This window comes from Comamonas guangdongensis (assembly GCF_041079535.1).
Lineage (GTDB): Bacteria > Pseudomonadota > Gammaproteobacteria > Burkholderiales > Burkholderiaceae_C > Comamonas > Comamonas guangdongensis.
Map to the genome: position 1 here is coordinate 1 of NZ_JBFYGN010000002.1, position 110105 is coordinate 110105.

Below are 110105 nucleotides of genomic sequence, written 5' to 3' on the forward strand. Positions count from 1 at the left end.
GGCATCACCCCCAAACAGCGGCTGGCCATGGCTGCATAGCTCTACTTCTCGGGGCTATGGATTCTGGGGGGATTACCGCAGGAGCTGATACCCATGCCGCCTCGCACGATGCGCGTCTCATGCTGCGCATTCGAGTTCTGCAGGGTTTGTGCCGCTAAGGGGCGTCAGGTGGTTTTTGGAGGGCTACCAAGTCGCAGACCCGGTGTTGAGCAAGTCAATTTGCTCATGCGTTCGCAACAATGTTTGTCGCGCATACCCAGCTAGATCTCAATCACTTTGGGCTGTTGCAGCCTCGGGCCAGATGTCGGCAACTGCCCACTGCGTGTACCGGCAACATTGAGCATCTGTACCAAATGCTCGATATCAGTGCGCCGACAGCTTCGATCAAGGAATGATCGTCCTTGGTTGCCGAAGCTGCTCCCTGTCAGGCTCCTTTTGAGCCATAAGCCGTCACCGAGCTCTATCTGGCCAATGACTGCAGAGGTCAATACCAGAACGGACTAACCGTAGTGGCGATCATTTAGGGAGGCAACACCTTCCACTGTATGAGGCTTGCTGCAATAGCGCACCGCTGATATGTCGTGTATGACAATCGAGTCCCGCATCAGCGACAGCGCCGAATGCACCTCACGTTGCCCATGCCACGATGTGTCCCGGCTGATGAAATGTATGGAAGGACGGAACCAGCGGCCCGGACCTTCCTCTTCGTATTCCCACAGAGAGATCTCAGCAGTGTTGTCGTCTCCATCAGAGCTGCTCACATCACAAGCTTTGCGGAACAAGACGACGTTGTCGCCAGCCGGTGGCTCATCTGGTATGCGGCTTTGGGCGGATGGATAGATGATGCCGTCTATATTCAACGTAGCATGGGCAGCCAGATAGTCCGCAACTGCCTGTGTGACAAGGTAGTCCCGATCCTGTTGTTCGGGGACCACTGGCGCTGATAAGCGGTCACCCAAAGTCCTTAAGAAATCGCGCCGCTGCGCAGCCAAGAGGGTATCTGGATCAAACAAACTGGCATCTTGGCGCAGCTCGACGGTAGCCAGTCGCCGAAGATCTAATAGGCGCAGCGGCCGAATCACCTCAAACGCCGCCAATGCGATCCGGCTACCCACGGGCGGTCGCACCTCGGCAATACATATTTCAGGGTGGGTGGCGCCGTAGAACGCTGGTTGGCCCTGCCCGTTCATTCGTCCAGCAGCTCCGAGACCTACCGCCGGCGAGCCTAGAAAACGCTCTGGCCAACGTAGCGCGGAAAGCAGCGCGCCCTCGTTTTGGAACACTCTGCCCCGGTAGAGCGTCTTCAACGAGGTGCCGGGACCAGCTTCAAGGACAACCGAACGCCCCTCCTTGTCTCGGTCATTGGTGATCTCCCCAAAGATCATGTCGAGCAACGCCAGCGCCTTGGGATTGAAGTAGCGCACCTCACTGCGCAGGCTCTCTTCCATCTCTCGCCAAGAGTAACCGAGTGGCTCGGCCATCGATTGCTTGAGGACAAACCAAGGATCGTCATCGCCATAGCGAGACTGTCCTGAACCCTCGTCGTACCAAAGATTGCTCAGATGTTCCACTACAACATTGACTGCACCCTGCGGTATGCCGGTCAGCTCCGAAATCGTTGTCTGCAAGTCATTTCCAGCCGGAGTCCGCCTGAAATGAATCACCGCCACCGTGTTGCTGGATTCCTCGAAAAACGTATCGATCACTTTTTCGCATAGCTGAGCTACCACCAAAAGGTCTGCTGCCGGTGCATCGACATCGCAGTACTCGCAAGAATTATCAGACGTTGCAGCGTCTTGCACCAAACACCGCAGGTGTGGCTCCCCAACACAATCAGCACATATATAGCTCATACGGCCCCCCCAAAACAGTTCGCCAAGATCATCATTTGATAGAACTATGACATGCCTTGGCGACATACCGTGGTCGCTACATAGACGACATACCGAACTGTAATTTGAGCAGCCGCCTCGGGTCGCTTGCTGCCCTTCAAGAAGGCTAAAAGACGACCCTGAACGAAAATTCACTTGCTCCAGCGAAGCTCGCCGTCCAGCTTCGTATCTGCAATCTTCCAGCCGTCCTGTGTACGTACCTAGCTGTCTCTGAAATGCATGGACCTCCACGACTGACTTGCATCAGCTTGGCTCCTTCTGCGCGGTTTTCGGAAAATACAAAACTGAGTGAGAAAAATTTCGGAAAGTACAACACTCAATGAGAAGCGAGTACAAAACTCGCCTCTTCACCGTGCGGTAAGTCATTGATTGCTTGTGGCCTGGAGTACAACGCTCAGTGAGAATCGACAGCTTTGTGCCCGCAGTATTTGGCAACATTGCGCATCCCGGGCCGAACCGCCCCCGAGGCAGCCGCTGCTGTCGGTTGTTGCCCAAGCGGGTGAAGAATGTAAGGAATTGCCTGCAGACACCGGGGAAGCGTTGCGCCGCCCCGTGTCTGCGATTGCCTTCTCGGATGGCGAGCAGGCTTTCGGCCCTCAGGCCACCATCCGGAGTAGCCGCGACACATCCTCCGCTGGCCGGAATTTGTCGTTGTCGGCCCAGGCCACGAATGCGTCCGGGCGCACCAGAATCAGGTCGGATCCATAGCGCGTGAATTCTTGGGTTCTTGCCGTCTCGACAAGTTTCAGAGGGAGTCTCATGGATTGAGCGGCCCGCCGGAACAACTCAATCGTGTGCGCCGGGACGTCGGCCGCCAGCAGCGTATAGCCCGCGCCAAAGTGCTCGAACACATTGCTGCCGTCGCTGAGCGTGGCCGGAGCCAGATGGTGGCCGGCGCGTGCGGTGAACACATGCGAGCCTTTGGCGCTGCATTGGCTGTCAGCCGCGGGCCCGGCCACTATGGGCGAACCCGCATAGTTGGGCTCGAAGGCATGAACCTCGCCGACCGCGCCGGCGGCCCGCTGGTTCCAGGCGGCCTCAAAGGCGGCCGGGTCTTCTTCGGGGTCGAAGCTGTCCAGGAAGCGGTGATCGGTGTCTATGGATTTCGCAATGAAGTCGTCAATGGTCGAGCGGAACACGGGGCGGCGCTCCAGGTCATAGGAGTCCAGCAGTGTTTCGCTGCCCCAGCCTTCAAGCACGGCTGCGAGCTTCCAGCCCAGGTTGCGCGCGTCTTCCAGGCCCGAGTTCACGCCATAGCCGCCATAGGGGGGATGGCTGTGCGCCGCATCTCCGGTTACAAAGACCCGGCCCGCGCGATAGCTGTCGGCAAGCATGAAGCGCAGGTCCCAGAAGCCTATGTGTTCGAACTCGACGTCGAAAGCTGCGCCGACGGCGTCTTCCAGATAGGCCTTGAAATCGAAGTTGTCGGCCGTGGTTCCGGGCGGGACCGGCGCGTGGAAGAACCAGGTATTGCCGAGGTCGACGCGGCCGAAGAATTTCCAGTAGCCCTTGAGTTCTGGCTGGAGCACGTTGTAGTAGGACTTGCCGGGAAAGCGCTCCAACAGCCTGTGCAGCTCCTGCGAGCGGAATACCAGCAGCACCATGAGTCGGTCGTGATCCGTCCTGGTCTGGGTGATGCCGGCTTGCTGTCTGACGCTGGAGCGTGCGCCATCGCAGCCGACGACGTAGGAGGCGCGCAGCGTTTTGTGGCCGCTGCCGTTCTTTTCGGTGATCGTGACGCAGACGCCGTCGTCCTGCTGCACCAGCGTGTCGAAGCTCCAGCCATACAGGGTCTGGATGGAGGGCAGCTCTGCGGCGCGGGCTCGCAGCACGGCTTCGGTGGCGTACTGAGGCAGGCGTTCGTTGGCGGTGAAGTAATAGGGCTTGACCAGATCGCGCTGGAGCCAGTCGTAGGAATAGGGGCCCAGCAAGCGGTTGTAGGCGGTCAGGCCACCAATCCCGTACTCGGGCGGAATGGTGCGCGCGGCGCGCAGTTGCGGTTCTGCGCCCCAGGCATGGAAGTGCTCCATGGTGCGCTGCGTGAGGTTCTGCCCCTTGGGGATCGGCTGCGGCGTGGCATAGCGTTCGACCACGATGCAGCGAATGCCTCGCTGCCCCAATTCGATCGCCAGGCCCATGCCCACGGGGCCTCCGCCCACGATGATCACGTCTGCGTCTCGGCTTGGTTCTTGTGCTGGATTGACTTGCATGCTTACTCGGTTTGCGGGTTTTGGGGCGGCTTATTCGGCACTGATGCCCTGGGATTTGATGAGGCTGCCCCAGCGCTTGGCATCCGAGCCGATCAGGGCCTGGAAGGCCTGGGGTGTGCTGTATTGCGGCGTCATGCCCTGCGACTCGAAGGCCTTGGCCACATCGGGCTGGGCGAGCATGGTTTTCAGGGCGTCGTTGATGCTGCGCACGAACTCCGGCGGCAGTCCCTTGGGGCCCAGCAGGCCGTACCACATGTCCACATTCATGTCGCCCAGGTTCAGTGTCTTGAGCGGCGGGACGGCGGGCAGCAGAGGGGAGGGGGAGTCCGAGCTGATGGCGATGGCGCGCAGTTTTCCGGCCTTGATGTGCTGCAGCGCGACGTGAATGGGCAGGAACATCAGGTCTATCTGTCCGCCCAGCAGGTCGGTCAGGGCCGGAGCCGTGCCCCGATAGCTGACATGCGTGAGCGACATCCGGGTTTTGCTCTTGAGCAGTTCCATCGCCAGGTGGTGCGGCGTACCTGCGCCGGGAGAGCCGTAGTTCAGCACGCCGGGATTCTTCTGGGCGTAGTCGATGAGCTCCCTGAGGTCCGTAATCCTGGATTGCGCGCCGGTAACCAGCACCAGCTGGCCCACGCTGGTCTGGCTGATGGCGGGGAGATCGCGGACCGGGCTATAGCCCATCTTCGGGTACAGCTCGGTGTTCATCACCAGGGTGTTGACGGTGACCAGCAAGGTGCTGCCATCGGGGGCGGAGCGCACGACTTCCAGCGTGCCGATGTTGCCCGAGGCACCGGGCTTGTTGTCCACGATGAACGGCCGCTGAAAGCGCTCGGCGAGCTTGGGGGCCAGGACGCGGGCTATCAGATCGATCCCGGTGCCGGGCGTGAACGGCACGACAAGGCGCACCGGAGCTTGCGGGTTGGCCAGAGCGGGCAGGCCGAAGCTGCTGGCGCTGGCGGCCAGGGTGAGCAGGGCCCGGCGGCGATTGATGGACAGCACTGCTGCGGACGTTTTAGCCATGGTGTCTTCTTGTTTTCTGTGCTGCAATTGCAACGCGTCCATTGATTTGAATCAAACGGGAATTTTTGGTGAATTCATCAGTAAAGCTGATTAATGTCGGCAGTCGCCAACTGCAGGCCTTCCTGGAGATATGCAAGTGCGGCAGTTTTGCCGCCGCGGCCGAGAGGGTCCATCTCTCGCCTTCGGGGGTCAGCATGCTGGTCAAGGAGCTGGAGCGCCAGCTCGGGGTCAGGCTGTTCGAGCGCACCACGCGTGCGGTGGCGCTGACCGAGGCCGGCCGGGTGCTGCAGCCTCATGCGGAAAAAGTGGTGGCAGAGCTGCGCCAGCTCGGCCTGGCTTTGCAGGGAAGCTCTGCGGCGGTCCGCTCCACCTTGACGATTGCCGCCACGCCCGTCATCGCGACCTGCCTGCTGCCCAAGGTGGTGGCGGAGTTTGCCCGGCAGCATCCCGATGTGCGCATCCAGGTCATGGATGGAAGCCTGGATACCGTGCGCCAGGCGGTACTCGATGGTCAAGCCAATATGGGAATCGCATTCTTTGTGAAGCCGGCTGCAGGCGTGCTCAGAGAGCCGGTATGCAGATTCAGGCTGATGAGCATAGGCCCGGGGGAGAAGCGGCGCGACCAGAGGGTTCTGAGCCGCTCGTGGAAATCCCTCGATGGTCTGCCCATGATCGCCCTGCCGATCCAGAACCCGATTCAGGCCTTGATCGATGCGCACCTGCCCAATGCCAGGGCCAGCCAGGAGGAGCGTGCCGAAATGAACTTTCTGGGCACCATGATCGCCATGGTGAAGGCCGGGCTAGGCAATGCCGTCGTGCCGTCCTTCATGATGGAGGAGTGCCGGCAGCATGGATTGAGCATTGCGCTGCTGACGGATCCGCCGGTGCATCTGAACATGTATGTCGCATTGCGAAGAGGCACGGACCGCCAGACGGCCGAGACTCAGTTCATTGCGGCGCTCAAGGCCCATATCGGTTCTTCGGATGGCCTGGACTGAGGCGTACTGGCGGTTTTCCCCGTCCTGCTGCCACATTGACTAGCAAGAACCGGGTCAGGAAATTTTTTGGAAAGCACAAATTCCTCGTCCTGGGCCGGCTGCACTCAGGCCATGCCCTTATATTCGGCTTGATTGCTGACTGTTGAACGACTGGCCTATGTCTTTGCCTCATGCTTTGCTGACCGCGCTGCTGGAGCGTCCATGCTCGGGGTCCGAGCTGGCCAAGCGCTTTGACCGTTCCATAGGGCATTTCTGGCATGCCACCCACCAGCAGATCTACCGGGAACTGGCGCGGCTGGAGGAGGCGCACTGGATCGAGGCCCTGCCCGGGGAAGAGGCGGCCAGGGGGCGCAAGCGCACCTACTGCGTATTGCCGGCCGGCCGCCAGGAGCTCAAGCGCTGGGTGGCGCAGGAGAGCGATCCGCAGTGGCTGCGCGACGAGCTGATGGTGCGCCTGCGTGCCGAAGCCATCGTCGGCCCCACGGAACTCAGGCGCGATATCGAGCGCCGGCTGCGGCTGCATGCACAGAAGCTGGCCCATTACCAGGAGCTGGAGCGGCGCGACTTTCCGGGGCCGGACCGGGATCGCGCCACGGCGCTGCAGCATTTTGTGCTGTCCGCAGGCATACGCCATGAGTCCTACTGGATGGAAGTCCTGCAGCAGGCGCTGGAGCTGCTGGCGGAACCCGCCGGCGCGTCGGCGGAGGCGGGGCTCAGGGCTTGAGCTTGTAGGCGGGCAGTCTGTCCGCCAGGCGGGCGCCCATTTCCGCCCCCAGGGCCTGCAGGCCGCTCAAGGGGCGCACCATGACCTCGAATTCCGTGATCAGCCCCTGGGCATCGAAGCGGATCAGGTCTATGCCCTTGAGATTCTTGTCCCCCACGCGCGCGCTGAACTCCAGCACCAGGTTCAGGCCGTCATCGCTTGCCAGCTGGCGGTGATAGGCAAAGTCTTCGAAGACCTGGATGACGGTGCCTAGCGCCAGGATCAGCGCCGGAGCCGGCGCATAGGGCGAGTTGGCCATGGGCGAGCGGAACACGGCGTCGGGGTGGACGATGGTGTGCAGCCGGCTCAGGTCCCGCTGGGCCACCATCTGGTGCCAGAGCTGCAACGAGCGAGCCACGGCAGGGACCAGGTTGGAGGGCATGTCGCTCATCGGTGTCTCCTGTTTGAGAAAGTTTCAGAGAGCGGCGGCCAGCGTTGTGCCTTGCAGGATCGCGCGCTTGGCGTCCAGCTCGGCCGCCACATCGGCGCCGCCTATCAGGTGCACGCTGCAGCCGGCGGCCAGCAGCGCGTCGTAGAGGTCGCGCCGGGGCTCCTGGCCCGCGCAGATCACGACCTGGTCCACGGGCAGCAGCTGCTGCTTGCCGTCGATGGTGATGTGCAGGCCCTGGTCGTCGATGCGTTCATAGGATACGCCCGAGCTCATGGCCACGCCGCGGGCCTTGAGCGAGCCGCGATGTATCCAGCCCGTGGTCTTGCCCAGCTGATCGCCGATCTTGCTGGTTTTGCGCTGCAGCAGATGCACGCGGCGCGCCGGCGCTTCTACATGTGCGGGGGCCAGGCCGCCGGCCCGGCTGTAGCAGGTATCCACGCCCCATTCCGCAAAGAACTTGGCCGGGGCCAGAGCCGGGCTTTCGCCCTCGTGGGTGAGGAACTCGCCCACATCGAAGCCTATGCCGCCCGCACCGATGATGGCCACATTGCGGCCCACGGGTTTGTCATCGCGCAGCACATCCAGGTAGCTCAGCACCTTGGGGTGGTGTAGGCCCTCGATCTCGGGCTGGCGCGGGCGTATGCCGGTGGCCAGCACGATCTCGTCAAAGCCTGCGTCCACCAGTTGCCGGGCCTCGACCGGCGCGCCCAGCCGCTGCTCCACGCCGTGCAGTTCCAGCTGGCGCCGGTAGTAGCGCAGCATTTCGTGGAACTCTTCCTTGCCCGGCACTTTCTTGGCGATATTGAGCTGGCCGCCGATCTCGTCGGCCGCATCGAACTGCACCACCTCATGCCCGCGCTGGGCGGCGGTGATCGCACAGCTCAGCCCTGCGGGACCGGCTCCCACCACACCCAGGCGCTTGCGCCGCTGCGCGGGACGGATGGGCAGCTCGGTCTCATGGCAGGCGCGGGGATTGACCAGGCAACTGGTGACCTTGCCCGCAAAAGTGTGGTCCAGACAGGCCTGGTTGCAGCCTATGCAGGTATTGATCTCGTCGGTGCGGCCCTGGCGCGCCTTCTGGACGAAACCGGCATCGGCCAGCAGCGGCCGGGCCATGGACACCATGTCGCAAAAGCCGTCGGCCAGCAGCTGCTCGGCCACTTCTGGGGTGTTGATGCGGTTGGAGGTGATCAGCGGAATGCGCACCTGGCCCATCAGCTGCCTGGTCACCCAGGCATAGGCCGCGCGCGGCACCTTGGTGGCAATCGTGGGGATGCGCGCCTCATGCCAGCCTATGCCGGTGTTCAGAATCGTGGCGCCCGCGGATTCGATGTCCTGCGCGAGCTCGATGACCTCGGCCAGGGTGGAGCCGCCTTCGACCAGGTCCAGCATGGACAGGCGGTAGATGATGATGAAGTCGGGACCCACGCGCTCGCGCACGCGGCGCACGATTTCGACGGGAAAGCGCTTGCGGTTTGCATAGCTGCCGCCCCAGATATCGTCGCGATGATTGGTGCGCGCGGCAATGAATTCGTTGATCAGATAGCCTTCCGAGCCCATGATCTCCACGCCGTCATAGCCGGCGAACCGGGCCAGGGCCGCGCAGTGCACAAAGTCCCCGATCGTCTGCTCCACCTCCTCGGGCGTGAGCGCATGCGGGCGAAAGGCGTTGATCGGCGCCTGCAGCGCGCTGGGCGCCACCAGTTGGGGGTGAAAGGCATAACGGCCAAAGTGCAGTATCTGCATGGCGATCTTGCCGCCTTCGGCGTGCACGGCCCGGGTGATGGCGCGGTGCTGCTCGGCCTCTTTCTCGCTGGCCAGCATGGCGCCGCCCGGCATGGGGCGGCCGACCTTGTTGGGAGCGATGCCGCCGGTCACTATCAGGCCGACCTCGCCGCGCGCGCGCTCGGCATAAAAAGCGGCCATGCGTTCGAAGCCGTTGGGGACCTCTTCCAGTCCCACATGCATGGAGCCCATGAGCACGCGGTTGCGCAAGGTGGTAAAGCCAAGATCCAGGGGGGCGTTCAGATGCGGGTAGTGGGTCATGGGATGGGATTAATGCAACTGGTTGCATGAATCTATCCGCTACCTATTTGAAATGCAACTGGTTGCATAAAATCCATGGTCACCTTGCAGACAGGCCGGCCTGCTCAAGCGCCCGAGGGCATTGCCGATAGGGCAGACCGCCCTAGGTCGCAAGCCGCATGGCCATCAGCCCAGCAATGCGGCCCTGATGGTCTTGAGGCCGTCGGCGTTGTCCCAGACCCCTTCTTCAAGGGCGTCATGGATGGACTTGTCCAGGGAGGCGCTGAGCCGCTCGCGGATCGGGGCCGAATCGGGGCTGGCATCGAGCACGATGCGCAGCGCGGCGGCGAGTGCGCTGATCTGCGCGGTGAGGTTGATGACGGCGGTGTTGCCGGAGCTCATGGCGATTCCTTGGTTGTGAGTAAGGGGTGCAAGTTTGCTCCGGGTTGATACTGATGTTGATGTATCAACAATAAGCAAAGATGCGCTGACTCGATATCGGGTGGATCACAGCGGACAGGGGTCCCAGGGATTTGCCCAGCCACACCATGAACCGGACTTCGCCGCCATCCCATTCCGCCGCCCAGCAGGAGGTCTGCAGCCAGACCCTGCCGCTGAACGAATTTCTGACCTTCAAGATCGTGGCGCTGGCCAATGCGCTGCAGACCCAGGTAACGCGGCATTACATCGCGCCCGTCACGCCCGTGGGCCTCACGGAATGGCGGCTCATGGGTCTGCTGCACCAGCATGGCGAAACTCATGCGGGAGCGCTGGCGCGCATCAGCCTGATGGACAAGGCGCAGATCAGCCGCAGCCTGCAGCCGCTGATAGACCGCCAATGGGTGCTGCGCCGTGTGGATCCGCAGCATGGCCGCCGCCATCTGCTGAGCCTGAGCGAGCAGGGCCTGGCCAACTTCAACCAGGTGCTGGAGCAGGCCAGACCGTTCCAGGCGGCGCTGCTCAATGCGCTGAGCGCCGAGGAGCGCGCGGCGCTGGACCAGATCATGGGCAAGCTGGTGCGGGCGGCCGCCGTGATCGATGCCGAAGCGACGCGGCGGCGCGGCCCGGACTCCGCGGCGGTACCGGCCGAGTAGTCAGGAAATCGATGCGCGACAGGCGCCTGACGCTCTTGTTTTAATAGAAATGATGGAGACCTCATATGCACCCCGATGAACTGGCCGCGCGCCGCGAACTGGCAGCCTGCTACCGCATCTTCGACATGCTGGGCTGGGACGAGCTGATCTACAACCACATCACCGTGCGCCTGCCCGACAGCGTGAGCGGCGGCGAAAAGCAGTTCCTCATCAACCCTTTCGGCCTGCACTACAGCGAGGTCACGGCCAGCAATCTGGTGCGTATCAATGTGCGCGGTGAGGTGGTCGGGCATTCGGCCCATCCCGTGAATCCGGCGGGCTTTGTGGTGCATGCGGCCATCCACGACGGGCTGGAGGGCGCGCATTGCGTGATGCACACCCACACCACGGCGGGCATGGGCGTGGCCTGTCTTGAAAGCGGGCTCAGCCAAAGCAATTTCTATAGCGCGCAGCTGCATGGCATGGTGGCCTATCACGACTTCGAGGGCATCACCATCCATGCCGATGAGGGCCCGCGCCTGCTGCAAAGCATGGGCCGCTGCCAGGCGGTGATTCTGCGCAACCATGGCCTGCTGAGCTGGGGCCGCAGCCTGCCCCAGGCCCTGGCCGTGCTGTGGGCGCTGCAGCGTGCCTGCGAGGTCCAGCTGGCCACGCTCTCCATGGGTGCGCCGCGCCCGATCAACGAGGCCACGGCCGCGCGCTGCAATGCCGATTCGCTGACCTTCAACGACGACCATGGCGGCCCGCGCGATGTGTTCGAGCATCTGGTGCGGCGCGTGAACCGCATCGACAGCAGCTATCTGGATCTGTGAACAGGATATGGTGATGACGCTGAAAAAAGCATGTATTTATGGCGCCGGCGCGATAGGCGGCTGGCTGGGCGTGGCACTGGCCAAAGCCGGTTGCGAACTCAGCGCCGTGGCGCGCGGCCAGACCCTGGCGGCCCTGCGGCAGGACGGCCTGAGGCTGGCCCATGGCGAGAGCTGCGAAACCGTGGCCGTACGGGCCGAACAGGACCCGGCCGCCCTGGGCGTGCAGGATCTGGTGGTGATTGCCGTCAAGGCGCCGGCCATGCTCGAGGTGGCCAAAAGCCTGGCCCCGCTGATAGGCCCGCAGACCCTGGTGCTCACGGCCATGAACGGCGTGCCCTGGTGGTTTCTGGCCGGCGGCGTGGACCCCGGCCTGCGCGGCCTGCAGCTCCAGAGCGTGGATCCGCAGGGCGAGATTGCGCGCGCCATACCCCTGGCCCAGGTCATGGGCTCCGTGGTGCATGCGAGCTGCTCGCTGGACGGCCCGGGCCTGGTGCGCCGCCACTTCGGCAACAGCATCATCCTGGGCGAGCCCACGGCCCTGCCCGGCGATGCCGCGACGCCGCGCCTGCTGGCGCTGGCCGAGCTGCTGCGTGCGGGGGGACTGGAGGCCAAGGTCTCGGACAATATCCAGCGCGATGCCTGGTACAAGCTCTGGGGCAATATGACCATGAATCCCGTGAGTGCCATCACGGGCGCGACCACGGACCGGATTCTGGGCGACGAGCTGGTGCGCGACTTCATCACCGCCGTGATGCTCGAAGCCAAGGAGATAGGCGCGCGCATAGGCCTGCCGATTGCCGATACGCCCCAGGACCGGCATCAGGTCACGCTCAAGCTCGGCGGCTTCAAAACCTCCATGCTGCAGGATGTGGAGGCCGGCAAGCCGGTGGAGCTGGACGCGCTGGTCGGCGCCGTGCGCGAGATGGGCGCCATGTGCGGCATCGCCACGCCGTTCACCAATGCGCTGCTGGGCTTGACGCGTCTGCGCGCCCAGCAACTGGGCCTCTATCCAGGCTGAAGTCCCGGGTGAAAAGCCTACCCCCGCACGGGTGTAAACGGCAGCAGCGTCCGCGCGGCCCTGGCCTAGACTTGCCGCCATGACCTCCAAAGAACCATCCCCGCAGGCCAATGGCCATTGGGCCACGCTGTGCGTGGTGACGACTACCGTGGCCCATGCCGCAGAGGCGGAAGACCTGGCGCGCGCCCTGGTCACCGCCCAGGTGGCGGCCTGTGTGCAGACGGAACGCATCACCTCCTACTACGAATGGGACGGCGTGCTGCAGGCCACTCCCGAATGGCGGCTGGTCTGCAAGACCCTGCCCGATGTGCTGCCGCGCCTGACCCAGCTGCTGCGCGAGCAGCACAGCTACGAGGTGCCGCAGATCAGCGTGAGCACCGAGCGCTGCCTGGCCGACTATGCGCAGTGGCTCAAGAAGCAGGTCCATGCCTGAATAAAAAAGGAGCGCCTTGCGCGCTCCTTGTTTGCTGTCTGGACTGTTTTGTAGCTGATCTTCTTGTGCAGAAAGCGCTGCCAGCTATCAAAACAATGAAGATCAGGACAGCAGGGCCTGGGCAAATTCCCTGGCGCTGAAGGTTTCGAGGTCCTCGATCTTCTCGCCCACGCCGATGAAATACACGGGGATGGGGCGCTCCTGGGCGATGGCCGCCAGCACGCCGCCCTTGGCCGTGCCGTCGAGCTTGGTCACGATCAGGCCGGTGAGCTGCAGCGCGTCGTCGAAGGCGCGCACCTGGGCCAGGGCGTTCTGGCCGGTATTGCCGTCTATGACCAGCAGCACCTCGTGCGGCGCCGATCCCTCGGCCTTGGCCACCACGCGCTTGATCTTCTTGAGCTCCTCCATCAGATGCAGCTGCGTGGGCAGGCGGCCTGCGGTGTCGACCAGCACCACGTCCTTCTTGCGGGCCTTGCCGGCCGAGACCGCATCGAAGCTCACGGCGGCCGGGTCGCCGCCTTCCTGGCTGATGATCTCCACGGTGTTGCGGTTGGCCCAGACGCCCAGCTGCTCGCGCGCGGCGGCGCGGAAGGTGTCGGCCGCGGCCAGCAGCACGGTCTGGCCCTCGTCGGCCAGATGCTTGGTGAGCTTGCCAATCGACGTGGTCTTGCCCGCGCCGTTGACGCCGGCCACCATGATGACGGTGGGAACATGCTCGCCTATGGTCAGCGGCTTTTCCAGCGGCAGCAGCAGATCGGCCAGCGCATCGGCCAGCAAGGCCTTGACGGCGGCGGGCTCGGTGGTCTTGGTCTCCTTGACGCGGCGCTTCAAGTCGTTGAGCAGATGCTGGGTGGCCTTGACGCCGGTGTCGGCCATCAGCAGCGCGTCCTCCAGCTCTTCATACAGCGCATCGTTGATCTGCGTGCCCGTGAAGACGGTGGCGATGCTGGAGCCGGTCTTGCGCAGGCCGGCCTTGAGCCTCTCCATCCAGCTCTGGCGAGCGTTTTCGGTCTCCGGCTTTGCGGTAGGCTCGGGGGCTGCTACAAAATTCTGAGTGACCGACGAAGTCGCTGGCTCGGGCTTGGCATCTTTGGCCCCAAAAGGCTTGCGCCACCACGATGTGCCGGCGGCGGCCGCTGGCGTATCCTGTGGGCCTGGTCCGGCTGGAGTCGCAGGTACGGGCGCCTGAGCGGCCTCGGCAGCTGGCGCGGTCTCTGCCGCATTGGGCAGATCGGGCTTTTTCTTGAAAAAACTGAACATTGGCGGGTTTTTAGAATCGCATCATTCTATGAAACATGTACGCGCACTCCCTGTACTGGGCTTAATGGCCTGTTTGAGCGCTGGGGCAGCCTTGGCTGCGCCGGGCGCATCGTCTAAACCTGTGCCCGCCGTAGCGGCAGAGGCGGCCGTGCAGCAGTTCACGCTGAAGAACGGCATGCAGCTGATTGTGCAGCCGGACCGGCGCGCGCCCACGGCGGTGCACATGGTCTGGGTGCGCGTGGGCGGCATGGACGAGCTCAGCGGCACCTCGGGCGTGGCCCATGCGCTGGAGCACATGATGTTCAAGGGCAGCAAGAGCGTGAAGCCCGGCGACTTCTCGCGCCGCGTGGCGGCCCTGGGCGGCCAGGAGAACGCCTTCACCTGGCGCGACTACACCGGCTTTTACCAGCAGATTCCGTCCAGCCGCCTGGAGGACGTGATGAAGCTCGAGTCCGACCGCTTTGCCAACAACCAGTGGCCCGATTCCGAGTTCAAGAAAGAGATCGAGGTGATCAAGGAGGAGCGCCGCATGCGTACCGAAGATCAGCCGCGCGCCGTGCTCATGGAGCAGCTGATGGCGGCAACTTTCATGGCCTCTCCGTATCAGCGCCCCGTGGTGGGCTGGATGAACGATCTGGACGCCATGACCCCCGACGACGTGCGTGACTTCCATCGGCGCTGGTATGTGCCCGCCAATGCCGCCGTGGTGGTGGTCGGCGATGTGAACCCGGCTCAGGTGCGCGCCTGGGCCGAGAAGTATTACGGCAGCATTCCCGCGCGCGCCGTGCCGCTGCGCAAGCCGCAGATCGAGCCGCAACAGACGGGCGTGCGCCGCATCGAGGTCAAGCGCCCCGCCGAGCAGGCCTTCGTGGCCATGGCCTACCGCGTGCCCACGCTCAACCATGTGGAAAAGCTGCAGCCCGACGACAAGGACGCGCTGGCGCTGCTGGTGCTGTCGGCCGTGCTCGACGGCTATGACGGAGCGCGCCTGGAGCGCGCCCTGGTGCAGGGCGAAGGCCAGGCCGGCGGCCGCGTGGCGGACAGCGCAGGCAGCTCGGCCAACATCATGGGGCGCGGCCCCAGCCTGTTCATGCTGACCGGCGTGCCCGCCAAGGGCAGAACCGCCGCCGAGGTGGAGGCCGCGCTGCGCGCCCAGGTGCAGAAGATTGCCGAGGAGGGCGTGCAGACCGAGGAGCTGGAGCGCGTCAAGACCCAGTGGATGGCCTCCAATGTCTATGAGCGCGACTCGGTCATGGGCCAGGCCCAGAATCTGGGCAATTACTGGATTCAGGACATGCCGCTGGATGCAGAGGACAAGCTGCTGGCCGAACTCAAGAAGATCAACTCGGACGACGTCAAGGCCGTGGCGGCCAAGTATTTCGGCGACGACCAGCTCACCGTGGGCACGCTGGTGCCCCAGCCTCTGCCGGCAGGCAGCAAGGCCCAGCGTCCCATGTCGGGCAAGGCGGACATGAGCGGCTCGATGCATTGATCTGGATGAAAGCCCCCTGAGGCGCTTTGCGCCTTCCCCCTCTCTCGCTGCGCGGGAGGGGACGACAGCCTCGCTGCGGGAGCGGCGCGGCCGGCATAGGCCCTTGCTTGCCGTCCCTGGTTTCGGGTGCGCCGGTGTGGGTGCAGCGTCGTGGAAAACAGAGGTTGAAACATATGAAGACTACGAAAAAAATAGCTGCTGGCGCTTTGCTGGTCAGCGCTGGAATGGGTTTCTTGACTCAATCCGCCTGGGCCTTGCTGCCCATTGAACACTGGACCCAGCCCAGCGGCGCCCAGGTCTGGCTGGTGCAAAGCCCCGGCATTCCCATGGTGGACGTGCAGCTGGACTTCGATGCCGGCAGCCGCCGTGATCCCGAGAGCCAGGCGGGTCTGGCCGCGGCCGTGGCCATGATGTCTGCCAAGGGCGTCAAGGCCGCGGGCGATGCTCCGGCACTGGACGAAAACGGCCTGGGCCAGGCCTGGGCCGATCTGGGCGCGAGCTTCGGCGCCAGTGCCGGCCGCGACAGCTTCAGCTACGGCCTGCGCTCGCTGACCCAGCCCGAGCTGCTGCAAAAAGCCGTGGCCCTGGCCGCGCGCCAGGTGGCGGCGCCCAGCTGGCCGGACGCCGTGTGGCAGCGCGACCGCGAACGCTGGGCGGCCTCCATCAAGGAGGCCGACACCCGCCCCGGCACCGTGGCCTCCAAGGCCTTCCGCAAGGACGTGTTCGGCGATGTGCCCTATGGCTATCAGACCACGGGCGAGAGCCTGGCCAGGATCGATATCTCGGCCATGCAGGATTTCCACCGCAAGCTGATCGCGGCCTGCCGCGCCAAGATCAGCGTGGTGGGGGCGGTGAGCCGCCAGCAGGCCGACACCCTGGTCAAACAGCTGCTGGGGCCGCTGCAGGCGGCCAATGGCAATGACTGCGCGCCGCTGCCCGAGGTCGCCAAGGTGCGGGATCTGAGCGCGCCCAAGACCGAGAACATCCCGTTCGAGTCGGCCCAGGCCCAGGTGCTGATAGGCCAGCCCGGCATTGCGCGCAACAGCCCGGACTTTCTGGCCGTGATGGTGGGCAACCATATCCTGGGCGGCGGGGGCTTCAGCTCGCGCCTGATGGAGGAGGTGCGTGAAAAGCGCGGCCTGACCTATGGCGTGTCCAGCGATTTCTCGCCGGGGCTGGACCGCGGCGCGTTCGTGATCGGCCTGCAGACCCGCCCCGACCAGGCCGCAGAGGCGCTCAAGGTCTCGCAGGAGGTGCTGCGCAAATTCATAGCCGAAGGCCCGACCGACAAGGAGCTCAAGGCCGCCAAGGACAATCTCATAGGCGGCTTTGCGCTGCGCATAGACAGCAACCGCAAGCTGCTGGGCAATGTGGCCAATATCGCCTGGAACGGTCTGCCGCTCGACTATCTGGAACACTGGACCGAGCGCGTGCAGGCGCTGAGCACCAAGGACGTGAAGGCGGCCATGCAGCGCATGGTTCAGCCCGAGCGCATGGTGACCGTGACCCTGGGAGCCAAGCCATGAGCCGCAGCGCCATCAAGCTCCACACTCCCGCGGGCCGCAAGGCGCTGGACAAGATGATCCACGAGGCCGAGCGCAAGGCGCAGGAGCAGGCGGCGGCCAAGCCCGCGCGCCCCGGCGCCAAGGCCGCGCCCGCGGCCACAGCCAAGCCTGCGGCCATGGGGGCCGGCGAGATCCGCATCATCGGCGGCCAGTGGCGCCGCACGCGCCTGGCCGTGGCGCAAAAGCCCGGCCTGCGCCCCACGCCCGACCGGGTGCGCGAGACCCTGTTCAACTGGCTGGGCCAGGACCTGAGCAACTGGAAATGCGTGGATGCCTTCTCGGGCACGGGCGCGCTGGGTTTCGAAGCGGCTTCGCGCGGCGCGGCCAGCGTGATCATGAACGAGCAGGACGCCGAGCTGGTGCAGCAGCTGCGCCGCTTGCAGCAGCGCCTGGATGCCAAGGCGGTCAAGGTGGTGCGCGGCGACGCGCTGAGCTGCCTGAAGACTGCCTCCGGCCAGGATCTGGTCTTTCTGGACCCCCCGTTTGCGCAGGCCGAGCTGTTCGAGCCCGCCATCCAGGCCGCAGTGGCGGCCTTGAACGAGGGCGGTTTCATCTATCTGGAAGCGCCCGAGGCCTGGACCGAGGAGCGTCTGCTGGAGCTGGGGCTGGAGCTGCACCGCTATCTCAAGGCCGGAGCCGTGCACGCCCATCTGCTGCGAAAGCAGTGATGCTATCGATATGAGAGCTGATGGCGCTGATTCATAAGCGCCATCGGCTCTTTTTCATGTGCAAGCGGGTGTTCTGGCGCCTGAATGCATAATGACTCTTCGCTGCAGCGCAGCCGACCATAAAGACTCGCAGGAGAGAGATAAGCATGAGCCAGAGCGTGATTGCCGTATATCCCGGAACCTTTGATCCCATCACCCTGGGTCATGAAGATGTGGTGCGCCGGGCCTCGCAATTATTCGGCAAGGTCATCGTGGCGGTGGCGGCCGGCCACCACAAGAAAACCCTGTTCACGCTGGACGAGCGCATCGCCATGGTGCGCGAGGCCTGCGCCCGCTACCCGCAGGTGCAGGTGGAGAGCTTCGACGGTCTGCTGCGCGACTTTGTGGTCTCGCGCGGCGCCAAGGCCATGGTGCGCGGCCTGCGCGCCGTGACCGACTTCGACTACGAGTTCCAGCTGGCGGGCATGAACCGCACGCTGATGCCCGAGGTGGAGACCGTGTTCCTGACGCCCAGTGACCGCTACCAGTTCATCAGCTCCACTTTTGTGCGCGAGATCGCCTCGCTCAACGGCGAGGTGGACAAATTCGTCTCGGCGGGAGTGCATGCGCGGTTGATGGCCAAGGTCGGCCGCACGGTCTGAGGTTCAGCCGCTCGCCCGCTGCTGACGGCGGGCGTTCACCACCTCGTGCACAAAGCGCAGCTTGTTCCAGGCCATGGCGGAGATGGTGAACGGATAGGCATCCCCATGCCCCAGGCTGCGGTTGAGGCTGTTGTGCAGCAGGGTCAGCGGCACCCACTGGGCCTGCATGACGGAAAAGTCCGCTGCCGGGGATCCGAAGGGGTCGCGTATCAGCTGCTGGCCGTGGCCGGGGATATCGGGCACCGTGATGCAGGTCGCATAGCTGGCCGCCGTCTCCAGCAGGTCCACCATGTGCAGATAGTGGGCCCAGGTTTCGGCCCAGTCTTCCCAGGGATGGGCCATGGCATAGGCGCTGATGAAGCCCTCGCGCCAGCCGGTGTCCAGCGTATCCCGGTCGTAATGGCGCTGCAGTGCCTGGCCGTAGTCCTGGCCTTCGTAGCCGAACAATGCTCGGAACGGCTCCAGCCAGGCGCTGTTGGCAATCAGCTGATCCCAGTAGAAATGGCCGGACTCATGGCGCAGATGGCCTATCAGCGTGCGGTAGGGCTCGTGCAGGGCCTGGCGCCGCCTGGCGCGCTCGTCGTCGTCGGCCTCCACCACGTTCAGCGTGATCATGCCGCTGGCATGGCCGGTCATCACCGGCGCCGCGCCGGGAATGTCGGCCAGCAGGGCAAAACGGGGCTCGGCGGCCCCATGGCCAAGCGGGTCCAGCAGGCCCAGCCTGGCCAGTGTGTAGTAGAGCCTGCGCTTGGCCACTTCGATCTTGGCCCAGCGCAGCTCGTTGGCAGGGTTGCTGGCATCGGGCAGCCATTCGGTCTGGCGGCAGGAAACGCAGAGCGGATCGGGGTCGTCGGCCGCGACGGCAAAGTTGCACAGGCTGATGTCATGGCGGTGGGCGCAGGCGCGGTAGCGCAGGGCCCCGGCAGAGGCAGTACCGGAAGCCAGGACACCGACGCGCAGCTGATCGGCAAGAAAAGCCTGGGGGGCGCCGCAGTGCACGCATTGCAGGCTTTCGAAATAGATCAGATGACCACAGGCTTCGCAGTTGAAAACTTGCATGGAGTAACTGTAGCGCCGCAGCAGTGCTGGGACATAGGCAAAACAAAGCCAGCTTGAAAGCTGGCTTCGAGGAAAGGCCGCCGGTGAGCGGCTCAGGGGCGGACCACGATGCTGTTGCGCACCTCGCGCACATTCCGGGTGGTGCGCGCGATCTCGGCGGCACGGGCTTTTTCAGCCTCGGACTTGGCAAAGCCGGAGAGCTGGACGGTTCCGTTCAAGGTCTCAACGCTGATGGCCGTGGCCGAGACATTCTTGTCTTCGGCCATTCTGGCCTTGACGGTTGCGGTAATGCCCGCGTCATCCACATAGGAGCCAACGGTCTGCTGCTCGCGGGCCACGGAGCAGGCCGTGGTGCCCAGAACGGCAGTGGCGGCAAGTGCGGCAAAAGCGATGGCGCGAATTATGGATTGCATGGTGTTTCCTTCTGCCTGTGGCATGGGCTATAGGGCTGGCAAGCGCCAAAGCAGGCAGTCCTGCTGGCGGTGCTTATTTCCTGCGCGAGCGTCCCAGGAAGAAGGCAGTGGCAATCGCCGCGCCCGTGGCGGCAGCGATCAGCATGGAGCGGCCGGGCTGCTCGGACACATAGCGTGTGGTTGCATCGGCCGTGGACTGGAACTGGCGGCGCGCGCGGTGGGAGCTGTCGGCCCAGAAATTGATGCTGCGCTCGGCCAGGTCCTGGGCGCGGTTGGCCAGGTTGTCGATGAGCACGCTGTCCGCCTCGTCGTCGGCGGAGCGCAGGTGGCGGCCGGTCTCGTCGATGGCTTCGGAGGCGGTACGGCGCGTGCGGCGGTAGGTCGGCTCGACCGTTTCCTCGGCACCGGCCGTGGCTTCCTTGAAGGATTCGGCAGCGGAATGCTTGGCCGACTGGACCGCGCTGGCGGTGGCGTCCTTGGCCTGCTCGGCCATATCGCGTGCGGCGTCTTCCGCTACTGCCTGGGTATCTTTGTCGTGTTGATTCATTGTTTTGAACTCCCTGAAAACACGCTGCCGCTTGAGGTGACAGCCGTGGTTGGTGGCACAACTTCTGCAAGAGAACTCTGAGGGCCTGATGATGGCGAATCCGCTGTGTTTGCGCAATGCGCGCGAGCGCGACTCAAGGTTACCGAGTGTGGCGCTCCATGGCCCTGCAGGGTTTCCCGGCCTGGTTCATGAAAGCGCTCGGGCGGCAAGGCAGGCTCCTTGTCAGGAGGCCACGGCGGCCAGCGGAATGATGGCGGAGATGGTCGTGCCCTTGCCGGGCTGCGAGGCCACCGTCAGGCGTCCACCCGCGGCTTCCACTCGGTGCTTCATGCCGGCCAGGCCGTGCGAGTTGGGGCGCATGCCGGCCATCTCGAAGCCCTGGCCGTCATCCTGAATCTGCACCGCCACATAGGTGGGGTAGTTGTGAACGGCTACCATCACATGGTTGGCCTTGGCGTACTTGCCGATATTGGTCAGCGATTCCTGCACCACGCGGTAGACGGTGAGCTGTGTGGATTCGGGCAGGTCAACCTGCTCCAGACTGGACTCCACATCGATGCCGCTGTGCTCGCCGAATTCGCGGGTGAGGATTTCCAGCGCCGTGGTCAGGCCCAGATTGGACAGCGAGGAGGGGCGCAGATTCTCGACGATGCGGCGCTTGAGGGCGATGCCGCTGTTGAGCGTTTCCACCAAGTGGTTGATGCGCTCGTTGATCCCCGGGGCGCTGGTGTCGACCTTGGACTTGAGGCGGGCCACATCCAGCTTGGCCGCTGTGAGCAACGAGCCCAGCTCGTCGTGCAGCTCGCGCGCCAGATAGCCGCGCTCGTCCTCGCGCACCTGCTGCAGGTGGGTGGCCAGTTCCGCGAGCGTGGCCGTACGCTCGCGCACCACCTCCTCGAGGCGATTGCGCTCTTCGCGCTGGATTTCATGTTCACGCAGATGGGATTGCTGCAGCGCATAGGCCTGACGCAGATACATGAAAAAGCCCAGAATGCCCATGGCCGTCACGGTGGCAATGCCTATGCGCGACAGGCTCAGCGTCTGTTCTATATCCGCCAGATTGGCCTTGGCCTGCTGATCGGTGCTCTCCAGCAAGGCCTTGCCATAGCCGCGAATGGCATCCATGTTTTCCATGCCCACATCGGTGAACATGACAAAGCGCCAGGCATCGTTGTTGCCTTGGCGATACAGCTTCAGGCTCAGCTCCATCTCGCTGAGCTTGCGGTCCACCTGCCGCGCCAGCGGGGTGAAGGTGGCCAGATCTATGGGGTCCAGCATGAAGATACGGCGCAACTCGTCCATGGTGCCGTTGATGGCCAGCAGCGCGGTGTTATAGGGCTCCAGATAACGGTCTTCGCCCGTGAGCAGATAGCCGCGCAGGCCGGTTTCCGCATCCAGAATCTGCTGCAGCAGCTGGTCGATCTTGGAGCGGGTGTTCTGCGTTTTGGTAAGCGTATCCAGCGCGTTCAGAGAGCGCGTATATCCACCTTCATTAATGCCTATCATCAAGACAGCCGCAACGATCGCGATTGTCAGGCTGACCGCAATTTTGCGGATATGGGTCCAGTGCATCGACATTCCCTCACCTACAAAACAATTACCTGATATTCTGCATAACCGTAGAGCCAGATGATCAACATCATAGTGTGGGTCATGAATGGTGATCGCTCGGGAGACAGAGCAGCTTCATGAAAAGAGGTATGCATGATAAAAGTAGGCATTGTGGATGACCACGCAATCGTGCGTTCTGGCTTGCGCCAGTTTCTTTCCGAACACGTGGACTTGCGCGTGGTCGGTGAAGCCGCCAATGGCAGAGAGGCCATCGATCTGGTCCGTGAACAGGAGATCGATGTTCTGCTGATGGATCTCTCCATGCCGGGGCAAAGCGGCATCGATGCGCTGGCCATGTTGCGGGCCAAAGCTCCCGATATGGGCATCCTGATCCTCAGCGGCTATCCCGAGGAGCACTACGCCATCAATCTGATTCGCCAGGGTGCCAGCGGATATCTGAACAAGGAATGCGACCCTCAGGACATTGCCGAGGCCATACGCACGGTGGCTCTGGGGCGCCGTTATCTGACCCCTGCCGTGGCGGACCTGCTGGCCCAGCAGCTCAACCGCAAGGACGATGTGCCCGCGCACGAGCAATTGTCCGAACGCGAGTTCCAGGTGTTTCTCAAGCTCGCGCGTGGCGAGACCGCGGGAGATATCGCCAAGTCCCTGTCCTTGAGCGTCAAAACCGTGAGTACTTACCGCACCCGGCTCATGGAGAAAATGGGGCTGTCTTCCAATAGCGATCTGACCTATTACGCTTTGAAAAATAGATTGATCGACTAATAAGAAAGGCTTGGATTTCCAAGCCTTTCTTCATTCCCTTCCGGGCTATACCTTGCTGGTATTGAGGTCGATGCAGAAATCCACTAAAGCATCGATTTCATTGGATTTGTCAAAAACTGCGTCTGCCTGCAATTGCAGGCAGCGTTGACGCACATCGACCGAGGAGTAGTTGCTCAGAACCAGCAGTTTCTGCTGGGCCGAGCGCCGCTGAAGCGCGGACACCACGCCGAGGCCATTGCCCTGGCGCAGAAACAGATCCACCACGACCAGGTCCCAGGCATCCATGTTCTGCGTCAGCCATTGCTTTGCCTCGGCCTCGGTTTCCGCCATGCCGACCGCTTCGACGTCGGCCAACTCGGCCAGGGTCGCGATCAGATTCTCCCGGATGGTCGGGTTGTCTTCAACAAAGTAGGTGCGAAGTTTCACGGTGGTTCCAGCGGATGCGGTCAAAAGCCTTTGTGCCAACGTTGTCGCATGAATGTGTCAGTTTGACACATATGTAAACAAGACAGCATGCCGCTGTTCTGCTTTGGATTGCTACTTTATGTAAGCAGTCTGTCGGTTATGGCAGACTGGACAGTCGGAATTTCGGGCTGTGTGCATGGTACTCCACTCCATGCAGCGGGCGTCCAGCATGTGAAGTCGTCCGACAGAAGATTGGCCGAATCCGACAATCAATTTCAGCGCTTCGGCGGCTTGCTGCGTGCCTATCAGGCCGACCAGCGGCGCGAAGACCCCCATGGTGGAGCACTGGACCTCTTCAAACTCGGCCTCCGGCGGGAAAATGCAGGCGTAGCAGGGGCTGTCGGGGAGGCGCGGATCGATGACCATGAGCTGGCCGTCCAGGCGTATGGCCGCACCTTCGATCAGCGCCACGCCGTGGCGCACGCAGGCCGCATTGATGCGCTGCCGGGTCTGATAGTTGTCGGTGCAGTCCAGAACCACGCTGGCCTGGGGCACGAGCCGGTCCAGCAGCTCGACGCTGGCGCGCTCCTGAAGGCAGTGGATCTGCACCCCGGGATTGATGGCATGCACGGCCTCCCGTATGGATTCGACCTTGGGCGCGCCGACACGGGCCGTGGTGTGGGCAATCTGGCGTTGCAGATTGGTCAGGTCCACGGTGTCGTCGTCCACCAGCGTCATGCGGCCTATGCCGGCCGATCCCAGATACAGCGCGGCGGGCGAGCCCAGGCCGCCGGCTCCGATGATGAGCACATGGGCGGCCAGAATGCGTTCCTGGCCTTCGATGCCAATCTCGTCGAGCATGATATGGCGCGAGTAGCGCAGCAGTTGATCGTCGTTCATCTGTAGGGATCCATCACTCCAAGAAAAAAGCCGGGCATGCCCGGCTGATTTGGATGCGGGGCGCCAGGCCCCGAGCTTACTTGCTGCGTTTCTCGGACTCGTTCTTTGCGGGTGATTTCTTGTCGCCGCTCTTTTTGTCGGCAGCCGTGTCATCACCAGGCTTTTCCTCGGCCTTGCGCTCGGTCAGGGTCTTGCTGACCTTGACGGGCTGACCCTTGAGCTGGTTCAGGGCCTGCTGCAGCTGGAAGTCCTTGTCCGAGCCGAACTCGGGCAGGCGGCGTTCCGAGGCCGGCTTCTTGGCCTCTTCCTCAAGGCGCTTGCGTGCTTCTTCGCGGGCTTTTTCCAGGCCCTCGTTCTTGACCTCCGTGCCCTGGCCGCTGGACAGGTGCTTTTCCAGATCGGCCTCGCGCATGCCAAGCGCCGCATACAGGTCGCCATCGGCGGTCTCGTCCACCATCACGTTGGGCACGATGCCCTTGGCCTGGATGGATTTGCCGCTAGGAGTGTAGTAGCGCGCGGTGGTCAGCTTGAGGGCGGTGTCCGGTCCCAGGGGGCGCACGGTCTGCACCGAGCCCTTGCCGAAGGACTGGCTGCCCATGACGGTGGCGCGCTTGTGATCCTGCAGTGCGCCGGCCACGATCTCGCTGGCCGAAGCCGAACCTTCGTTGACCAGAACCACCAGCGGCAGCTTCTTCAGAGCCGCGGGCAGGCGTTGCAGCGGGTCGCCAAAGCCGCGCTGGGCATAGAACTCCGGCGATGCCTTGTACGTGGCCTTGCTTTCGGCCAACTGGCCGTTGGTGGAAACCACGGTGACATCGGGCGGCAGGAAGGCTGCAGAGATGGCCACGGCCGCATCCAGCAGGCCGCCTGGGTCGTTGCGCAGATCCAGCACCATGCCCTTGAGGTTGGGGTCCTGCTTGTAGATCTCCTCGACCTTGCGCACAAAGTCGTCCACCGTGCGCTCCTGGAACTGGCTCAGGCGGATCCAGGCATAGCCGGGCTCGATCAGCTTGCCCTTGACGGACTGGGTCTTGATCTCTTCGCGGACGATGGTGACGGGGAAGCTGCGGCTCTCGTCCTTGCGCAGAATGTTCAGGCGCACCTTGGTGTTGGGTTCGCCGCGCATGCGCTTGACCGCGTCATTGAGCGTCAGGCCCTTGACGGCGGTGTCGTCGATCTTGGTGATCAGGTCGCCGGTCTTGAGGCCGGCGCGGAAGGCGGGCGAGCCCTCGATCGGGGAGACGACCTTGATCAGCCCGTCTTCCATGGTGATCTCGATGCCCACGCCGACGAACTTGCCCGTGGTGCCTTCCTTGAACTCCTTGTAGCTCTTCTTGTCGAAGTACTGGGAGTGCGGGTCTAGGCTGGAAACCATGCCGGAAATGGCGTCGGTGATCAGCTTCTTGTCGCTGACCTGCTCCACGTAATCGGTCTTGATCAGACCGAAAACGGCCGACAGTTGCTGGATTTCCTCAAGTGGCAGAGGCGTCATGCCTCCACGAGCCAGAGTCTGCAGGGATACGGTGGTCAACGCGCCCGCGACCACGCCCACAGAGATCCAGCCTGCAATTTTGATTTTTTGACCCATAGCACCCCTTAAACCTTTTGGAATATACACCTTGGACGGCGCAAGGCCTATGAGGTTCCATAGGCCCCGTGCCGTGTTTACCCAGGCTCGGGAAGCCTGGGCGGTGACCAGGGATTCAGGCCTTGCCCTGGGAGGCCACGGCCGCTGCCGCCTTGGCCGCCGCTTCCGCGTCGCCCAGATAGTAGTGGCGGATGGGCTTGAGATCGGCATCCAGCTCATAGACCAGGGGAATGCCGTTGGGAATGTTCACGCCCACGATTGCATCGTCGGCGATATTGTCCAGATACTTGATCAGCGCGCGGATGGAGTTGCCGTGGGCCGCAACCACCACGCGCTTGCCGGCCTTGATGGCCGGCGCCATGGACTCGGTCCAGAAAGGCACGACGCGTGCCACGGTGTCCTGGAGGCACTCGGTCAGCGGGATCTGTTCGGGCTGCAGCTTGGCGTAGCGCACATCGCCGCGCTCGCTGCGCGGGTCGTCGGCTTCCAGTGCGGGAGGCGGCACGTCGTAGCTGCGGCGCCAGACCAGCACCTGCGCGTCCCCATACTGCTTGGCCATGTCGGCCTTGTTCAGGCCCTGCAGGCCGCCATAGTGGCGCTCGTTGAGGCGCCAGCTGTGCACCACGGGCAGCCAGGTGCGGTCCATTTCGTCCAGCACATGCCACAGCGTACGGGTGGCGCGCTTGAGCACGCTGGTGTAGGCCACGTCGAAGTCATAGCCCTCGGCCTTGAGCAACTGGCCGGCCTGCTTGGCCTGGTTGACGCCGGTAGCGGTCAGATCCACATCGGTCCAGCCGGTAAAGCGGTTTTCAAGGTTCCAGGTGGATTCACCGTGGCGGATCAGAACGAGCTTGTACATGGATTCTCTCAAGGTGGCGAAGCAGTGATGACTTAAAGTCAAAGCTGATTATTTTAAAGGTTGGAGCTTGACCGGACAGCAGGTGCGGAAAGCCGGCCCGCAAAAAAGCGCGGCGGCCTTGGCGTCGGGTCCATTCCCTCTGGTTCCGGCGGCTTGGCGCAAGCCTCGGGACGGATTCCGCGGGGCGCATAGACCGTGGCCGGCTCCGTGTTCGGGCCTGCCTCTAAAATCCTCAGGTTTGCCATCCCAAGGAATGACGTGAAATTCATCATCGATAACTGGTATTTGATCCTGATTGCCGTGGCTTCGGGCGTGATGCTGCTGCTGCCCGCGCTGCGTGGAGCCACCGGCGGTTCGCTGTCGGCGGCCGCTGCCGTGCATCTGATCAACCGCGAAAAAGCCGTGGTGCTGGATGTGTGCGAGCCCGAAGAGTTCGCCGCCGCTCACGTCAACGGTGCCCGGAATGTGCCGCTGAGCCAGCTGGAAGAAAAGCTGCCCACCACCGTCAAGAACAAGCAGCTGCCCGTGGTGCTGGTCTGCGCCTCGGGCGCGCGTGCCGCACGTGCAGAGGCGGTGGCCAAGAAGCTGGGCTACGAAAAAGCCCAGGCCCTGGCCGGCGGCATGAAGGCCTGGCGCGAGGCCGGCCTGCCGATTGAAAAAGCCTGAAGCGGCCCTAACTCTGCATTTTGAAGGCGTGGCAAGTTGGCTGCGCCGCAATAGATATTAGGAAGTTGTCCCCATGCAAGCCGTGAAGATGTACACCACCGCCGTCTGCCCCTATTGCATTCGTGCCAAGCAGATTCTCAAGTCCAAGGGCGTGGAGCAGATCGAGGAAGTGCGCATCGACGCCGACCCTGCCGCGCGCGACCACATGATGCAGATCACCGGCCGCCGCACCGTGCCGCAGATTTTCGTCGGTGAGACCCATGTCGGCGGCTGCGACGATCTGATGGCGCTGGACGCCAAGGGCGGTCTGGTGCCGCTGCTGCAAAGCTGAGCGCCGGGCGCGGATTTCTGCCGCGTGCCGGCGGCTGCGCTGGACCCTGCGGCAGTCACTGCATAATGCAAAGCGCTATTTCATGGAAATGCCTGCTGTGAGGATAGCTTTGTGCTGTCTCTCGCCGCAGGCATTTGCATGTTCCTCATAAGATTTTTTCTGAAAGACCAAGCTCATCATGGCCGAACAAGACAACAGCCCCGTGTTCCAGATCCAGCGCGTGTATCTGAAGGACCTGTCCCTGGAGCAGCCCAACTCTCCCGCCATCCTGCTGGAGCAGGAGCAGCCCAGCGTGGACATCCAGCTGGGCGTGGAAGCCACCCCCGTGGCCGAAGGCGTGTATGAAGTGGCCGTGACCGCCACCGTGCAGACCAAGATCCAGGACAAGACCGTGTTCCTGGTCGAAGCCAAGCAGGCCGGCATCTTCGAAATCCGCAACGTGCCCGAAGACCAGATGGGCGGCGTGATCGGCATCGCCTGCCCCCAGATCATCTACCCCTATCTGCGCGGCAACGTGGCCGACGTGGTGACCCGCGCCGGCTTCCCGCCCGTGCACCTGGCCGAAATCAACTTCCAGGCCATGTACGAGCAGCAGCAGGCCGCGGCCGCCCAGGCCGAAGGCCAGCTGACCCAGTAAGCTCCGACCAGGGGCCGATTGCCGCGCTGTGCAAAAATCGGCGCGGCGGCGTAAAAAGAGGCCCTGGAGGCCTCTTTTGCTTGTGAGGTCTGCGCAAACTGCTATCAAAATTCGCTTATGAAAATTCTCGTCATCGGCGCTGGCGCCTGGGGTACGGCCATGGCCATCAGCGCGGCCAGGCATCCGGACAAGCGTTCGGTCGCGCTCTGGGCGCGTGACCCGGCGCAGGCGCAGCTCATGCAGGCCGAGCGCGCCAATAGCCGCTACCTCCCGGGCATCGCCTTTCCCGAGGCCTTGAGCGTGGTGAGCGGCGAAGTGATGGAGCAGGTCGCGGATGCCGACCTCATCGTGCTGGGCACGCCCATGGCGGCTCTGCGCCAGTGGCTGGCCCGGCTCAAGGACTGCAGCGTGCCCGTGGCCTGGCTGTGCAAGGGTTTCGAGGCCGTGCCTGCGGGCGCTGCGGCCGGAACATTCGGCCTGATGGCGCACGAGGTCTGCCAGCAGGTTGCGCCCCAGCTCCAAAGCGGCGTGCTCAGCGGCCCCAGCTTTGCCGCCGAGGTCGCGCGCCAGCAGCCCACGGCTCTGGTGGCGGCCAGCGCGCATGAGGGCGTGAGCGAGCTGTTGGTGAGCGCCTTCCATGGCGGGACCATGCGCGTCTATGCCAACGACGACATCGTGGGCGTGGAAGTGGGCGGCGCCGTGAAGAACGTGCTGGCCATTGCCACGGGTCTTTGCGACGGACTGCAGCTGGGGTTGAATGCGCGCGCGGCGCTGGTGACCCGCGGTCTGGCCGAGATGACGCGCCTGGGTGTGGCGCTCGGTGCGCGCGTCGAGACCTTCATGGGCCTGTCCGGCCTCGGCGACCTGGTGCTGACCGCGACCGGCGATCTCTCGCGCAACCGCAAGGTGGGCCTGCTGCTGGCCGAAGGCAAGACACTGGGGCAGGCCATAACCTCGCTGGGCCATGTGGCCGAGGGCGTTTACAGCGCCCGCACCGTTCTGGCCCGCGCACGCCAGATGGGTGTGGAAATGCCGATCACGGAAACCGTGGTGGACCTGCTCGATGGCCGCATCACGGCAGCCCAAGCCGTGGAGCACCTGATGGGGCGCGACCCGAAGCGCGAGAGCTGACCGCCGAAACCGGCGCGAACCAGCCGGAAACGGCCAGCAAGGGTCGTCATCCCCCTTTGAAGGGCAAGCCGCGGAGCGGCTCAGGGGGTTAACGAAGTTCCCGCATGCTCAGCCAGGCGCTGGCTGCACCGCAGATGGCGATGACGGCCATGCCTGTCACGGCCCATTGATCGGGAATGTGGCCGTAGACCAGCCAGCCCGCCAGCAGGGCGCAGGGAATCTGGCTGTACAGAAACGGCGTGATGGTCGCGGGTTCGGCTTTTTCATAGGCCTTGAGCAGCATCAGATGTCCGACCGCGCTGCCCACGCCCATGGCGATGCCGGCCAGCCACAGCGCCGCGGTGTCCGGCAGCTGCCAGGCCCAGGGCAGGGCGGCACAGGTCAGCGCCAGCGCCAACAGGCTGGTGTAGATCTGCGTGGTCAGAGGCCGTTCCTTGCCGGCCATGCGGCTGCTCAGGACCTGGTAGGCCGTGTTGACGGCCAGCTGCAGTGCGGGCCAGAGCAGGGCCCAGCCTTCGACATTGGCACCGGGTCGGATGATGACCAGCGTGCCCGCAAAGCCCAGCGCCACCAGCACCCAGCGCAGCGGACTGACGCGCTGGCGCAGCCACAGCGCGGCCACCAGCGTGAGCGCCAGCGGTGTGAGGGCCACTACGGCAGTGAATTCCGCCAGCGGCAGATAGCGCAGGCTCAGCATGGCCAGCGCATTGCTCAGACAGAACAGCACGGCGCGCAGGCACTGGAAGCCGGGGCGCTGCGTACGAAAGATATCCAATCCATGGCGGGCCACGCCAAAGCCCACGGTCAGAGCCGACTGCAACACATAGCGCAGCCATAGCGCCATCAGCAGCGGCAGCAGCGCACCCGCGTATTTGGAGCCGGTATCGAGTATCGAGAAGCAGGCGCAGGCCAGTACCGTGAAACCAATGCCCGTCAGCGTGTGGCGATGGGCCGAGGAGGCGGAGTGCAGTGGCATGAAGTGGATTTACTGGGCACTGCGCGGTACTTGAGAGAAAGCGGGTTTCAGATGATTTCGGCCTGAAACCCTTGATGGGCAAGCGCTGGCAGCTATTGAATCAGTTGGCAATGGTGCTGCGTGTCGCCTGTATCATATGAAACCGGCGCGCTCCAAACAAGAGCAGCAAGCAAGGGCCGCCCCGCAGCGATGGCTGCGTCCCCCTCCCTCAGCGCGCAGCGCGTAGAGAGAGGGGGAAGGCGCGCCGCGCCTCAGGGGGAGCTTTAGTTACAAGCCCATTTCCAGTGCCAGCAGTTCGTCCACGGTCTGGCGGCGGCGGATCAGCTGGGCCTTGCCGCTGTCCACCAGCACCTCTGCCGCCAGAGGTCGCGTGTTGTAGTTGCTGGACATGGAGCTGCCATAGGCACCGGTGTCGTGGATCACCAGCAGGTCGCCCACGTTGGCGCCGGCCAGGGCACGCGGCAGCACCACGCCGCCGTCACCCTGGGTGAACACGTCGCCCGATTCGCACAGCGGTCCGGCGACCACGCTGTCCTGCGTGGGCAGCTGCAGGCCGTCGCGGCGCAGCACTTCCATGCCGTGGTAGCTGCCGTACATGCTGGGGCGCATCAGCTCGTTGAAGCCGGTGTCCACCAGCACGAAGTGGTTGCTGCCCGCATTCTTGGTGGCGCGCACCGTGCCCAGCAGCACGCCGGACTCGGCAACCAGGAAGCGGCCGGGCTCGAGTTCCAGACCCAGCTTGTGGCCCACGATGCTTTCAGCCTGCTGGCGTGCCGCATGCCACAGGCCGTGGTAGTGGGTCGTGTCTATGGTGGCGTCGCCATCACGATAGGGAATCGACAGGCCGCCGCCGGCCGAGATCGCGTGCAGATCGTGGCCGGCGGCATGGGTGCGCTCCACCAGCTTGACCATGGCGCCGCAGACTTCCTGCAGGTGGCCGTAGTCCACGCCCGAGCCGATATGCATGTGAAGGCCGGCCAGCACCAAGCCGCCGGCCTTGATGGCTGTCAGCGCTGCTTCCAGCTCGCTGTGCCAGATGCCATGCTTGCTGTGCTCGCCGCCGGTGTTGGTCTTGTTGCTGTGGCCATGGCCGAAGCCGGGGTTGATGCGCAGCCACACATGGTGTCCCTTGGACACGGCAGCCAGCTGGTGCAGCATATCGATGGAGCCGGCATTCACCGGCACCTGATGCTCGACCACGGTGGCCAGCGTGGCCTCGTCCATCACATCGGCGGTGAAGACGATGTCGGCGGGCTCGTGAGCACCCGATGCAAAGCCCGGCGTGAAGCCCGCAGCCAGGGCGCGCAGGATCTCGCCGCGCGAGACCGCATCCACTTTCACTCCCTGCTCGCGCATCAGCTTGAGGATATGGATGTTGGAGCAGGCCTTCTGCGCAAAGCGCACGGTGTCGAAAGCCTGGAGCTGGGCGATGCGCTCGCGGATGGTGGCGGCGTCATAGACCCACAGCGGCGTGCCGTATTGGTCGGCAAGGTTCCAGAGCAGGGCGGGAGAGAAAGGGTTGGACATGGGCGGTTACTTGAACACTCGAATGATCCGCATCATGCCCATGGCCATCTATTCAGTCCAATAGCTTGTTTTTTGAAGATCATTCAAATTGGATATGCTTGAACCATGACAGATCTAGCTTCATCGGCAATGGCTCAGCGCATCACGCATCGTCATCTCGAGGTGTTCCGTGCCGTGATGACGGCGGGCAGCGTCACGGGGGCGGCCCAGCTGCTCTACAGCTCGCAGCCCACGGTCAGCCGCGAGCTGGCACGCATGGAGCAATTGCTGGGCTATGCGCTGTTCGAGCGCACGCAGGGTCGTCTGCGCGCCAATGCGCGGGCGCTGCTGCTCTGGGACGAGGTGCAGCGCAGCTGGCAGGGGCTGGAGCGCGTGATCGATCGCGCCCAGGAGCTGGGGCGCGCTCAGGGCGCGCATATCAGCGTGCTGTGTCTGCCCGCACTCAGCCATGCCCTGCTGCCCGGGGCGCTGGCGCGCCTGCAGGCCGCGCATGGCGCCGTGGCGGTAAGCGTGGCGACCCAGGAGGCTCCGCTGCTGCAGGAATGGATGGCGGCCCAGCGCTTTGATCTGGGCCTGTCCGAACTCGCCGATGCGCCGCCGGGCACGCGCAGCCTGCCGCTTCCCGCCATGGACGAAGTGGCCGTGCTGCCCGCCGGCCATGCTTTGGCCGCCAAGACCGTGCTGCAGGCCGAGGACTTCCGGGGACTGCCGTTTATCAGCCTGGCGCGCGATGACCCCTATCGCCAGCAGATCGATGCTTGGTTTGCCCGCACCGGGGTGGAGCGCGTGCTGCAGCTGGAGACCCATAGTGCCGTGGCCGTCTGCGCCATGGTGCAGCACGGCCTGGGCGTGGCCATCGTCAACCCGCTCACGGCTCGGGCCTGCGCGGGGCCGCAGCTGGTGGTGCGGCCACTGGCGTTTTCCGTGCCGTTTCAGGTGCATGCGCTGCTGCCGCTGCACAGACCCGCGGTGCAGGAGGTGGGCTGGCTGGTGCAGGCACTGGCAGAGGAGGTCGCGGGCTGAATGCAAAAAAGGCGCCGCAGCGCCTTTGGGAGTGATGAGTCGGCCGACGGCCGGTGTTTATATCGGGAAGTAATCAACACCGGGCACATCGTGCTCGATCATCAGGGCCGTGCCGAACATATCGCCCGTCAAGCCCGTGCCGCCGTCAGTGCGCTTTTGCCGCAGGCTCACGGCCAGCGTGGGCGTATTGTCGCGGCTCATGTGCACATATACCGTGGCATAGGTGTCCCAAGGGTCGGGGTTCTTATCGCTGGGGTCCTTGGGGAAGGGCTTGCCATGGAAAAGCACGTCACGCATTTGTGCCGCCGTGTAGTTTTCCGTGTATTCGCGGAAGCCCCCAGGGCTTTGAGCGTCGATTTCCCTGGCGAAGAAAGTGCCGGAACCGTCGGCGTTGATCGTGAGCTTGGCAACTTCGGCAGAAGAGAGGTTTACGCCATCTGCCCCATTTTGCCCCGAGGCCACCTTGCAATCCTGCAGCATATAAAAGTGCAGTTTTTCGCCTTCTGTTTCCCAGCTCTTCAAAATGGGGGCGAACTCATCTTCGCGCAACTGGCGGGCCTTGGGCGAGATCAGCTGGTATGCCAGCTTGGGGCCAGCATTGCATTGCTGCGTCACAAAGGCATCGTCGGTACCCATCTCGGGGGTATAGGAGACGGGGAAGCCCAGCCAGGAATCCGGCGTCTGGAATACGTAGCTGTTGCTGCCGATGGTGACGGTGTTGCCGGCCACATTGGCCCATGTCACGCCGGGGCTGCCGGGTGTCTGCACGCGCCAGCAGCTGCCATAAGGATTGGCATTGGTGGGTTCGCAGGTCTTGCGCTTGGTCTCGTCCAGTGTGACGCCGATCGCGATCTGCTTCAGGACCTCGGAGGTCACGCCCTGGGCCTGCAACTGGTCCAGCGCCTGGTCCATGGGATCGACCCCGTTGGCCTTGAAGGAGGTGGTGAACGGATTCTGGTTGTAGCCGATGCCCAGCACTTGCAGCTGGGCTTGCACCGAACTCCAGGCGGCCTGCAGGTTATCGGGCGTCAGGCTCTGAAGGCTGAGGCCCTGCAAGGCCAGATGGGTGAATGGCGTCACATTGGCCACACCCGCAGCAGTGATGGCGCCGCTAAGACGAGTACCGCTGCCGCTGTCCACGGTGACAAGGCAGGGCAGGGTGGCGTCCAACGTCAGGCTGTAGGAGCCGTTGGCGTCGGTGGTGGCCAGGCTGTTGCCGCCTCCGGCGACACAGGTGAAGTTGAGCGCTGCGTTGGCAATGGGCGCACCGACGGCGGCCGTACCGTTCACCTGAATCTGTTTTGCGCCCTGGGTTTCGGACGAACCAGCCCCTCCGCCACATGCGCTCAGCACCAAGGTAACGGCAGCAGCGGTTGCAGCCTGAGATAAGCGAAAAATACGGAACTGCTCCACTTCGATCCTTCGTCTAAAAAATACGGGGCTGCACATTAACATAAATGTTACATATGAATCTATAAGTAACATTTAAAGCTTTGGAGCAGCATCGAAGCAGTTCAGGCAAGGCTCGAATGGCTGCCGCATTCGAAGCGCGGCAGCACGAGCGTGGTGTGGAGCCGGGCGGATTTGGCTCAAGCCTCAGGTCTTTTGAAACAGACCATCTTGGGCCTGAAGCGCTGCAACACCGCGCCGTGCTGGTTTTTGGTCTGGCACAGCATGCGCACCATGGCGCGGTTGGGTTTGGACTGGGAGGGGATGATTTCCACGACTTCCGATTCCACATGCAGCACATCGCCGGGACGGGTCGGCTGGGGCCAGGCCAGCTCCTCCATGCCGCCGCCGATCACACCGTCGGCCAGCGGAATGCTCTCCGTCACCAGGCGCATGCTGATGGAGGCCGTATGCCAGCCGCTGGCCGCCAGGCCCTGGAAGAAGGTGTTTTTCGCGGCCTCGGGGTCGAGGTGGAAGATCTGCGGGTCGAACTGCGCGGCATAGGCAATGATCTGTGCCTCGTCCAGCGGGTAGCCGCCGCTCATGAATTTCTGTCCCACATACAGATCGTCGAGATACAGCTTTCCGCTCATGCGCGTCTCCTGGTGTTGCATGTCGTTCAGTATGCCGGCACGGCGCCTTGGCTCCTGTAGCGCAGGTGGCAGCCGGACTATGCTTGAGGCCTATGAGGTTCGAATTTGAAGACTCCGAGGTCGCCGAAATCCGCCGGCTGGGCGATGCGCTGCTGATCCGCTTTTCCGCCGCTCGCCTGTATGAGGGCGATGGCAGGGGCGCCGGTGCCGGCTGGTGGCAGCCTGCCCTATTGATATGCAAGCAGGTGGTGCAAATCGGGCCAGGGCTGGATGCGGTTTTGGCGGCTGCAGGGCGTCTGCAGCAGGCCCGGCTGCAACTCGCTGGGCAGAGCTTGCGCCGCCTGCCCATGCCCTTTGCCAGCGACGCGGGCTTTGCGCTGGAACTGGAATTTGCCGCCGGCCCGAGTTGCAGCCTGCAAGGCCAGGGTCTGGAGCTGTCGAGTCCGGACGCGCAATGCGCGGTGGAATCCTTTCAGTGCTGATGCCCGGGGCGCGGCCGTCCCCGGGGCGCATCATCAGAACTCCAGATTGTCGATGAGCCGCGTGCTGCCCAGGCGCGCCGCGCCCAGGGCCACCAGCTCGCCCTGGGTGGCGTCGGCCGGGGCCAGCAGATCGCTGCGCTGGCGAACCGTGAGGTAGTCGGGCTCCCAGCCCTTGGCGCGCAGCCCGGCCATGGCCTGGGCCTCCAGCTCGGCCAGATTGCCGCCGCGGCGTGCGGCCTGGGCCAGGGTCTGGAGCGCCTGCGACAGCGCCATGGCCTGCACGCGCTGGTCGTCGCTGAGGTAGCTGTTGCGCGAGCTCAGCGCCAGGCCGCTGCCGGCGCGGGCGGTGCTGGCGGCAATGATGTCTATGGGCAGGGCAAACTGCTGCACCATGCGGCGTATCACCATCAGCTGTTGGTAGTCCTTCTGCCCGAACACGGCCGCGCCGCCGCCGCTGGTGGCGAACACGGCTTGGAAGAGCTTCATGACCACGGTGCATACGCCCGTGAAAAACCCAGGGCGAAAATGGCCTTCGAGGATGTCGGCGAGCTGCGGATCGGGCTGGACCTTGAAGGTCTGGGGCTCGGGGTACAAGTCCTTTTCCCCGGGCGCGAAGACGATGTCGCAGCCTTCGGCCTCCAGCTTGGCGCAGTCGGCCGCGAAGGTGCGCGGGTAGCTGTCGAAATCCTCATGCGGCAGAAACTGCAGGCGGTTGACAAAAATGCTGGCCACGCTCACTTCGCCATGCCGACGGGCCAGGCGCACCAGAGACAGATGTCCCTCGTGCAGATTGCCCATGGTGGGCACGAAAGCGGGGCGACCGCGGCCGGCCAGGGCGGCGCGCAGGTCGGCGATGGTGTGGACGATTTGCATGAGGCTCACTCGCAAAGCAGGAAAAGGCGCAATCCTAAGGCTTACCAGGCGTGCAGCGCGTTGTCGGGGAAGCTGCCATCCTTGACGGCCTTGACATAGGCTTCCATGGCACCCTTGACGCTGCCCGCATCGGCCATGAAGTTGTGCACGAATTTGGCCATCTTGCCGAGGTTCACGCCCAGCATGTCATGCAGCACCAGCACCTGGCCGGCCGTGCCGTTGCCCGCGCCTATGCCTATAGTGTGGCAATCGGGCAGCTCGGCGGTCAGCTGGGCCGAGAGGGCGGCGGGCACCATCTCCAGCACCAGCATGGCAGCGCCCGCATCCTGCAGCTCCAGCGCATGCTGGCGCAGCGTGGCCGCGGCCTGTGCGTCCTTGCCCTGCACGCGGTAGCCGCCGAGCGCATGCACGGTCTGGGGCGTCAGTCCCAGGTGGGCGCAGACGGGCACGCCGCGATCGACGAGAAAGCGCACCGTGGGGGCGGTCCAGCCGCCGCCCTCGAGCTTGACCATGTGCGCGCCCGCCTGCATCAGCTGGCAGGCGTTGCGCAGGGCCTGCTCGGGGCTTTCGGCATAGCTGCCGTAGGGCATGTCGGCAATCACCCAGGCCGTGGCCTGGGCGCGGTGCAGGCCGCGGGTCACGCTGGCCGTGTGGTAGACCATGTCCTGGAGCGAGACGCCCACGGTGCTGTGCAGCCCCTGGCAGACCATGCCCAGGGAGTCGCCGACCAGAATGCACTCGACTCCGGCCGCGTCGGCCACGGCCGCAAAAGTGGCGTCATAGGCGGTGAGCATGGTGATCTTCTCGCCGGCGGCGCGCATCTGGGCCAGGCGCGGCAGGCTGACGGGGCGGCGCTGGGGCAGCGGCGATGCCGGAGGGATGGTACCGTAGGGGGTGCCGGCGTTGGTGGCAGACATGCGGTCTCCTTTGTCTAGATATGTGGTCGGCCGGTGGGGCAAATCGCTCGCGAGTCTATGCGATGCCGGGCCGCCAGGACAACCGCAAACAGACCATGTCCGGCGGCGGCTTCGATACCATGGGCGCTGCTGCATGGCGGGCCGTGCGGCATTCCGTCTTTTCCAGCCTGAGGTTGTGTATGCCTATTGCCGCGCAGGAATTTCCATCGGGTGCCTCCTGGCAGGGTTTGCGCGGCGTCAGCTGGCTGCAGTCGCTGTCCGACGAAAAACTGGCCGTCCTGGCCACGCAATGCCGGTGGCATAGGCTCGAGCCCGGGCAGATGCTGCATGGCCCCTATACCGATCGGCGCATGTATGTGCTGGTCGGCGGTCTGCTCAGCCTCGGCAGCTACAGCGCCAGCGGCCGCGCCATGATCTTCGGGCATGTGGAGCCCGGATTCTTCTTTGGCGCGTTTGCGCCACCGCAGCCGCCGCAGCGGGTTTCGGTGCAGGTGCATGCCATGCAGGCCAGCCTGGTGGCCTCGCTGTCCAACGAGGAGCTCGAGGCGTTGATCATGAGCGAGATTCTGGTCATGCGGGCCGTGGTTCAGCATCTGAGCGAGCTGACCGGCGTGCTGGCGCGGCGCGTGGTCAGCCTGGGCACCCTGTCGGTGCGTGGGCGCCTGCATGCCCAGTTGCTGGAGCAGGCCGAGCGTGCGGGCATCGAGGGCGAGCAGGCGCTGCTGTCGCCCGCGCCGCGGCAAAACGATCTGGCGCTGATGCTGGGCACCAGCCGCGAGGAGGTCGCGCGCGAGATGTCGCGGCTGACGCGACTGGGCCTGCTCAGGCGCGAGGGCCGCAATCTGCGCATCTGCCATGTGGATGGCCTGCGCGTGCTGCTCGAAGAAGCGCGTTGATTTTTGCCATGTGAAACTGATTTTTGCGTGAGAAAACGCACAGACGGCGCCCCAGGCGGACGCGCATAGTTGATCCATCCCGTTGCGAGGCAGATTTCCTGACCGCCGCGGCGACGTTGAAAGGATTGAAAATGCGCCCCATCACCAGCTTGTTTGTCGCCGCTGCACTGGCAGCCAGCGCTGCTGCTGCCATGGCCCAGGATGTTCCCCAGTCCGTGGCTGCCGCTCCCGCCAAGAGCCGCGCGGAGGTATTGGCCGATCTGGAAATGTTCCAGCGTTCGGGTCTGGGTTATCTGCCTTCGCCCATGGGCTATATAGAGTCGGAGCAAAGCGCCGAATACCGCAAGGCCTATGCCGAATACCAGCGCCTGCTGGCCAGCCCCGACTACACGGCGGCCGTGGCCAGGTATGAGTCGCGGCACAGCAGGTAGCGTGTCGAGGATCTCCTGCGTGCCGCGGCGAGATTGCAGACAGGCTGATTGCTTCTTTCTATAGCTGCCGCAAGAGGCGATACCCTTGGTGGACGCGCGCTGGAGGATCCATTCCTGCAGCGCGCTTTTTTATTGCGGCGGCCTACACGCCCTGGGGGCTATCAAGCTTGATAGCATTCGGCGCTTATTGATACTGCGTTGGCAGGTTGTTTGCTTGAATACCATTCTTGATTTCAGCGCCCCCTGGCAGGCCGATGCCGCGCGCCTGCGTCACGGTTTTGGCGCGCCGCAGCGGGTATTGGCGGCCTACGGGCCCCATGAGGTACCCGCCGTGCTCGAGGCTGTGCAGCAGGCCGCCGAGCAGGGCCTGTGGTGCGTGGGCTGGCTGGCCTATGAGGCGGCCGGCGCTTTCGATACGGCCTATGCGGATGCCGTGCACTCGGGCCTGCCGGGGCAGCCGCTGGCCTGGTTTGGCGTGCACGCTGCGCCGCTGGCGGCCGAGCCCAAGCCGTCCACGCTGCAAATCCCGGCCGTGCAGTGGAGGGCCGCTTTGCAGCGCACTCGGTTCGATGTGCATATCGCGCGCATACATGCGGCCATCGCTGCCGGCGAGTGCTATCAGATCAATTACACCGCTCCCCTGCGGGCCGAGCTTGGCGGTGCGGATGCTCTCGATGCTTCGGAGCTGGCCTTGGCCCTGTTCGCGCGCCTGCAGCGCGCCCAGCCCGGAGGCTATGCGGCGCTGGTGGACAGCGGCCAGATGCAGGTGCTGTCCGTCTCGCCCGAGCTGTTCTTCGACTGGGATGGGGAGCGGATTCTCACGCGCCCCATGAAGGGCACGGCGGCCAGAGGCAAGACGCCGCAGGACGATGCCCGGGCTGCGCAGACCATGCGCGAGTCGCCCAAGGAAAGAGCGGAGAACGTGATGATCGTGGACCTGCTGCGCAACGACCTCTCGCGCATCGCCGTGCCGCACAGCGTGAAGGTGCCGCAGCTGTTCCAGGTGCAGGCGTTGCCGGCCGTCTGGCAGATGACCTCGGATGTGGTGGCGCAGACTCGCTCCGGCGTGCGGCTCGGCGACGTGTTTGCCGCGCTGTTTCCCTGCGGCTCCATCACGGGCGCGCCCAAGCGCCAGGCCATGCGGCTGATTCGCGAGCTGGAGCCGCAGCCGCGCGGCGTGTACTGCGGCGCGCTGGGCGTCGTGCGACCGGGGCTTGCGCCGGGGCGCATTCACGCTACATTCAACGTTCCCATCCGTACCGTGGTGCTGGAAAGCGGCCGCCTGAGCTGCGGCATAGGCAGCGGCATCACGGCCAGCGCCAGAGCTGCGGATGAATGGATGGAATGGCAGCACAAGCAGGCGTTTCTGCACGGGCTGGCTCAAGATGTCTCAGCATGAACACGAATTTTGAAATTCTGGAAACCCTGGCCCTGAAAGACGGGCGTTGGCAGAACTGGCCGCTGCATTGGGCGAGGCTGCAGATCGCGGCCAGCCACTTCCGCTACCCGCTGATGCAGATGCAGCTGGAGAGCGATATGCAGCGCCTGGCACAGACCCATGAACGCGGCGACTGGCGCGTGCGGCTGGCCTTGCAGGCCGGCGGCGCGCTCATCATCACGGCCGAGCCTCTGCTGCCCACGCCCGAGCCGGTGCAGCTGGAACTGGCGCGCCAGCCCATACCCAATGCCGTGGCGCACAGCGATGCCGTGCGCTTCAAGACCTCGGTGCGCGCGCAGTACGATGCTTTCCGGCCCCGCAGCGCCGAGGTCTTCGACATGGTGCTGCACAACGAAAGCGGCGAAATCACCGAAGGCACGCGCGGCAATATCGCCATGCAGCTCGATGGCCGCTGGGTCACGCCACCGCTGGGCTGCGGTCTGCTGCCCGGCGTGGGCCGCGCACTGGCCCTGTCGCAGGGACGGCTGGCGGAGCAGCTGGTGCGTCTGGACGATGTGCCGCGCGTCACGGGCTGGGCGTTCATCAATAGCCTGCGTGGCTGGCTGGATGCTCGTTTGATCGGTTAGCGAGGGTTTGCTATTGTTGCGGGGCTGCCAAACCGCGGGAGACCAAGCCATGGATGACGCCGATTTTGACGAACTGTATCTGGACCTGATGAAGGAGTTCCTCTCCACCGCGACTCCCCTGGAGTGGCTGGCCGTGGTCACCACCATGAACTACGACGGCAACGGCGCGCTGGTGGACTGGATGATCAAGCAGCCCAAGCTCGAGCCCGCCGTGGCCAAGGCCCTGTACTGGTACCAGCAGCCCGGCTACCACCAGCACTACGCGACGCCGGACAAGGTGCCCAGCATCAACCGCGCGGGTTGGGGGCGGATCCATGCGCTGGCTCAGCGTTTTGAGGACGGTAATCTGGCGCCCGCCAGCATAGGCTGGGACCCTGCCAATGATCTGGCCTCGCCCACGGGCAATGAAAAGCACCCCGGCTACGACTGGACCAGCGAAGCCGTCAAGAACGGCGAGGCCAAATGGGAGATTCCGGCCACCATGCTGAAGGCCGTGCCCGGTGTTCAGCCCGACATCTATACCTATGTCGATGAGCAGGGCTGGGAGGAAGGCATGCCTCCCCATGTACAGCAGGCGCTGGATGAGGCCATGAAAGAGGACGATGCCGATACGGAAGACTGAAGCGGTTGCTGGAGCTGCTGTTTGACGTTCTCGGCGAGTTCGCGCTGCAGGCCGCGGGCGAAGTCCTGCTGGAGCTGGGCCTGCATTCCGTGGCCGAGCCGTTGCGCCGGCCGCCCAGGCCCTGGCTTGCCGCTCCGGGCTACGCGATTCTGGGCACGCTCTTCGGCGCACTGAGCCTGCTGCTGGTCTCCCACCATCTGACGCCGGAGGGGCCGCTGCGCCTGCTCAATCTGGTGTTCACGCCGCTTGCCGTGGGCGGGCTGATGGTGGCCATGGGCATCTGGCGGGCACGCAAGGGCGAGTCTCCGCTGCGCATCCACCGGTTTGGCTACGGCTTCCTGTTCGCCCTGTGTTTTGCGCTGGTGCGCCATGCATTTGCCGAGTGAGGGATGCGCCACTCAGTATCGCTGCGTAATACTTTTGTGGAAGATGTGAGAAAGTGCAGCCGACCTTTATATGATCGGCACACCACAACTTCTGGAGCAAGTCAGTGAATCCCCAAGCTGTTTCGGGCAACAAACCTTCATCCGCCTTTGTGGGCGCATCCTGGGCCGCATTGTTGCTGGGCATCGTCGCCTTCATGGTCGGGCTCTGGAACGCGGGCATGCAGCTCAACGAAAAAGGCTATTACTTTGCCGTGCTGGTGCTGGGCCTGTACTCGGCCATCTCGCTGCAGAAAACCGTGCGCGACAAGCTGGAAGGCATTGCCGTCACCGGCATCTACTACGGCATCAGCTGGGTGGCGCTGCTCATCGCGGTGCTGCTGCTCGGCGCTGGCCTGTTCAATGCCACGCTGCAGCTGAGCGAAAAAGGTTTTTACGCCATGGCTTTTGCGCTGGCCCTGTTCGGTGCGATTGCGGTGCAAAAGAACACCCGCGACAGCCTCTATGTGGCGCCCCAGCCCGACGACAGCCTGCGCGCCGAACGCCGCCGCGACAAGGGCGAGCGCAGCGCCCCCACCCTGGTCACCCAGGATGGCGGCAAGCCCGCCGAAGTGCCGGAGCTGACGGCCAACCGCTGAGCGCCGCAGATCCAGATGCCAGACCTGCGGCGCACCCGCAGGTTTTTTCTTTTCAGTGCGCGGGTCGCCGCATGCGGCTGGCCACAAAGCTCGCGAATACCCGGGCCAGAGCCTGCGCTGGCGGGCCGGCCTGGCTCCAACCCTCCAATTGGGTCAGGGCCAGAGCCGCGGCTTCGAAGGTGGAGAGCTGGCCCGGCTGCTGGGCCTTGCGGATGGCATAGCCGCTGGCGGGCACATCGTGCAGCGGCAGGCGCGGCAAGGCCTGCAGCGCGGGGTTGAGGTAGAGCATCTTGCGACTCTTGCGCCAGGTGCCGTCGATGACCACCAGGCGCAGCTGCCGCGCGGCCCAGGGCCAGGGCTGTGGCAGCGGCGCTGCCGCCTGCAGGCCCAGGGCCGCATCCTGCGAATCGGTCTCGGGGTAGAGCAACAGGCTGTGGCGTGCCGAAGCCTGGCCGGGACGCGCCCAATCGCCATGCAGGGCCTCATGCAGCGCCTCGGCCGGCCATTGCTCGCCCACCAGCACGCGGCTGTGCGGCAGGCAGAGATGAAGCAGATGGCCCGTACCCTTGGCTTCGTGCACCTCCAGAGGATGCATGAGGATCAGGGCTTCCGCCTCATGGGACACGGTCTGCGCCAGAGCGCAGATGCAGGTGCGCAGCGCCCGGTGGCAGTGCGGGCAGCGGGCGCGCAAGAAGGGTCTGGAGTCGGGCATGCTCATTTCGCGGGAGTGTCGGTGCTTGATGGCCGGCGGGTTTGAGTCGGCGGGGATGGTGTGCTGCGTGGCCGCAGCACTGTAGCCGAATGCACCGCGCGCCGTGCGCTTTCCCTCAATCCCCGAACAGCACGGGCTCGCGCGCCGTCGCCCACTGCGCCAACTGGGGCGCATACCTGGCCTCGATGCTCTGGCGCTTGAGCTTGAAGGTCGGGGTGACGAGGCCGTTGTCCACGGTCCAGGGCGTTTGCAGCAGCACCAGACGGTCCAGGCGCTCGTGCGGGTCGAGCCGGGAATTGAGCTCGTCGAGATGCTGAGCCAGCGAGGCCAGCAGCTGCGGCCTGTGCCGGGCATCGCCGGCCCGGGCCAGAGCTTCGGGTGACAGCATCACCAGGCCCAGGGGCCGGGCCAGATTGGCGCCGGTCACCAGGCAGGCCTCCACGGCCGGATGCATGGCAAGCCGGTCTTCGATCGGTGCCGGCACCACGTACTTGCCCTTGCTGGTCTTGAACTGATCCTTGACCCGGCCCGTGATGCGCAGGCAGCCGCTGGCGTCCTCGCTGGCCTGATCGCCCGTGCGCAGCCAGCCGTCCTCGGTGAAGGCGGCTTGCGTCAGCTGCGGCTCCTTGTAGTAGCCGAGCATCAGGGCCGGGCTGTGCAGCAGCAGCTCGCTGGTCTGGGCGTCGACGCGGGTGCGCACGCCTTCGAGGGCCGGGCCCACGCTGCCCTCCTGGTTGCGGCCCGGCAAGGTGGTGTGCGAGATCCCGACCTCCGTCATGCCATAGCCCTCGGCGATGGGCAGGCCCAGGCCGCGGTACCAGGCCAGCAGGGCCAGCGGCATGGGGGCGGCGCCGCCGGCAGCGATGCGGCACCGGTCCAGCCCCATGGTGTGCAGAATCCTGCGGCGCAGCAGCCGGCCCAGCAGCGGCGTGCCCAGCAGCCGGTCCAGGCGCCGCGGCGCCAGCCTGGCATGGATGTTCTGCTGGAACTTGACCCACAGCCGCGGTACCGAGAAGAACACCGTGGGCCTGGCGCGCCGCAGGTCGGCCGCGAAGGTCTGCAGGCTCTCGGCAAAGAACAGATGCATGCCGGCGATCAGCCAGCCGTGCTCGACCAGCAGGCGCTCTGTCATATGGGCCAGCGGCAGGTAGGACAGCATGCGGTCCTCGGCCTGCAGCGCAAGGCGCTGGTTGCCTGCGTGGGCGGCCCAGGTGAGCGTGGCGAAACTGTGCATCACGCCCTTGGGCTGGCCCGTGGTGCCCGAGGTATACATCAGCGTGGCCAGTTCGCCGGCGTCGCGCACGGGCTCGCTGGCCAGCGGCGGCGTGCGCGCGCAGATCGCGTCCCAGCCGTCATAGCGCAGGCGGGCATCCTCGGGCGCAAGCGGATAGGCGATGCAGGGCAGGTTTGCGGCAATGCCTGTGCGCAGGCTCTCCCAGCCGTCCAGCTTGCCGATGAAGCAGGCGCGCGCGCCGCTGTGCTCGAGCAGCTGCGCGATGCTCGCGGGCGCCAGCGTGGGGTACAGCGGTACCGAGACATGGCCCGCCATCCAGATGGCCAGGTCGCTGAGCAGCCACCAGGCGCAGTTTTTCGAGACTATGGCCACCGCGGAGCCGGGCGGCCAGCCCTGTGCCCGCAGGTGGGCCGCCATGCGGCGTGCGCCGTCGGCGACCTGGGCCCAGGTGAACTCCTGCAGGCGGCCGCCGTCCACGGGCTGACTCAGGGTGATGCGCTGCGGCGCTTGCCGCTCCCAGTGGTACAGACGCTGCAGCGGCAGCTGGTCGGCGGGTACGCTGGAGTCCATGGCTAGCCTCCTCGGGAGTTCCGGAGCATTGCAGACTACTCCTGGGCTCCGGTCTGTCAAGCCGCGGGGCGGCCGCGCATGGACGGTTTTTAGCGGGTGGTCACGCTGTTACAGGCGACCCTTGAAGTAGGTGGCCTTGTCCATATCGGCCACGTCCACGCTGAGCTGCACCATGATGCCTTCGGCCTGGGGCACCAGGCGGCGCAGCACGGCGGCCAGGCCGTCCGACATTTCCTTCTTGGCCTGCTCGCTGCGGCCTGCCATCAGCTGCAGCAGCACATGCACAAAGCCGCGGTTCTCGGGCTGGTTGCCGATGTAGTAGCTGGAGAGGCGGGCGATGCGGGACTTGACGTCGGCCTCGTCGGAGACCGTGGGATGGGCGCAGATGACGGCGTTGAGCTCGCGCATGAGCTCGCGCTCGTTCAGGCCGCTCAGGTTGTCGGTGTATTCGATGTGCAGATGGGGCATGGTGTTGCTTCGCGTTGCAGAGAGGGGATTACAGCATCTGGGTGGGAACCTTGTGGCGCAACTCGACCTGTTTGTTGCCGTCGTCCACGAACACCAGCTGGGGCTGGTGCTCGGCCACATCGTTCTCGTGGACCTGGGCGAAGCTCGCAATGATGAGCAGATCGCCCACGGCGGCGCGGCGCGCGGCCGAGCCGTTGACCGAGATCATGCCGCTGCCGCGCTGGCCCTTGATGGCATAGGTCACAAAACGCTCACCGTTGTCGATGTTCCAGATATGGACCTGTTCGTTCTCGGCAATATTGGCGGCGTCCAGCAGGTCTTCGTCGATGGCGCAGGAGCCTTCGTAATGCAGCTCGCATTGCGTGGTCTTGACGCGGTGGATCTTGGACTTGAGCATGGTGCGGAACATGGTGTCTCCAGTTTAAAGTGGCTTGATTCTTGTCTGCCCGCAAGGCCGCGGACATCGGTCGGCGCGCATTCTTTCACAAGCGATGTGCGGGCGCCAACGCAAATGGCCTAGGCGGGCCGGTGATTTACGCGAGGTCGAGCACGCAGCCGTCGCCGATGCTGTCGCGCCAGACGCGCACGCGGCTGGGAGCGGGCTGCAGATCGGCCAGGGACTCGGCGATGAAGAGGCTCAGATTCTCCAGCGTGGGCTTGCCCAGGCCGGGGATCTCGTCGAGGAAATGGTGGTCGAGTTGCTGGCGCAGCAGCTCCAGGCGCGCGCGCAGATGGCCGAGGTCGATGACCATGCCGTTGTCGGGATTGCGCGGGCCGGTGACGCTGACCTCCGCATAGTAGGTGTGGCCGTGGATGCGGCGGCTGCCCTCGGTTTCGATGGCTCGCTCCAGCGTGTGGGCGGCATCGAAGAAAAAGCGCTGGTGAACGGTGAATTGCATATCAGTGATTCATAGGGCTGCGCATAAACGGGCGGGCCCCAACGCCAGGGACAGCGAGCCAGGGCCTATGCCGGCCGCGCCGCCCCGCAGCGAGGCTGTCGTCCCCCTGCAGGGGGAAGGCGCGAAGCGACTCAGGGGGGTCATCGAATCCCCGTGAGCTTGTGGGTCTGCAGGCTGAGCCGCCACGCCGGGTGCTGCAGGCACTGCTCTATGCAGGCCGCGATATTGGCCTGCTGGCCGGCATTGTCCATGGGCTGCAGAAAATAATGCTCGAACCGGGTGCCGGCGACGATGTCCCGCAGCTCGAAGCCCGGCTGGGGCCAGACCAGCTTGAGCTCCTGGCCGCTGCGCTGGATCCAGTCCGCGCCGGCCTTGGGGCTGATGCACAGCCAGTCAATGCCCTCGGGCGCGGCCACCGTGCCGTTGCTCTCCACGGCGATGCGAAAGCCCCGCGCATGCAGCGCGGTTATCAGCGCGGCATCCACCTGCAGCAGCGGCTCGCCGCCGGTCAGCACCACCATGCGGTGCTGGCTGTCCTGCTCGGGCCATTGGGCCAGGATGCGCTCGGCCAGCGCCTCGGCCGTGGCGAACTTGCCGCCCAGAGTGCCGTCGGTGCCCACGAAATCGGTATCGCAGAACTGGCAGATGGCGCTGGCGCGGTCCTGCTCGCGGCCGGTCCAGAGATTGCAGCCGGCAAAACGGCAGAACACGGCGGGCGTGCCGGCCTGGCCGCCTTCGCCTTGCAAGGTGTAGAAAATTTCTTTGACGCTGTATGTCATGTCAAGGATGTCGCTTCGGGGTGCGGTTGCGCTGTTAAAGCGAATGTAAGTCCTTGCTGGGCGGCCTGCGCGCCATAGGGTTACAGCGCCGCCGTGCTAGGCCTTAGACCGGGGTGTAGGCGAGGCGCACATAGATCGGTGCATAGGCCTCGGCCTGGGTGATCTCGATCAGGGTTTCCTTGGCCAGCTCCAGCATGGCGATGAAGGTCACCACCAGCACGGTAGAGCCCTTCTCGGGGTCGAAGATGCGCTCGAACTCCACAAAGCGCTGACCCTGCAGCTGCTTGAGGATCTGGCTCATGTATTCGCGCACCGACAGCTCCTCACGCGTGATCTTGTGGCTTTGCACCAGCTTGGCGCGCTTGAGGATGTCGCGCCAGGCTGCCTGCAGCTCGCCGATCTCCACATCGGGAAAGCGCGGCTGCAGGCTTTGCTCGATATAGACCGTGGCCTTGAGGAAGTCGCGCCCATAGCTGGGCAGTTGTCCCAGCTGCTGGGCCGCGAGCTTCATCTGCTCGTACTCGAGCAGGCGGCGCACCAGCTCGGCGCGCGGGTCCTCGGCTTCCTCGCCGTCTTCCTGCTTCTTGGGCGGCAGCAACATGCGCGACTTGATCTCGATCAGCATGGCGGCCATCAGCAGATACTCGGCGGCCAGCTCCAGATTGCGGCTGCGCACCTCGTCCACATAGCTCATGTACTGGCGCGTCACGTCCAGCATGGGAATGTCGAGGATGTTGAAGTTCTGCTTGCGGATCAGATACAGCAGCAGGTCCAGCGGGCCTTCGAAGGCTTCGAGAAAGACCTCCAGCGCATCGGGCGGGATGTACAGATCCTGGGGCAGCGCAAACAGCGGCTCGCCATACAGGCGCGCCAAAGCCACCTGGTCGATCACCGTGGGCGACGAGTCAGGTGCATCCGGGCCTGGGCCCGGCAACTGGGCCTGGGTTTCAGCCTCGCTCATTGCGTGCTATGTAATACAGAGCTGAAGGCGCTTGGTAAATAAGCGCTCGAGGCTGATTTCATGGAGGAGATCAGGAGTGATTGGTCTGGTACACGTAGGGCTGCTGCTCCACGCGGCCAGCGCGCAGGTCTTCCCAGACTTCCGCGTTCACATCCTTGTCCCACAGCAGGGCACGACCGGCCTGCTGCTGCTTGTCCAGCTCGGGCTTTTGCTGCTTCAGGTCGTTGATGAAGTTGGTGGTGTCGGAACGGTAGTCGGGGCGGCGGAAGAAAGACATATGCGTAAAACCTCTCAGAACCAGTAATTTTAGCCGTTCGGGGATGAAACTCGTAGTGGCGGCTATTTGAGGTCGTTCAGGCAGAGCTGCGCAAACTCCTTGCAGTCCTGGGCCGCGCCCGGGTGCTGCAGCACTTTTTCCAGTGCGAGGGCAAATTCGGCAGGGCCGACAGGATTGGGGTCGCGGCGCTGCAGCTCCGGGTCCACGCGCATGGTTCGGTCCAGCCAGCCTATGACCTGGGTACTGGGCTGGCGCTCCAGCGATGCCAGCAGGGCCGGGGTATAGGCGGCCATGGGATGCTCCTCGATCAGGCTGCCGAATGGTCCGGGGCCGCCGTAGTCGAGTTCGGGGTAGCTTTCGACCAGCGCCAGGATCCGGGGCAGGGTCTGATCCAGTGGCGCGGCCCGCAGGGTTTCGAGCTGCTCGTAGACGGGGTCGATGAGCAGCCATTTGTCCTGCTGCTCCCAAGCAGCCCGGGCGGCGGTGGCGAATGCGGAAAACAGTGGCGCTATGGCTGCACTCATGAGGGGGCTCCGTATTTAACAAGCGTTTGCAAAGCTGGCGGGTCCGCGGCAGCCGCATGCTGTCAGAATCCGCGTACCGTCTGGCAAGCATTGTGATTCAGTCCATGAACATTTTTTCCCGTGTGACCGCGGCCCTGGCCGCTGCGGCGATCAGCACCCTGGCCCTGATGGGCTGCGACGAGCAGAAGATCAAGGAGCTGGAGGAAGGTCTGTCCACCGAGGCCGATGTGCGCGCCAGGTTCGGCGAGCCCGAGCGCATCTGGCCCGAGCAGGACGGCTCGCGCACCTTGGAATACAACCGCCAGCCGGCCGGCGCCAAGAACTACATGATCACCATCGGTCCCGACGGCAAGATGAGTGCGCTGCGCCAGGTGCTGGCTCCCCATGTGTTTGCGCGCATCCAGCCCGGCATGGGCGAGGAGGAGGTGCGCCGCATGCTGGGCAAACCCGCGAAGATGATGACCTACAAGCTCAAGCAGGAAACCGACTGGGACTGGAACTGGATAGACCCGCCCACGCGCAGCATGGAGTTCACCGTCACCTTCGACCTCGACGGCCGGGTGCTGCGCAGCGGCAGCCGCGAGAAAATGCAGGACGAGCAGCGCTGAGCCCGTCTGTCGCTGCTGCAATGCACAAAAATAATGGGTTCATAGGCATGGGCGCAACAGCGCCCTGCCGGCGATGTTTTTAAAATCAGGGTAAACACCGACGCAATCCGCGCCGGTGAGCTCGGAGGGCTGCATCCCGCTTTCCGGCATGCAATTTGCTGTCCTACCCCGACATGTCCACACCGCTAACCTCCGCTGCCGCGCTAGAGCCCGCAGCTTCGTCCTCCCATTCCTCCGTGCTGCGCCACGGCCGCTTCGAGGACGCCCAGGCCCTGTTCACGGGCTCGCTGTTCGTTTCCATCACCATGATGCTGTTCGCCCAGGCCGGCCTGCTCACGGGCAGCACGGCCGGTGTCGCCTTCCTGCTGCACTATGTGACGGGGCTGCCGTTCGGCGCCATCTTCTTTGTCATCAATCTGCCGTTCTACTGGTTCGCCTGGAAGCGCATGGGGGCCGAATTCACGCTCAAGACCTTTGTCTCCGTGGCCATGCTGGCGCTGATGGCCGACGTGGGCCCGCGTTTCATCCATATCGATTATCTGAACCCGCTGTACGCGGCCGTGGCCGGCGGCCTGCTCATGGGCTCGGGCTGCCTGTTCCTGGCGCGCCACCACTCGAGCCTGGGCGGCGCCACCATCGTTTCGCTCTATCTGCAGGACCGCTACGGCATCCGCGCGGGCAAGGTACAGATGCTGATCGACTGCACGGTGGTGCTGCTGGCCCTGGCCATCGTGCCGCTGGAGCGGGTCGCGTATTCGGTGCTGGCGGCCGTGATCATGAGCATGTTTCTCTGGATCAGCCACCGGCCCGGGCGCTATCAGGGCAATTGAAGCCTCTGGCGCCCATGTGAAAAGCCCCGCCGCGGTAATCACCGGGCGGGGCTTTTTGGTTGATGCGCTCGGGAATCAGGCAACGGTAATTGCCTTTTGCGCGCTCAGCGTCTGGCCTTGCTCGTCCTTCCACTGCATATTGAGTTCACCGCTTTCGCGGGCCAGGAAAGTGAATTCGATATAGGGGTTCTGCGCAATCGAAATACCGGGCTCCCAGCTGAACAGCAAGGTATTGCCCAGCCTGGCTTCAAAGCGGCTGACGATATTGCGCGGGCGCAGCTTGCCCGTGGCCGGGTCGGTGCGCAGGCCGCTTTCCATCACATGTTCCATCTGCGCGCGCACGCGCAGCACTTCGCCTTTCTGGGGATTGGCATTGCTGACCCAGATGCGCGGGGGCTTGGCTTGACTCATCTTGGCGATTCCTTCACATGCCGCAGCCGCTGGCGGCCACGGTGACGGCTTGCTTGGTCTGCAGCACCCTGCCGCTCTTCATGCGGGCCAGGGCATGGACGTTCTGGGACTGGGACAGGCGTATGCGCACCGCCGCCTCGGCCGTGCCGGCCGCAGCCGTGAACTGCAGGCGGCAGGTCAGCGGCGAGGGGTTGAGTTCGGCCAGCACGATGATTTCCTCGCACCAGTCCTGCTCGGAGATGGGCAGCGTCACCTTGACCTTGACGGGCACGGCGCTGGGGTTGTCGGCCAGCACGGGCACATCGAGCAGCAGGCCATCGGCCTGAGCGGGCTTGCCGCCGCTGAACTGCTCCATGGTCTTCTTGAACTCCGCCGGGTTGGGGGCCAGAGGCCCGACCAGCGGGGTCTTGGCCTGGGCCAGCGCCGAGGCGGGCAGGGCCAGGCTGGCGCCGGCTGCCGCCGCGCCCAGTACCAGGCTTCTACGGGTGGTGTGATCGAACATGTTCAGACCCCCAGAAAATCACTGAACTTGCCGTTGATCCAGGCGAAGTCCTCCTTGACCAGATCGGAGGTGCGCACATCCATGTCGATCTGGGTCTGGTTGACCTGGCCGTTGGCATCGACCTCGTATTCGAACTTGACCGAGATTTCTTCCTGCGGGTCGCCGTTGACCATCATGTAGCAGAGGTTGTCGGGCAGCCGGGCCACGACTTCCTTGCCGGCCACGCGCTCGGCAATGTTCTGGGCGACGATCTTGCCGACGTAGTTGGCCACATGGCCGCTCTTGGGATAGTGGCCGAACTGGGGCGAGATCGCGCCCATCAGATCGCCGACAAAATACACGCGGTCGTCGCTCTTGGCGTGGAACAGGCGGTTGTGCATATCGGCCCAGCCCGTGGGCTTGCCGGTGGCGGGGTCCTTGCCGATCAGGTCGGCCTGCCACACCATGTCGGCCGCCTGGTGGGGCGGCATGAGGATGGCGTCGTCGAACTTGAAGTCGCCCGCAGCGGTCTTGATCTGCTTGTTGAAGGGGTCGACCTCCTTGACGCCGGCGTTGGGCACATGGGTGATGATGTCGGCGTACAGCTCCTCGAAGGCCTGCTTGTAGCCCACGCCTATGGGGGCGATCTTGGGCTTGGGATCGAGGATCAGAATCTTGCCGGGGATCTTGTTCTTTTTGATATGCCAGGCGATCAGGCAGGCGCGCTCGTAGGGCGAGGGCGGGCAGCGATGGGGCGGCGGCGGCAGGGTCATCACCAGCGTGCCGCCCTTGAAGTTCTTGACCTTCTGCTTGAGCGCCAGCATTTCCTGGTTGGGCACATAGGCGTTGGGGAAATGCTTGCGCGTGTAGTCGATGGCGCGCTGGTCGTTGCCGAACCAGGCTTCGTAGTCGTTGCGTATGCCGCCCGAGAGAATCAGGAAGTCGTACTCGATCAGGCCGTGGGCCGTGCGCACCAGCTTCTTGTCGCGCTCGAAGCCCGTGACTTCGGTCTGCAGCAAGGTGTAGCCGTATTTGTTGGCCGGGTGCAGCATGTCGCGGTTCACGAAGTCCGTACCCACGATGTCCACCAGCCATTTGTTGCTCATTGGGCCGGACCAGAAGGTGGGGTTGCGCTCCAGCAGCACCACGTCGGAGTTGGGGATCAGCTCGCGCAGATAGCGTGCGGCCGTGAGGCCGCCCCAGCCGCCGCCGCAGATGACGATGCGCGGCCCCTTGCTCCGGCGCGGCAGGATCTGGGATTGACCCGTGATGATGGCGGGCGCGGCAAAAGCCGAGGCGGTTGCGGCCCCCAGGGCGAGGGCGGGCGGAGTCCGGAGAAAATGGCGACGTTGCAAGGCGTTGCTCCTGTAAGCGTGAAGGCTTGCCCTGTCGGTGCAAGCGATTCATTGGCCCTGAGTTGCGCAGCCAAGCTCCTGCATGCTGTCGAGGCAGCGAGCGGAGTCCTGGCTTCAGGGGTCTGAGGAAAGCAGGCTTGAGCGCAGCGAGTATGACGTTCTGAGATGTTTTGTGTTGTCACACAGCGATGGATGAGAGTCCCTCCCAGCCGACACGCGGCACAAGCAGAGCTAGTGGCTGGAGATTCTAGAAGCTGGCTTTTATTCGAAATCGGTGAATACCCAAGCGAAGCCTGCGCTATCGCTGGCGCTGCTGCGCCAGAGCGGCAAGCGCTCCCAGCACGATGCCTGCCACCGCCGGCAGGCTCGCAAACGAGAGCGTGGACAGCCCCGTCAGGCCCTGGCCTATGGAGCAGCCAGCGGCCAGCACGCCGCCGAAGCCCATGAGCAGGCCGCCGCCCGCGCTGGCGGCCAGGCGTTCCGTGGAGTCAAAGCCTTCCCAGCGGGCCGTGCGGCCCGCAAGTGCGGCCACCAAGGCGCCGGCGAGTACGCCGGCCACCAAGGCGCCGGCGAGTACGCCGGCCGTCAGCGCCAGACCGATATTCATGTCGCGACCCACGGACAGCTGCAGATACAGCAGGCTTTCCGCAATCGGGCCGACGAAGCTCAGCGAGCTGAGCTTGGCGGGTTCGAACTCGTCCACGCCGATATGGGCCGTGATCCACCAGCCGGCGGCCACCAGCAGGCCGATCACCAGCGCGCCGACCAGCTGCGGCGGGCTTTGGCGCAACGCGGGGCGCAGCAGGGCATAGACCAGAAGCAGCAGCGCCGGCACCAGGGTCGCCGGCGCAGGGCCCAACACGCCGGCCTGCAGATAGCCGGCCAGGGTGGCATGGGGCAGCGCGACCGGAGCCAGCGCCTGCAGCCACTGGCGCCAAGGCGTCAGCACGCCGGTCATGGCCAGCTGTGCGCCCAGAGCCAGAAACACCAGCGTCACCAGCGCGCGCAGATTGCCCCCGGCCAGCAGCACCAGCGAGCGCGCGCCGCAGGCGCGGGCCAGTACCATGCCGACGCCGAACAGGATGCCGCCCGTCAGCACGGCAAGGACGGAAAAGCGGGCTCTGGCAAGCGCCGCCTGGCCCAGATCCACCAGGCCCAGGGCGTGCAGGCCTTGCGAGGCCAGCAAGGCCACGGCCAGCGCCAGGGCAAAAGCCTGCAAGGCCGGGGCCTGGCCCGGGGCCACCTCGCCATCCAGGCACAGTTGCTGGCGCAGGCCGCGCAGCAGGCAGAAACGTCCCAGCCGCGCCGCCACACCAAACGCCACACCCAGCAAGAAAATCGACCACAACAACATATTGATGACTCAAGCAGGGCAAGCTGAAGTACAGCCTTGAAGCACAGTTGGGACACGCAGGCGAGAACTACTAAGCAAGAGCCGTCTCGCCGCGATGGTGGCGTCCCCCTTCCCACAACGAAGTTGCGAGAGAAGGGGGAAGGCGCGTCAGCGCCTCAGGGGGATGAGCTCAATCACCCACCCCAGATATCGGCACTGATCGCCTTGTACCAGGCCGAGCCATAGTCCGCTTCCGCCTTGCGGAAAGCCGCATTGCCGTCCAGCGGGCTCACGCCGCCGGACTCGGGGACCTCGATCAGCTTGCCCTGCTGCGCACGGTAGACGCCGGCCACGGAGATGCCGTAGTCGGTGCCGATCAGGCTGTAGCAGGTGTTGGCATAGGCTGCTGCGGGCAGGGGGCGGCCGGTGAGTTCGGCCGCAATCGCAGCCGCTGCCACCTTGCCCTGGGTGTTGGCCGCAAAGCCGGACTTGGGCATGGGCGCGGCAATCGTGGCGTCGCCCAGCACGTAGACATGGGGCACCTGCTTGGACTCGAAGGACTCGGCCTTGACGGGCACCCAGCCGCTGGCGTCCGTCACGCCGGCACGTTCGGCGATGAAGCCCGCCTTCTGCGGCGGGATGACGTTGAGCACATCGGCCTTGTGCCTGGTGCCGAAAGCGGTTTCCACTTCCAGATTCCTGGCATCCACACGCGTGACCTTGCCGTCGTCGGCCTGCTTGACCCATTCGATCATGTCGCCGTAAAGCGCTTTCCAGCCCTGGATGAACAGGCCCTGCTTGGAAAACGCATCCTTGTCGTCCAGCAGCAAAATCTTGGACCTGGGTTTGTGCTTCTTGAGGTAATGCGCCACCATGGCCGCGCGCTCGTAGGGGCCGGGCGGGCAGCGGAAAGGGTTGGCAGGGATGACCATCACGAACTTGCCACCATCGGGCATGGCTTCGAGCTGCTTTTTGAGCAGCTGGGTCTGCGCTCCGGCCTTCCAGGCATGAGGGGCGAGTTGGGCGGCTGCCTCGTCATAGCCTTCCAGCGCATTCCAGCGCATGTCGATGCCGGGCGACAGCACCAGCTTGTCATAGCTGAGTGCCTGGCCGTTGGACAGCAGCACGCGGCGCGAGTCGGCCAGCACCTGGTCGGCGCGCGCATGGACCACGTTGACGCCGGCCTTGCGCAGGCCCTCGTAGCCGTGGCCGATGCTGTCCCAGCTGCGCAGGCCGGCCAGGTACAGATTGGAGAAGGGGCAGGTATAGAAGCGCTCGGCGGGCTCCACCAGCGTGACCTGGATATGCGGTGCGAACTGGCGCAGATAGCGGGCCGCCGTGGCTCCGCCAAAGCCGCCGCCGACGACGACCACATGGGCCGAGGCGGCCTTGGCCTGGACGATGGAGGGCAGGGCCAAGCTGGCGGCACCGGCGGCCGCACTGCCGAGAATTTGACGACGATTGATCTGCATTTACTGGCCCTTCTTGCTGAACCACTGGGCCAGTGCCTTGATCTGTTCGTCGTCATAGCCCTTGGCCAGGCGGGTCATGACGGTGGCGTCCTTGGCTGTGCCGGCCTTGAAGGCCTGCAGCCGGGCCAGCAGATGCGCTTCGGCCACGCCGCGCAGCGCGGGAATGCCGCCCGTGGAGCGGCCGTCCGGGCCGTGGCAGTTGGCGCAGCTGGCGGCCAGCAGGGCGATGTCCTGCGTTCGCAGCGGGGCTGCCGCGGTGGCCGGGTTGGCCAGCGCTGGCAATGGCGCTGCCATGGCCAAAGTCAGCCAGAGCAGGGCGCGTGCAGGGGTGCACAAAGGTTTGAATCGCATGGGGCCTCCCGAGGGGCGCAGGCTGGTACGGCATCGCCGTGGGTCTGCGCGGGTGATGACAGGACTGTTGCCTGAGTACCTGCGCCCAAGGATTTTGTTATCTGTGCTGGATGCGTGAGGCACGCATGTTTTTGAACCACTTTGGCGCAAGCAAGTGAGCCGGATTCTAGAAAGCAAAGCTGCTTTCTCAAGGTCCAATACCCCGGTGTTGTTACACGTTGTTATTGGTTATTTATTTATGCACGCCGCATGTGCTTGGCAGCGCGTGCAGCCATCGCAATTTGCACGAGATGTGCTCAAGAAGCTAATAAAAACAATAGCGGGTAACGCAATATGGGTAACGCTATCCGCTATTTCTTGTGAAATTCAGGGAGTCTCTGATTCGACGAAAGGCTCGCGGTTGTTGCTGACCCCGGGACCTGGCTGATAGGGGTGATTGGGGTCGCTTTCACGGAATTTGACCGATACGCCGCTGTTGTCGGGCTTGTCGTCGGTCACCGCGTCGTAGGCCTTGCCCACGCCTTTGCCCACGATCTTGGCCGTGCCCACGGCCGCATCCGTCGCCAGGCCGACTGCGGTGGCCGTGACGCTGACGGCTGCTGCGCCCACGGTCACCACGGTGCAGCCCGAAAGCGCAAGACATAAAAAAGCCCCTGCCAGCCATGGCCAGCAGGAGCTTGATAAGGCATGCCCCATCGGCGAGACGCCAAGCAAGAGCCTGAGCCGACCGCGCCGCCCCGCCGCATGGGCTGCCCCAGCGATGGCGTCGTCCCCCTGGGGGGAAGGCGCCGAAGGCGACTCAGGTGGGATCATCAGTGAATCCGCATGCCGGGCGCAGCGCCCGGGAAGGGCTCGAGCACATAGATGCCGGGGTTGGCCTTTTCATCGGCGTGGCTGGCGGCCAGCACCATGCCTTCGGACAGGCCGAACTTCATCTTGCGCGGCGCCAGATTGGCCACCATCACCGTGAGCTTGCCCTGCAGCTGCTCGGGGCTGTACATGCTGGAGATGCCGCTGAACACATTGCGGGTCCTGGGCTGGCCGTCTTCGCCTTTTTCGCCCACATCCAGGGTCAGCTGCAGCAGCTTGGTCGAGCCTTCGACGCTCTTGCATTCCAGGATCTTGGCAATGCGCAGGTCGACCTTGACGAAGTCGTCGATGCCAATGGTCTCGGCCAGGGGTTCGCCGCCGGGTGCGTTGGGGTCGATCACGGGCTCGGCCTTTTTCGCAGCCTTCTTGTCGGCCTTGGCGGGTTCGGGCGCAGGCGCGGCCTGGCCGGCGGGAGCCTCGAACAGGGCTTCGAGCTGCTTGGGGTCGACGCGCTGCATCAGATGCTTGTATTCGCCGATCTGGTGGCCCAGGCCCAGGGGCTGGGCCACATCGCCAAAGCTCTCGGGCGGCACGATGAGGAAGTCGGCCACCGCGGCGGCCACGCCGGGCAGGATGGGCTTGAGGTAGATGGTCAGGATGCGGAAGGCTTCGATGCAGGTGCTGCACACATCGTGCAGGCGCTGCTCCATGCCTTCCTTCTTGGCCAGTTCCCAGGGCTTGTTGGCGTCCACATAGCTGTTGACCTTGTCGCACAGCAGCATGATCTCGCGCGCGGCACGGGCTGTGTCGCGGGCCTCGTAGGCGGCGACGATGGCGGTTTGCTGCTCGCGCAGCGCGGCCAGCAGGGTCTGGCCGTCTTCACTGAGCACACCCAGCTTGCCGTCAAAGCGCTTGCTGATGAAGCCTGCGGCGCGCGAGGCGATGTTCACGTACTTGCCGATCAGGTCGGAGTTCACGCGCAGCATGAAGTCTTCGGGATTGAAGTCGATGTCTTCGTTCTTGCCATTGAGCTTGGCGCCCAGGTAGTAGCGCAGCCACTCGGGGTTCATCTTGAGCGACAGGTACTTGAGCGGATCGAGGCCCGTGCCGCGGCTCTTGCTCATCTTCTCGCCGTTGTTCACGGTCATGAAGCCGTGCACGCAGATCCTGGTCGGCGTCTTGCGGCCACTGAACTTCAGCATCGCGGGCCAGAACAGCGTGTGGAAGGTGATGATGTCCTTGCCGATGAAGTGGTACTGCTCCAGATCGGGATCGGCCATATAGGCGTCATAGTCCTCGCCGCGCTTGTTGAGCAGTTCCTTGAGCGATGCCAGATAGCCCACGGGCGCATCCAGCCAGACATAGAAGTACTTGCCCGGCGCATCGGGAATCTCGATGCCGAAATAGGGCGCATCGCGCGAGATGTCCCAGTCGTCTAGGCCTTCGCTGGTCGAGCCATCGGGGTTGGTGCGCACGCCGAACCATTCCTTGATCTTGGCGGCCACTTCGGGCTGCACATGCTTGCCGTTCTGCGTCCACTCAGTGAGGAACTCCACGGCGCGCGGGTCGGAGAGCTTGAAGAAGAAGTGCTCCGAGGACTTCATCACCGGCGTGGCGCCCGACAGGGCCGAGAACGGGTTGATCAGGTCGGTGGGCGCATAGACCGAGCTGCAGACCTCGCAGTTGTCGCCGTACTGGTCCTTGGCGTGGCAGCGCGGGCATTCGCCCTTGATGAAACGGTCGGGCAGGAACATGTTCTTCTCGGGGTCGAAGAACTGCTCGATGGTGCGGGACTCGATGAAGCCGGCCTGCTTCAGGTCCAGATAGATCTGCTTGGACAGCTCGTGGTTTTCGGGGCTGTCGGTATTGCTCCAGTTGTCGAAGGCGATATGGAAGCCGTCGAGATACTGCTTGCGGCCCGCGGCGATATCGGCCACGAACTGCTGGGGCGTCTTGCCGGCTTTTTCGGCCGCGATCATGATGGGCGCGCCGTGGGCGTCGTCGGCGCCCACGAAGTTGACCGCATTGCCCTGCATTCGCTGCGCCCGCACCCAGGTGTCGGCCTGGATGTATTCCATGATATGGCCGATGTGGAAGTTGCCGTTGGCATACGGCAGGGCGGTGGTAGCGAAGATTTTGCGTGCGGTCATGAGAAAAACAGCTTTCACGGTGAACCCAGCATTTTAGGAGCGCCCGCCGCAGGCTGCCGATTGCCGGGTCTTGTCGGCCTCGGCGCATGCGTGGTTCATTGGAGATTGCTCCTGAAAATGAAGCTGCTGGCGCCTGCGGTTTATGAAGCTCAATGAATATTCAGGCCGGATTCTTGGTGCAGAAGCCGTGGGTTGCTTTGCCATTGATAGCAGAGCTCAGGCCGTGCCCGCGGGTGGTTTGGTCCAGCCGAAGAAGCTGGCAATCTCCTCGCTGCGGCCCAGTGCATCGCGCCGGCCCAGGGCCATCAGCTCCCGCGTATAGCTTTTCTCGAACAGCAGATAGCTGGCCAGGGCGCCGTCGCCCGAGCCGCTGCGCACGCCCAGCGTGCCCAGCAGCGTACGTATGGGCAGCGGCAGACAATCGATATGGCCTGCGGCAATCTGGTCTATGGGCTCGGACGGAGTGATGGCCAGCAGCTCTATGGGACGCAGATGGCTGCGGATGCGCTCGGCCGGCGAGATCAGCGACAGCGTGTGGTTGATGCGTTCGGCCCGCTCTATGTCCACGGCCAGGGTGTCAAGAAAGATGCTGGACAGGGCATGGCCGGCGACCTGGGCCAGCGTTGGGTAGCTGGCGCTGGGCGGCGGCTTGGGGTCGGGCGCCTCGTAGCGGCGGCCCGCGCCCACGACCAGCAGCTTGCGTGCCCCCAGGTGTATGGGGGGCGCCAGGGGCGCGGTCTGGCGCATGGAGCCGTCGCCGAAGTATTCGATATGCCCGTCCATGGGCAGGGCCATGGCGGGAAAGATGAAGGGCAGGGCCGACGAGGCCAGCAGATGCTTGAGCGTGAGCCTGGTCTGCAGGGCCTTGCGCTGGTCGCGCACCCAGGGGCTCAGGCATTCGCGGGTCTGGAAGAAAGTGATGTGCTGGCTGCTGCTATAGCTCGAGGCGGTGACGGCCAGCGCGTGCAGATGGCCGCTGTCGATCAGCGCGGGCAGTCTTTCCAGCGGCATGAGCTCGCCGTGCAGCAAGGCCTTCAGGGGCCGGTTGTCCAGCAGGGAGCGGGGGCGCAGCCGGCTCCAGCGGGCCACGGCCCAGCCCAGGGACAGCAGCGTGAGCCAGTGCGCGCCGCTGCGCAGCACGCTCAGCGAGTCGGCCCGGTAGATCTGGTCGGTGTGCATATTGCGCCAGACCTGGACCATCTGGCGCACCGCGTAGTCGAAGTTGTCGCTATGGCAGGCCAGGGCCGCGGCATTGATGGCACCCGCCGAAGTGCCCGTGAGGATGGGGAAGGGATTGGGCCCGTTTCTCAGGCCGTGGTCGCGGCGTATCTCGGCAACAGCCTCGAGCACGCCCACCTGGTAGGCCGCGCGTGCGCCGCCGCCGCTGAGCAGCAGGCCGATCTGGCCCACGCTGGAGGCCGGTCCGGCGGCGTCGCGCCGGGCCGAATCCGCCAGGCTCGGTGGGAGGGTGGGTGAGAACTGCTCTGCGGCCATGGCCGCAGTGTGCCTGCATTGCGGCAGCGGGGCCAGAGCCGCGCGGGGCGGTCAGCGGTTTTTGCCGCCCTTGGCAATCAGCGTGGCGATGGCGGTGGCGTCCAGCAGCAGAATCTGGTTCTGCGCGGCCCAGCCGGCAGCGTTCTCGCCCAGCGGCTGCAGGGCCGCGTAGACGGCCTGGTCGGCCTGCAGCTTGGCGCGCGCGGCCTGCAGCTCGCGCAGCGGCTCCACCCCATGGACGGCGGCCTTCCAGCGGCGCGCGCTGACCACGCTGGTCTGGCCGTTGCGCGTCAGCAGCAGGTCCGCGCCGGGCTGGTTCAGGCGTTGCACCTCATAGCCCTCGGCCTGCCAGGCGGCCTGCAGCTGGGCGCTGAAGTCGGCCCAGGACTGCTCGGCCACGACCTGCCTGATCTGCTCCAGCCGGGCCGGGCTGGGCGCGCGCAGCTGCTTGTAGAAAGCCATGCAGCCCACGATGAAGAACGGGAACGCACCCAGGGCCGCGAACGGCGAGATGTCCTTGGGAAAGACGGCCAGGGAGATCAGCACCACGGCGGCGCAGATCGCAAAGCTGATCCACCAGCGCGAGCGCATCAGGACTGCGAACAAGGAGTTTTCGGCCATCTTCAGTTTCACGGGGAGTCTCTCTATCGGTATCTGTCTGGGGGCGAAGCCCGGAGCCAGGGTCGCTTCGGGCAAACCCACATTGTCTCTCCTGCTCTGGGGTTGGAAGCGTTCGCTAGACTATCCCTCATCGAAGAAACCTCTGGAAAACTTTATCCAATGGCTGTAACAGAACAAGCGCTACTGACGGCGCTCGCCGCAGTGCTCGATCCGCACACGGGCAAGGACTTTGTGAGCACGCGCGCCCTGCGCAATCTGCAGATTGCGGGCGATGACGTGGCCTTTGACGTGGAAATGGGCTACCCGGCCCAAAGCCTGCTGCCCGCACTGCGCAGCCAGTTCATCGCCGCGGCCAAGTCCGTGGCCGGCGTGGGCAATGTCTCCGTCAACATCACCACCAAGGTCGCGGCCCATGCGGTGCAGCGCGGCGTGCAACTGTTGCCGGGCGTGAAGAACATCATCGCCATCTCCTCGGGCAAGGGCGGCGTGGGCAAGAGCACGACCACGGCCAACCTGGCGCTGGCGCTGGCCGCCGAAGGCGCGCGCGTGGGCATTCTGGATGCCGACATCTACGGCCCCAGCCAGCCCATGATGATGGGCGTCTCGGGCAAGCCCGAAAGCCATGACGGCAAGACCATGGAGCCGCTGGAGAACTACGGCGTGCAGGTGATGTCCATAGGCCTGCTGGTCAGCAACGACCAGGCCATGATCTGGCGCGGCCCCATGGCCACCCAGGCGCTGGAGCAGATGCTGCGCCAGACCAACTGGAAGGATCTCGACTATCTGCTGGTCGACATGCCTCCGGGCACCGGCGACATCCAGCTGACCCTGGCCCAGCGCGTGCCCATGACGGGTGCCGTGGTCGTGACCACGCCCCAGGACATCGCGCTGATCGACGCCAAGAAGGGCGTGCAGATGTTCGAGAAGGTCGGCGTGCCGATTCTGGGCCTGGTCGAGAACATGGCGGTCCATGTCTGCACCAACTGCGGCCATGTGGAGCATATCTTCGGCGCCGACGGCGGCAAGAAGATGGCGGCCGAGCAGAACATCGACTATCTGGGCGCTCTGCCCCTGTCGCTGCAGATCCGCCTGCAGGCCGACAGTGGCAGGCCCACGGTGGTGGCCGAGCCCGAGAGCGAGGCGGCCCAGGTCTACAAGAAGGTGGCGCGCGATCTGGCCGTGAAGGTGGCCCTCAAGGCCAAGGACTTCTCGAGCAAGTTCCCGACGATCACGGTTAGCCAGGGTACCTGATCCTTGGTGGCGCGCATGGAGAGCCGCGAGGACGGGGCATGAATCTGCTGACCTCGATGCGCTATCTGGTGGCGCTCAACGAGCATCGCCACTTCGGCCGCGCGGCGCTGGCCTGCCATATCACGCAGCCCGCGCTGTCGAACGCGCTGCGCGCGCTGGAGGAGGAGTTCGGCGTCGTCATCGTGCGCCGCGGCCGGGTGTTCGCGGGGCTGACTCCCGAGGGCCAGCAGGTGCTGGCCACGGCGCTGTCCATGCTCAAGTCCGAAGAGGCGCTGCGCCAGGATCTGAGCCTGGGCGCGGGCCGGCTCAAGGGGCAGCTGCGCATGGCGGCCGTGCCCACGGCAATGCCCATGCTCACGCGCTTCGCGGCGCTGCTGCGCGAGCGGCACCCGGGCATCACGCCCGTGGTGCTGTCCATGAGCTCGCTCGAGCTGGAAAGCGGGCTCGAGGATCTGTCGCTGGACCTGGCGCTGGGCTATAGCGAGCGCATGCCCGAGGCCAGCGGCCGGCGCGGCGCGCGCGCGCAGAAGGCGCGCCTGCAGGTCTGGCCCCAGTATCTGGAGCACTACTATCTGCTGCGGCACGGCAAGCGTGCGGGCATGGGCAAGCCCATGTCCTGGGCGCAGGCCGCGCGGTTGCCGCTATGCCTGCTCACGCCCGATATGCACAACCGTCTGATCGTCGACGAGGGGTTTAGGGCCGCGGGCTGCAAGGTCGAGGCCGCGATGGAGACCAACTCGGTGCTGACGCTGACCATGGCCGTGGCCGAATGCGGCATGAGCAGCGTGCTGCCCGGCGCCCTGGTGGCGACCCTGGCGCAGGGGCAGGGGCTGGCCATCCATCCGCTGGTGCGGCCGCAGCTGCAGACGGCCATCGCCTTTCTCGCCCAGCCCGCCGACAGCGCCACGCGTGCCCTGCAGGCCGCGACCGAGCTGCTGCAAAGCCCGTCATGGCAGGCGCAATGCCAGCGCTTTGCGGGGCAGCTGCATCAGGGCTAGAGCGGCCTGCTTGATTCGCAAAAGAAATGCCGCCATTGGGTGAATGAATTTGACGTGCTGCGCGCGCGCGGGTGAAATGCCCGCGAGACAGGCCATGGTGCAAAGCCATGGCCGGCAGAACCACGAACAATTCACCCCGCCATGCCCGCATTGACGCCAGCGACCCCAGCGTCGTCCCCAGCCCTGCCGCCGGAGCAGGTTTCGCTACTCGAGCGCTGCATCGCGCAGCATGCGCTGCGCCCCGGCGCGCTGATAGAGCTGCTGCACGCGGTGCAGCATGCGCTAGGCCATATTCCCGAAGCCGCCGTGCCGCGCATCGCCGATGCGCTCAATCTCTCGCGTGCCGAGGTGCACGGCGTGATCTCCTATTACCCGCATCTGCGCAGCCAGCCCACGGGCCGCAGGCTGATCCAGATCTGCCGCGCCGAGTCCTGCCAGTCGCGCGGCGCCGCTGGCCTGATGCGCCAGGCCGAACAGCTGCTAGGCTGTGCGGCGCACGGCACGCGCAGCGATGGCGCGCTCACGCTGGAGCCCGTCTACTGCCTGGGCCTGTGCGCCCAGTCGCCGGCCCTGATGGTCGATGAGTGCGAGCCGCATGCCCGGGTCACGCCCGAGCGGCTGGAGCAGCTGGCACGGCAATGGCTGGCGCCGGCTTGCGCGACAGAAACCGCTCCCGTCCAGGAGGGTGAGGCGACTGCTGCCATCAAGGCGGAAGGTTCGGCGGTGCGCCTCTATGTGCCGCGCGATGCCGCGGCTCTGGCTGCGGGAGCCGATGCGGTGGCCGAGGCACTGCAGCGCGAATGCGCGGCGCGCGGCCTGGCCGTGCAGATCGTGCGCAACGGCTCGCGCGGCCTGCTGTGGCTGGAGACTCTGGTCGAGGTCGAAACGCCCGATGGCCGCGTGGCCTATGGTCCGGTCCGCGCGGAGGAGGTACCCGGTCTGCTGGACGCGGGCCTGCTCCAGGGCCGGCCCCATGCGCTGTGCCATGGCCTGACCGAAGCCATTCCCTATCTGGCGCGCCAGGAGCGCCTGACCTTTGCGCGCGTCGGCGTCACCGACCCGCTGAGCCTGGCCGACTATGCGGCCCATGGCGGCTGGCAGGGCCTGAAGAATGCGGCCGCCATGGCGCCCGAGGCCGTGGTGCAGCAGGTGCTGGATTCCGGCCTGCGCGGGCGCGGCGGCGCGGCCTTTCCGGCCGGCATCAAGTGGCGCACCGTGGCCGCGGCGGCCGGCGCGCAGAAGTACATTGCCTGCAATGCCGACGAGGGCGATTCGGGCACTTTCGCCGACCGGCTGTTGATGGAAGGCGACCCGTACTGCCTGATCGAGGGCATGGCGATTGCCGGCCTGGCCGTGGGCGCGACCCAGGGCTATGTCTATGTGCGCAGCGAATATCCGCATGCGATCGCCACGCTCAATGAGGCGATCGCGCGCGCCGCTGCCGCGGGCTGGCTGGGCCGCGACGTGGCGGGCAGCGGCCGCGTTTTTCATCTGGAGGTGCGCCAGGGCGCGGGCAGCTATGTGTGTGGCGAGGAAACCGCCATGCTGGAGAGCATAGAAGGGCGGCGCGGCATCGTGCGCGCCAAGCCGCCGCTGCCGGCCATCGAAGGCCTGTGGGGCCGGCCCACGGTGATCAACAACGTGATCACGCTGGCCACGGTGCCCGTCATCATGGCGCGTGGCGCGGCTTTCTATCAGGGCTTTGGCCTGGGCCGCTCGCGCGGCACGCTGCCCTTCCAGATCGCCGGCAATATCGCGCGCGGCGGCCTGGTCGAGAAAGCCTTCGGCCTGAGCCTGCGCGAACTGGTCGAGGATTTCGGCGGCGGCACGGCCAGCGGCCGGCCTGTGAAGGCCGTGCAGGTGGGCGGGCCCCTGGGCAGCTATGTGGCGCCCGCCGACTGGGATGCACCGCTCGATTACGAAGGCTATGCGGCCAAGGGCAATGTGGTCGGCCACGGCGGCATCGTCGTGCACGACGACACGGCCGATATGGCGCGGCTCGCGCGCTATGCGATGGAGTTCTGCGCCGTCGAATCCTGCGGCAAGTGCACGCCCTGCCGCATAGGCTCGACGCGCGGCGTGGAGGTGATCGAGCGCATCACCAGCCTGCAGGGTGCGGCCCATATGGCCAATGTGGCGCTGCTGGAGAGCCTGTGCGACACCATGGAGCGCGGCAGCATGTGCGCCATGGGCGGCATGACGCCCTATCCCGTGCGCTCGGCCCTGCGCCACTATCCCCAGGACTTCGGTATCGAGTCCACGTCCGTCGTTGCTGCCTGAGCGGAGAACACCATGCTTGACCATCTGAAGCAAACCGATCTGGGCACGCCCGCGAGCCTGTCCGAGGAATTGATCACGCTGGAAATCGACGGCCGCGCGGTAAGCGTGGCCAGAGGCACCTCGCTGATGCGCGCGGCCATGGAGGGCGGGGTCAGCGTGCCCAAGCTCTGCGCCACCGACAGCCTCGAGCCCTTCGGTTCCTGCCGCCTGTGCCTGGTGCAGATCGAGGGGCGCAAGGGCTTTCCGGCCTCGTGCACCACGCCGGCCGAGCCCGGCATGAAGGTCAGGACCCAGAGTCCCGAGCTGCAGGAGCTGCGCAAGGGGGTGATGGAGCTGTACATCTCCGACCACCCGCTGGACTGCCTGACCTGCAGCGCCAACGGCGACTGCGAGCTGCAGGACATGGCGGGCGCCGTGGGCCTGCGCGAGGTGCGTTACGGCATGGACGGCGCCAACCACTTCAAGGGCGAGGCCAGGGCCGAGGTCGATGCCTCCAATCCTTATTTCAGCTACGACCCCAGCAAATGCATAGTCTGCAACCGCTGCGTGCGCGCCTGCGAGGAGACCCAGGGCACGTTTGCGCTGACCATCTCGGGCCGGGGCTTCGACTCGCGCGTCACGGCGGGCCAGGGCGGCAGCTTCATGGACAGCGACTGCGTGAGCTGCGGCGCCTGCGTGCAGGCCTGCCCCACGGCCACGCTGCAGGAAAAGACCGTGATCGAACTCGGCCAGGCCGGCCACAGCGAGATCACCACCTGCGCCTACTGCGGCGTGGGCTGCGGCTTCAAGGCCGAGATGAAGGGCGAGCAGGTCGTGCGCATGGTGCCCTGGAAGGACGGCCAGGCCAACGAGGGCCATGCCTGCGTCAAGGGCCGCTTCGCCTGGGGCTATGCCACGCACCGGGACCGCATCACCAAGCCCATGATCCGCGCGAAGATCACCGATCCCTGGCGCGAGGTCGGCTGGGAGGAGGCCATCCGGCATACGGCCAGCGAGTTCCGCCGCATCCAGGCCAGGCACGGCAAGGACTCCGTAGGCGGCATCACCTCCTCGCGCTGTACCAACGAGGAGGCCTACCTGGTGCAAAAGCTGGTGCGCGCGGCCTTCGGCAACAACAATGTCGATACCTGCGCGCGGGTCTGCCACTCGCCCACCGGCTATGGCCTGGGCCAGACCTACGGCACCTCGGCCGGCACCCAGACCTTCAAGTCCATCGAGCATTCCGATGTGATCCTGGTCATAGGCGCCAACCCCACGGCCGCCCACCCGGTCTTCGGCTCGCGCATGAAAAAGCGCCTGCGCGCGGGCGCCAAGCTCATCGTCATCGACCCGCGCGAGATCGAGCTCGTCAAGTCGCCGCATATCCGCGCCGACTACCACCTGCAACTGCGGCCCGGCACCAACGTGGCCATGATCACCGCGCTGGCCCATGTGATCGTCACCGAGGGCTGGCTGGCCCAGGATTACATCGACCAGCGCTGCGATGCCAAGTCCTTCGCGCAGTGGCAGGAGTTCGTGGCGCGGCCCGAGAATTCGCCCGAGGCCATGGCCGAGATCACGGGCGTGGCGCCAGAGCTGGTGCGCGGCGCGGCCCGCCTGTATGCGCTGGGAGCCGAGGACCATCCCGAGGGCCGGCCCGTCAACGCGGCCATCTACTACGGCCTGGGCGTGACCGAGCATGCTCAGGGCTCGACCATGGTCATGGGCATCGCCAACCTGGCCATGGCCACGGGCAATGTGGGCCGCGAGGGCGTGGGCGTGAACCCGCTGCGCGGCCAGAACAATGTGCAGGGATCATGCGACATGGGCTCGTTCCCGCACGAGCTGCCCGGCTACCGCCATATCTCGGACAGCACGGTGCGCGCCGAGTTCGAGGGCGCCTGGGGCGTGGCGCTGAGCCCCGAGCCCGGCCTGCGCATTCCCAATATGTTCGAGGCGGCGCTGGCCGGCAGCTTCATGGGGTTGTACTGCGAGGGCGAGGACATCGTGCAGTCCGACCCCAACACCCAGCATGTGACGGCCGCGCTGTCCAATATGGAATGCGTGGTGGTGCAGGACATCTTCCTCAACGAGACCGCCAAGTACGCCCATGTGTTCCTGCCGGGCGCGTCCTTCCTCGAAAAGGACGGCACTTTCACCAATGCCGAGCGCCGCATCTCGCGCGTGCGCAAGGTGATGGCGCCTCTGGCCGGCCATGCGGACTGGGAGGTCACGCAACTGCTGGCCAATGCGCTGGGCTATCCCATGGCCTATGCCCATCCGCGCGAGATCATGGCCGAGATCGCGGCGCTCACGCCCAGCTTCGCGGGGGTGAGCTACGACAAGATCGATCGCCTGGGCAGCGTGCAATGGCCGTGCAACGACGGCACCGACGAGGCCGGTACCAGCATCATGCATGTGGACCGCTTCGTGCGCGGCAAGGGCCGCTTCATCATCACCAAATACGTGGCGACCGACGAGAAGGTCACGCAGCGCTTCCCGCTGCTGCTGACCACGGGGCGCATACTGTCCCAGTACAACGTGGGCGCCCAGACCCGGCGTACGCACAACGGCCACTGGCACAGCGAAGACAAGCTCGAGATCCATCCGCATGACGCCGAGGACCGCGGCATACGCGAGGGCGACTGGGTGGGAATACAAAGCCGCGCGGGCGAGACCGTGCTGCGCGCCTGCGTGACCGAGCGCATACAGCCCGGGGTGGTCTACACCACCTTCCACTTTCCCGAGTCTGGCGCCAACGTCATCACCACCGACAGCTCGGACTGGGCCACCAACTGCCCCGAGTACAAGGTCACGGCCGTGCAGGTACTGCCCGTGGCTCAGGTCTCGGACTGGCAGCGCGAGCATGCGCGCATTCACAGCCAGCAGATAGAGCTGCTGCAGGCCGCGACTTTGGGAGCCGAGTGATGGATGCCGCGAATCTGATCCGCATGGCCAACCGCATAGGCGAGTTCTTCGAAGCCATGCCCGAGCGCGAGGAGGCTCTGCACGGCATTGCCGAGCACATCCGCAAGTTCTGGGAGCCGCGCATGCGCGGGCAGCTGCTTGCCGCTCTTGCCGATCCCGCCCAGGCCGAGCGGATCGCGCCCATGGTGCGCGAGGCCTTACAGCGCCATGATTTGAAATAGGCGCGCCGCTCCCTCTCTGGCGGGACGCTATGGCGGGCCTGCCGGGCAGGAAAACAGGCCCGCAGGTATAGTCTGGCGCTATCCTTTTTTCTATCGCGCAGACCCCGAATCGACCCCGGTTCGGGGCTTCTCCTGATGAGCTCCTCGCAAAAATTTGGCCCGCACCTGCGCCTGATCGGCATGGCAATTCTCTGGGGTGCGTCCTGGCCCGCAGGGCGGGTGATCGCCCAGAACATGCCGCCGTTGGCGGCAGCCAGCCTGCGCTTTCTGCTGGCCGCCACGGTGCTGCTGCCATGGATGTACTGGGCCGGCGGTTTTGCGGGACTCAGGGCCTGGAACAGGAGGCGCTGGCTGGGCATGGCCGTGGCGGGAGCCGCGGGCGTGTTTGGCTATGCCGCGTTCTTTCTCATGGGTCTCAAGCAGGTGCCCGCGGGCAAGGCGGCGCTGCTGATCACGCTCAATCCCGTGGTGACGCTGGCGCTGGCCGTGTGGATCTTCGGGGAACGCATCAATCGCACCATCGCGGCCGGCATGGCCGTGGCCGCGGCGGGGGCCGTGGTGGTGATCTCGCGCGGGCGCCCGCTGGAGATTCTGCAGGGCGCCGTGGGCCCTGGCGAGATCTTGATTCTGGGTTGCGTGGCCTGCTGGGTCGCCTACACCTTGCTGGGCCGCTGGGTGATGACGGGCGTGGATGCTTTGTCCGCCACGGCCGTGACCTCCACCATGGGTGCGCTCATGCTGCTTTCGGCCAGCCTGCTCGTTGAAGGGCCGGCGGGGCTGGCGGGCGCCATGCACGGCAATCTCCAGGCCTGGACGGCCTTGCTGTTCCTGGCCTTTGGCGCCACGGCCCTGGCCTATGCCTGGTACTTCGATGGCGTCAAGGCGCTGGGGGCGGGCGCCGCCTCGGGCTATATCACCCTGGTGCCGGTGCTGGGCGTGCTGTTCTCGGCCCTGCTGCTGGGCGAGAGCATAGATGCCTCCATGGTGATCGGCGGTGCCATGGCGGTGCTGGGCACGACGCTCATGAACTGGGGCCGCAGGCCCGCGGCCTGAGCCGGATCGGCGCTGCCCGGCCAGCTCTGTGCTTCAGCGCAGCTTGTCGCGTTCTATGGCCTGCAGCAGCCCGCGGCAGGCGTCCTCCACCAGGTCCAGCACATGCTCGAAGCCCTGCGCGCCGCCGTAATAGGGATCGGGAACCTGGCGCTCCGCAAAGTGCTGGCAGAAATCGGTGAGCCGGCGCAGGCGCTGCTGCTGTGCGGGCGTGCCGATCTTGCGCGCCGCGATCTCGTTGTTCTCGTCCATGACCAGCAACAGATCGAAGTCGTCAAAGTCCTGCGCCCTCAGCTGGCGCGCGCGCTGCCGGCTGAGGTCGTAGCCGCGGCGCCGCGCGTGCTGCTGGCTGCGGGCATCGGGGGCTTCGCCCACGTGGTAGCCATGAGTGCCTGCGGAGTCGACCTGCACCAGATCCTGCAGCCCGGCATCCGCTATCATTTTTTCCAGCACGCCATGGGCCGTGGGACTGCGGCAGATATTCCCCGTGCAGACCATGAGCACGCGAAACTCAGTGTTTTCACGGGTTACAGACACTTGTTCCCTATTTGTCACCTAATTTGTTCCCTAATGTGGTCTGTGGATAACTGCCATCATGAGACCTTGACGCGGATTGGTTCTGCACCACGCGGATCAGCATAAATCGCAGCCGTTTTTTCCGATGTGTGGCCCAGCAAAGCCTTGGTGTCCACGTTACCTTGGCGGCCGTAGCGCACCACGGCCTTGGACTCGTCCGCGGCCTTGAGCATGGTTTCGCGATCCACGCTGAACATGGTCGGCGGCTCCTGCGTGATCAGCCAGTGCGCCATCGCCGCCTGGGGGCTGGTCTGGGTATCCACCAGGGCCAGCGCAAAGCCCGGCAGACCTTCGACCAGCAGGCTCACCACCTCGTCGGCACGGCCCTGGGCGCTGGTATCGAGCACCAGGGTGCGCGCCTGGGGATCGATCCAGACCCACATGCTGCCCTGCTTGGTGAAAGCCATGGGCAGCAGATCCAGCTTGGCCTCGTCCTTGAGCTCCTTTTTCTCCTTCTTGCCGGGCTTGCGGCCCTCGGTTTTTTCGATGTGCTCGGCCTTCTCGTCGACCTTGCGGTTGAGCACGCTGGCCGGCAGCATCTTGGACTCGCTCATGAAGCGCAGCACCCACTGGCCGGCCACGGATTCGGCCAGAGGCCCATACTGCTCGCCGCGCGGCGGCACCCAGCCCAGCGAGCGCTCCTGCGTGGCGCCGCACTCGGCAAACACCGTCTTTTGCAGCGCCTCTTCGAGCTGCTGCAGATCGCCTTGCCAGCTCTTGGCAAGGCGGTAGATGATCATGCTCTTGAACATTGGGGCTCCAGAAAATAGAAAGCCACCTAAGCGGTGGCCTTGGCGATGGCTGCAGTTGCGTTGTCGATCTCATCACAGCGCGTACCAGGGGCCATGGCAAGCCAGTAGGCCAGCATCCCTTGAAGCGCTTCCAGCAATTCAGGCGCGGCAGCTATCAGGCGGCTGTCGTGCTGGTTCGGGTCTTCGTCAAAGCAGCAGATGACGGTGCCATCCGCACCGTCAATTTGGGAGCAGTAGCCCGACTCAGATCGGAACTCCCACGGGGCCGAGGTGTGCTTTGCATTGCTCATGGCTTTTCCTTCAGGCATTGCACGGTCTTCTCGTCCAGCCACTCGGCATGCATGCCGGGATAGACGAATTCATCGCGCAAGGTCTTGGTGATGGAGAGCGGCTCATCGGTCTTGGCATCGGGGCTGGTCAGCCAGAGCATGCTCAGGACGATGACGACGGCCAGCAGCAGAAAATCAAGAATCTTTTCCATGGTGGCGCGTCCCTCACAGTGGCCAGGCGTCGGGTGTGGTGGCGATGATCACGGCCACGCCCACCAGGCAGAAGATGCCGAATGCAGTCAGGCCCCACTGGGCCGCGATCAGAAGCTTTGTCCCAAGCTCGGTGCGAGCAGGAGCAGGGCGGCCAGCAGTAGCGCGAGCGCCAGGGTTCGGATGTGCGGCCATTTCACAGGCTTCCCTTCTCGCGCAGGCGCTGTACGAGGTCTTCGTCAACGGGGTGGTGGTGGCTGGATGTGGTCATCGTGCATCCCAACTTCCCATCAGGCCCTGATGAGGAGACAGCGCTTTAACGAGCTGCTTGGCTTCATGGCGCGCGTCATCGACGGCGATGTGCTTCACGCCCACAAACTCCCCAACATCCTTTGCAGCAGGGTGCAGGTCGAGGATGGTTCGAATGTCGCGGTCAAAGCGCCTTTCCCAGGGAGGAGGTTGGTTGAACATGTCGTAGAGGCTGCGCAGGATCACGTTGTCGAAGACGGAGCCATTACCACATACCTTCACCTTTTCGGGATCTGCAACGCTGTGGACCCATGCTGCGAAGTCGCGCTGCGCCTGGCCCGGCAGCACTGTTTGTGCGGCCATGATGGACGCGAAGCGCGCTTCCTGGGACTGCTCGGACCACCAGCGCATGGTTTCTGAGTCTTCATGGCGCGGGAACTGCATATGCTGTGCCAGCGGAATATGGAATTCACTGGTCAACAGTTGAAGATCCGGGCCGATGGCCACGGCGCCAATTGATGCGCCGATGGCATTGGGCTTGGTGCTGCGGGTTTCGAGGTCGAGCACGATGTGTGGGGCCTTGAGGGTCAACGGGTTCTCCTGTGGGCAAAGAAAAAGCCCGCGAGCGGTTGCTGCGGGCTTGAATAAAGAGCCGGTGACCTATCTGGTCGTGCCTGGGCAAGATGGGCAAGCGAAAGGAGTCGTTGATCCCAGGACCCGGCAAAACAGGTGGATTGAGCGGAATTTTGCCGAATGACAGCTGGTCAATCAATACGCATATTTGCGTTAAGGAATTGGTGCTATGCCATCTGGTGTGACCACGCTGCCCACAGTACCTAGGCTCATTCCCTGGTGCTGCGCCATCATTGGCTTGCATGGTCACGCCAGATGGTCCCTGAGTTCAGGGCAAAAAAAGCCACCATGGAAGGCGGCTTGAAGAGGATCCCCGCATGACCGGGGTTAACTGCGCCCATTGCAGTTATCTCTCAACTCGGAACATGCTACTGCAACGCAGTAGTTGGTGACAGTTATTTTTGCTTTCGATTGTGCAGTGCACACACCATCAAGAAAAAGAGCGGATCACCCGGCTTTCGGTCTGTCGGTGGCGGCATCTCGGATTGCCCAACTCCACACCCGGTTGCAGTTTTTCAGTACCGCGCTCTTTCTTGATGGTCCCGCTTAGCCCCGCGGGGGTGGATAGAGTTAGTGTTGCGCAGCAATCAAAGCTACACTGACGGGGTTAGCCTTCCAGCACGATGCATCCATCACCGTTGCAGCTCCGACAAGGCGCGCTACGCGGTTTACTGTCTGGGCCATTGCTTGCTGGCGGGTATGGCCTTGGCGGCGCAGCAGTCGATACATCACGCGGCATTGGGTCTTGTAACGATCTTCCGGAGACATGGCGAGAACTTGTTGAGCGCGGTTCATAGTTGCTCCTTGTGAAAAAAGAAAAGCGCCCTCGGATGAAGACGCTTTTGTTTTTGGCCCCGCTTAGCCCCGCGGGGAGGGCACATGCATGCCGCATGCTGGCTATCCGCAGCTGGACATCAAGAGCCTCACCCTGGCCGACGCCAAAGTCATCTACCGCCGCGACTACTGGAATCGCGCGCACTGCGATGAACTGCCCCACGGGGTAGCCTTCCCTCGCCGAGTGCGCCTCAACCTGCACAGCCGTATTCGAAGCAATGGCAGCAGGAGGTCAGCGACTGGCAGAAGCTGGTGGAGAGCTCGCGCGCAAAGCTGAAGGCCACGCTGCTGATGCAGGACTGATGCAGGAGTCTTGGCCGTCAAATAGCCATCAAATACCCATCAAATGAAGAAGCCCCGGTACCTTGCGGTGTCGGGGCTTTTTTACGTTTGCAATCTGCTTTTTGGCGGGTCTTAAAAATGCCTGCAACGTGTCACCTAACTGATGGCTAAGTGATTGATTTATTTGCCACAAAATCACGCTATTCACAGGCTCTGATGCCTGTGCTGTTTGAGTCGTAATGTATTGACTTTAAAAAGTAATTTCATGTGAGTAAGTCGTTTTCGATTGTCCGCTTCCCGTGCAGACCATGAGCACGCGAAACACCGGTTGTTCTCTGTTGGTCACCTGACTTGACTCCTGAAGGGGCTGGCGTTGTGGATTCTGGCAGCTCTTCACACGCCATTCAAACTGGTAACAGGCATTTTGAAACATTGCTCATGAATTCAAACCGTTGCTAACATCATCGCAACAGGCTGCTGGGAGCCGTGCGGACGCCACAGGTCGCTGGGCACGAGTGCCGCCAGAGGCTTGGCCGCGTGAACCAGTCACCACCGATGGGCTCTTCGAATGCTTAGCAACAATCAGCTTTATGTGTTGGTTGCACCGGCCTGCATCACGGCTCTCGGCGGCCTGCTGGGACTTTGCTGGCTGATTCAGCGCCGTTCGCTGTTCCTGCTCTGGACCGCTTGCGGCCTGGTGCTGACCGGGATAGGCCTGAGCTGGCAAAGCATCATTCCAAAGGCCGAGCTGTCCAGGTGGGCGGTATACACGGGAGCCATCTACCTGGCCGGCGCCTGGTTCTGCACCCTGGGTGTGGCCCACAAGTTCTCCGTCTCCGCGTTTCCCAAGACTTCGGCGGTGGTCTCGGCGCTGGTTCTGGCTATCCTCTACCAGAACAGCGCGGTGCAGGACAGCATTGCGGTGCGCACGCTGTGGCTGAACCTGGGGCTGGGGATCATTCATTTCTTGCCGTTCCCGGCCATAGTGCGCAGGCCGGCGAGCAAGGACAGGCTGGAGAGGCTGCTGTATTGGTCCTATGGCCTGTTTGCCATCTACACCATGTTGCGTCCGGCGATGGTGCTGGTCCTGGGGTTTACGGAACTCAAGGACATGACGGTCTCCATCTACTGGCTGGTCACCATGCTGGGTTCGCTGCTTTTCAGCCTGCTGTTCTCCGGCCTGCTGCTCATCGTCGCCATGCGGGATGCCACGCTTGTCCTGCGCGACGAGCGCAACCACGACTCGCTTACCGGTTTGCTGAACCGGCGCGCTTTCTGGGAAGCGGCCGAGAAGCTCAACCAGCAGCCTGGGGTAGGACCGGTCTCGATTCTGATCGGCGATATCGACCATTTCAAACAGGTCAATGACAACTGGGGCCATGAGTATGGCGACATGGTGCTCAAGGCCGTGGCCCGTGCAATGCTGGAAAGCGTGCGCAGCGAGGATCTGGTGGCGCGCTTTGGCGGCGAGGAGTTTGTGCTGTTGCTGACCCGTTCGGATCTTGAGACCGCGGAGCAGGTCGCCCAGAGAATCCGCGCCAAGGTCAGCGCCAGCGGCTATGTGCAGCAGCCGGGCCAGGGCGTGACCATGAGCTTCGGCGTCGCATCGCTGGCCTTTGATGCGAACCTTCGGCAGGTCGTGAGCGCGGCGGACAGGCTGCTGTATCAGGCCAAGGAATCCGGGCGCGACCAGGTCGCCGTGGAGCCGCTGTTCGCGCCCGTGGCCATGGCCTGAGACCGGCGCCACAGGTGGCGCATTATTTGGCTTCCATCCAGCCGTTCTCGGTCTTCATGAAGGACGGGCTGATGTTCCAGGGCACGCCATCGCCCTTCTTCTGCCCATCGGTGAAGCCCATGCCTTCCAGATGCGACCAGGCTTGGATATAGGCGTAGCGCCGCAGCTCCGCGGCGTCCTTGCCGCCTTCATCGGAGTTCCAGTACCGGGCGCAGGACTCGCACTGACTCAGCAAGCGGTCGCGCCGCTGAGCGAAATTGTCCTGGCCGTTGATCCAGCTGTTGGCATTGATCTTCAACTGGAACAGATTGCCCCACTCGTTGATGCCCATGAAGCCGGAATTTTTCTGATTCCCCTTCTGGTTCTGCTCATAGCTTTTTGCCAGCTCCAGGGCCGCCTCCGGCAGATCGCGGGTCAATGCCATTTCGTAGTTGTAGCGAACCAGGTACAGATTGGCCGCCTTGGTGTCGACCCAGCCGTTCTCGCGTTTGAAGTTGCGCGTCTCGACGCCGGGGACCACGCTGCTCTGGGCGTTCCGGGTGGCTACCTCAAGCGTCAGCTTTTCCGGCGGCGTCTTGTCGTCTTTGACGCACCCGGCGACGGCCAGGACCACAACCGGGGCAAGTAGCAATGCTCTCATGGATATGAAACAAATGGATACAAATCTGGGATTCTAGAGCGCCTCATCTGCCCAGTCCGGCGTTGCTTGGCGATCTCCTGGGCCCGGGGCTGCCGGCCGCCGGAAATCCGCGGGAAGCAGAATTTCTGCCGGAGCTTCGGCTTGGCTAATATGGGCCGGAGACAGCAGCCGCTCAGGGAGACTCTCTTGATCACGACCATTACCACCTTCAATCTGCCGCAAGCAATCACGCTGGACGAAGCCCGCGAAATCTTCAAGAGCACGGCGCCCAAATACCGGGACGTGCCCGGCCTGCTGCGCAAGCAGTATGTGCTGACGCCGGATGGCAAGACCGCGGGCGGCGTTTACCTCTGGAAAAGCCGGGAAGATGCCGAAGCGATGTACACCGATGCCTGGCGCGCTTTTGTGCGCGAAAAATACCAGACCGAGCCCAGCGTGAGCTATTTCGAGACTCCGGTGGTGGTTGACAACGTGGCGGGCCAGATTCAGCTGGACTGAGCGGCCCAGGCCCATGGGAAGCCGCAGCGGAGGACTTTGGGGTATCGGGGGCGCGGCGATGGATCGCGGCTTTTCTCGTCACCCGCCGATAGGCGTGCAGAGCTCGACCAGCGTGCCGTCGGGGCAGCGGACATAGGCGATGGTCTGGCCCCAGGGCTTGAGCTCGGGGGCCTGGATGCCGGCCGCTCCGGCGGCTATGGCGCGCTCGTACGGGGCCTGGACCTCGGCCGTGGTCAGCGCAATCTCAAAGCCCAGAGGCCTGGGCGATTCGCTGGCTGCCACATAGCCTTCGGGAAGATTGGACCGGCCCAGGGCATGCGAGGCAAAAGCCAGGGTGGTGGCACCGGTCTCGAGCTCGCCATAGTCGCCCGACTCATGGAGAAAGCGCGTCTTCAGACCGAAGGCCTGGTCGAAGAACTCTAGCGACTTCGCGACCTGAGGCACGTAGATGATGGTGTAGCCAAGCTTCATGCCGGCGATGATAAGGGCTGGGCCAGCCCCTGGGCAAACGGGGAAGCAAGTGCCGCTTGCCCCCGATTCGATGTCTTGAAGCGCTGTTCCGGCAAGGGATGGGAAGCGGGAAGCTTCAGATGCCGGCCTTGGCGCGCAGCGTGTCGAACTCCGTCGTCCATTGCTGGCGCAGGCTGCGTTTCTCGCCGTCGTCTATCCAGGCCGCGTCTATGCCGTTGAGCATAAAGCTCTTGAGGTCGGCGAGGGAGAAACCAAAGTCGCAGACCATCTTGCTCCAGGCTCCCGTGGGGTCCACATGGTGCAGCGTCGGGTCGTCGGTGTTCGGGTGCACGCGCAGGCCCATGGGCGGCATCTGGCGGATGGGATGGTCCAGCGCCCAGCGCTCGGGTGCCAGCGTGCGCAGATAGTAGGAATTGGTGGGAACCACCGTGAAGACAATGCCCAGGTCCGCACAGCGCCGGGCAAGCTCGGGGTTGTCGATCACGGTATAGCCGTGGTCCACGCGGTCCACCTTGAGGAGCTCGATGGCGGTTTGCAGATTGTTCCAGGGCAGGCCGAACTCGCTGGCATGGGCCGTGGTCTTGAGGCCGTTTTTGCGCGCCAGCGCGTAGGCCTCGACAAACAGCTCGGGCGGACGCTCGTTCTCACGGTAGTCTATGCCTATGCCGGGCACCTCGTCGTGGCGGTGGGCCAGCATCCACTCCACCATCTGCACCGCGGCTTCGGCCGGGGCCTCGCGGTCTATGGACGGCACGAGGCGGCCACGTATGCCGCAGTCTTTTTGCGCGGCCGCGGCACCGGCCAGAATGGCTTGCTGCGCCTGGCCATAGCTCATGCCCGAGCATTGCACCGTGCCCGTGGGGTTCCAGAAAAACTCGGCATAGCGCACATTGTGGGCGGCCGCATCCTGCAGATATTCGTAGGTGATGCGCTCCAGATCGGCGGGGGATTGCAGCAGCCACTGATCGAGGGCGCGCAGCACACGCAGCACGCCCACGGGCTTTTCGCCGCGCGTGTAGAAGGCTTCGATTTCGGCTAGGCTCAGCGGCGCCTTGGCGCGCTGCACCAGCTCGATGAAAGTGTTCTTGCGCACCGTGCCCAGCAGGTGGCAGTGCAGCTCCATCTTGGGGATGGCATGGAGAAAAGCGGTCAGTTCGGGAGTGGGAGAGGTCGGGGCGGCATTCATGCAGCCCATGGTAGCGGCTGCAGAGCCTTCGGGACGTAGGCAGTTCTACGTCAGTGCGCGAAGAACAGCCGTGGTACCGAGGCCGCCAGCATGGCCAGGCCGGAGCAGGTCAGCAGGCTCAGCACGATCTGGCGAAAGCGCGCATCGCTCACGCCCTTGTAGACACGGGCGCCGAAGATGACCGGCACCAGCACGGCGGGCAGCACCACGGCAAACCAGGTCCACATGGCGGGCTTGACCATTCCCGTGGCCAGGTAGCTGGCCATGGTGATGCCGAGCATGGAGAGGTTGAAGTTCTGTATCACCGTGCGTTGCACCTGGCGCTCGAAGCCGCGCAGAGTGCACCACAGCGTAGGCACGGTGCCGCTGAAGCCGCCGAGTCCACCCATGGCGCCGCCAATCAGGCCCGCCATCGCATCGCTCAGGCGCGCCAGCAGGCCGCCGCCCAGCGTCAGCCGGGGCAGGCGGGCGCTCAGCAGCATGGTGGGGCACCACAGCACCAGCAGACCGCCGAGGCCGAGCTTGAACCAGTCCATATTGAGGTGCGGCATGACGGCCACGCCCATGGGGATGCCAACCAGGCCGCCCGCGATGAAAGGTAGCAGCGACTTCCTGTGAAAATCGCGGCGCCCGGTGAAGGCCGCAATGATCTGGCCCGTCAGCGAGCCAAACACCGAGAGCACGGCGGCCAGTTGAGGCTCCAGCACCCAGGCCCAGAACGACATGGCCACCATGCCGAAGGCAAAGCCGGACAGCCCCTGCACAAAACCCGCCACCGCAGCCCCCAGGGCCACCACCAACATCACTTCCACGTTCTGGTCTCCGTCTGATGGCATCGATTATCGGCGGGGGCCGGCAGGGGATTGCCATGCAGTTTTCGCCTGGCAGCAGGCGGCTGCGCTATCGTTCAGGCCATGCAAGCATCATCTGTCTGGACTCTGGGGCTGCGCAACCTCTGGCGCGATCTGCGCGCGGGAGAGCTGCGCCTGATCATCGTGGCCGTGCTGCTGGCCGTGGCGGCGCTCACCTCGGTGGGTTTTTTCGCGGATCGGCTGCAGGCCGGGCTGCAGCGCGACGCGCGCCAGCTGCTGGGCGGCGATGTGGTGGTGGTCAGCGACAACCCCGCGCCCGCGGCTTTTGCGCAGCAGGCCAGGCAGCAGGGCCTGGAGACCGTGGCCTCGGCCAGCTTTCCCACCATGGCGCGGGCCGTGCAGGGGCAGGGCGGGGCGAGCCGCCTGGTGGCGCTCAAAAGCGTGGATCCCGGCTACCCGCTGCGCGGCCGGCTGACGCTGAGCCAGGGCCCGGGACAGGCGCCGCAGCCTGCCGCGACCATCCCGGCGCGCGGCGAGGTCTGGGTGGACGCGCCCCTGCTGGAGTCCCTGGGCATAGGCGTGGGCGATACCCTGCTGCTGGGCGATGCGGCCTTCAGGATTGCGGGCATCATCGTGATCGAGCCCGACCGCGGTGCGGGTTTCATGAGCTTTGCGCCGCGCGTGATGCTCAACAGCGCGGACCTGCCCGCGACCCGGCTGGTGCAGCCGGCCAGCCGCATCACCTACCGGCTGGCCGTGGCGGCTGCGGCCGGCCGCGGCGGCGAGCAGGCGGCGCAGAGCTATCTGCTCTGGGCCCAGCAGCAGGCCGGCAGCCTGCATGGGGTGCGCATCGAATCGCTGGAGAGCGGCCGTCCCGAGATGCGCCAGACCCTGGATCGCGCCGAGAAATTCCTGAGCCTCGTGGCGCTGCTGGCCGCGCTGCTGTCGGCCGTGGCCGTGGCGCTGGCCGCGCGCTCCTTTGCCAACAGCCATCTGGATGCCTCGGCCATGCTGCGCGTGCTGGGCCAGAGCCAGCGCCGCATCGCTCTGGCCTATGTGGTCGAGTTCGCATGCATAGGCCTGGCCTCCAGCGTCGCCGGCGTGCTGCTGGGCTGGGCCGTGCACCATGTGTTTGTCTGGTTGCTGGCGGGACTGGTGGAAGCCGGTCTGCCCGCGGCCCGCATCTGGCCTGCGGCCTTCGGCGTGGGCATGGGCCTGACCCTGCTGCTGGCCTTTGGCCTGCCGCCCGTGCTGCAGCTGGCCCAGGTCCCGCCGCTGCGGGTGATGCGGCGCGATCTGGGCGCGCTCAAGCCCGTGTCCTATCTGGTGCTGGCCCTGGGTGTCGGCGGTTTCGCGGCACTGCTCATGGCGGTGAGCAGCGACCTCAAGCTGGGCCTGATCGCCGTGGGCGGTTTTGCGGCCGCCGTGCTGCTGTTTGCGGGCCTGGCCTGGCTGGCCGTCAAGCTGCTGCGCCGCCTGGTCAACGAGTCCACGGCACCGCGCTGGCTGGTCATGGCCACACGCCAGGTCTCGGCCAGGCCCGTGTATGCCGTGGTCCAGGTCAGTTCGCTGGCCGTGGGCCTGCTGGCGCTGGTGCTGCTGGTGCTGCTGCGCACCGATCTGATCGCCAGCTGGCGCCAGGCCACGCCGGCCAATGCGCCGGACCGCTTTGTGATCAATATCCAGCCCGACCAGGCGCAGGACTTCCAGGCCGCGCTGAAAAAAGCGGGCGTGCAAGGCTATGACTGGTATCCCATGATTCGCGGGCGGCTGATTGCGGTCAACGGCAGGGATGTGAGTCCCGAGGACTATGCCGAGGACCGCGCCAAGCGCCTGGTGGACAGGGAGTTCAACCTCTCCACCTCCGAGGCCATGCCCGAGCACAACCAGGTCGTGGCCGGCCGCTGGACCGCCGGGGAGCAGGGGGCCGTGAGTGTGGAGGAAGGCATTGCCAAGACTCTGGGGCTGAAGCTGGGCGACAGGCTGCGCTTCGACATCGGCGGAGAGGAGAGCGAGGCGCGCATCACCAGCCTGCGCAAGGTGGACTGGAGCTCCATGCGCGCCAACTTCTTCGTGATCTATCCCGTGCGGCAGCTGGACAATGTGGCCGTCACCTATCTGGCCGCCTACCGGGCACCGGATCTCAAGGGCTTTGACAACGCGCTGGTCAACCAGTTTCCCAACATCACCAATGTGGATTTGAGCAGCACGCTGGCCCAGGTGCAGCAGGTGATGGACCAGGTCATCCGGGCCGTGGAATTTCTCTTCGGCTTCACGCTGGCTGCGGGCCTGGTGGTGCTGTTCGCCTCCGTCACCGGCACGCGGGAGGAGCGTGCGCGCGAATACGCTATCATGCGCGCCGTCGGCGCCCGGGCAAGCCTGCTGCAGCAGGTGCAGAGCGCCGAGCTGGCCGGCGTGGGACTGATGGCCGGCTTTCTGGCCAGCTGCGTGGCCCTGGCCGTGGGCTGGGCTCTCGCGCACTGGGTGTTCGACTTCGAGTGGTCCGTGCTCTGGTGGGTGCCGCTGGCAGGAGCCGCGGCCGGTGCCGTCCTGGCCTGGCTGTCGGGCTGGTGGGCGCTGCGCGAGGTGATCAGGCGGCCGGTGATGATCACGCTGCGTCAGGCTGCGGAATAGGGCTCGGGCCCTGGAACAGACGCGCGCTCGCAAAGTCCACGAAGGCGCGCACCTTGGGCGAGAGCTGGCGGCTGGACGGCCACAGCGCGGAGAACTGGCCGGTGTGCGTGAGCTGCTGCGCCAGCACCTGCTGCAGTTCGCCGCGGGCCAGTGCGTCGCGGGCCAGGAAGTCCGGCATATAGGCCAGGCCCATGCCCGCGACGGCCGCGCCCAGCATGGCCTCCATGTTGTTGCAGACCAGGGCGATGGGCATGGCCGGCAGGCCGGGCAGAACCCATTCCTCGAGCTTGCCGCTGCTCAGGAAGCGGTAGCGCAGACTGGTATGCCGGGCCAGCTCGGCAGGCGTGTGCGGCACGCCGCGTTCGGCCAGATAGGCCGGCGAGGCCGCAAGAATGAAGCGGAACGGCCCAAGTCGGCGCGCCACCAGGCGCGAGTCGGCCAGATCGCCGCTGCGGATGACCACGTCGAGGCCGGCCTCGACGACGTCGACCAGATGGTCGTTGAAATCCAGGTCCAGCTCCACCTCGGGGTAGCGGGTCTGGAACTCCGGCAGCACGGGCAGCAGAAAGCGGTAGCCGATGGTGGGCAGGCTCATGCGCAGCCGGCCGCGCGGTGCTTCGGCGGCGGCCTGCATGGCGGCGCGCGCATCGTGCAGCTCGTCGAGGATGCGCCGGCAGCGCTCGTGGAACAGCGCGCCTTCCTGCGTGAGGCGCACCTGGCGTGTGGTGCGCTGGAACAGGCGCAGCCCGAGCTGCTGCTCCAGCCGCGCCACGTTCTTGCCCACGGCCGAGGCCGAAATGCCCAGCGCGCGGCCGGCCTCGGCAAAGCTCAGAAGATCGGCGGCACGCACAAAGGACTCAAGTCCGCTGAAGCTGTCCATGGTGATTGGCAACCTTTGGTTGGGAGTGTTGGGAGTACGGCCGCTATTCTCGTTTGATTGGAGCGCTTTTATCGTTCATGCCTGCTTCGTTCATCCCGGCCGGGCTTCTTTTTCGACAAGGCTCCATGTCTTCCTCCACTTCCTCATCCCGCGCGTCTGCGGGCACCCATCTTTCCGCCACACGCGCATCGCCCGTCTGGGTGCTGTTGTCGGTCTGCCTGGCCGCGCTGGCCATGCCGCTGAGCTTCACGGGGCCGGCGGTGGCGCTGCCCGCACTGCGCGAGGCTCTGGGCGGCGGCCCGCTGGCGCTGAACTGGGTCACCAATGCTTTCATGCTGAGTTTTGGCGCCACGCTGATGGCGGCCGGCGCGCTGGCCGACGTGCATGGCCGGCGACGCGTGTTCCTCTGGGGGCTGGCCATCGTCGGGGCCAGCGCACTGGCCCAGGCCTGCTTGCAGGGCCATGGCGCCATCGTCGGCTTCGATCTGCTGCGCGCCTTGCAGGGCCTGGGCGCGGCAGCGGCGCTGGCCGCGGGCACGGCGGGCCTGGCCCAGGTCTATGACGCCGGGCAGCGCACCCGGGCCTTCAGTCTGGTGGGGACTTCGTTCGGCGTGGGTCTGGCCTTGGGGCCGCTGCTGTCGGGCTGGTTGCTCGAGGCCGTGGGCTGGCGCGGCGTGGTGCTCAGCGCCGGCGTCGTGGCGCTGGCCGCGCTGGTGCTGGGGCGGCGCTGCATGCCGGAGTCGCGCAATCCGCAGGCGCAGCGGCTGGATGTGCCGGGCGCGCTGTGGTTCACGCTGGCGCTGGCCCTGCTGACCTGGGGCGTGCTGCAGGCGCCCGAGGCCGGCTGGGCGCACGCGCGCACGCTGCTGCCACTGGCGGCGGCCCTGCTGGCTGCGGCAGCCTTTGTGCGCGTCGAGCGCCGCAGTCCCCACCCCATGCTGGACCTGTCGCTGTTCCGCTATCCGCGCTTTGTCGGCGTGCAACTGCTGGCTGCGGCGCCGGCCTACGCCTTTGTCGTGCTGCTGGTGCTGCTGCCCGTGCGTTTCATCGGCGTGGAGGGCATGGCGCCGCTGGGGGCCGGGCGGCTGATGTTCGTGCTGTCGCTGCCCATGCTGTTCGTGCCGCTGCTGGCGGGCTGGCTCACGCGCTGGCTTTCGGCTGCTCTGCTCTGTGCGGCGGGCTTGCTGGTCTGTGCCGCGGGTCTGCTGTGGCTGGGCCGCTGTGCGCCGGGTGCGGGCCTGGCGCAGATGGGGGCGCCGCTGGCCTTGATCGGCCTGGGCATAGGCCTGCCCTGGGGACTGATGGACGGACTGGCCGTGAGCGTGGTGCCGCGCGAGCGCGCCGGCATGGCCACGGGCATCTTCAGCACGGTGCGTGTGGCGGGCGAGGGTATTGCGCTGGCCGTGGTGGGAGCGGCCCTGGCGGTGCTGCTGGCGCGCGAGCTGGCGCTGGTCTCGCCATCCCTGGTGTCGGGTCTCTCGGAGGCGGCGCAGATGCTGGTGACCGGCAATATGGACGGCGCCCTGGGGCTGCTGCCTGGGGCGGCAATGGCGCAGGTGCTGCAGGCCTATGGCCGGGCCTTCTCTACGCTGCTGGACCTGCTGGCCGGCATCACGCTGGTGACGGCAGTCAGCGTGTTTGCATTCCTGCGTGCGGGTGCGGACATGCCGCATGCTTGACAATCGAGGCTGACTTGCAAAGCCGAGACACATGCAGATTGAAGAAAAGCCCCCGTTTGACACCCCCTATGAATGGATAGGCGGTGAAGAAAAAGTCCAGCAGCTGGTGACCCGCTTCTATGACCTCATGGATCTGGAGCCCGGCTACAAGGAGCTGCGCGCCGCCCATGGCAGCACGCTAGACGATGCGCGCCAGAAGCTGTTCTGGTTTCTCTGCGGCTGGCTGGGCGGGCCCGACCATTACCAGGACCGTTTCGGCCACCCGCGCCTGCGCATGCGCCACATGCCGTTTTCGATCGGCATCCAGGAGCGCGACCAGTGGGTGGCCTGCATGGATCAGGCCATGGCCGAGACCGGGGTGCCCGAGGCGCTGCGCACGCGGCTCAAGGCCAGCTTCATGAACACCGCCGACTGGATGCGCAACCGCGGCGTGTGATGCGGCGGCACCGGATTTCGATTCGTCAAATTTCCTTCATGCCTTTGTAAACAGCGCTGCCGACACTGCCTGCACTTTAACAAGCAGGGAGTGAGCATGCAGGACAGGTATTTGCCCGGCGCAGGGTTGCGCGCCGGTGGTTATTCATTGGCGCTGCGGCAACGCCGCCATGTGCTGGCGGCCCTGGGCTGCGGGGTATTGCTGGCGGCCTGCGGCGGCAGCGACAGCCCCGTTTCCTCGGCACCCAGCCAGCCGGCCACGGCGACCCTGGCCGTGCTGGAAACCACGGACCTGCACTTCAACGTGCGCAGCTACGACTACTTCAAGTTGGCCGAAGACAAGAGCTACGGCTTCGAGCGCACGGCCACGCTGATCCGTGCGGCGCGCCAGGAGTTCGGCAACACGCTGCTGGTGGACAACGGCGACACCATTCAGGGCACGGCCCTGGCCGACTACGAGGCCGAGGTCAAGCCCATACCCTGCACGCAGCAGCTGTCCATGTTCAAGGCCATGGCCGCACTGAGCTTTGATGCGGGAACGCTGGGCAACCATGAGTTCAACTACGGCCTGCCGTTCCTGAACCAGGTGCTGGGCGGCGGCATGCAGGTCGATGGCGTCGATGCCAGCCAGAAGTGCGTGGGCAGCGGTTATCCGGCCGTGCTGGCCAACGTCTACAGCAGCAAGACCCAGAAGCCTCTGGTCCAGCCCTATGTGCTGCTGCAGCGGACCATGGTGGCCAAGGGCAGCGACGGCAAGGAGGTCAGGCTGCCGATCAAGATCGGCGTGATCGGCTTCACCACGCCGGGCATCATGAACTGGGACAAGCGCTATCTCGAAGGCAAGGTCTATACCGAAGGCGCGGTGGAGTCGGCCCGCAAATATGTGCCCGAGCTGCGCGCCAAGGGCGCCGATGTGGTCGTGGCCCTGCTGCACGGCGGCATGGACGGCGCCGCCTACTCGGCCACCATGGAGAACCCGGGCCTGTATCTGTCCAAGGTGGCAGGCATAGATGCCATGGTCATGGGCCACCAGCACAGCATCTTTCCCGACCGCTCGGCCAAGCCGGCCTTCAGCCAGAGCGGGGTCGACAACCAGGCCGGCACCGTCAACGGCGTGCCCGCCGTCATGGCCAGCTCCTGGGGCAAGGCCCTGGGCGTGATCCAGCTGCCGCTCAAATGGGATGGCAAGCAGTGGAGCGTGGACAAGAGCGGCAGCAAGAGCGAGCTGCGCAACATCCAGAACAAGGACGCCTCTGGCGCCACGGTGTTCGTGAACGCCGACCCGGCGATCGCGCCGCTGATAGAGACTCAGCACCAGGCGGCCATCAGCTATGTGAAGACCCCGATAGGCAGCACGGACTTCCGCATGAGCACGCTGTTTGCCGATGTGGGCGACCCGGGCGCCATCCAGATCGTGAACCAGGCCCAGCAAAGCTATGTGGCCAGCTATGTCCAGTCCAATCTGCCGCAGTATGCAAGCCTGCCGGTGCTGTCCGTGAGCGCGCCGTTCAAATCGGGCTTCCAGGGCGGCAAGGACTTCACCGATGTGGCTGCCGGCCCCCTGGCCATCTACAACGCGGCCGACCTCTATCTGTACCCCAACACCGTGTATGCGGTGAAGGTGAACGGCGCCGACATCAAGGACTGGCTGGAGGCTGCGGCCAAGCGCTTCAACCAGATCGATGTCAGCAAGACGGCCGAGCAGCAGCTGATCAGCAGCTTCCCCGGCTACAACTTCGACATGTTCACCACGGCCGACGTGCAGTACGAGATCGATGTGACCCAGCCCCTGGGCAGCCGCATCAGGAATCTCAGCTATCTGGGCCTGCCCATCAATCCGGCGCAGGAGTTCGTGATCGCGACCAACAACTACCGCGCCACCAGCGGTGCCAGCTTCATTCCCAAGCTCAACGGCTCGTCCACCATCTGGGCCTCGCCCGATGCCAACCGCGATGTGGTGATCGAGTATGTGCGCAAGAACCCGCAGGTCACGCGTGCGGCCAATGGCTCGGCCAAGAGCTGGCGTTTCACCAAGGTAGCGACAGCAGGCCCCGTGGTGTTCAGCTCCGGCGTCGATGCCTTGAGCGTGGCCCAGGATGCGGGCCTGAACGGCATCTCCGTGCTGGCCGCCGATGACGGCTCCGGCAAGGGCATGAGCAAGTACCAGATCGACCTGTCCAAATAAGCCCGGTCTTGAACCGACCCGCCGCGGCCGACTGGCCGCAGCGGGTTTTTTCATGCTGCTGGCTATGATGGGGGAAATCATTGGGGAGGTTCTGATGGGATATATCGCGCTGCTCGTGCTTGTGGTGCTCGTGATCTGGGCGGTTGCCGTCTACAACCGGCTGCGCACGCATAGAAACCAGGTGGAGAATGCATTCGCGCAGATCGACGTGCAGCTCAAGCGCCGCCATGATCTGATCCCGAATCTGGTCGAGGTCGCACGCGGCTATATGCAGCATGAGGCACAGACGCTGGAGGCCGTGATCCGCGCACGCGGCGAGGCCGTGAGTGCGGCCGACCAGGCCCGCCAGGCGCCGGGCAGGGCCCAGGCCATGGGTGCACTCATGGCTACGGAGCAGGTGCTGGGCGGCCAGGTCGGGCGGTTGATGGCACTGGCCGAGGCCTATCCCACACTCAAGGCCGATGCCCGCATGCAGCAGCTCAGCGAAGAAGTCACCAGCACCGAGAACCGCATCGGCTTTGCGCGCCAGGCCTATAACGACCAGGTGCTGGACTTCAACAACCAGGCCGGGGTGTTTCCGGATCTGATCGTGGCCCGCCTTGCCGGCTTTGCGCATATGGGCATGCTGGCCTCCACGCAAAGCGAGCAGGAGCGCGCAGTGCCCCAGGTCAGGTTCTGAGGCCATGCGCTTCTGGGTGCGGCAGCGCGAAGCCAGGCGCAGCACACGCTGGCTGCTGCTGTCGTTTGTGCTGTGCGTGCTGGCCGTGGTGGCCTCGGTGCACCTGGGGCTGATGCTGGCCTGGTGGCTGGGAACCTTGGCCTTTGGCGGCTGGGACTATCCCACGGGTTTCGCCGCCGTGAATATAGGCGTGACCCTGCTGCTGGTGCTGGGCGGCTGCTGGATAGAGCTGGACCAGCTGCGTCACGGCGGTCGCAAGCTGGCCGAGCGTGTGGGCGCCCGCGAGGCGCGTCCCCGCAGCTCGCTGGCCGAGCAGCAGCTGTGCAATATCGTCGATGAAATGTGCATCGCCGCGCACTGGCCTGCGCCGCAGGTCACGGTGCTGGCGCGGACCGAGGCCATCAACGCCTTTGCCGCGGGCTGGGATGCGCAGGACGCCATCATCGCTGTCACCCAGGGCGCACTGGATCAGCTGAGCCGCGAAGAAATGCAGGGGCTGGTGGCGCACGAGCTGTCCCATCTGCGCGAGGGCGACACGCGCCTGAACATGCAGCTGGCGGGTATGGTCTTCGGGCTGGAGCTGATTCACAACTTTGGCCGGAGCATGCGCGAGCGGGAAAACCTGCTGACCCAATGGTTTGGGTTGTTCATCCAGGCCGCGGGCTTTGTGGGCTGGCTCTGCGGCCAGCTGCTCAAGGCCGCCGTGTCGCGCCAGCGCGAATACCTGGCCGATGCGCGTGCCGTGCAATGGACGCGCAGCAAGGACGGCCTGGGCGGCGTGCTGCGCAAGGTGCTGACGCAGCGCGAGCTGGCGCAGCAGCAATATGGCAGCTGGCAGGCCGATGAGCGCAGGCATATCGGACTTGATCACCGCACCGTGCAGCACATGCTGCTGGCCGAGACACCCCATGCCAGCCGTCTGGAGGACTGGCTGGAGTCCCACCCCACGCTGCCGGAGCGCATACGCCGAATCTACGGGCGCGATATGCGGCCCCTGCCATTGCCGCTCGGCACGGTGCCTGTGGGGCGTTGATCGCGCTTGTGGCCCGCAGCAAGCCTAGAACAGCCGGCGCTTGCCCGGCTGCAGCAGCACCACCAGGGCGCCCGCGCCGCCTTCTGCCGGGCGGGCCTGGACAAAGGCCAGCACCTCTTTTTTCTGCACCAGCCAGCGCTGCACCTTGCCCTTGAGCACGGGCGTGCGGCCCGGCGAGCCCAGGCCCTTGCCGTGCACGATGCGTATGCAGCGCACGCCGGTGCGGTGCGACAGGCGTATGAATTGGCCCAGGGCCTCGCGGGCCTCGTCGGAGCGCAGGCCGTGCAGGTCCAGCTGATGCTGGATGCTCCAGTGGCCGCCGCGCAGCTTGCGCGTTACATCGAGACCGATGCCGGGACGGCGAAAGCTCAGCTGGTCGTCCACGTCGAGCAGGGTGCTGACATCGAACTCGTCGCTCATGGCTTCGCGCAGCACGCTCTGCTCATCAAGAACCAGCTGCAGGGGCAGGGGGGAGGGCTGGGGTTCCTGAAAGCTGACCTCGTTGCGCGTCCTCAGCGGGGTAATCTTGCCAATGCTGAGCGCAAACAGATTGCGCTCGCGTTCGCGCGCGGCGCGTGCCTCGGCCTGGGCGCGCGCCAGGGCCTCGGCCTGTTCGCGTGCGGCCTTGAGCTGGCGCGAGATGCCGGCCAGGTCCTGCAGGCTGTGGCGGGCGTGGTTCATAGCAGGCCCTCTTCGGCCATCGAACAGGCGGCGCCCGGCGCCACGATGATGTGATCGAGCACGCGCACGTCCAGCAGCGCGAGGGCCGACTTGAGCGTGGCGGTCAGCGAACGGTCGGCGCTGCTGGGCTGCACGCTGCCGCTGGGGTGGTTGTGCGCGAGTATGACCGCGCCGGCCTGATGGTGCAGCGCGCGCAGCGCCACTTCGCGTGGGTAGACCGAGGTTTGTGTCAGGGTGCCGCGAAACATTTCTTCCAATGCCAGCAGCCGGTGCTGGCCGTCCAGGAACAGCACGGCAAACACCTCGTGGGACTTGGCTGCCAGATGCAGCTGCAGATAGTGTTTGACGGCTTCTGGTGAGGAAAACACTTCCCGTTCGCGCAGCTGCTGGGCCGTGGCGCGGCGGGCCAGCTCCAGCACCGCCATGAGTTCGGCACGCTTGGCCGGGCCCAGGCCCTTGATGCTGGCCAGCTCCTTGCCGCCCGCGGCCAGCAGTCCGGCCAGGCCGCCGGCGCCGGGCAGCTCCAGCAGCTCCTGCGCCAGCTGCAGCACGCTCTTGCCCGCCATGCCGGTGCGCAGGATCACGGCCAGCAGCTCGGCATCGGCGAGCGCGGCCGCACCCCGCTGCGCAAGCTTCTCGCGCGGCTGGGCATCCAGGGGCAGGTCTTTGATGGGCATCAGGTTTCGGGTGGATGGAGCGGGTGTTGCAGAGGCCATCCGCAGCACAGCTCGCGGGGACATGAGGGATTTTCTACAATGCAAGCCAGTTTATCGGGACTTTCATGACCACAAGCGCAACCCCCACCGCCGCTGCCTCGGACCTGCCCGTCGTGCAGGCCGGCTCGTTTCTTACGCTGCATTACCGTCTGGCCGGACCGGCCGGCGATGTGATCAACACCTTCAACGAGAAGCCCGCCACCCTGTCTCTGGGTGCGGGCGAGCTCTCGCCGGCCGTGGAGGAAAAGCTCATCGGTCTGCCCGAGGGCACGCACACTAGCTTCGATCTGCCCGCCGGCACGGCCTTTGGCGAGCGCAATCCCGAGATGATGCAGTGGGTGGCGCGCAAGCTCATGAACGAGCTCGGCGATCCGCACGAGCAGTATGCTGCCGGCGATGTGGTGCAGTTCCCCACGCCCGACGGCCTGGGGCAATATGCGGGCGCCGTGGTCCAGGTGCGCGAGGATGGCGCCGTGCTGTTCGACTTCAACCACCCGCTGGCGGGCCAGCCGGTGACGTTTGAAGTGAAGCTGATCGGAGTGCTCTGAGGTGGTCGGCGCCAAGGAAATCCTGCTGGCCGAGCCGCGCGGCTTCTGCGCCGGCGTGGACCGCGCCATCGAGATCGTCGAGCGGGCGCTGGCCAAGTTCGGCGCGCCCATTTACGTGCGCCACGAGATCGTGCACAACACCTTTGTGGTCAACGACCTCAAGGCCAAGGGCGCCATCTTCATTGAAGAGCTGGACGAAGTGCCGCCCGGCGCCACGCTGATCTTCTCGGCCCACGGCGTCTCCAAGGCCGTGCAGCAGGAGGCCGAGCAGCGCGGCTTTGCCATCTTCGACGCCACCTGTCCGCTGGTGACCAAGGTCCATGTGGAGGTGGCCAAGCTGGCCAAGGAAGGCTATGAGTTCCTCATGATCGGCCACAAGGGCCATCCCGAGGTCGAAGGCACCATGGGCCAGCTGTCCGAAGGCATCCACCTGGTCGAGGACGAGGCCGATGTGGTCCGCGTGCAGCCGCGCCAGACCGAGAAGCTGGCCGTGGTCACGCAGACCACGCTGAGCGTGGACGACGCGGCCGGCATCAAGGCCGCGATCCGCGCGCGCTTTCCCAAGGTGCGCGAGCCCAAGCAGCAGGACATCTGCTATGCCACGCAGAACCGCCAGGATGCCGTGAAGATTCTCGCGCCCCAGGTGGACCTGGTCATCGTCGTCGGCAGCCCCACCAGCTCCAACAGCAACCGCCTGCGCGAGCTCGCCGATCGCCTGGGCACGCCCGCCTATATGGTGGACAACGCGGGCGAGCTGCGCGAAGAATGGTTTGCCGACGCCGCGCGCGTGGGCCTGACGGCCGGCGCTTCGGCGCCCGAGGTGCTGGTCGACGAGGTCATAGCGCGCATCAAGCAGCTGGGCGCCGTGGCCGTGCGCAAGATGGACGGCATCGAGGAAACCATCAAGTTCCCGCTGCCCAAGGGTTTGAAGATCGACGCAGCCACGGGGCTGGAAATCGAGGTGCGCAAGGCGCCCGAGACCGGTCGCTGAGCATCAATCGCTGATTTCATAGCGCCTTGCGCTGGCCATGTCTGGGTTCCAAGGTTGAATCAACCGGAGCCGCAGGGATGGCTGGCGCAAGGCGCTTTGCTATTGATAGCGGTCAATCAGCTCCACAGATCCAGCGGCGGATCGGCGGCCACGGCCTTGAGAATGTCGCTGCGGCTGATGAAGCCGACCAGCAGGCCGCTCTCGTCGGTCACGGGCAGGCCCGGCAGAGCGGTATCCAGCAGGGCCGTGGCCACACGGCGCAGCTCGGTGTCGGGCGAGACCGCTGGCACGGGCGAGAGCATGACCTCGCGCACCGGCCGGCGCGCCAGCGCAATCGCCTGCTCGATGGCGCCGGGCTCGGGCAGCAGATCCAGCGGCGCCATATCGGCGCGCAGCAGCAGGCCGATCACGCCGCCTTCCGCATTGACCACGGGTGCCTGCGCCACGCCGCGCTCGGCCAGCTGCTGCCAGGCCTGGTTGACCACGGTATCGGGCGCCACGGTCATGGGCCGCGCGCTCATCACGTCGGCAACATGCTGCAGCGGCCGGCGTTCGGGGCGCAGCTCCTGCTCGGTGGCCGCATAGGCGTGGATGGCGGCCTGGGCATGGGAATTCTCGGCGGCGTGCTCGGGCAGGGCGTCCGGCCCCCCGTGCCGGGTTTCGCGCCAGATCTGCTGAAAAGAGGGGGGCGCATCCTCGGCACGCGTGCGCAGGGCCTGGGGGCGGTCGATGCGCCGGATACCGGAGACCGGTGAAAGCTGGGCGGCCGCATGGCGCACCATCTGTCCGTTGGGACCGAAAACAAAAAACATGGCAGCTCCTGGGGATGAGGGCTTGGGGCTGGATCGGCTCGGTGCGGCCGCCGCGGCTTGCCGGCGATTGTGCACAAACCGCTGCGTCCAAACCCATGCGTGGCAGCCGGGTCCGGCCGGACGCTCTAAAATTGCAGCCTATGCTCGACATTCAACTTCTCCGCAAAGACCTGGATTCAGTCGTCGCCCGACTGCAAACCCGCAAAAATCCGCAAGCCTTCCTGAATGTGGAAGCCTTCAAGGCGCTGGAATCCGAACGCAAGTCCATCCAGACCCGCACGGAGGAGTTGCAATCCAAGCGCAACCAGCTGTCCAAGCAGATCGGCATGCTGATGGGCAAGGGCGAGAAGGACGCCGCCGAAGCCGCCAAGGCCGAAGTCGCGGCCATGAAGACCGAGCTCGAGCAGTCGGCCGCGCGCCTGGACCAGATTCAGGGCGAGCTGCAGACCATGCTGGCCGCCGTGCCCAATCTGCCGCACGCAAGCGTGCCCGTGGGCGCCGATGAGGAAGGCAATGTGGAAGTGCGCCGCTGGGGCACGCCCAAGAATTTCGACTTCGAGATCAAGGACCATGTGGATCTGGGCGCGCCCATCGGCCTGGACTTTGAAGCCGGCGTCAAGCTGTCCGGCGCACGCTTCACCGTGATGCAGGGCCAGATCGCGCGCCTGCACCGGGCCCTGGCGCAGTTCATGCTCGATCTGCAGACCGAGGCGCATGGCTATACCGAATGCTATGTGCCCTATATCGTCAACGGCGACTCGCTCAGGGGCACGGGCCAGCTGCCCAAGTTCGAGGGCGATCTGTTTGCAGCCCAGAAGGGCGGCCAGGACGCCGAGCCCGTGCCCGACACCGCGGCCCTGTACCTGATCCCTACGGCCGAAGTGCCGCTCACCAATCTGGTGCGCGACGAGGTGCTGGCCGAGGACCGTCTGCCCATCAAGCTCACGGCGCACAGCCCCTGCTTCCGCTCCGAAGCCGGTTCGGGCGGGCGCGACACGCGCGGCCTGATCCGCCAGCATCAGTTCGACAAGGTCGAGATGGTGCAGATCGTGCATCCCGAAAAGAGCTACGAGGCTCTGGAAGAGATGACGCACCACGCCGAAGCCGTGCTGCAGAAGCTGGGCCTGCCTTACCGCGTGGTCAGCCTGTGCACGGGTGACATGGGCTTTGGCTCGGCCAAGACCTATGACCTCGAGGTCTGGGTGCCGGCGCAGAACACCTTCCGTGAAATCAGCTCGGTCTCCAACTGCGAAGCCTTCCAGGCGCGCCGCATGCAGGCGCGCTTCAAGAACGCCCAGGGCAAGAACGAACTGGTGCACACGCTCAACGGCTCGGGCCTGGCCGTGGGCCGTACGCTGGTCGCCGTGCTGGAGAACTATCAGAACGCCGATGGCTCGATCACCGTGCCAGAAGCACTGGTTTCGTACATGGGCGGCAAAACTTTGCTGAAGGCCTGAATTTTTAGGCTACAATAGATGCTTCGACACAGGAGAGGTGGCAGAGTGGTCGAATGTACCTGACTCGAAATCAGGCGTACGTGCAAACGTACCGTGGGTTCGAATCCCACCCTCTCCGCCAATGCGGCTGTAGCTCAGCTGGATAGAGTACTTGGCTACGAACCAAGGGGTCGTGGGTTCGATTCCTGCCAGCCGCACCAGATACAAGCCTCAGAGTAGAAATACTCTGAGGCTTTTGTCTATGTGTCATGGCTTTCCGCGGCCGTCTGCAGATAGTCCTCCCACAGCCGCACTCCCGCCGCGTCGTAGCGGCGCAATACCTCGATGAAGGCCTGGCGGCTGCCGCCGTCCACCAGCGGCTCGGGCAGCAGCGGATCGAATACCAGCTGGCGTATGGCCCGGTCGCCCAGCAGCCAGGCTTCGCGGGCCGCAGCCTCCAGCGGCATGGCCGGCAGCCGCGTCAGCGATTGCTCCAGCTGCCGCCGGGTTTGCCCATAGGCCAGCTCCAGCAAGCGTCTGTCCCACAGGGTTCGGGCCCGCGCTTCGCGCACGGCATCAAAAGCCTGGGCCAGAAAGACCGGGATATCCTGCGCCAGGCCCAGATCCTTCAGGCGTTCGCGCACGCCGGCGGCGGAGCCTGAAAAATTGTCGGGGCGGATATACAGGCCGGGATCGAGTTCCCTGAAGCCCAGCAGCGACAGGGCCCGGTCGCGCGAGCGCAGGGCTTTGCGGTCGCTGCGCCCGTGCACATCGCCGAGCACGGCAATCCAGTGGCCGCTCCAGGCGGTCAGGCGTTCGGTGCTGTGGCGCCAGGCCGAGATCTCATGGCCCAGCGCCAGGCCTTTGCTGCCCAGGCGGTAGCTGCCGCGTCCCGTCGTTTCCGCCAGTTCGCTGCCCAGCAGGCGGTTGAGTGCGACGCGCACATTGTTGGGCGCTATATCGAACAGCGCGCCGGCGCGTATGGCTTCGCTGGCGCTCAATGCCTGCTCTTTTCGCGAGGCCAGGAGCTTGAGCAGCAGTTCGCGCGCGCCGGGCGCGGCCTGGGTGTCTGGGGGCGGGGGCAGCATGCTGGCAATCCTGGTTCTGGAGGAGCGGTTCGGAGGTCCCGCGTCATGGCTTGAGGCTAAATATTACTTATATTGACTTGAATTTTTGCGGAAAGTAATATTTTATAGAGCCATGGAGGTCGTTGCAGATGTCGATCAAAGCCAGTTTTCTGACGCATGAGGTTCTGAACCAGCCCCGGCCCATGCCCGCCTACAACCTCTGGTCCAGCGACCGCATACTGCGCGACTGCGTGGAGCGCGAGGGTGGCGGCTGGGCCGCCGAGCATCTGCACTGGCATGGCGGGGTCTGCGGCGCCGAGATGATGCCGCAGGGCGAGCTGGCCAATGCGCACAAGCCGGTTCTGCACAGCTATGACCGCTATGGCCGGCGTATCGACGAGGTGGAGTTTCACCCCGCCTACCATGAGCTGATGCGCCACAGCATGGCGGCGCAGGTGCACAGCTTTTCCTGGAAGCATGAGGACAGAGAGGGCGCCCATGTGGTGCGCGCGGCCCTGTCCTATGTTTCCGGCCAGGCCGAGGCGGGCACGGGCTGCCCCCTGACCATGACCCATGCGGCGATTCCCGTTCTGCGCCACAGCCCGGCGCTGGCCGAGGAGTGGCTGCCCAGGATTCTGGGCAGCGTCTATGACCCGCGTACCCTGCCCCAGGCGCAGAAGACGGCCTGCACCATAGGCATGGGCATGACGGAAAAGCAGGGCGGCACCGATGTGCGCGCCAACACCACGCGGGCCCTGCGCCAGGGCGATGGCAGCCATGAAATCGTGGGCCACAAGTTCTTTTTCTCGGCCCCCATGTGTGATGCGCATCTGGTGCTGGCCCAGGCCGAGGGCGGCCTCAGCTGCTTTCTGCTGCCGCGCGTGCTGCCCGACGGCAGCCTGAATGCCGTGCGCATCCAGCGGCTCAAGGACAAGCTGGGCGACTGGAGCAATGCCTCGTCCGAGGTCGAGTTCCTGGGTGCCACGGCCTATCCGGTCGGGGCCGAGGGGCGAGGTGTGGCGACGATTCTCGAGATGGTGGCGCTCACGCGGCTCGATTGCGCCGTGGGCTCGGCGGCCGGCATGCGCCAGGCCCTGGTCCAGGCCCTGCATCACACCTGCCAGCGCAGCGTGTTCGGCAAGACCTTGATCCACCAGCCGCTGATGCGCAATGTGCTGGCGGATCTGGCGATTGAAAGCGAGGCCGCGACCACGCTGGCCATGCGCATCGCCAGGGCCGTGGACCGCGCGCCGCATGACGCGCACGAGGCCGCACTGGCGCGGCTGGTCACGGCCGTGGGCAAGTACTGGATCTGCAAGCGCGCTCCGGCCTTTGTCAACGAGGCCCAGGAATGCCTGGGCGGCATAGGCTATGTGGAGGAAAACATTTTGCCGCGGCTGTACCGCCAGGCGCCGCTGAACTCCATCTGGGAAGGCAGCGGCAATGTGCAGTGCCTGGACGTGCTGCGCGCCTTGCGGCGCGAACCCGAGGTGCGGGATGCCCTGTTTGCCGAGCTGTACCGCGTGCGCGGCCAGCACGCGGCCCTGGATCGCGAGGCCGAGTGGCTGGTCAAGGCTCTGAACGACACGGCCGTGCTCGAGCACAACAGCCGCTACGTGGTCGAGCGCATGGCCCTGGCCATGCAGGCGGCCTTGCTCACGGCGGGGGCGCCGGATGCGGTCGCAGCGGCCTTCTGCCACTCGCGCCTGGACGGCGGCCATGGCCTGGCTTTCGGCACCCTCGATGTCTCGGCACCCATGGACGAGCTGATCGCGCGCGCCATGCCAGAGCTTTGAGCCCGCCTGGCGGGATGGCCGGAACGGTTGTTTTGCATCTCAAGCAGAAAAGTTCGGGTTTTCCCAAATGGGTGGCAAAACTCGGTTATACTAATTGCTTCAGCGGCTGTAGCTCAGCTGGATAGAGTACTTGGCTACGAACCAAGGGGTCGTGGGTTCGATTCCTGCCAGCCGCACCAAACGACAAGCCTCAGAGTCGCAAGATTCTGAGGCTTTTTCGTTTTCTGCCTCCAAACCCGCACTGTGTTTGCCAGCGTCCGATCTGTGTGAAGATCAGGGTCATGAGCAAGGCTTTCACCAAAGAATCCGATGGCGACGACGATGATGAGGTCGGCGCTCTGCCGCCGTTGCCCGCGGGCGGCAAGAACTACATCACGCCACAGGGCTACAAAAGCCTTAAAGACGAGCTGTTTGAGCTGATCGACAACGAACGTCCCAAGATCGTGGAGATCGTGCACTGGGCGGCCAGCAATGGCGACCGCTCAGAAAACGGCGACTATCTCTACGGCAAGAAGCGCCTGCGCGAGATCGACCGGCGCATCCGCTTTCTCACCAAGCGCCTGGAAATTGCCGAGGTTGTGGACCCCGCTGTGCACGCGGGCAGCGACCAGGTGTTTTTTGGCGCGACCGTGAGCTATGTGGATGACGAGGGCGTGGAGCGCAGCATTACCATCATGGGCATAGACGAGGCCGACAGCGCCAAGAACCAAGTCAGCTGGATTGCGCCGGTCTCGCGCGCGCTGCTCAAGGCGCGCGTGGGCGACGAGGTGGCCCTGCCCACGCCCGCGGGCGTGCGCATGCTGGAGATTCTGGAGGTCAGCTACCCCAAGCCCGCCGGCAAGAGCTGAACCAGGCCCAAACTCAGGCCCCAACAAAAAAAAGCGCGGCTCCGGTATCGGAGTCGCGCTTTTTATTTGAGAGCGGGCAACGCCATCCAGTCATCGGTTTCCGGCTAGATGCATGCCTGTTTCATCGACAGGCAAGCGCCAAAAGCTATCTTTTTTGCATCAGTTGCCAGCCTGCAGGCGCTGCAGCAGCTCCGCCGTGGGATAGCCGTCGGCCACCAGGCCCTGGCTTTGCTGGTACTGGCGCAGGCCGGCGCGCGTGGCCGGGCCCATCACGCCGTCGGCGCTGCCCGCGGCGAAGCCGCGCTGGTTGAGGGCCGCTTGCAGGGCCTTGGTCTGCTCCCGGCTCATGGCGCTCAGATCGCGCGGCCATTGGGCCTGTACGCCGCCTGCGCCCATCAACTGCTGCGACAGCAGGCCCACGCCCAGCGCGTAGTTGGTGGAGTTGTTGTAGCGCAGTATGGCGCGGAAGTTGCCACCCACCATGAACGAGGGGCCGCGCGCACCCGCGGGCGCGATGACGCTGGCGCCGGCCATGGCGGGCAGGGGCTGGCCATCCATGCTCTGCACGCCTTCGGCGGCCCAGGCGCTGCTATCCTGGCGCGTGGCAAGCTCGGTGCGCGCATAGTCGAAGCCGGCGGGCAGGCGTACCTCCACGCCCCAGGGCTCGTCGGCGCTCCAGCCCGAGCTGGCCAGATAGTTGGCGGTGGAGGCCGCCACATCGGCCATGGAGCCCCAGATGTCGCGGCGGCCGTCGCCGTCGGCGTCGACCGCATATTGCAGAAACACCGAGGGCAGGAATTGCGTGTGGCCCATGGCGCCGGCCCAGGAGCCGATCATGTGGGCGGCGTCGATATCGCCGTTGTCGATGATGCGCAGCGCCGCAATCAGCTCTTTCTGCGCCCATTCGGCACGGCGCCCGTCAAAAGCCAGGGTGGCCAGCGCATCGATGGCCGAGAAGCTGCCGAAGTTGCTGCCGTAATTGCTCTCCATGCCCCAGATGGCCGTGATCACGCTGGCCGGCACGCCATAGCGCTGGCTTGCGGCCTGCATGGGCGCCGCATATTCCTGCAGCTTGGCCTTGCCGGTCTTGACCCGCTGCGCGGAGACCGCGCTGTCCAGATACTGCCAGGGCGTGCGCGTGAACTCGGGTTGGGCGCGGTCCAGCTTGATGATGCTGGGCTGCAGCTTGGCATTGGCCAGCGCGCTGCTCAGCGTGCGCTCCGTGATTCCGGCCGCGCGCGCGCGCACGGCGAATTCCTGCTTCCAGTGCGCGAAGTTGCTGGCCTGTATGCGGCTTTCGGCCTGGGCCTCGCTGTCGGCCGCCGCCGGCGCTGCGGCTGGCGCCGTTGCCGGGGTGGGCTCGGGGCGGGTGGCGCAGCCTGCGAGCAGGGCCGCGGCGACGGCCGCGGCCAGCAACTGCTGTCCGGCGTTGAGGGGCGTAGAAGCGGTATTGGGCATGAGGCGATTGTCGCTTGCCTGCAAAGACGTGAAGGCTTCGCCAGGCATTCCGCACGGGCTGCGGAATGCAAACAAAGCTCGGGCCGCGCCGATCAGGCTATGAGGCGGCTGGCGCGGATCACCGAGTGCAGGCGGCGCAGATTGCGCAGGGCATTGTCCAGCTGCACATTGTTGTGCACCGAGATGACGAAGCGCAGGTCGGTGGTGCCCACGGCCACTTCGTCGGCCATGTCGATGCGCACGATGTCGGCCTCGGCATTGGTCAGTTCGGCCGCCACGCGGGCCAGCACGCCCTTGTTGTTGTGCACGGTGACCACGATGCCGACTTCGAACAGGCGCGTGATGTCGTCGGCCCAGTCCACGGTGATGAAGCGGTCGGCATCTTTTTCGCGCAGCTTGATCGCATTGCTGCACTGGGCATGGTGCACCACCAGGCCCTGGCCGCCGAGATAGCCGAGTATGGGATCGCCGGGCACGGGGCGGCAGCAGTGCGAGTAATAGACCGAGCTGCTTTCGTCGCCGTTGAGCGTGACGGCGCCCTGGAACGGGCGGTTGCTGGTGTTGAAGCGCTCCTGGGTGATCAGCAGCGCATCGGGGCGCACGCCCTGTTTGGTCATGGAGGTCGTCATGCGCGCCGCGACCAGGGAGGCGATGCGCCGGCCCATGCCGATATCGACCATCAGGTCGGCCGGCGCGCGGTTGCCGGTGATGCGCAGAATCTCATCCCATACGGGCTTGTTGGCCTCGTCCTGGGGCGGTATGGCATCAATGCCTTCGGCGCGCAGCGCCTGGGCCAGCAGGGTTTCGCCGAGCTGGCCGGCCTCGGTCTGGGCCGCGTTCTTGAGGAAGGAGCGGATCTTGGAGCGCGCGCGGCCGGTCTTCACGAAGCCCAGCCAGGCGGGGTTGGGCGTGGCGGTCTCGGAGGTGATGATCTGCACCACATCGCCGCTCTTGAGTTCGGTGCGCAGCGGCACTTCCTCGTCATTGATCTTGGCCGCCGTGGTGCGGTGGCCGATCTTGCTGTGGATGGCGTAGGCGAAGTCCACCACGGTCGCGCCGCGCGGCATGGCCATGATCTCGCTCTTGGGCGTGAACACATAGACCGCGTCGGGGAACAGGTCCACCTTCACATGGTCCCAGAACTCGGCGGCATCGCGGGTCTCGTTCTGGATGTCGAGCAGCGACTGCAGCCACTGGGTGCTCAGCTGTTCGGAATCGCGGCCCTGCTGGGCCTTGTACAGCCAGTGGGCGGCCACGCCGGCCTCGGCCACGATGTTCATCTCCTCGGTGCGGATCTGGAACTCGATGCTGACGCTGGAGGGGCCGACCAGCGTGGTGTGCAGCGACTGGTAGCCGTTGCTCTTGGCGATGGCGATGTAGTCCTTGAAGCGGCCCGGCATGGGCTTGTACTTCTGGTGCAGCACCCCCAGGGCCGTGTAGCAGTCCAGCGTCTTGGGCACGATGATGCGAAAGCCGTAGATGTCCGTGACCTTGGCAAAGCTCAGCTGGTTTTTCTGCATGCGCTGGTACAGCGAATACAGCGTGCTCTCGCGGCCCATGAGGCGCACGGGCAGGCCATGCTTGGCAAATTCGGCATTGACCTCGTCCTGCACGCGCTGCACCAGGTCGCGGCGGCGCTTGCGCGAGCGGGCGATGGCTTTTTCCAGCGTCGCATAGCGCCAGGGGCGCAGATGCTTGAACGACAGGTCCTGCAGCTCGCGGTAGGTCTGGTTCAGCCCCAGCCTATGGGCGATGGGCGCGTAGATTTCCAGTGTTTCCGACGAAATGCGTCCCCATTTGCCGCGCGGCATGTCGCCCATGGTGCGCATATTGTGGGTGCGGTCGGCCAGCTTGATGAGGATGACGCGCACATCGCGCGCCATGGCCAGCAGCATCTTGCGGAAGGACTCGGCCTGGCTTTCCTCGCGGGTGTTGAACTGCAGCTTGTCCAACTTGGTCAGTCCGTCGACCAGCTCGGCCACGTCCTCGCCGAAGCGCTCGAGCAGATCGGCCTTGGTGATGCCGCAGTCCTCCATGGAGTCGTGCAGCAGGGCCGCCATCAGGGCCGGCGCATCGAGCTTCCAGTTGGCGCAGATGCTGGTGACCGCAATCGGGTGGGTGATATAGGGGTCGCCGCTGCTGCGCCACTGGTCGGAATGGGCCTGGTCGGCATAGACATAGGCCAGGCGCACGCGCTCCACGCTGTCGGCATCGAGATAGCCCAGGTGCTCCAGCAGGCCGGCAAAAGCAGCGGCAGACACGCTGGCTGCCTGTTCAGCTGACATGCGCTGAGGCTGGGCCGGTGCCGGGGGAGAGGGAGCAATCGTCGAATTCGGGGCCGCTGTCATATTCCTTAAATGTAGCCTGCCAGCCGGTAGTGCAAACTTATAGGCACAAAAAAGCACCGACTGGCGGTGCTTAATTGAGTCTTTTGCTGCTGCGATGCAACAGCTCAGCCCGGTACTTTCTTCAGCATTTCCAGGCCCACCTTGCTGTCTGCGATTTCGCGCAGGGCGGTGACGCCGGCCTTGTTCTTGGTCTCAATCTTGGGGGTGTGGCCCTGGTTGAGCATGCGGGCGCGGTAGGTAGCGGCCAAAACGAGCTGGAAGCGATTGGGGATTTGCTCCAGGCAATCTTCAACGGTAATGCGTGCCATCAGGAACTCCGGGAACGGTCAGTTGGATTCAGGGATGTTGAGCGACTCGAAGGTATCGGCGCGAAGACGCCGCTGGGCCGCATATTTGAGACGCTGCGCGTGGATGATCGCTTTCAGATCAAAAAGCGCGCTCTCAAACAATTCGTTGATTATAACGAAGTCGAATTTTGCGACCTGGGCCATTTCCTCTTCGGCGTTTCTCAGGCGCAGTTCGATGACTTCGGGAGCGTCCTCGCCGCGGTTTTCCAGGCGCGCGCGCAGCTCGTCCCAGCTCGGCGGCAGGATGAAGATCAGCACCGCATTCGGGAAGGCGTTCTTGACCTGCAGAGCGCCCTGGTAATCGATCTCGAGCAGCACATCGGTGCCGCCCTTGATGCGCTCTTCGAGGGACTTCTTGGCCGTGCCGTAGCGGCGGCCATGCACATTGGCCCATTCGACGAAGCCGTTGTTGGTCACCATGGCGTCGAACTCGGTGTCCGAGACGAAGTAGTACTCGCGGCCATGCTTTTCCTGGCCGCGAGGCGCTCGCGTGGTGTGGGAGACCGAGGGGTAGACGCGCGCATCGAATTCACGCAGTGCGCGCACCAGGGAGGATTTGCCGGCGCCACTGGGCGCCGACACGACAAATAGATTTCCGGGATGGTCCATGACGGTGTGCGTAGAGGGTAGGTTACGCATGGGAAGAGGTGGCTTACTCGATGTTCTGCACTTGCTCGCGCATCTGCTCGATCAGCACTTTCATGTCCACGCTGATGCGGGTCAGCTCCAGCGTGGCAGATTTGGAGCCAAGCGTGTTGGCTTCGCGGTGCAGCTCCTGGATCAGGAAATCCAGGCGCTTGCCGATGTCGCCGCCCTTCTTGAGCAGGCGTTCGATCTCGTCCAGGTGCGAGCCCAGGCGGGTGATTTCCTCGGCCACGTCGATGCGGATGGCGAAGGCCGTAGCCTCGGCCAGGGCGCGGTCCTGGGCGGCCTCGGGAGCGACGGCGCCATCGCCCAGGGCCATGGCTTCCTTCCAGCGCTCGAGAAACTTCAGGCGCTGCTGCTCCACGAGCTGCGGCACCAGGGGGGCGGCCTGCTTGGCCAGCTCGCGCAGCTGCTGAATGCGGTCCAGCAGCATGGCCGAGAGGCGCTCGCCTTCGCGGGCGCGGGCCGCGAGCAGCTCGGTCACAGCCTGCTCGGCCAGGGACGGAGCGATTTCGCTCCAGTCCGTGCCAGCGGCGCCGCTGCCGCTGCACAGCCGCAGCACATCGGCCACCGACAGGTCGCGGGCCTTGGGCAGCCAGGCCTGGATCGAGTCCTGCAGCGTGAGCAGCCGTTGCAGCTGGGAGGCCGCAGGAGTGGACAGGGACTGGTTGTCGGTGACGTCGATGGCGGCGCGCACTTCCACCTTGCCGCGCTTGAGACGCGCCGTGAGCAAGGTGCGCAGGGCCGGTTCAAGGGCGCGCAGTTCGTCGGGAAGGCGGAAGGACAAATCCAGGAAGCGGCTGTTGACCGCGCGGATCTCAAGGCCCAGGCGGCTGCTGGACTGGGGCTCTTGACCACCCTCAACGGAAGCGCTGTGCTGGGCACTCGCGTATCCGGTCATGCTGTAAACTGGCATTGGACTTTTGATGGATGCTTGCAATTGCCCGATTATCCGGGTTTCGCATCGTCCTTGAGGTTTACCGGTAAAAAATGTCTACAAAGATCAAGCCAGCGCCATTGCCGCCGGGCAGCACAATAGGCGGATACCGGGTGGTGCGCAGGATTTCTTCGGGGGGATTCGGGATTGTCTACTTGGCCTTGGATTCCGAGGGCAAGCAGGTCGCAATCAAGGAATACCTGCCCGCCTCGCTGGCCACCCGAGCCTCCAACGAACTGCAGCCGGTGGTCGCACCAGAGAAACTGTCCCTGTACCGCCTCGGGCTCAAGAGCTTTTTCGAGGAAGGACGCTCGCTGGCCCAGATTTCGCACGCCTCCGTGGTCAGCGTGCTCAATTTTTTCCGCGAGAACGAAACCGTCTACATGGTGATGAACTACCTGGAAGGGGCGACCCTGCAGGAATTCATCGTCACGGCGCGCGAGCTCAAGGCCAACAAGGTCTTCCGCGAATCGACCATCCGCTCCCTGTTCGACGAGGTGCTGCGCGGCCTGCGTATCGTGCACCAGCACAAGATGCTGCACCTGGACATCAAGCCCGCGAATGTCTTCATCACCAATGACGACAAGGCGGTGCTGATCGACTTCGGCGCGGCGCGCGAGGTGCTGTCCAAGGAAGGCAATTTCATCCGCCCCATGTACACGCCGGGCTTTGCCGCGCCCGAGATGTACCGGCGCGACTCGCAGCTCGGGCCCTGGACCGATATCTATGCCATAGGCGCCTGCATCTACGCCTGCATGCAGGGCATGCCGCCCACCGAAGCGCCGCAGCGCCAGGAAAAAGACAGGCTGACCCTGTCCCTGAGCAAGCTGCGCGGCGTGTATTCGGACAATCTGATCGAGGTGGTCGAGTGGTGCATGGCCATGGACCCGCTGTCGCGCCCGCAGTCGGTGTTTGCGCTGCAAAAAGAGCTGACTCGCGAAGGCGAGCGCCGCTACACCAAGCTCAAGGTGCAGGAGCGCATGCGCATGCAGTTCGACAACATGGTGCATGACGCCAAGAGAAACCTGCAGAAATTCGGTGGCACGGAACGGGGCGTGGTGCCCGACAGCAAGCGCAAAACATGAAATTCTCCGTATTCCAGCTGAGCCGCCGCGGCGGGCGCGCACTCAATGAAGACCGCATGGGCTACTGCTATACGCGGGAGGCGGCGCTGTTCGTGCTGGCCGACGGCATGGGCGGCCACCCCGACGGCGAGATCGCGGCCCAGATCGCGCTGCAGGTGGTGTCGGTGCAGTTCCAACAAAAGGCCAAGCCCACGCTGGACGATCCGCGCGCCTTTCTGGAAGACGCACTGCTGCAGGCCCATAGGCAGATCCTGCGCTATGCCAGCGCCAAGGGCATGATGGACACGCCGCGCACCACGCTGGTGGCGGCCGTGCTGCAGGCCGGCCATGTGTGCTGGATCCACTGCGGCGATTCGCGCCTGTACTGGGTGCGCGACGGCCAGCAGGTGGAGCGCACGCGCGACCATTCCTATAGCGAGATGCGCAAGGTCTCGGGCCTGGTGACCCAGTCCAACCGCAACGTGCTGTTCACCTGCCTGGGCTCGCCCTCCAAGCCGATCTACGACGTGAGCGACTTCAGGCGACTCGAGCAGGGCGACCAGTTGCTGCTGTGTTCCGACGGCCTGTGGAGCAGCGTGCCCAACCCCGAGATACTGCAAAGCATGCGCGGCCGTCCGGTGGCGCAGTTCGTGCCCATGCTCGTGGATACGGCGCTGCGCCGTGCGGGGGACGCTAGCGACAACGTCACCGCGCTGGCGCTGGAATGGGAAACGCCCAATAGCTTTGAGCCGTCCTCCATCTCCACGCAGGAGATTGCCGACGAGGGCTTTGAATCCACGATACAGATGGGGCCGCTCGAAGCATGCGAGGATGAGCTCGACGACGAGGCCATAGAGCGTTCGATCGCCGAGATCAACGCCGCCATACGCCGCTCCGCCGAGCGGCACAAAGCCAAGTCCTGAAGCCGGGACCTGCGGCCCGGCGCGCCGGGCTCGCGCTTACGACTGAACCAATAGCTGATGACGCCAGCGCCGCAAGCGCTGGCATGGACTTTTATTATGAAAATTGTGTTGGCCTCCAACAACCGCGGCAAGCTGGCCGAGCTGCAAGCCATGTTTGCGCCCCTGGGCGTGGAGCTGATCCGCCAGGGCGATCTGTTCGAGGGCGAGGCGCCCGAGCCCTATGGCACTTTTGTCGAGAACGCGCTGTCCAAGGCGCGCTTTGCGGCCGAGCACACGGGCCTGCCCGCGATTGCCGACGATGCCGGCCTGTGCGTGGACCATTTCGGGGGCTTGCCCGGCGTGGACACGGCTTACTACTGCACGCAGTTCGGCTACGAGAAAAGCGACGACAACAATGTGCGCGCTCTGCTCGAGCAGATGCAGGGCGTGGAAAACCGCCGTGCGGCCGTGGTCAGCACCCTGGTGGGCGTGCGCAACCCCAAGGACCCCGAGCCGCTGATCGCCGTGGGCCGCGTCCAGGGCCTGATCACCACCGAGCGCCATGGCAGCCACGGCTTCGGCTTCGACCCCGTGATGTTCATTCCCGAAGTGGGCCTGACTTTTGCCGAGATGACGCCCGAGCTCAAGCATGCGCACAGCCACCGTGGCCGCTCCTCTCAGAAAATGCTGGCCATGGTGCGCGAAAGGTGGTTGTAAACACCCCCTGAGCCGCTTTGCGGCTTCCCCCTCTCTCGCTACGCGGGAGGGGGACGATGCCCTCGCTGCGGGGCGGCCCTTGCTTGGCATCTCTGGCTTTGGGCATGCTAGTTTCAGCAGCGTCGATTTCGGCAAGAGCTATTTTCATGATCCCTATTCAGCCACAAAGCACCGAGGCGGCCGAGGCCGCGGTTCAGCGCGATATCCAGCATTACATGCGCCCGGGCACCTTGCAGCTGGGCAGCCTGCCGCCGCTGTCGCTCTATGTGCACCTGCCCTGGTGCCTGAAGAAATGCCCGTACTGCGACTTCAACTCCCATGCCTGGGCCAAGGGAGACGCGCTGCCCGAGGAGCGCTATATAGCCGCGCTGATGGCCGATCTGGAGAGCGCGCTGCCGCTGATCTGGGGGCGCACGGTGCACAGCGTGTTCATGGGCGGCGGCACGCCCAGCCTGTTCTCGCCGCAGGCCATTGACCAGCTGATCGCGGGCCTGCGCGCGCGGCTGCGCATGGAGCCCGACTGCGAGATCACCATGGAGGCCAACCCGGGCACCTTCGAGAAGAACCGCTTCAAGGCCTTCCGCGCGGCCGGTGTGAACCGCCTGTCCATCGGCGTGCAGAGCTTTGACGACCGTTTTCTGCAGGCCGTGGGCCGGGTCCATGATGCGGCCCAGGCCAAGGCCGCGGTGCGCGAGGCCGCCGACAATTTCGAGACCTTCAACATCGACCTGATGTATGCGCTGCCCGGCCAGACGCTGCAGGACCTGCAGCGCGACGTGGATACGGCGCTGTCGTTTGCGCCGCCGCATCTGTCGATCTACCACCTGACCATCGAGCCCAATACCTACTTCGCCAAGTACCCACCCGTGGTGCCCGAGGACGATACGGCCTACGAGATGCTGGACCTGATCACGGCCAGCACGGGCGCGGCGGGCATGCAGCGCTACGAGGTCTCGGCATATGCCAGGCCCGGCCACCAGTGCTTCCACAACAGCAATTACTGGCAGTTCGGCGACTATCTGGGCATAGGCGCGGGCGCACACAGCAAGCTGAGCTTTGCGCACCGCATAGCTCGCCAGGTGCGCTTTCGCGATCCCGCGCGCTATATGGACATGGCGCTGGCCGGCACGCCGCTGGCCCAGGACAGCGAGGTCAAGCGCGCCGATCTGCCGTTCGAGTACATGCTCAACGCCCTGCGCCTGCGCGGCGGCTTTGCGCTGCAGGAGTTCATGGAGCGCACGGGCCTGCCCCTGTCGGCCATCGCCAAGGGGCTGGATCAGGCCCAGGCCAGGGGGCTGATCACGCGCGACCTGGGCCGCGTGGTGCCCACCGAGCGCGGCTTCGACTTTCTCAGCGATCTGCAGGAAATGTTCCTGGCCGACTGAGAGGCGGGCCGCCATGGAAAAACGGGAGGTCCAGGCCTGCCGGACGGTGTCGGCCGCGGCGCCGGGCGCCCCACCTGCCATGGCATTCCTGAGGACAGTCTGAGTCGAGCCATGAACTCGGCGCGAAACTGTTGCGGACCATCCTGGCTGAGCGCGAAAATCATTGCCGTGATGGGCTGCTGCCAGCTTGCGCATGGGGCGTCGAAGTCGCTGCCTGTGCGCCGAATATGGCAGACCAGCAGAGCGTTCTTCCGCTTGCCTTGACTAGGAAAGCCGTCGCCATGAAATTACGTCACGCCGTTTTTGCGGGTTCTGGCCGTCCTGGTTTGTACAGGTTCGGATTCAAGCGACTTTTCAGAGGACTGGCGTTTCATGGCGCAGTCGCTGGCAGCCTCGTCTGCCTCGGGCTTCGTACGTGCCTGCTGCTTGGCATGATGGCTGTGGCAGCGCCGGCCAAAGCCGACCTGCGCTTTGTCTGCAACCCGGCTCAGCTGCCCATGCTTGAAAAGCAGATGCTCGAGTACCTTGGCAAGCTGGACATCGACCCCGCGCTGGTCACCCAGTCAGAGCAGCAGGACACCGGAGCCGTCGCTTATGCGCTGGCCACGCCCGCGGACGACACCGACACCTTGGACCTAGTCCGCCGCGTGGAGTACAAGGTGCCGCTCGAAAGCGTCCAATTGCCGGTGCGCGGAGGCAAGCTGCGCAAGGTGGCCACGGTTTCCAAAAAGGAAATCCTGCTGTCTGTGCTCCAGCATGGCCGGACGACGTCCTTCGATGACGACGCCTGCAGCCTGGGGGCCTTGGAGGAGCATATAGGCTTGCGCCAGAACATCGTGGCCTGGACCGAAGTCTTGCAATGGACTTGGCCCGATGGTGGGCGGGCGCGCTGGAACGTGCGCTACTGGGCGAATGGCGTCCCCAGGAATGGCGTGTCGACTGCCGCCGCGCTGATGGATGCTTTTCAGTCGCAGAACAAATACGCGATCGGCTGCTATACCGCAGCCAAACTGTTGATGGCCCAGGGCGTGGTGGACTACTTCCAGCGCGTAAGACCGGATGCCAGCCGGGAGCTTGGCGTCGAAAGACGGCTGGCCTTGGATGGCGACCCCTTGGTTGACGTGGAGCCGCCCCGGATGTGGAGTTTCGAGAAGGAATTCGACCCGGCGACATTGCCGCGACCCGGTAAATTGCTTCGCATTGCAGAGCAGGTCGCGCCGCGCAACTTCATTCCGGGCGACTGGGCTTATTTCGTCAATACGGATCCGCGATCTTCGCAGAAGACGGGATATGAAGGTTCCAACGCCATCTATCTCGGGCGTGGCAAATTCGGCGATTTCTACAACGACAACCACCATGCCTATACCTTCGACCAGAAGCTGGACGAAGTGTATCAATGGCGCAATGGCGTTTTCAGCCGATCCCGAGACTTCAGGAAAATCCAAGAAATGTCCGCCCAGGACTACGAGCGGCTTGCCAGGACGCCCGAGGAAGGCGGTCTGGTGCTCGATATTCGTGCCACCCCGCAGCTTTTCGGATACGAAACCCTTCCCCCGCCTGCGGCTCGCTGAGACGAGGCCGGGGCCGTACCTCGGGTCTTTGCCGCCGTGCTCTCGGCCCTGTCCTCGTCGCGATTCGATGCCGGCTTCCGGCGTGCTTGCTCGGCGTATGGTGCTTGCGCGATCCGGGCCGCGTGCTGCCCACCGAGCGCGGCTTCGACTTTCTCAGCGATCCGCAGGAAAGGCTTCTGGCCGCACGAGCCCGATCTCCGTCACCTAGCCGCAGTGCAGGGCCGTGATCTTGCCCGCATCGTTGGTGATGACGTTCAGACGCTCCTGGTTGTAGTCCATGGTTGCGGGCTGGCCCTCGCGCAGCACGCGCAGCATATAGGAGCCCGACTTCTGGCGGATCATCTCCAGCGTGGACGGCGCCGTGTTGTGGCCCAGGTAGAACTGCACGGGCTTGTCGTTGCAGATCTGCAGCGGGTGCGGTGCCGTGGCCGGCGAGCCCGGGCCGGTGCTGGCGCAGCCCGCCATCAGCAGGGCCAGGGCGGCAGCGCCGCAGCCAAGAGCGGCACGGACCGGGAGTAAAAATGGAGCTTGCGTTCTTGTCATGGACAAGACGATAGCCGGTCTGCAGGCGGGCCCGGGCGAGAATCGCGCAGCAAAGTGCAAGCGGGTGCAACCGCTGCGGGCGCGGCGCTTGCTACAAACTTCAAAGCTGCTGGCGCCCGGCATGCTGATGTCTCAACCTTGAACAACCATGAAACCGCCGTAGACAAGCGCTGCCAGCTTATTTTTTGCTAGCAAGCTCCGCGGCCTGGAAGATCGAGGCTTCCAGATCCAGTGCCTGCAGCTTGCGGGCCGCTTTTTCGGCGCGCTTGCGGCTGTCGAACGGGCCGCTGCGCACGCGGGTGGCTTCGCCCTTGTTGCTGGGCAGGGTCTGGGTCAGCGCGGGCAGCCCGGATTTTTCAAGCTGCGCCAGCGCGCGGCCGGCATTGGCGGGGTCGGCGAACACGCCCACATTCAGATAGAACTTGCCGGGCTCGAGCTCGCTGCGGGGGGCCGCGGGCCTGGCCTCGGGGGCAGCGGGCGGCGGCTCGGATGCGGCGGGCTCGGCCGGGGCAGACGCCTGGGGTGCAGGCTCCGGCTCGGCGGCCGGAGCAGCGGCAGGAGTTGTGGCGGGCGCAGCGGCCGCTGCGAGCCTGGGGGCAGGCGTCGCAGGGGCTGCGGGCATGGCCCTGGGGGCCGGCTGCGGCGCCGCATCCCGGGCCGGAAGCAGAGCCAGGCCGGCGCCCACGGCGGCGGCCAGCGGCAGAGCCAGCACCAGCAGGGTGGCAATCTTGTTCTGGGTGGGAAGGGCCTGGGCCTGCAGAGCCGCATGGGCCTGGGCCATATTGGGTGCGGCCGCAATCGCCTTCAGGGTCTGGGCTCTGGTCTTGCGCCAGTACCAGCTGTTGCCGAGCAGGCCCGGCACGGCCAGGGTCACCAGCCAGAGCGCCGCGCCCAGGCCCAGCGCAAAGGCCTCGGGCAGGGCGGGGCGCAGGCCGAACCACCAGACCAGGGCCAGGGCCGCGGCGGCGGCCAGATATTTCGCGGCCTCGCGCCACAGGCCGCGCCAGCAGCACCAGGCCAGGGTGAAGAAGGCGGCCGCCATATTCCAGCTGGGCAGGCTACGGTCCAGGGCGTCGAAGCGTTTGAACTGGGCCAGGTAGTAGCCGCGCGAGCGCGGACCTATGCGGCTGGCATAGAGCTGGGGCAGCAGGCCGCCGTCTTCTTCCTCGGCCGGTGCGTCGTTCTGCAGCTCCTGCTGCAGGGAATAGGCCGCGGCCGCGAAAGCGCCCGCGATGGAGGCCGGTAGCGGGCTGGGGCTGGTCGCTGCAGGATGCAGCACGGGCTCCTGGCGCTGCTCGGAGGCAGCGGCGGAGGCGGGCGTCAAAGTGTCCGAGGCGGCAGGCATGAGCGCAATTGTGTCATGACGTTACGCCTGGCGGCCTGGATTCCCGCGCACAAAAAAACCGGCGCCGGGCCGGTTTTCTTGCGGGCCGTGGCGCTGTCAGGCCTGGCGTGCGGGCAGCACGGTGGCGCGGCACTCGCCAAAGCCTATGCGTGCGGCGCCGGGCTTTTCGCACCAGCCGGTGAAGACCACGGCATCGCCGTCCAGCAGGAAGGTGCGGCTCTCGCCATTGCTCAGGC

At 64.9% G+C, this 110105-nt stretch carries 114 protein-coding genes, 3 tRNA genes and 1 pseudogene (1 of these 118 running past the window's edge); 54 read left to right on the forward strand and 64 right to left on the reverse strand.

The annotated features are described in order from the left end of the window. Positions 1 to 500: 500 nt before the first annotated feature. From AB6724_RS01480 to AB6724_RS01490, 3 genes are all read right to left on the reverse strand, one after another. A complete protein-coding gene (locus AB6724_RS01480) occupies positions 501 to 1802 on the reverse strand; it encodes an RES family NAD+ phosphorylase (protein ID WP_369337010.1) in 1302 nt (433 codons plus the stop codon). Positions 1803 to 2488: 686 nt separating this feature from the next. Further along, a complete protein-coding gene (locus AB6724_RS01485) occupies positions 2489 to 4102 on the reverse strand; it encodes an FAD-dependent monooxygenase (RefSeq protein ID WP_369336732.1) in 1614 nt (537 codons plus the stop codon). A 30-nt stretch (positions 4103 to 4132) separates the two neighbouring features. After that, on the reverse strand, positions 4133 to 5125 hold the full coding sequence (locus AB6724_RS01490) for a Bug family tripartite tricarboxylate transporter substrate binding protein (protein WP_369336733.1): 993 nt from the start codon (positions 5123 to 5125) through the stop codon (positions 4133 to 4135). A 68-nt stretch (positions 5126 to 5193) separates the two neighbouring features. On the opposite strand from AB6724_RS01490, the gene AB6724_RS01495 reads away from it, so the two are divergent. Further along, entirely contained in the window at positions 5194 to 6123 is a 930-nt protein-coding gene (locus AB6724_RS01495) for a LysR family transcriptional regulator (protein ID WP_369336734.1), read from the forward strand. 157 nt (positions 6124 to 6280) lie between these two features. Beyond that, complete coding sequence (locus AB6724_RS01500; RefSeq protein WP_369336735.1) at positions 6281 to 6847, forward strand: PadR family transcriptional regulator; 567 nt, start codon at positions 6281 to 6283, stop codon at positions 6845 to 6847. Here the strand turns inward: AB6724_RS01500 and AB6724_RS01505 are convergent. From AB6724_RS01505 to AB6724_RS01515, 3 genes are all read right to left on the reverse strand, one after another. After that, positions 6837 to 7277: a nuclear transport factor 2 family protein gene (locus AB6724_RS01505; protein ID WP_369336736.1), complete on the reverse strand. Its 441-nt coding sequence runs from the start codon at positions 7275 to 7277 to the stop codon at positions 6837 to 6839. The genes AB6724_RS01500 and AB6724_RS01505 overlap by 11 nt on opposite strands. A gap of 24 nt (positions 7278 to 7301) precedes the next feature. After that, on the reverse strand, positions 7302 to 9323 hold the full coding sequence (locus AB6724_RS01510; RefSeq protein WP_369336737.1) for an oxidoreductase: 2022 nt from the start codon (positions 9321 to 9323) through the stop codon (positions 7302 to 7304). A 165-nt stretch (positions 9324 to 9488) separates the two neighbouring features. Beyond that, the gene (locus AB6724_RS01515; RefSeq protein ID WP_369336738.1) at positions 9489 to 9704 is read right to left on the reverse strand and encodes a hypothetical protein; all 216 of its coding nucleotides are present in this window, start codon (positions 9702 to 9704) and stop codon (positions 9489 to 9491) included. A 146-nt stretch (positions 9705 to 9850) separates the two neighbouring features. On the opposite strand from AB6724_RS01515, the gene AB6724_RS01520 reads away from it, so the two are divergent. From AB6724_RS01520 to cutA, 4 genes are all read left to right on the forward strand, one after another. Next, positions 9851 to 10396 (forward strand): MarR family winged helix-turn-helix transcriptional regulator, encoded by a 546-nt coding sequence (locus tag AB6724_RS01520; protein WP_369336739.1) that lies wholly within the window; start codon positions 9851 to 9853, stop codon positions 10394 to 10396. 65 nt (positions 10397 to 10461) lie between these two features. Then, a complete protein-coding gene (locus AB6724_RS01525; RefSeq protein ID WP_369336740.1) occupies positions 10462 to 11208 on the forward strand; it encodes a class II aldolase/adducin family protein in 747 nt (248 codons plus the stop codon). A gap of 13 nt (positions 11209 to 11221) precedes the next feature. Continuing rightward, positions 11222 to 12226: a 2-dehydropantoate 2-reductase gene (locus AB6724_RS01530; protein ID WP_369336741.1), complete on the forward strand. Its 1005-nt coding sequence runs from the start codon at positions 11222 to 11224 to the stop codon at positions 12224 to 12226. 79 nt (positions 12227 to 12305) lie between these two features. Continuing rightward, positions 12306 to 12659 (forward strand): divalent-cation tolerance protein CutA, encoded by a 354-nt coding sequence (cutA, locus tag AB6724_RS01535; RefSeq protein ID WP_369336742.1) that lies wholly within the window; start codon positions 12306 to 12308, stop codon positions 12657 to 12659. A 102-nt stretch (positions 12660 to 12761) separates the two neighbouring features. Here cutA and ftsY read toward each other — a convergent pair whose 3' ends face one another. After that, positions 12762 to 13919: a signal recognition particle-docking protein FtsY gene (gene ftsY, locus AB6724_RS01540; protein WP_369336743.1), complete on the reverse strand. Its 1158-nt coding sequence runs from the start codon at positions 13917 to 13919 to the stop codon at positions 12762 to 12764. Between the two features lie 64 nt (positions 13920 to 13983). On the opposite strand from ftsY, the gene AB6724_RS01545 reads away from it, so the two are divergent. The 4 genes from AB6724_RS01545 to coaD all read left to right on the forward strand — a co-directional run bounded on the left by AB6724_RS01545 (position 13984) and on the right by coaD (position 18285). Next, positions 13984 to 15411 carry a M16 family metallopeptidase gene (locus tag AB6724_RS01545; RefSeq protein ID WP_369336744.1) on the forward strand — a complete coding sequence of 476 codons (1428 nt, stop codon included), beginning with the start codon at positions 13984 to 13986 and terminating at the stop codon, positions 15409 to 15411. A gap of 173 nt (positions 15412 to 15584) precedes the next feature. Then, positions 15585 to 16937, forward strand: a complete 1353-nt coding sequence (locus tag AB6724_RS01550; protein WP_369336745.1) for a M16 family metallopeptidase — start codon at positions 15585 to 15587, stop codon at positions 16935 to 16937. After that, positions 16934 to 17644 (forward strand): 16S rRNA (guanine(966)-N(2))-methyltransferase RsmD, encoded by a 711-nt coding sequence (gene rsmD, locus AB6724_RS01555; protein WP_369336746.1) that lies wholly within the window; start codon positions 16934 to 16936, stop codon positions 17642 to 17644. Before AB6724_RS01550 ends, rsmD begins: the two co-directional genes overlap by 4 nt. 146 nt (positions 17645 to 17790) lie before the next feature. Continuing rightward, positions 17791 to 18285 (forward strand): pantetheine-phosphate adenylyltransferase, encoded by a 495-nt coding sequence (gene coaD / locus AB6724_RS01560; RefSeq protein WP_369336747.1) that lies wholly within the window; start codon positions 17791 to 17793, stop codon positions 18283 to 18285. A 3-nt stretch (positions 18286 to 18288) separates the two neighbouring features. On the opposite strand, the gene AB6724_RS01565 is transcribed toward coaD, so the two are convergent. From AB6724_RS01565 to AB6724_RS01580, 4 genes are all read right to left on the reverse strand, one after another. Further along, positions 18289 to 19344: a zinc-binding metallopeptidase family protein gene (locus tag AB6724_RS01565; protein WP_369336748.1), complete on the reverse strand. Its 1056-nt coding sequence runs from the start codon at positions 19342 to 19344 to the stop codon at positions 18289 to 18291. 92 nt (positions 19345 to 19436) lie between these two features. After that, on the reverse strand, positions 19437 to 19757 hold the full coding sequence (locus AB6724_RS01570) for a BON domain-containing protein (RefSeq protein ID WP_369336749.1): 321 nt from the start codon (positions 19755 to 19757) through the stop codon (positions 19437 to 19439). Between the two features lie 73 nt (positions 19758 to 19830). Continuing rightward, on the reverse strand, positions 19831 to 20304 hold the full coding sequence (locus AB6724_RS01575) for a hypothetical protein (RefSeq protein WP_369336750.1): 474 nt from the start codon (positions 20302 to 20304) through the stop codon (positions 19831 to 19833). A 222-nt stretch (positions 20305 to 20526) separates the two neighbouring features. After that, the gene (locus AB6724_RS01580) at positions 20527 to 21876 is read right to left on the reverse strand and encodes a CHASE3 domain-containing protein (protein WP_369337011.1); all 1350 of its coding nucleotides are present in this window, start codon (positions 21874 to 21876) and stop codon (positions 20527 to 20529) included. A gap of 132 nt (positions 21877 to 22008) precedes the next feature. On the opposite strand from AB6724_RS01580, the gene AB6724_RS01585 reads away from it, so the two are divergent. Continuing rightward, the gene (locus tag AB6724_RS01585) at positions 22009 to 22641 is read left to right on the forward strand and encodes a response regulator (RefSeq protein ID WP_369336751.1); all 633 of its coding nucleotides are present in this window, start codon (positions 22009 to 22011) and stop codon (positions 22639 to 22641) included. 45 nt (positions 22642 to 22686) lie between these two features. On the opposite strand, the gene AB6724_RS01590 is transcribed toward AB6724_RS01585, so the two are convergent. The 4 genes from AB6724_RS01590 to gpmA all read right to left on the reverse strand — a co-directional run bounded on the left by AB6724_RS01590 (position 22687) and on the right by gpmA (position 26393). Next, positions 22687 to 23067 carry a response regulator gene (locus AB6724_RS01590; protein ID WP_369336752.1) on the reverse strand — a complete coding sequence of 127 codons (381 nt, stop codon included), beginning with the start codon at positions 23065 to 23067 and terminating at the stop codon, positions 22687 to 22689. A gap of 111 nt (positions 23068 to 23178) precedes the next feature. Further along, entirely contained in the window at positions 23179 to 23946 is a 768-nt protein-coding gene (locus tag AB6724_RS01595; RefSeq protein WP_369336753.1) for a HesA/MoeB/ThiF family protein, read from the reverse strand. Between the two features lie 76 nt (positions 23947 to 24022). Then, positions 24023 to 25534, reverse strand: a complete 1512-nt coding sequence (locus AB6724_RS01600; protein WP_369336754.1) for a S41 family peptidase — start codon at positions 25532 to 25534, stop codon at positions 24023 to 24025. A gap of 115 nt (positions 25535 to 25649) precedes the next feature. Then, positions 25650 to 26393, reverse strand: coding sequence for a 2,3-diphosphoglycerate-dependent phosphoglycerate mutase (gene gpmA, locus AB6724_RS01605; RefSeq protein WP_369336755.1), 744 nt, complete (start codon positions 26391 to 26393; stop codon positions 25650 to 25652). A 258-nt stretch (positions 26394 to 26651) separates the two neighbouring features. On the opposite strand from gpmA, the gene AB6724_RS01610 reads away from it, so the two are divergent. The 4 genes from AB6724_RS01610 to AB6724_RS01625 all read left to right on the forward strand — a co-directional run bounded on the left by AB6724_RS01610 (position 26652) and on the right by AB6724_RS01625 (position 29158). Then, positions 26652 to 27059, forward strand: coding sequence for a rhodanese-like domain-containing protein (locus AB6724_RS01610; RefSeq protein ID WP_369336756.1), 408 nt, complete (start codon positions 26652 to 26654; stop codon positions 27057 to 27059). Between the two features lie 73 nt (positions 27060 to 27132). Then, positions 27133 to 27390 (forward strand): glutaredoxin 3, encoded by a 258-nt coding sequence (gene grxC, locus AB6724_RS01615; RefSeq protein ID WP_369336757.1) that lies wholly within the window; start codon positions 27133 to 27135, stop codon positions 27388 to 27390. 178 nt (positions 27391 to 27568) lie between these two features. Next, positions 27569 to 28027 carry a protein-export chaperone SecB gene (gene secB / locus AB6724_RS01620; protein ID WP_369336758.1) on the forward strand — a complete coding sequence of 153 codons (459 nt, stop codon included), beginning with the start codon at positions 27569 to 27571 and terminating at the stop codon, positions 28025 to 28027. A 117-nt stretch (positions 28028 to 28144) separates the two neighbouring features. Then, positions 28145 to 29158: an NAD(P)H-dependent glycerol-3-phosphate dehydrogenase gene (locus tag AB6724_RS01625; protein ID WP_369336759.1), complete on the forward strand. Its 1014-nt coding sequence runs from the start codon at positions 28145 to 28147 to the stop codon at positions 29156 to 29158. Between the two features lie 88 nt (positions 29159 to 29246). Here the strand turns inward: AB6724_RS01625 and AB6724_RS01630 are convergent, their stop codons facing one another. Together AB6724_RS01630 and lysA are read right to left on the reverse strand one after the other, a co-directional pair. Continuing rightward, positions 29247 to 30134 (reverse strand): DMT family transporter, encoded by an 888-nt coding sequence (locus AB6724_RS01630; protein ID WP_369336760.1) that lies wholly within the window; start codon positions 30132 to 30134, stop codon positions 29247 to 29249. Between the two features lie 267 nt (positions 30135 to 30401). Further along, complete coding sequence (gene lysA, locus AB6724_RS01635) at positions 30402 to 31661, reverse strand: diaminopimelate decarboxylase (RefSeq protein WP_369336761.1); 1260 nt, start codon at positions 31659 to 31661, stop codon at positions 30402 to 30404. A 105-nt stretch (positions 31662 to 31766) separates the two neighbouring features. On the opposite strand from lysA, the gene AB6724_RS01640 reads away from it, so the two are divergent. Next, on the forward strand, positions 31767 to 32684 hold the full coding sequence (locus AB6724_RS01640) for a LysR family transcriptional regulator (RefSeq protein WP_369336762.1): 918 nt from the start codon (positions 31767 to 31769) through the stop codon (positions 32682 to 32684). Between the two features lie 57 nt (positions 32685 to 32741). On the opposite strand, the gene AB6724_RS01645 is transcribed toward AB6724_RS01640, so the two are convergent. Together AB6724_RS01645 and AB6724_RS01650 are read right to left on the reverse strand one after the other, a co-directional pair. After that, the gene (locus AB6724_RS01645) at positions 32742 to 33974 is read right to left on the reverse strand and encodes a carboxypeptidase-like regulatory domain-containing protein (protein ID WP_369336763.1); all 1233 of its coding nucleotides are present in this window, start codon (positions 33972 to 33974) and stop codon (positions 32742 to 32744) included. Positions 33975 to 34273: 299 nt separating this feature from the next. Continuing rightward, positions 34274 to 34726 carry a MaoC family dehydratase gene (locus AB6724_RS01650; RefSeq protein ID WP_369336764.1) on the reverse strand — a complete coding sequence of 151 codons (453 nt, stop codon included), beginning with the start codon at positions 34724 to 34726 and terminating at the stop codon, positions 34274 to 34276. 92 nt (positions 34727 to 34818) lie between these two features. Between AB6724_RS01650 and AB6724_RS01655 the strand changes: the two genes are divergently transcribed. Then, on the forward strand, positions 34819 to 35208 hold the full coding sequence (locus AB6724_RS01655) for a hypothetical protein (RefSeq protein WP_369336765.1): 390 nt from the start codon (positions 34819 to 34821) through the stop codon (positions 35206 to 35208). A 33-nt stretch (positions 35209 to 35241) separates the two neighbouring features. On the opposite strand, the gene panC is transcribed toward AB6724_RS01655, so the two are convergent. Both panC and panB read right to left on the reverse strand, forming a co-directional pair. Next, on the reverse strand, positions 35242 to 36081 hold the full coding sequence (gene panC, locus AB6724_RS01660) for a pantoate--beta-alanine ligase (RefSeq protein WP_369336766.1): 840 nt from the start codon (positions 36079 to 36081) through the stop codon (positions 35242 to 35244). A gap of 41 nt (positions 36082 to 36122) precedes the next feature. Further along, entirely contained in the window at positions 36123 to 36998 is an 876-nt protein-coding gene (gene panB, locus AB6724_RS01665) for a 3-methyl-2-oxobutanoate hydroxymethyltransferase (protein ID WP_369336767.1), read from the reverse strand. Between the two features lie 179 nt (positions 36999 to 37177). Between panB and AB6724_RS01670 the strand changes: the two genes are divergently transcribed. The 7 genes from AB6724_RS01670 (at position 37178) to yiaA (ending at position 41993) form a co-directional block, all read left to right on the forward strand. Further along, positions 37178 to 37894 carry a Crp/Fnr family transcriptional regulator gene (locus tag AB6724_RS01670; protein ID WP_369336768.1) on the forward strand — a complete coding sequence of 239 codons (717 nt, stop codon included), beginning with the start codon at positions 37178 to 37180 and terminating at the stop codon, positions 37892 to 37894. Between the two features lie 131 nt (positions 37895 to 38025). Beyond that, positions 38026 to 38325: a DUF4148 domain-containing protein gene (locus AB6724_RS01675; RefSeq protein ID WP_369336769.1), complete on the forward strand. Its 300-nt coding sequence runs from the start codon at positions 38026 to 38028 to the stop codon at positions 38323 to 38325. A gap of 214 nt (positions 38326 to 38539) precedes the next feature. After that, a complete protein-coding gene (pabB, locus tag AB6724_RS01680) occupies positions 38540 to 39724 on the forward strand; it encodes an aminodeoxychorismate synthase component I (RefSeq protein ID WP_369336770.1) in 1185 nt (394 codons plus the stop codon). Next, positions 39721 to 40350: an aminotransferase class IV gene (locus AB6724_RS01685; protein WP_369336771.1), complete on the forward strand. Its 630-nt coding sequence runs from the start codon at positions 39721 to 39723 to the stop codon at positions 40348 to 40350. The genes pabB and AB6724_RS01685 overlap by 4 nt, the downstream gene beginning before the upstream one ends. 49 nt (positions 40351 to 40399) lie before the next feature. After that, positions 40400 to 40972, forward strand: coding sequence for a DUF4274 domain-containing protein (locus AB6724_RS01690; RefSeq protein WP_369336772.1), 573 nt, complete (start codon positions 40400 to 40402; stop codon positions 40970 to 40972). A gap of 5 nt (positions 40973 to 40977) precedes the next feature. Continuing rightward, on the forward strand, positions 40978 to 41358 hold the full coding sequence (locus tag AB6724_RS01695; protein WP_369336773.1) for a hypothetical protein: 381 nt from the start codon (positions 40978 to 40980) through the stop codon (positions 41356 to 41358). A gap of 104 nt (positions 41359 to 41462) precedes the next feature. Then, positions 41463 to 41993 (forward strand): inner membrane protein YiaA, encoded by a 531-nt coding sequence (gene yiaA, locus AB6724_RS01700; protein WP_369336774.1) that lies wholly within the window; start codon positions 41463 to 41465, stop codon positions 41991 to 41993. Between the two features lie 52 nt (positions 41994 to 42045). Here the strand turns inward: yiaA and AB6724_RS01705 are convergent, their stop codons facing one another. From AB6724_RS01705 to AB6724_RS01745, 9 genes are all read right to left on the reverse strand, one after another. Next, entirely contained in the window at positions 42046 to 42711 is a 666-nt protein-coding gene (locus AB6724_RS01705; RefSeq protein WP_369336775.1) for a tRNA-uridine aminocarboxypropyltransferase, read from the reverse strand. Between the two features lie 109 nt (positions 42712 to 42820). Beyond that, the gene (locus AB6724_RS01710) at positions 42821 to 44509 is read right to left on the reverse strand and encodes an AMP-binding protein (protein ID WP_369336776.1); all 1689 of its coding nucleotides are present in this window, start codon (positions 44507 to 44509) and stop codon (positions 42821 to 42823) included. Positions 44510 to 44617: 108 nt separating this feature from the next. Then, positions 44618 to 44977: a 5-carboxymethyl-2-hydroxymuconate Delta-isomerase gene (locus AB6724_RS01715; protein WP_369336777.1), complete on the reverse strand. Its 360-nt coding sequence runs from the start codon at positions 44975 to 44977 to the stop codon at positions 44618 to 44620. A gap of 28 nt (positions 44978 to 45005) precedes the next feature. Then, entirely contained in the window at positions 45006 to 45386 is a 381-nt protein-coding gene (panD, locus tag AB6724_RS01720) for an aspartate 1-decarboxylase (protein ID WP_369336778.1), read from the reverse strand. A 124-nt stretch (positions 45387 to 45510) separates the two neighbouring features. Then, positions 45511 to 45876: a 6-pyruvoyl trahydropterin synthase family protein gene (locus AB6724_RS01725; protein WP_369336779.1), complete on the reverse strand. Its 366-nt coding sequence runs from the start codon at positions 45874 to 45876 to the stop codon at positions 45511 to 45513. 140 nt (positions 45877 to 46016) lie between these two features. Then, positions 46017 to 46655 (reverse strand): 7-carboxy-7-deazaguanine synthase, encoded by a 639-nt coding sequence (gene queE / locus AB6724_RS01730; protein ID WP_369336780.1) that lies wholly within the window; start codon positions 46653 to 46655, stop codon positions 46017 to 46019. Between the two features lie 103 nt (positions 46656 to 46758). Further along, complete coding sequence (locus AB6724_RS01735; protein ID WP_369336781.1) at positions 46759 to 47616, reverse strand: segregation and condensation protein A; 858 nt, start codon at positions 47614 to 47616, stop codon at positions 46759 to 46761. A 70-nt stretch (positions 47617 to 47686) separates the two neighbouring features. Continuing rightward, entirely contained in the window at positions 47687 to 47893 is a 207-nt protein-coding gene (locus AB6724_RS01740) for a DUF3460 family protein (protein WP_369336782.1), read from the reverse strand. Positions 47894 to 47955: 62 nt separating this feature from the next. Then, positions 47956 to 48417 carry a hypothetical protein gene (locus tag AB6724_RS01745; protein ID WP_369336783.1) on the reverse strand — a complete coding sequence of 154 codons (462 nt, stop codon included), beginning with the start codon at positions 48415 to 48417 and terminating at the stop codon, positions 47956 to 47958. 104 nt (positions 48418 to 48521) lie between these two features. Here AB6724_RS01745 and AB6724_RS01750 point away from each other — a divergent pair, with 104 nt between their 5' ends. Together AB6724_RS01750 and AB6724_RS01755 are read left to right on the forward strand one after the other, a co-directional pair. Further along, positions 48522 to 49025: an outer membrane protein assembly factor BamE gene (locus tag AB6724_RS01750; RefSeq protein ID WP_369336784.1), complete on the forward strand. Its 504-nt coding sequence runs from the start codon at positions 48522 to 48524 to the stop codon at positions 49023 to 49025. A gap of 173 nt (positions 49026 to 49198) precedes the next feature. Further along, the gene (locus tag AB6724_RS01755; protein WP_369336785.1) at positions 49199 to 49855 is read left to right on the forward strand and encodes a YitT family protein; all 657 of its coding nucleotides are present in this window, start codon (positions 49199 to 49201) and stop codon (positions 49853 to 49855) included. Between the two features lie 75 nt (positions 49856 to 49930). Here AB6724_RS01755 and soxZ read toward each other — a convergent pair whose 3' ends face one another. From soxZ to AB6724_RS01805, 10 genes are all read right to left on the reverse strand, one after another. Continuing rightward, a complete protein-coding gene (gene soxZ / locus AB6724_RS01760; protein WP_369336786.1) occupies positions 49931 to 50266 on the reverse strand; it encodes a thiosulfate oxidation carrier complex protein SoxZ in 336 nt (111 codons plus the stop codon). A 13-nt stretch (positions 50267 to 50279) separates the two neighbouring features. Next, positions 50280 to 50768: a thiosulfate oxidation carrier protein SoxY gene (locus AB6724_RS01765; RefSeq protein ID WP_369336787.1), complete on the reverse strand. Its 489-nt coding sequence runs from the start codon at positions 50766 to 50768 to the stop codon at positions 50280 to 50282. Positions 50769 to 50770: 2 nt separating this feature from the next. Continuing rightward, entirely contained in the window at positions 50771 to 52102 is a 1332-nt protein-coding gene (locus tag AB6724_RS01770; protein ID WP_369336788.1) for an FAD-dependent oxidoreductase, read from the reverse strand. A gap of 298 nt (positions 52103 to 52400) precedes the next feature. Next, on the reverse strand, positions 52401 to 53456 hold the full coding sequence (locus AB6724_RS01775) for a YeeE/YedE thiosulfate transporter family protein (RefSeq protein WP_369336789.1): 1056 nt from the start codon (positions 53454 to 53456) through the stop codon (positions 52401 to 52403). Positions 53457 to 53629: 173 nt separating this feature from the next. Then, positions 53630 to 54907, reverse strand: coding sequence for an FCSD flavin-binding domain-containing protein (locus tag AB6724_RS01780; RefSeq protein ID WP_369336790.1), 1278 nt, complete (start codon positions 54905 to 54907; stop codon positions 53630 to 53632). Next, positions 54908 to 55258, reverse strand: coding sequence for a c-type cytochrome (locus AB6724_RS01785; protein ID WP_439329814.1), 351 nt, complete (start codon positions 55256 to 55258; stop codon positions 54908 to 54910). It abuts the gene before it with no gap. A 366-nt stretch (positions 55259 to 55624) separates the two neighbouring features. Then, complete coding sequence (locus tag AB6724_RS01790; protein WP_369337013.1) at positions 55625 to 55954, reverse strand: hypothetical protein; 330 nt, start codon at positions 55952 to 55954, stop codon at positions 55625 to 55627. Positions 55955 to 56070: 116 nt separating this feature from the next. Next, positions 56071 to 58218, reverse strand: a complete 2148-nt coding sequence (gene metG / locus AB6724_RS01795; RefSeq protein WP_369336791.1) for a methionine--tRNA ligase — start codon at positions 58216 to 58218, stop codon at positions 56071 to 56073. Between the two features lie 216 nt (positions 58219 to 58434). Next, positions 58435 to 59712 carry a patatin-like phospholipase family protein gene (locus tag AB6724_RS01800; RefSeq protein WP_369336792.1) on the reverse strand — a complete coding sequence of 426 codons (1278 nt, stop codon included), beginning with the start codon at positions 59710 to 59712 and terminating at the stop codon, positions 58435 to 58437. A gap of 51 nt (positions 59713 to 59763) precedes the next feature. Beyond that, the gene (locus AB6724_RS01805) at positions 59764 to 60333 is read right to left on the reverse strand and encodes a restriction endonuclease (protein WP_369337014.1); all 570 of its coding nucleotides are present in this window, start codon (positions 60331 to 60333) and stop codon (positions 59764 to 59766) included. Between the two features lie 159 nt (positions 60334 to 60492). Here AB6724_RS01805 and apbC point away from each other — a divergent pair, with 159 nt between their 5' ends. The 6 genes from apbC (at position 60493) to AB6724_RS01835 (ending at position 69043) form a co-directional block, all read left to right on the forward strand. Then, positions 60493 to 61584 carry an iron-sulfur cluster carrier protein ApbC gene (gene apbC, locus AB6724_RS01810; protein WP_369336793.1) on the forward strand — a complete coding sequence of 364 codons (1092 nt, stop codon included), beginning with the start codon at positions 60493 to 60495 and terminating at the stop codon, positions 61582 to 61584. Positions 61585 to 61622: 38 nt separating this feature from the next. Beyond that, positions 61623 to 62582, forward strand: coding sequence for a LysR family transcriptional regulator (locus AB6724_RS01815; RefSeq protein WP_369336794.1), 960 nt, complete (start codon positions 61623 to 61625; stop codon positions 62580 to 62582). 141 nt (positions 62583 to 62723) lie between these two features. Beyond that, entirely contained in the window at positions 62724 to 64862 is a 2139-nt protein-coding gene (locus AB6724_RS01820) for a formate dehydrogenase subunit gamma (protein ID WP_369336795.1), read from the forward strand. Between the two features lie 12 nt (positions 64863 to 64874). Continuing rightward, positions 64875 to 67769, forward strand: coding sequence for a formate dehydrogenase subunit alpha (gene fdhF / locus AB6724_RS01825; RefSeq protein WP_369336796.1), 2895 nt, complete (start codon positions 64875 to 64877; stop codon positions 67767 to 67769). Then, on the forward strand, positions 67769 to 67990 hold the full coding sequence (locus AB6724_RS01830) for a formate dehydrogenase subunit delta (RefSeq protein ID WP_369336797.1): 222 nt from the start codon (positions 67769 to 67771) through the stop codon (positions 67988 to 67990). The genes fdhF and AB6724_RS01830 overlap by 1 nt, the downstream gene beginning before the upstream one ends. Positions 67991 to 68170: 180 nt before the next feature. Beyond that, positions 68171 to 69043 carry a DMT family transporter gene (locus AB6724_RS01835; protein WP_439329815.1) on the forward strand — a complete coding sequence of 291 codons (873 nt, stop codon included), beginning with the start codon at positions 68171 to 68173 and terminating at the stop codon, positions 69041 to 69043. Positions 69044 to 69076: 33 nt separating this feature from the next. Here the strand turns inward: AB6724_RS01835 and AB6724_RS01840 are convergent, their stop codons facing one another. The 7 genes and pseudogenes from AB6724_RS01840 to AB6724_RS01870 all read right to left on the reverse strand — a co-directional run bounded on the left by AB6724_RS01840 (position 69077) and on the right by AB6724_RS01870 (position 72524). Next, on the reverse strand, positions 69077 to 69538 hold the full coding sequence (locus AB6724_RS01840; protein ID WP_369337015.1) for a low molecular weight protein-tyrosine-phosphatase: 462 nt from the start codon (positions 69536 to 69538) through the stop codon (positions 69077 to 69079). 203 nt (positions 69539 to 69741) lie between these two features. Further along, positions 69742 to 70368: pseudogene (gene rdgC / locus AB6724_RS01845) on the reverse strand (recombination-associated protein RdgC); the annotation flags it as partial. Between the two features lie 26 nt (positions 70369 to 70394). Further along, the gene (locus tag AB6724_RS01850) at positions 70395 to 70658 is read right to left on the reverse strand and encodes an XkdD/Y8K6 family phage-associated protein (protein ID WP_369336799.1); all 264 of its coding nucleotides are present in this window, start codon (positions 70656 to 70658) and stop codon (positions 70395 to 70397) included. After that, positions 70655 to 70849, reverse strand: coding sequence for a hypothetical protein (locus AB6724_RS01855; protein WP_369336800.1), 195 nt, complete (start codon positions 70847 to 70849; stop codon positions 70655 to 70657). The genes AB6724_RS01850 and AB6724_RS01855 overlap by 4 nt, the downstream gene beginning before the upstream one ends. A gap of 13 nt (positions 70850 to 70862) precedes the next feature. Further along, positions 70863 to 71042, reverse strand: coding sequence for a hypothetical protein (locus tag AB6724_RS01860; protein ID WP_369336801.1), 180 nt, complete (start codon positions 71040 to 71042; stop codon positions 70863 to 70865). A 72-nt stretch (positions 71043 to 71114) separates the two neighbouring features. Further along, the gene (locus AB6724_RS01865; RefSeq protein ID WP_369336802.1) at positions 71115 to 71687 is read right to left on the reverse strand and encodes a 3'-5' exonuclease; all 573 of its coding nucleotides are present in this window, start codon (positions 71685 to 71687) and stop codon (positions 71115 to 71117) included. A gap of 612 nt (positions 71688 to 72299) precedes the next feature. After that, positions 72300 to 72524 carry a hypothetical protein gene (locus AB6724_RS01870; protein WP_369336803.1) on the reverse strand — a complete coding sequence of 75 codons (225 nt, stop codon included), beginning with the start codon at positions 72522 to 72524 and terminating at the stop codon, positions 72300 to 72302. Between the two features lie 88 nt (positions 72525 to 72612). Between AB6724_RS01870 and AB6724_RS01875 the strand changes: the two genes are divergently transcribed. Then, positions 72613 to 72840, forward strand: a complete 228-nt coding sequence (locus tag AB6724_RS01875; protein ID WP_369336804.1) for a glycosyl hydrolase 108 family protein — start codon at positions 72613 to 72615, stop codon at positions 72838 to 72840. 573 nt (positions 72841 to 73413) lie between these two features. Beyond that, positions 73414 to 74580, forward strand: coding sequence for a GGDEF domain-containing protein (locus tag AB6724_RS01880; protein ID WP_369336805.1), 1167 nt, complete (start codon positions 73414 to 73416; stop codon positions 74578 to 74580). A 22-nt stretch (positions 74581 to 74602) separates the two neighbouring features. On the opposite strand, the gene AB6724_RS01885 is transcribed toward AB6724_RS01880, so the two are convergent. Then, on the reverse strand, positions 74603 to 75193 hold the full coding sequence (locus tag AB6724_RS01885) for a hypothetical protein (protein WP_369336806.1): 591 nt from the start codon (positions 75191 to 75193) through the stop codon (positions 74603 to 74605). Between the two features lie 213 nt (positions 75194 to 75406). On the opposite strand from AB6724_RS01885, the gene AB6724_RS01890 reads away from it, so the two are divergent. Beyond that, positions 75407 to 75718, forward strand: a complete 312-nt coding sequence (locus AB6724_RS01890) for a YdhR family protein (protein WP_369336807.1) — start codon at positions 75407 to 75409, stop codon at positions 75716 to 75718. 78 nt (positions 75719 to 75796) lie between these two features. Here the strand turns inward: AB6724_RS01890 and AB6724_RS01895 are convergent, their stop codons facing one another. The 3 genes from AB6724_RS01895 to AB6724_RS01905 form a co-directional block, all read right to left on the reverse strand. Further along, complete coding sequence (locus AB6724_RS01895) at positions 75797 to 76189, reverse strand: VOC family protein (protein ID WP_369336808.1); 393 nt, start codon at positions 76187 to 76189, stop codon at positions 75797 to 75799. Positions 76190 to 76304: 115 nt separating this feature from the next. After that, positions 76305 to 77375, reverse strand: coding sequence for an adenosine deaminase family protein (locus AB6724_RS01900; RefSeq protein WP_369336809.1), 1071 nt, complete (start codon positions 77373 to 77375; stop codon positions 76305 to 76307). Positions 77376 to 77425: 50 nt separating this feature from the next. After that, positions 77426 to 78211: a sulfite exporter TauE/SafE family protein gene (locus AB6724_RS01905; RefSeq protein WP_369336810.1), complete on the reverse strand. Its 786-nt coding sequence runs from the start codon at positions 78209 to 78211 to the stop codon at positions 77426 to 77428. Positions 78212 to 78289: 78 nt separating this feature from the next. Between AB6724_RS01905 and AB6724_RS01910 the strand changes: the two genes are divergently transcribed. Then, complete coding sequence (locus AB6724_RS01910; RefSeq protein WP_369336811.1) at positions 78290 to 80821, forward strand: ABC transporter permease; 2532 nt, start codon at positions 78290 to 78292, stop codon at positions 80819 to 80821. Here AB6724_RS01910 and AB6724_RS01915 read toward each other — a convergent pair. Beyond that, complete coding sequence (locus AB6724_RS01915) at positions 80796 to 81701, reverse strand: LysR family transcriptional regulator (protein ID WP_369336812.1); 906 nt, start codon at positions 81699 to 81701, stop codon at positions 80796 to 80798. The two genes, AB6724_RS01910 and AB6724_RS01915, sit on opposite strands and share 26 nt — an antisense overlap. Positions 81702 to 81826: 125 nt before the next feature. Between AB6724_RS01915 and AB6724_RS01920 the strand changes: the two genes are divergently transcribed. From AB6724_RS01920 to AB6724_RS01940, 5 genes are all read left to right on the forward strand, one after another. Then, on the forward strand, positions 81827 to 83380 hold the full coding sequence (locus tag AB6724_RS01920; RefSeq protein WP_369336813.1) for an MFS transporter: 1554 nt from the start codon (positions 81827 to 81829) through the stop codon (positions 83378 to 83380). Between the two features lie 31 nt (positions 83381 to 83411). Then, positions 83412 to 83816: a group II truncated hemoglobin gene (locus AB6724_RS01925; protein WP_369336814.1), complete on the forward strand. Its 405-nt coding sequence runs from the start codon at positions 83412 to 83414 to the stop codon at positions 83814 to 83816. Positions 83817 to 83912: 96 nt separating this feature from the next. Next, the gene (locus AB6724_RS01930; protein WP_369336815.1) at positions 83913 to 86000 is read left to right on the forward strand and encodes a bifunctional 2',3'-cyclic-nucleotide 2'-phosphodiesterase/3'-nucleotidase; all 2088 of its coding nucleotides are present in this window, start codon (positions 83913 to 83915) and stop codon (positions 85998 to 86000) included. A 91-nt stretch (positions 86001 to 86091) separates the two neighbouring features. Then, on the forward strand, positions 86092 to 86679 hold the full coding sequence (locus AB6724_RS01935) for a LemA family protein (RefSeq protein ID WP_369337016.1): 588 nt from the start codon (positions 86092 to 86094) through the stop codon (positions 86677 to 86679). 4 nt (positions 86680 to 86683) lie between these two features. Next, positions 86684 to 87712: a M48 family metalloprotease gene (locus tag AB6724_RS01940; RefSeq protein WP_369336816.1), complete on the forward strand. Its 1029-nt coding sequence runs from the start codon at positions 86684 to 86686 to the stop codon at positions 87710 to 87712. A gap of 24 nt (positions 87713 to 87736) precedes the next feature. On the opposite strand, the gene AB6724_RS01945 is transcribed toward AB6724_RS01940, so the two are convergent. Together AB6724_RS01945 and radC are read right to left on the reverse strand one after the other, a co-directional pair. Next, positions 87737 to 88393 carry a Smr/MutS family protein gene (locus AB6724_RS01945; RefSeq protein WP_369336817.1) on the reverse strand — a complete coding sequence of 219 codons (657 nt, stop codon included), beginning with the start codon at positions 88391 to 88393 and terminating at the stop codon, positions 87737 to 87739. Further along, positions 88390 to 89070 (reverse strand): RadC family protein, encoded by a 681-nt coding sequence (gene radC / locus AB6724_RS01950; protein WP_369336818.1) that lies wholly within the window; start codon positions 89068 to 89070, stop codon positions 88390 to 88392. The genes AB6724_RS01945 and radC overlap by 4 nt, the downstream gene beginning before the upstream one ends. Before the next feature lie 104 nt (positions 89071 to 89174). On the opposite strand from radC, the gene AB6724_RS01955 reads away from it, so the two are divergent. Continuing rightward, positions 89175 to 89657, forward strand: a complete 483-nt coding sequence (locus AB6724_RS01955; protein ID WP_369336819.1) for an FKBP-type peptidyl-prolyl cis-trans isomerase — start codon at positions 89175 to 89177, stop codon at positions 89655 to 89657. Between the two features lies 1 nt (position 89658). Continuing rightward, positions 89659 to 90648 (forward strand): 4-hydroxy-3-methylbut-2-enyl diphosphate reductase, encoded by a 990-nt coding sequence (ispH, locus tag AB6724_RS01960; protein WP_369336820.1) that lies wholly within the window; start codon positions 89659 to 89661, stop codon positions 90646 to 90648. A gap of 116 nt (positions 90649 to 90764) precedes the next feature. Here the strand turns inward: ispH and AB6724_RS01965 are convergent, their stop codons facing one another. After that, the gene (locus tag AB6724_RS01965) at positions 90765 to 91460 is read right to left on the reverse strand and encodes a CBS domain-containing protein (protein ID WP_369336821.1); all 696 of its coding nucleotides are present in this window, start codon (positions 91458 to 91460) and stop codon (positions 90765 to 90767) included. 140 nt (positions 91461 to 91600) lie between these two features. Here AB6724_RS01965 and serS point away from each other — a divergent pair, with 140 nt between their 5' ends. From serS to AB6724_RS01980, 3 genes are all read left to right on the forward strand, one after another. Further along, positions 91601 to 92917, forward strand: coding sequence for a serine--tRNA ligase (gene serS / locus AB6724_RS01970; protein WP_369336822.1), 1317 nt, complete (start codon positions 91601 to 91603; stop codon positions 92915 to 92917). Positions 92918 to 92948: 31 nt separating this feature from the next. Then, a tRNA-Ser gene (locus tag AB6724_RS01975) sits at positions 92949 to 93038 on the forward strand. A gap of 2 nt (positions 93039 to 93040) precedes the next feature. Beyond that, positions 93041 to 93117, forward strand: a tRNA-Arg gene (locus tag AB6724_RS01980). A gap of 39 nt (positions 93118 to 93156) precedes the next feature. On the opposite strand, the gene AB6724_RS01985 is transcribed toward AB6724_RS01980, so the two are convergent. Further along, entirely contained in the window at positions 93157 to 93984 is an 828-nt protein-coding gene (locus AB6724_RS01985; protein ID WP_369336823.1) for a PaaX family transcriptional regulator C-terminal domain-containing protein, read from the reverse strand. Between the two features lie 128 nt (positions 93985 to 94112). Between AB6724_RS01985 and AB6724_RS01990 the strand changes: the two genes are divergently transcribed. From AB6724_RS01990 to greB, 3 genes are all read left to right on the forward strand, one after another. Next, positions 94113 to 95759, forward strand: coding sequence for an isovaleryl-CoA dehydrogenase (locus tag AB6724_RS01990; protein ID WP_369336824.1), 1647 nt, complete (start codon positions 94113 to 94115; stop codon positions 95757 to 95759). Between the two features lie 102 nt (positions 95760 to 95861). Next, positions 95862 to 95938: transfer RNA gene (locus AB6724_RS01995), tRNA-Arg, on the forward strand. Between the two features lie 102 nt (positions 95939 to 96040). Beyond that, positions 96041 to 96607 carry a transcription elongation factor GreB gene (gene greB / locus AB6724_RS02000; RefSeq protein ID WP_369336825.1) on the forward strand — a complete coding sequence of 189 codons (567 nt, stop codon included), beginning with the start codon at positions 96041 to 96043 and terminating at the stop codon, positions 96605 to 96607. A 159-nt stretch (positions 96608 to 96766) separates the two neighbouring features. Here the strand turns inward: greB and AB6724_RS02005 are convergent, their stop codons facing one another. The 5 genes from AB6724_RS02005 to AB6724_RS02025 all read right to left on the reverse strand — a co-directional run bounded on the left by AB6724_RS02005 (position 96767) and on the right by AB6724_RS02025 (position 102306). Beyond that, positions 96767 to 98065, reverse strand: coding sequence for a lytic murein transglycosylase (locus AB6724_RS02005; RefSeq protein WP_369336826.1), 1299 nt, complete (start codon positions 98063 to 98065; stop codon positions 96767 to 96769). A gap of 92 nt (positions 98066 to 98157) precedes the next feature. Continuing rightward, complete coding sequence (locus tag AB6724_RS02010; RefSeq protein ID WP_369336827.1) at positions 98158 to 100413, reverse strand: RelA/SpoT family protein; 2256 nt, start codon at positions 100411 to 100413, stop codon at positions 98158 to 98160. Positions 100414 to 100517: 104 nt separating this feature from the next. Continuing rightward, the gene (rpoZ, locus tag AB6724_RS02015; RefSeq protein WP_283485599.1) at positions 100518 to 100721 is read right to left on the reverse strand and encodes a DNA-directed RNA polymerase subunit omega; all 204 of its coding nucleotides are present in this window, start codon (positions 100719 to 100721) and stop codon (positions 100518 to 100520) included. A gap of 18 nt (positions 100722 to 100739) precedes the next feature. Continuing rightward, on the reverse strand, positions 100740 to 101369 hold the full coding sequence (gene gmk, locus AB6724_RS02020) for a guanylate kinase (protein ID WP_369336828.1): 630 nt from the start codon (positions 101367 to 101369) through the stop codon (positions 100740 to 100742). 43 nt (positions 101370 to 101412) lie between these two features. Continuing rightward, positions 101413 to 102306 carry a YicC/YloC family endoribonuclease gene (locus tag AB6724_RS02025; protein WP_369336829.1) on the reverse strand — a complete coding sequence of 298 codons (894 nt, stop codon included), beginning with the start codon at positions 102304 to 102306 and terminating at the stop codon, positions 101413 to 101415. An 89-nt stretch (positions 102307 to 102395) separates the two neighbouring features. On the opposite strand from AB6724_RS02025, the gene AB6724_RS02030 reads away from it, so the two are divergent. The 5 genes from AB6724_RS02030 (at position 102396) to AB6724_RS02050 (ending at position 107981) form a co-directional block, all read left to right on the forward strand. Beyond that, the gene (locus tag AB6724_RS02030) at positions 102396 to 103427 is read left to right on the forward strand and encodes a serine/threonine protein kinase (RefSeq protein WP_369336830.1); all 1032 of its coding nucleotides are present in this window, start codon (positions 102396 to 102398) and stop codon (positions 103425 to 103427) included. After that, the gene (locus AB6724_RS02035) at positions 103424 to 104329 is read left to right on the forward strand and encodes a PP2C family protein-serine/threonine phosphatase (RefSeq protein WP_369336831.1); all 906 of its coding nucleotides are present in this window, start codon (positions 103424 to 103426) and stop codon (positions 104327 to 104329) included. The genes AB6724_RS02030 and AB6724_RS02035 overlap by 4 nt, the downstream gene beginning before the upstream one ends. A 96-nt stretch (positions 104330 to 104425) precedes the next feature. Beyond that, positions 104426 to 105025, forward strand: a complete 600-nt coding sequence (rdgB, locus tag AB6724_RS02040; protein WP_369336832.1) for an RdgB/HAM1 family non-canonical purine NTP pyrophosphatase — start codon at positions 104426 to 104428, stop codon at positions 105023 to 105025. A 146-nt stretch (positions 105026 to 105171) separates the two neighbouring features. Further along, positions 105172 to 106410, forward strand: coding sequence for a radical SAM family heme chaperone HemW (hemW, locus tag AB6724_RS02045; protein WP_369336833.1), 1239 nt, complete (start codon positions 105172 to 105174; stop codon positions 106408 to 106410). A 281-nt stretch (positions 106411 to 106691) separates the two neighbouring features. Further along, a complete protein-coding gene (locus tag AB6724_RS02050) occupies positions 106692 to 107981 on the forward strand; it encodes a TGL-type protein-glutamine gamma-glutamyltransferase (protein WP_369336834.1) in 1290 nt (429 codons plus the stop codon). A gap of 204 nt (positions 107982 to 108185) precedes the next feature. On the opposite strand, the gene AB6724_RS02055 is transcribed toward AB6724_RS02050, so the two are convergent. From AB6724_RS02055 to fahA, 3 genes are all read right to left on the reverse strand, one after another. Beyond that, positions 108186 to 108524, reverse strand: a complete 339-nt coding sequence (locus AB6724_RS02055) for an I78 family peptidase inhibitor (protein ID WP_369336835.1) — start codon at positions 108522 to 108524, stop codon at positions 108186 to 108188. A 178-nt stretch (positions 108525 to 108702) separates the two neighbouring features. Further along, positions 108703 to 109869, reverse strand: coding sequence for an SPOR domain-containing protein (locus tag AB6724_RS02060; protein ID WP_369336836.1), 1167 nt, complete (start codon positions 109867 to 109869; stop codon positions 108703 to 108705). 96 nt (positions 109870 to 109965) lie between these two features. Beyond that, on the reverse strand, positions 109966 to 110105 hold the end of the coding sequence (fahA, locus tag AB6724_RS02065) for a fumarylacetoacetase (RefSeq protein WP_369336837.1). The gene runs 1195 nt beyond the window's last position; 140 of the gene's 1335 nt are visible here — the last part of the coding sequence; the start codon falls outside the window, past its right edge; its stop codon occupies positions 109966 to 109968.

Coding starts and splice junctions, on each gene's coding strand:
- serS (WP_369336822.1), top strand. CDS start 91,601: ATGCTCGACATTCAACTTCTCCGCAAAGACCTGGATTCAGTCGTCGCC.
- AB6724_RS01790 (WP_369337013.1), bottom strand. CDS start 55,954: ATGGGGCATGCCTTATCAAGCTCCTGCTGGCCATGGCTGGCAGGGGCT.
- AB6724_RS01570 (WP_369336749.1), bottom strand. CDS start 19,757: ATGCAATCCATAATTCGCGCCATCGCTTTTGCCGCACTTGCCGCCACT.
- queE (WP_369336780.1), bottom strand. CDS start 46,655: ATGACATACAGCGTCAAAGAAATTTTCTACACCTTGCAAGGCGAAGGC.
- metG (WP_369336791.1), bottom strand. CDS start 58,218: ATGACCGCACGCAAAATCTTCGCTACCACCGCCCTGCCGTATGCCAAC.
- fdhF (WP_369336796.1), top strand. CDS start 64,875: ATGCTTGACCATCTGAAGCAAACCGATCTGGGCACGCCCGCGAGCCTG.
- AB6724_RS01675 (WP_369336769.1), top strand. CDS start 38,026: ATGCGCCCCATCACCAGCTTGTTTGTCGCCGCTGCACTGGCAGCCAGC.
- AB6724_RS01585 (WP_369336751.1), top strand. CDS start 22,009: ATGATAAAAGTAGGCATTGTGGATGACCACGCAATCGTGCGTTCTGGC.
- AB6724_RS02010 (WP_369336827.1), bottom strand. CDS start 100,413: ATGACAGCGGCCCCGAATTCGACGATTGCTCCCTCTCCCCCGGCACCG.
- AB6724_RS02005 (WP_369336826.1), bottom strand. CDS start 98,065: ATGCCCAATACCGCTTCTACGCCCCTCAACGCCGGACAGCAGTTGCTG.
- AB6724_RS01860 (WP_369336801.1), bottom strand. CDS start 71,042: ATGGCCGCACATCCGAACCCTGGCGCTCGCGCTACTGCTGGCCGCCCT.
- AB6724_RS01690 (WP_369336772.1), top strand. CDS start 40,400: ATGGATGACGCCGATTTTGACGAACTGTATCTGGACCTGATGAAGGAG.
- AB6724_RS01880 (WP_369336805.1), top strand. CDS start 73,414: ATGCTTAGCAACAATCAGCTTTATGTGTTGGTTGCACCGGCCTGCATC.
- AB6724_RS01965 (WP_369336821.1), bottom strand. CDS start 91,460: ATGTTTTTTGTTTTCGGTCCCAACGGACAGATGGTGCGCCATGCGGCC.
- AB6724_RS02025 (WP_369336829.1), bottom strand. CDS start 102,306: ATGACCGGATACGCGAGTGCCCAGCACAGCGCTTCCGTTGAGGGTGGT.
- AB6724_RS01595 (WP_369336753.1), bottom strand. CDS start 23,946: ATGAACGACGATCAACTGCTGCGCTACTCGCGCCATATCATGCTCGAC.
- AB6724_RS01805 (WP_369337014.1), bottom strand. CDS start 60,333: ATGGCCGAAAACTCCTTGTTCGCAGTCCTGATGCGCTCGCGCTGGTGG.
- AB6724_RS01755 (WP_369336785.1), top strand. CDS start 49,199: ATGTCCACACCGCTAACCTCCGCTGCCGCGCTAGAGCCCGCAGCTTCG.
- AB6724_RS01985 (WP_369336823.1), bottom strand. CDS start 93,984: ATGCTGCCCCCGCCCCCAGACACCCAGGCCGCGCCCGGCGCGCGCGAA.
- AB6724_RS01930 (WP_369336815.1), top strand. CDS start 83,913: ATGCAGGACAGGTATTTGCCCGGCGCAGGGTTGCGCGCCGGTGGTTAT.
- panB (WP_369336767.1), bottom strand. CDS start 36,998: ATGTCTGCCACCAACGCCGGCACCCCCTACGGTACCATCCCTCCGGCA.
- AB6724_RS01940 (WP_369336816.1), top strand. CDS start 86,684: ATGCGCTTCTGGGTGCGGCAGCGCGAAGCCAGGCGCAGCACACGCTGG.
- AB6724_RS01915 (WP_369336812.1), bottom strand. CDS start 81,701: ATGGACAGCTTCAGCGGACTTGAGTCCTTTGTGCGTGCCGCCGATCTT.
- AB6724_RS01705 (WP_369336775.1), bottom strand. CDS start 42,711: ATGAGCATGCCCGACTCCAGACCCTTCTTGCGCGCCCGCTGCCCGCAC.
- AB6724_RS01715 (WP_369336777.1), bottom strand. CDS start 44,977: ATGCCCCATCTGCACATCGAATACACCGACAACCTGAGCGGCCTGAAC.
- apbC (WP_369336793.1), top strand. CDS start 60,493: ATGGCTGTAACAGAACAAGCGCTACTGACGGCGCTCGCCGCAGTGCTC.
- AB6724_RS01530 (WP_369336741.1), top strand. CDS start 11,222: ATGACGCTGAAAAAAGCATGTATTTATGGCGCCGGCGCGATAGGCGGC.
- AB6724_RS01710 (WP_369336776.1), bottom strand. CDS start 44,509: ATGGACTCCAGCGTACCCGCCGACCAGCTGCCGCTGCAGCGTCTGTAC.
- panD (WP_369336778.1), bottom strand. CDS start 45,386: ATGTTCCGCACCATGCTCAAGTCCAAGATCCACCGCGTCAAGACCACG.
- hemW (WP_369336833.1), top strand. CDS start 105,172: ATGATCCCTATTCAGCCACAAAGCACCGAGGCGGCCGAGGCCGCGGTT.
- AB6724_RS01750 (WP_369336784.1), top strand. CDS start 48,522: ATGAACATTTTTTCCCGTGTGACCGCGGCCCTGGCCGCTGCGGCGATC.
- AB6724_RS01545 (WP_369336744.1), top strand. CDS start 13,984: ATGGCCTGTTTGAGCGCTGGGGCAGCCTTGGCTGCGCCGGGCGCATCG.
- AB6724_RS01895 (WP_369336808.1), bottom strand. CDS start 76,189: ATGAAGCTTGGCTACACCATCATCTACGTGCCTCAGGTCGCGAAGTCG.
- AB6724_RS01600 (WP_369336754.1), bottom strand. CDS start 25,534: ATGGGTCAAAAAATCAAAATTGCAGGCTGGATCTCTGTGGGCGTGGTC.
- radC (WP_369336818.1), bottom strand. CDS start 89,070: ATGCCCATCAAAGACCTGCCCCTGGATGCCCAGCCGCGCGAGAAGCTT.
- coaD (WP_369336747.1), top strand. CDS start 17,791: ATGAGCCAGAGCGTGATTGCCGTATATCCCGGAACCTTTGATCCCATC.
- AB6724_RS01990 (WP_369336824.1), top strand. CDS start 94,113: ATGTCGATCAAAGCCAGTTTTCTGACGCATGAGGTTCTGAACCAGCCC.
- AB6724_RS01565 (WP_369336748.1), bottom strand. CDS start 19,344: ATGCAAGTTTTCAACTGCGAAGCCTGTGGTCATCTGATCTATTTCGAA.
- gpmA (WP_369336755.1), bottom strand. CDS start 26,393: ATGTACAAGCTCGTTCTGATCCGCCACGGTGAATCCACCTGGAACCTT.
- AB6724_RS01500 (WP_369336735.1), top strand. CDS start 6,281: ATGTCTTTGCCTCATGCTTTGCTGACCGCGCTGCTGGAGCGTCCATGC.
- AB6724_RS01875 (WP_369336804.1), top strand. CDS start 72,613: ATGCCGCATGCTGGCTATCCGCAGCTGGACATCAAGAGCCTCACCCTG.
- AB6724_RS01735 (WP_369336781.1), bottom strand. CDS start 47,616: ATGAGCGAGGCTGAAACCCAGGCCCAGTTGCCGGGCCCAGGCCCGGAT.
- AB6724_RS01505 (WP_369336736.1), bottom strand. CDS start 7,277: ATGAGCGACATGCCCTCCAACCTGGTCCCTGCCGTGGCTCGCTCGTTG.
- gmk (WP_369336828.1), bottom strand. CDS start 101,369: ATGGACCATCCCGGAAATCTATTTGTCGTGTCGGCGCCCAGTGGCGCC.
- AB6724_RS01550 (WP_369336745.1), top strand. CDS start 15,585: ATGAAGACTACGAAAAAAATAGCTGCTGGCGCTTTGCTGGTCAGCGCT.
- AB6724_RS01830 (WP_369336797.1), top strand. CDS start 67,769: ATGGATGCCGCGAATCTGATCCGCATGGCCAACCGCATAGGCGAGTTC.
- AB6724_RS01630 (WP_369336760.1), bottom strand. CDS start 30,134: ATGCCACTGCACTCCGCCTCCTCGGCCCATCGCCACACGCTGACGGGC.
- rpoZ (WP_283485599.1), bottom strand. CDS start 100,721: ATGGCACGCATTACCGTTGAAGATTGCCTGGAGCAAATCCCCAATCGC.
- AB6724_RS01780 (WP_369336790.1), bottom strand. CDS start 54,907: ATGCAGATCAATCGTCGTCAAATTCTCGGCAGTGCGGCCGCCGGTGCC.
- AB6724_RS02055 (WP_369336835.1), bottom strand. CDS start 108,524: ATGACAAGAACGCAAGCTCCATTTTTACTCCCGGTCCGTGCCGCTCTT.
- AB6724_RS01490 (WP_369336733.1), bottom strand. CDS start 5,125: ATGGCTAAAACGTCCGCAGCAGTGCTGTCCATCAATCGCCGCCGGGCC.
- AB6724_RS02035 (WP_369336831.1), top strand. CDS start 103,424: ATGAAATTCTCCGTATTCCAGCTGAGCCGCCGCGGCGGGCGCGCACTC.
- rsmD (WP_369336746.1), top strand. CDS start 16,934: ATGAGCCGCAGCGCCATCAAGCTCCACACTCCCGCGGGCCGCAAGGCG.
- AB6724_RS01510 (WP_369336737.1), bottom strand. CDS start 9,323: ATGACCCACTACCCGCATCTGAACGCCCCCCTGGATCTTGGCTTTACC.
- AB6724_RS01625 (WP_369336759.1), top strand. CDS start 28,145: ATGAAAATTCTCGTCATCGGCGCTGGCGCCTGGGGTACGGCCATGGCC.
- AB6724_RS01840 (WP_369337015.1), bottom strand. CDS start 69,538: ATGGTCTGCACGGGGAATATCTGCCGCAGTCCCACGGCCCATGGCGTG.
- cutA (WP_369336742.1), top strand. CDS start 12,306: ATGACCTCCAAAGAACCATCCCCGCAGGCCAATGGCCATTGGGCCACG.
- AB6724_RS02030 (WP_369336830.1), top strand. CDS start 102,396: ATGTCTACAAAGATCAAGCCAGCGCCATTGCCGCCGGGCAGCACAATA.
- grxC (WP_369336757.1), top strand. CDS start 27,133: ATGCAAGCCGTGAAGATGTACACCACCGCCGTCTGCCCCTATTGCATT.
- AB6724_RS01835 (WP_439329815.1), top strand. CDS start 68,171: ATGGCAATTCTCTGGGGTGCGTCCTGGCCCGCAGGGCGGGTGATCGCC.
- AB6724_RS01765 (WP_369336787.1), bottom strand. CDS start 50,768: ATGTTCGATCACACCACCCGTAGAAGCCTGGTACTGGGCGCGGCGGCA.
- AB6724_RS01925 (WP_369336814.1), top strand. CDS start 83,412: ATGCAGATTGAAGAAAAGCCCCCGTTTGACACCCCCTATGAATGGATA.
- AB6724_RS01520 (WP_369336739.1), top strand. CDS start 9,851: ATGAACCGGACTTCGCCGCCATCCCATTCCGCCGCCCAGCAGGAGGTC.
- AB6724_RS01945 (WP_369336817.1), bottom strand. CDS start 88,393: ATGAACCACGCCCGCCACAGCCTGCAGGACCTGGCCGGCATCTCGCGC.
- AB6724_RS01850 (WP_369336799.1), bottom strand. CDS start 70,658: ATGAGCAATGCAAAGCACACCTCGGCCCCGTGGGAGTTCCGATCTGAG.
- AB6724_RS01900 (WP_369336809.1), bottom strand. CDS start 77,375: ATGAATGCCGCCCCGACCTCTCCCACTCCCGAACTGACCGCTTTTCTC.
- AB6724_RS01650 (WP_369336764.1), bottom strand. CDS start 34,726: ATGAGCGGAAAGCTGTATCTCGACGATCTGTATGTGGGACAGAAATTC.
- AB6724_RS01800 (WP_369336792.1), bottom strand. CDS start 59,712: ATGGCCGCAGAGCAGTTCTCACCCACCCTCCCACCGAGCCTGGCGGAT.
- AB6724_RS01655 (WP_369336765.1), top strand. CDS start 34,819: ATGAGGTTCGAATTTGAAGACTCCGAGGTCGCCGAAATCCGCCGGCTG.
- AB6724_RS01580 (WP_369337011.1), bottom strand. CDS start 21,876: ATGCACTGGACCCATATCCGCAAAATTGCGGTCAGCCTGACAATCGCG.
- AB6724_RS01785 (WP_439329814.1), bottom strand. CDS start 55,258: ATGCGATTCAAACCTTTGTGCACCCCTGCACGCGCCCTGCTCTGGCTG.
- soxZ (WP_369336786.1), bottom strand. CDS start 50,266: ATGAGTCAAGCCAAGCCCCCGCGCATCTGGGTCAGCAATGCCAATCCC.
- AB6724_RS01870 (WP_369336803.1), bottom strand. CDS start 72,524: ATGAACCGCGCTCAACAAGTTCTCGCCATGTCTCCGGAAGATCGTTAC.
- AB6724_RS01525 (WP_369336740.1), top strand. CDS start 10,462: ATGCACCCCGATGAACTGGCCGCGCGCCGCGAACTGGCAGCCTGCTAC.
- AB6724_RS01775 (WP_369336789.1), bottom strand. CDS start 53,456: ATGTTGTTGTGGTCGATTTTCTTGCTGGGTGTGGCGTTTGGTGTGGCG.
- AB6724_RS02060 (WP_369336836.1), bottom strand. CDS start 109,869: ATGCCTGCCGCCTCGGACACTTTGACGCCCGCCTCCGCCGCTGCCTCC.
- AB6724_RS01815 (WP_369336794.1), top strand. CDS start 61,623: ATGAATCTGCTGACCTCGATGCGCTATCTGGTGGCGCTCAACGAGCAT.
- AB6724_RS01820 (WP_369336795.1), top strand. CDS start 62,724: ATGCCCGCATTGACGCCAGCGACCCCAGCGTCGTCCCCAGCCCTGCCG.
- AB6724_RS01725 (WP_369336779.1), bottom strand. CDS start 45,876: ATGCAATTCACCGTTCACCAGCGCTTTTTCTTCGATGCCGCCCACACG.
- panC (WP_369336766.1), bottom strand. CDS start 36,081: ATGCAAATCGTCCACACCATCGCCGACCTGCGCGCCGCCCTGGCCGGC.
- AB6724_RS01485 (WP_369336732.1), bottom strand. CDS start 4,102: ATGCAAGTCAATCCAGCACAAGAACCAAGCCGAGACGCAGACGTGATC.
- ftsY (WP_369336743.1), bottom strand. CDS start 13,919: ATGTTCAGTTTTTTCAAGAAAAAGCCCGATCTGCCCAATGCGGCAGAG.
- AB6724_RS01670 (WP_369336768.1), top strand. CDS start 37,178: ATGCCTATTGCCGCGCAGGAATTTCCATCGGGTGCCTCCTGGCAGGGT.
- AB6724_RS01685 (WP_369336771.1), top strand. CDS start 39,721: ATGAACACGAATTTTGAAATTCTGGAAACCCTGGCCCTGAAAGACGGG.
- greB (WP_369336825.1), top strand. CDS start 96,041: ATGAGCAAGGCTTTCACCAAAGAATCCGATGGCGACGACGATGATGAG.
- AB6724_RS01515 (WP_369336738.1), bottom strand. CDS start 9,704: ATGAGCTCCGGCAACACCGCCGTCATCAACCTCACCGCGCAGATCAGC.
- AB6724_RS01920 (WP_369336813.1), top strand. CDS start 81,827: ATGTCTTCCTCCACTTCCTCATCCCGCGCGTCTGCGGGCACCCATCTT.
- rdgB (WP_369336832.1), top strand. CDS start 104,426: ATGAAAATTGTGTTGGCCTCCAACAACCGCGGCAAGCTGGCCGAGCTG.
- AB6724_RS01855 (WP_369336800.1), bottom strand. CDS start 70,849: ATGGAAAAGATTCTTGATTTTCTGCTGCTGGCCGTCGTCATCGTCCTG.
- AB6724_RS01740 (WP_369336782.1), bottom strand. CDS start 47,893: ATGTCTTTCTTCCGCCGCCCCGACTACCGTTCCGACACCACCAACTTC.
- AB6724_RS01575 (WP_369336750.1), bottom strand. CDS start 20,304: ATGAATCAACACGACAAAGATACCCAGGCAGTAGCGGAAGACGCCGCA.
- lysA (WP_369336761.1), bottom strand. CDS start 31,661: ATGTCCAACCCTTTCTCTCCCGCCCTGCTCTGGAACCTTGCCGACCAA.
- AB6724_RS01955 (WP_369336819.1), top strand. CDS start 89,175: ATGACCACAAGCGCAACCCCCACCGCCGCTGCCTCGGACCTGCCCGTC.
- secB (WP_369336758.1), top strand. CDS start 27,569: ATGGCCGAACAAGACAACAGCCCCGTGTTCCAGATCCAGCGCGTGTAT.
- AB6724_RS01905 (WP_369336810.1), bottom strand. CDS start 78,211: ATGCCATCAGACGGAGACCAGAACGTGGAAGTGATGTTGGTGGTGGCC.
- AB6724_RS01745 (WP_369336783.1), bottom strand. CDS start 48,417: ATGAGTGCAGCCATAGCGCCACTGTTTTCCGCATTCGCCACCGCCGCC.
- AB6724_RS01640 (WP_369336762.1), top strand. CDS start 31,767: ATGACAGATCTAGCTTCATCGGCAATGGCTCAGCGCATCACGCATCGT.
- AB6724_RS02050 (WP_369336834.1), top strand. CDS start 106,692: ATGAAATTACGTCACGCCGTTTTTGCGGGTTCTGGCCGTCCTGGTTTG.
- AB6724_RS01910 (WP_369336811.1), top strand. CDS start 78,290: ATGCAAGCATCATCTGTCTGGACTCTGGGGCTGCGCAACCTCTGGCGC.